This window comes from Streptomyces sp. NPDC091376, from assembly GCF_044757085.1.
Lineage (GTDB): Bacteria > Actinomycetota > Actinomycetes > Streptomycetales > Streptomycetaceae > Streptomyces > Streptomyces pratisoli.
On the sequence record NZ_JBIVUF010000011.1, the window covers coordinates 1 to 109991 of the forward strand.

Below are 109991 nucleotides of genomic sequence, written 5' to 3' on the forward strand. Positions count from 1 at the left end.
GGGGGGACCCTGTGGGAGAGTAGGACACCGCCGAACAAATTGTGGGGAAAGCCCCGGACCAGGTACTGGTCCGGGGCTTTTCTGCGTTCCAGGGCCCTTGTGAAATCCCTTGGCGGTCGGCGGTGGTTGCCGCGATGATCAGGGGATGGAGCACATCATTCGCGCTGTGCGCGCCGACGAGTGGGAGAAGGCCCGGGAGATCCGGCTCGCCGCCCTTCAGGACCCCGCGGCGCCGATCGCCTTCATGGAGACCTACGAACAGGGCCTCGCTCATACGCCGGACTTCTGGCGGGAGCGAACGAGGAACGCCGCGGCGGGTGTGGCCAGTAAGCAGTTCATCGCGGAGGAGCCCGGCGGGCGCTGGGCGGGCACCGTGACCGCACTCGTGGAGCGGCCGGCGGCCGCGGTGAGATTCGGTGAGGCGGCCCGGGTCGACCAGACGCATCTGGTGGGGGTGTTCGTCCGCTCGGAGGCGCGTGGGCTCGGAGTGACGGAGGAGTTGTTCCGGGCAGCCGTCGACTGGTCCTGGTCGCTGCCCGGGTCCCGCATCGAACGGGTACGGCTGTACGTGCACGAGGACAATGCGCGGGCGGCGGCCTTCTACCGGCGCTTCGGTTGCGTGCCGAGCGGTGAGTCCGTGCCGGGACCGCCGCGGCCGTCCGCGCGGCCGTCCGATCCGCCGCCGCGGGAGCTGGAGTACGAACTGTGGCGGGAGGTCAGCCGCTGAGGCTGTGATCGGGCCAGCGGGCGCGGCCCTGCTCCTCGGAGCGGAGCAGGACCAGCGTCGGCAGTCCCTGGTCCTGGCCGGATTCCAGCAGCTCCGGGAGCAGGGGGAGCGGAGCCACGGCGGCTACGTCGTCCAGGACGAGGGCGAGTGGTGGGTCGAGCCGACCGTCGGATGACCGTGCGGCCATGCGGCGGCCGTGCTCGACCACGCTTGTGGTGAGGGCGGTCAGCAGGGGCATTGCGCCGGGGCGGGTACGAGGGTCCTCGATCGGTTCACCCACCACATACAGCGTGCCCCCCTCGTCCGTAAATGATTCCAGGGTGAGCGAATCTGCTCGGTTCGGAGTGCAGGCCTCGCGGATGTGGATCGAGGAGAGCACTCCGAGCGTACGGGCCGTCAGTTCCTGGGCCATCTCTCGGCGTTCGGCGTGGGCCGTCAGCGCCGATTCGAGAAGTCCGGCGTGGCCGGAAGCGGCCTTGGGGTGGGTGCGCAGGATCCGCACGGGCTCATGGGCACTGTTGCCCTGTGCCCAGCGGTGGACCTGCTTGAACGGGCGTCCGTCCACCGCGGCGGCGTGCAGCCAGCAGCGCAGGAGCGTTTCCGCGGTGTCGGCGACGGCGGCGTCGAGCCGGGAGCGCGGGCGTACGGGTGCGAACAGCGCCGTCGCGCGGGAAGCCGCAGTCTCCGGGTCCTCGCAGCCGCTGGTCGGCGACCAGTGCAGTCGTGCGGGTGTGTCACAGAGATGGCTGGGGTCGTAGACCAGGACCGGACCGAGCTTGGCCCTGGCGTCCTTGGTCTCCGCCCACACGGTCGGGTCGGAGGTGACGACGACGGCGGGTCCCTCGGCTTCCCGGATGGCCTGGACGGTGGAGGGGCGACGGGTGGCCGGCTCTCCGTAGACGATGCGCGGGCGGCGCGGGGCCGGGACGACGGGTTCGGTCGGCAGGGCCTGCCGGGTCGCCGGCGCCGGAGCGCTCGGCCCTGGTTCAACGGCCTGACCGGCATGGGCGGGATGACCGCACTGCGCGGCGTACTGAGCGGGATGACCGGCCTCAGCGGACAGCTCCGACTGACCGAACTGCCCTGGCTGACCGGCTGTCTGCCCGGGCTGCGTGGTGAGCTCGGGCTGTTCCGTATGGACGAGGGGCTGAGGTCCGGGGTTGCTGCCGTTGGCGTTCGGCTGCTGATGGGGCACGGCGCCGTCGCCCAGGGCCGGCACGTCGCTCACCGCCGTTCGCGAGGCGCGTACCGCACGCCAGCGGGCCAGTGTGCCGAGGATGAAGATGGTCAGGACGACCAGGGTCATCAACTGGCCGATGAGCAGGCCCCAGAAGAGGCCGTAGCCGGACAGCTGGGCCGGTGGGGTGGCGGGCCAGGCGGCGGGGAGGTCGTGGGGTTCGGAGACGAGGCCGCGCATCGCGAGCGGCGTGTTCGTGAACGTCACGCCGTCCGGCCAGGCACCGTGGGCGAAGAGGCCCGCGAGCCCGGTCGCCGTCCAGACCAGCAGGGTCAGGCCGAGGAGGAAGCCCAGGATGCCGATGAGCAGGCCGTCCGGGATGCCTCGTTCGTCCTCACGCCCGTGCACGCGTCCCTGTCCCGGACCGGGCCCGTACCCTCGCTCTCTGCCCCGTTCTCGCTCTCGCTCGTGTCGCACGTCACGCCACCGTCGACTCTGAGGACGGGTTCACGTGCTGCTGCTGGTGGTGTTCCATCAGGGCCGCGCGTTCCTCCGCCTCCCGATCCGCGGCGCGTACGTCTTCGGGGAGATCGGGCAGCGAGGACTCCGTCATCGCCCGGTCCGTGTAGACCAGTGGCCGCTCCGCCTCGGTCACCAGGTGTTTGACGACCTGGACGTTGCCGTTGACGTCCCACACCGCGATGCCGGGAGTGAGGGTGGGGATGATCTCGACCGCCCATCGGGGCAGTCCCAGCACCCGGCCCGTCGCCCGTGCCTCGTCCGCCTTCTGGGCGTAGATCGTCCTCGTCGACGCCATCTTGAGGATCGCCGCAGCTTCGCGTGCCGCCGCACCGTCGACGACGTCGCTGAGGTGGTGGACCACCGCGACGAACGACAGGCCGAGCCGGCGACCGAACTTCAGCAGCCGCTGGAAGAGCTGTGCCACGAAGGGGCTGTTGATGATGTGCCAGGCTTCCTCGACGAGGAAGATGCGCTTCTTGCGGTCCGGGCGGATCCAGGTGTGCTCCAGCCACACACCCACGATCGCCATGAGGATCGGCATGGCGATCGAGTTACGGTCGATGTGCGACAGGTCGAAGACGATGAGCGGCGCGTCGAGGTCGATGCCGACGGTCGTCGGGCCGTCGAACATGCCCCGCAGGTCACCGTCGACGAGCCGGTCGAGGACCAGCGCGACGTCGAGACCCCAGGCGCGTACATCGTCTATGTCCACGTTCATCGCCTCCGCCGACTCGGGTTCGGGGTGGCGGAGTTGCTCGACGATGTCGGTGAGGACGGGCTGCCGGTCGGTGATGGTGTCGCTGACGTAGGCGTGCGCGACCTTGAGCGCGAAGCCGGAGCGCTCGTCGAGGCCGTGGCCCATCGCGACCTCGATGATCGTACGGAGCAGCGCGAGCTGGCCGGTGGTGGTGATCGACGGGTCGAGGGGGTTGAGGCGGATGCCGCCGTCCAGGGCGGCCATCGGGTCCAGGCGGATGGGGGTTATTCCCAGCTCCTGGGCGATGAGGTTCCATTCGCCGACGCCGTCCTCGCCCTGTGCGTCGAGGACGACGACCTGGCGGTCGCGGAAGCGGAGCTGGCGCAGGACGTACGTCTTCTCCAGGGCCGACTTGCCGTTGCCGGACTCGCCGAGGACCAGCCAGTGGGGTGCGGGGAGCTGCTGTCCGTAGAGCTGGAACGGGTCGTAGATGTAGCCCTTTCCGCTGTACACCTCGCGGCCGATGATCACGCCCGAGTCGCCGAGACCTGGCGCGGCGGTCGGCAGGTAGACGGCCTGCGCCTGGCCCGTGGAGGTACGCACGGGCAGCCGGGTCGTCTCGACCTTCCCGAAGAGGAAGGACGTGAAGGATTCGGTGAGGACGGACAGCGGATCTCGCATCGGATCAGGGCCCCTAACGGCGCGTGTCGGCGCGTATCAGCGCGCTATCGGCGGATGCCGGTGGCGAACGGCAGCGTGTTCACAAAGGCCCGGTGATGCTCGCGGTCGCACCACTCCAGCTTCAGATACGACTTGCCCGCCGAGGCTCTGATCGTGCGCTTGTCCCTGGCCAGGGCCTCGGGCGTACGCGACGACACAGTGATGTACCCGACAAGATTGACGCCTGCCGCGCCGCTGGCGAGATCTTCACCCCGCTGGTCGAGCCGGCCGTGTGCGGCGATGTCGCGCGGGTCGACCGTACGGTTCATCTTGGCGGCGCGGCTCGCCTCCGCCTCGTCGTTCGTCTTCTCCGTCAGCATGCGCTCGATGGCGACTTCGGTGGGTTCCAGGTCCATGCAGACCGCGACGGTGCGGATCACGTCCGGGGTGTGGACGAGCAGCGGTGCGAGGAAGTTGACGCCGACGGGGGTCATCGGCCACTCCTTGACCCAGGCGGTGGCGTGGCACCAGGGGGCGCGGGTGGCGGACTCGCGGGTCTTGGCCTGGAGGTAGGTGGGCTCCACCGCGTCGAGTTCGGCGGGCCAGGCGTTTCGCTTCGTCATCGCCTGGATGTGGTCCATGGGATGGTCCGGGTCGTACATGGAGTGCACGAGGGAGGCGAGCCGGGCCTGGCCGAGGGGCTGGCGGACACGGATGTCGGCCTCGGCGAGGCGGGCGCAGATGTCGGTGAGTTCACGCGCCATGACGACGGCGAGGCCGGCGTCCTTGTCGAGCTTCCTCGTCCCGGACGCCTGGCGGGCGGCGCGGGCCATGGCGTGGGCCTCGGCGGCGAGTTCGCGGGTGAAGTGCATGCAGGCGACGAGGTAGGCGCGGTGCTGCTCGCTGGAGGTGGACACCATCGACTGGAGCTGGTCGTACGACTGCTGCAGCCAGGCCGGGGACTGTGTGTCGCCGCGCTGGGCGACATCCTTCGCGTGGGCGTCGGGGTCGGCCGGCAGCGTACGGGCCAGCATCTGAAGACGCGTCACGAAGCCGTCCCCGTTGGCGACATGCTTGAGCAGCGTGCCGAAACGGTCCACCAGGGCTTCCTGGTCCTCGCTGTCGCGCAGTCCGACGCCCGGGCCCTCGATCTCGATGGCGGCGGTCACGGTACGGCGGTCGGCGTGCAGCAGTACGGCGATCTCGTCCGGGCCGAAGGGCGCGGCGAGCCAGTTGATCCGGCCGATGCCGGGCGGTGGGCCGACCTCGACCTCGCGGCCGTCGACACGGGTGCCGGCCTCCATGGCGGCGGAGCGGTAGCCGGTGCCCTGGCGGAGCGAGCGCTTGTAACTGCGGTTGACCTCGAACCAGCGGTAGAACGTGCGCTGCTTGTACGGGACGTACACGGCGGCCAGGGCGAGCAGGGGGAAGCCCATGAGCAGGACGATCCGCAGGGACAGGACCGGGACCAGCAGTCCGCTCATCATGCCGAGGAACGCGCCGGCGATGATCAGGGCGATCTCGCCGGTCTCGCGGTTCTTGCCGACGATCGCGTTCGGCCTGGCCCGGCCGATCAGATACGTACGGCGGGGCGCGATGGGCTGGGACTGCGTCGTCAACGCCCTCCACCTCCTGTGCTTCCTGTGCCTGTGCCGGCGTTGCTGCCTGAGTTCCTGCGGTGGCTGTGCGGGGTGCTGCCGGGGCCGCCGCTACGGGGCGGTGGCGCGGCGGAGGGGACAGCTCCGCCGCCGGCTCCGCCCCCGGTCCCGGCTCCGGTGCCTGCCGCGGATCCGCGTGAGCTGTGTGCGGCGACTCCGCCGGACACCGGGTTCGCGGATCCGCCGCCTCCTCCCGTTCCGCCCTGCTGGTGGTTGCGGCTGCTGTGGGTCTTGATGCCCTGGGAGACGAGGGCGGCGGGCGAACTGATGACGGCGGCGGCCTTGTTCTCCGCGCTGCTCTGGATGCGGTTGTTGCGGGATGCGGCGATCTCGTCACCGAAGCCGGGAACGAAACGGTAGATCATCGCGGAGGCGAAGATCGCGAGCAGGATGATGGCGAGTCCCGTGACGACGGCGGAGAACGAGTCCGGTCCGTCGTCGGCGGACAGTGCTCCCGCGAGGCCCAGCACGATGACGATGACCGGCTTGACCAGGATCACCGCGATCATGATCCCGGCCCAGCGGCGCACGTGCCCCCACATGTTCTTGTCCACGAGGCCCGCGTACACGACGACGCCGAGCAGCGCGCCGACGTACAGGAGGACGGCCCGCAGGAAGAGCTCCAGGTAGAGGACGCCGGCGGCGAGGATCGTCACCAGCGACACGACGATCAGCATGATCGGCCCGCCGCCGATGTCGTCGCCCTTCTGGAGGGCCTCCTTGAAGCTGCCGAAGAACACGTCGGTCTGGGCGCCGGTGCCTTGCGCGATCACGTCGGTGATCGAGTCGGTGGCGGAGACGAGGGTGTAGAGGATCAGCGGTGTGAAGGCGGAGGCGAGGACGGTGAGCCAGAGGAACCCGATCGCCTCGGAGATGGCGGTGGCGAGGGGGACGCCGCGGATGGCGCGCTTGGCGACGGCGAGGAGCCAGAGGAGGAGGGTGAGGAAGGTGGCGGCGGCGAAGACGACGGCGTACTGGCCGAGGAAGGTGGCGTTGGTGAAGTCCACCTCGGCGGTGGACTTCACGGCCTTGGAGAGGGTGTCGACGACCCAGGCGGCGGCGTCGGCGCAGCCGCGGGCGAGGGAGGAGAGGGGGTCGAGGGGGGAGGTGGGGTCGTTGAGCGAGGGGCTACGACGAGAGGCTCCGCCGGGTTCGCCGTTCTCGCAGTAGTCGCGTGCGGGGCCGGCGATCAGCTCGCACGGGTCGCTGCTCTGGCCCGGGGAGGGGGTGGGTGTGGGTGCCGCGATTGCTCGCCCTGCGAGAAGCACCACGGCTGCTTGAACGGCGGCCACGGTGCCGAAGACCCGTAGGGCTCCCCTACGGAGGCTAGCGGGCATACGTGAACCCTCCGAAATTGTTGACCGCATCGGTGATTTCCTCGGATCCGGAGACCGGGTTGTCACCTGGGACAGGCGTAGGGCCGGTCTTCTGGCTCGTCTCCAGGACCTTCCAGTCCGAGCCGTTCCAGTTCAGCTTGACGGATACCGTGAACCAGCCATTCGTCACGGGCTTTGTGGACTTCTCGCCGGTCAGGCCGAACAGTCCTACGCACCAGACATCCACCTCGGCTGCGTCGCCCGTGAACTTCTTCACCTTGGTGCCGGCGGGCATGGTGCGGCTGACGAATGTCGTCCCTGCAGGCGCGCGCCCGTCCGCATCCAGACCGATCTGGGCCAGGAACTCCGTCGAGTAATCGGCGTCGAAGCCGGCCTGAAGCTTGCCAACGGTGCTGGAGTCGGCCACGGACGCCACGATGTCGTGACGTTGCTGCTCATTGAACATGCCGTCAGATCCGAGCGTCACCGCGTAGTTCGCCGCCGCGCTCTGCGCCCCCTGCTCGTCCCGTGCGTACCCCGCCGGGACCCCCGCGTTCTTCCCCTTCACCGGGCGTACCCCCGTCGCCGCCGTCGGGGCCGTGCCCTTGGCCGTGTCCGTGGTGTTCGGGGAGTTCGTTCCGTCGCCGCGGTTCGCGAAGGCGATGGCGGCGATGAGGAGGACGACCACGCCCACGAGCGTGACGAGGGAGCGTGAGTTGCGGCTGGGGCGGCGGGCGCCGCCGTAGATGTCGCCGGCGGTGCCTTCGGGGAGACGGGTGCGGGTCTGGCCCGTGCCTCCGACGCCGCCGCCGTAGCCGTCGGTCTCGTCGTCGTGGCTCATGCCGCGTGCGCCCCCTCAGCCGTGTGCGAAGCCGTGCCGTAGTACGACGGTAGCCGTGCTGCTCTCCGCGCGGGCGGGGTGTGGTGACTCGACATCAGGGAGACGCAACCTCTGCCGGTGGGCGCGACGGACGGGTGGTGTCGGGTGTGGTGGATGACGGTGGGTACGGGGGAGTCAGACGGCCATCCCGTACACGATGGTGAACAGGGTCCCCAGTGATCCGATGATGAAGACGCCGGTCAGTCCGGCGACGATCAGGCCCTTGCCCTGTTCCGCGCTGAAGGTGTCCCGGAGGGCCGTCGCGCCGATGCGCTGCTTGGCCGCTCCCCAGATCGCGATGCCCAGGCAGAGCAGGATGGCAACGGCCATCACGACCTCGATCATGATGCGGGCCTCGTTCCCGAGGCTCCCGAAAGGCCCCCAGTTCGGGGCGATTCCACCGATGATGGTGGTGATGTCGCCCTTCTCGGCCGCCAGGTACATATAACTCACCGCCCCTGTTGGGTAGTTGTCCGCCCCTGCCCCACGGCACAGGCCACCGCTCTATCTTCGCTGATGAAACCGTCCGCGTGCGCCGACTTGGCGGCTCTCTTTACTCGATCCGCGCACGGATGACCGATCCGGCCGCTCTGGCCTGCGGTGGCGTGGGTCGGCGCCGCTGTGAGGACACGTATAGTCACTCTGTGTATCACGGAGCGTGACTTCGGGCAATGACTGTCGTTGTGGCACTCAGGGCGTGAAACCGGAATCGGCCGCGCGGCTGACGGGGATTCAAAAGCGCGGGGCGGCACCGGAGTCCGGTGCCGCCCCGCGTGAGGGTGGGGTGGGTCAGCGCATGGCGATCATGTAGCCGAGCAGCCCGATGGCCACGGCGATGAGCGCGATGACGGTCACTGCTGCGAAAGTTCCCCCGGCGTCGCCGCTGCGGCGTGCCGTCCTGGTCCCGGTCCCCATGTTCTGCACGTTCTGCAGGTTCTGCACTTGTTACTCCTGTGCTGCTCGCCCGGCCGTTGGTCATCGGCGGGGTTGTTCACAGCCTTCCTGGCTGCGTGACACAGCGTAACGGTATCTGGTCCAGACCACTTCCGGGGGGCGCCGGTGCGGATCAGCGAGGCGCGATGAACAGGCTCTGCGCGCTACGGCCGATCGGCCCCTTCTCGTCGTGGAGCCGGGCGTCCGCCAGGCCGATCCCTGCAGGGTCGACGCTTGTACGGGCCTCGACGCACACCCATTCGCCGACCGGGTGGCGGTGCAGATGGACCGTCAGGTCCGCATTGACGAAGACGTGCCGGCGGAAGTCGAGGACGTTGCTGATGCCGTTCCCGGAGTCGGCGGCCACCAGGACGCGGTCCAGGGGGCGGATCTCCTCGCCCGCGACGAGCGGCATCCTCATCCGCATCCAGCACGTGCCCGGCCCCTGCTCGCGGAACGCCCCTTCGGTGAACCGGGTGTCCATGGAGGTGTGGTAGCCCACGTCCCACGGCACGGCGAAGAAGGGCGTCTCGGCGGTGTCCCCGGGCGAGGGCACCTGCGGCCCCGCCGCGACCGCCGGTCCGGGCTCTTCGAGCGTACGGATACGAAGGGCCCTGGCGAACATCACGGGTGCCCCGCCCTCGGGTGCGAGGGCGGCCTCGACGAGCTCCACGCTCCTGCCGCTGCGCAGCACGGTCGTGGTCACCTCCAGCGGGCGTATGGGCACCGGGCGGACGATCTCGTACGTCACCCGCGCGAGCCGCATGTCCTCCCGTGCTCCCGGCCGCTCCTCCACCGCCCGCCCCAGCAGTGCGGCGGGCGGGCCGGCGTGCTGGGAATCCGCGTCCCACGGGCCGCGGGTGTGTTCGGTGGGCGAGAAGCGGTTCTCGGACATCCGCTCGAAGAACGCCTGGGGTTCCGCCATGACGGACCGCCTCTCCCTGATCGTCCCGGCCGTTCCCGGTGATCCCTGCTGACAGGTGTATGGGACACACGCTACCTACGGGTAATGGAACAGGACCAGCCCTCCTCGCCCCGACCCGTCGTCCGCCCCCTGAACCGTGCCCTCCCCACCTACACTGGCCCATGACGTGGACTGCCTTGCGACGAAGGGTGATTGACGGTGCGTAAGGCGTGGCTGGTCGCGGGCGGGGCCGTCGGGCTCTGTCTGAGCTTCGTCGCGTTGCTCGTCGTCGGCACGTTCTCCGCCGCGGCGGGACTCGCGGGCGGGGCGAAGGGAGCCGTCGCGCTGGCCAAGGGGGCCGTTCCGGCGCTCTACCAGCCGCTGGTGCAGAAGTGGGGCAATCTCTGCCCGGCCATCAATCCGGCGCTGCTCGCCGCACAGCTCTACCAGGAAAGTGGCTGGAATCCGAGGGCGCAGAGCCACGCCGCCGCGCAGGGGATCGCGCAGTTCATCCCGGGGACCTGGGCGGCGCACGGCGTCGACGGGGACGGCGACGGGGACCGTGACGTGTGGGACCCGGCCGACGCGATTCCGTCCGCGGCCTCCTACGACTGCAAGCTGGCCGGATACGTGAAGAAGGCCCCGGGCGATCCGACGGACAACATGCTCGCGGCGTACAACGCGGGCGCGTACGCGGTCATCAAGTACGGCGGGGTCCCGCCGTACAAGGAGACGCGGAACTACGTCAAGGTCATCCGGACGCTGGAGAAGAGCTTCGCCCGGCCTGCCGGGCGGGTGGAGCCGTCGCGGCAGGCGGCCGGGGCGATCTACTTCGCACAGCAGAAGCTCGGCACGAAGTACCTGTGGGGCGGGAACGGAACGCCGGAGCAGGGCGGGCGGTTCGACTGCTCGGGGCTGACGCAGGCCGCGTACCGGACCGTCCGGATCGAACTGCCGCGGGTGGCGAACGACCAGTACAACGCGGGGCCGCATCCGTCGAGGGACGAGCTGCTGCCCGGCGACCTGGTGTTCTTCTCCGACGACCTGACCAACTCACGGGCGATCCGGCACGTCGGGCTGTACGTCGGCGGTGGATACATGATCAACGCTCCGTACACCGGGGCCGTGATCCGTTTCGACAAGATCGACACCCCCGACTACTTCGGTGCGACGAGGGTCACCGAGGACGGCGCCGCAGCACTGCCGACGCCACCGCCCTCGGCCTGACCGGAATCTGACGATGCGTCGGCGATGGCCAGAACTCTGCGTTAAGCCACGGCCCTGAGCTGCGACGATGTGTCACTCTTCGATAACGTCATCGTGATCGTTCCGTGGAGAGAGGAACGTACCGGCGGGGCGAGTCGTTCCCTGGACCGAAGCAGTTGCGTATACACCGCACCGACCACGGGGGGTTGGGAGTGCGGCGCACACGGGCGTGCGCCGCGGCAGGCGACGGAAGGCAAGGGGCCGCAAGCGATGGCTGGACTCGCACGTGACGGGGCGAATCCCGATGTCGGCCTGCTCCACGACATCAACGGGCTGGCGCGGTCGGCTCCGCCGTGGTTCGACCGCGTCATGGCGTTCGTCGGCGAGTACGGAATCATGCTCGCGCTCGTCCTCGTCGTGCTGTGGTGCTGGTGGACCGTGCGCCGGCGCGGCACCTCAGAGGACTCGGTCGGCGCGGTAGCGGCGCTGGTCTGGGCGCCCCTGGCCGCGGGTATCGCGGTGCTGGTCAACGTTCCGATCCGCGGGTTCGTGGAGCGGCCGCGGCCGTTCGTCGACCACCAGGGACTCGAAGTCCTCGTCGCCGGCAAGACCGACTTCTCCTTCGTCAGCGACCACTCGACGATGGCGATGGCCATCGCGGTCGGGGTCTTCGTCGCCCACCGGGGCTTCGGCTTCGCCGCGATCGGGCTGGCCCTCGCGGAGGGCTTCTGCCGGGTCTACATGGGCGTCCACTACCCGACGGACGTCGTCGGCGGCTTCGCCCTCGGCACGGCCGTGGCGCTGCTCCTCGCCCCCCTGGCGCTGGCGCTGCTGACCCCGCTGGTGGCGACGTTCTCGCGCTCGGACCACGCGGCGTGGCTCGTACGCTCGCGCCGTACGGCGTCGCGTGAGCCCCACCACGAGACGCTGGACATCTCGGACCCCCGCCCGGGTGTGCCCGGCCCGAACGACCTGGCGGCGTAACCACGAGCCAACAGGCCGCCTCGTGCCCGAACGGCCATTGCCGACCGGCCATCGGCCCGACCGGTCATCGGACTGATGCCGGCCTGCTCCCGTCTGCGAGCCCGGTCGAGACAGGTCGAGATCGGTCGAGTGCCGCCCCGTGCCGCGGGGCGGCACGGCCATGAGCTGCCGCCGTGCTGCCGGCGGTCAGGCTTCGGGATGTGACGTCGACTCGTGGGATCTGGCGTCGGTTCGAGCGCGGTCCCTGGAGCGGCGGGCCGGGCCCGCCCAGCCGCAGGTACAGCGAGCCAGGGCGAAGGCTCCGCGTTCGACGGTGGTGGTGTGGTGGGCCGAGGTGCGCACCCTTCCACGGTACCGGTCGTTATGCGATGCAGCGGCGAGCGTGTTGGGGGTTGACAGGCGATGGTGGTGCAGCAGCACTGGCTCGGGCGCGGCGCATGTGCCGTTGCCGCCGTGGTGGGTGTGGCCGCGACCGCGGGGTGTTCGAACGGTGGGGACGCCGTCGCCGATGCCCGCCCCTCCGCGGATCCCGTCGTCGTCGTACGGAGTGCCGTCGACACCCTGGTCGATGCGGGTACGGCCAGGGCGCGCACCGCCATGGAGACGGCCGCCGGCGGTACCCGGGTCACCATTCGCGGCGAGGGCGGATACGACTTCCGCCGGGCCATGGGCCGGCTGCGCGTCGTGCTGCCGAAGGATCCCGCCGGCGCCAGCGGGCATCAGCCGATCACCGAGCTGCTCGCGCCTGGCGCGCTCTATATGAAGGACCGCGGCGCGGGTGTACCGCCGGACAAGTGGGTCAGGGTCGATACGACGACGCTGACGGACGGCAATCTGGTCACCGGCGGCGCGACCGACCCGGCCGCGGCCGCCGAGCTGCTGCGCGGGGTGCGCAGCGCGGCGTTCGTCGGCCATGAGGAGCTCGCCGGGGTGCGGGTCGCGCACTACCGCGGCACCACGGACATCGCGCATGCCGCGAAGGCCGCGTCGCCGCAGGCCCGCGGTGCGCTGTCGGCCGCGGCGAAGGGGTTCGCCGAGGACACGGTGCCGTTCGACGCGTATCTCGACAGCGAGGGGCGGCTGCGCAAGGTGCGGCATCAGTTCAGCTTCGCCAACCAGGGGCGTACGGTCGACGTCGCGTCCACGACGCTGCTGTACGGCTTCGGCAGTCCTGTCGACGTACGGCTCCCCGAGCCCGCCGACATCTACGCGGGCAGGGTCCGGATGTAGGCAACGCGCTGTCGGTAAATGGTCCGGACGTGCCATGCGCGGTGCGTATCCCGCTCCCTACGCTAGGAAGTCGACACCGGCCGGAAGAGGTGAATGCACGTGGCTCCCGCCAGTACGCCGACAGTCCAGGACCACCTGGCCCTCGCCGAGATCGAGCTGTGCGGTGAGTTGATGATCGCGGCGTCGGCCGCGGACGGGGAGCGGCTCAGCCCGGACCGTATCGACGAGGTGCTCAACGTGCACGTGGGCACGTCCGACGCCGATTGAGTCCGATTGAGGTCGGCCGCCGACGACTGACGGCGACTGACGACGACTGACGACGGTCATGTACGCAGCAGGCGGGCGATGGCCTTCGTCGCTTCCTCGACCTTCGCGTCGATCTCGTCCCCGCCCTTGAGCGCGGCGTCGGCGACGCAGTGGCGCAGATGCTCCTCCAGGAGCTGCAGCGCGAAGGACTGCAGCGCCTTGGTGGAGGCGGAGACCTGCGTGAGTATGTCGATGCAGTACGTGTCCTCGTCGACCATGCGCTGCAGCCCGCGGATCTGGCCCTCGATCCGGCGCAGCCGCTTGAGGTGCTCGTCCTTCTGCTTGTGGTAGCCGTGCACGCCCTGGTCGTGGCCGGGCTCGTCCTGGGTCGCGACCGGAAGTCCGCCGGCCGTTTCCGTGGTCGTCATCGCGTCCTCCCGCAGACCTGTCCGGTATACCCCTCGTGGGTATATGGTACCGATCCCTGATGGTTCGGGCAGGGCCCCGTGCTGATCACCGTGTTCGATGGGCGACACTGAAGGACGCCGGTTAGCCGTGGCCGGACGATGCGCCTAGCATCGGCCTGACCGAAACCCAGCACCCCGAGGACCCCACGTGCGATTTCGTCTGACCCCCAGGGAGACGAGCTTCTACGACATGTTTGCCGCGTCCGCGGACAACATCGTCACGGGCTCGAAGCTCCTGATGGAACTGCTCGGAGCGGACGGTCCCGCCCGGGTCGAGATCGCGGAACGGATGCGGGCAGCGGAGCACGCCGGGGACGACGCTACCCACGCGATCTTCCATCAGCTGAACTCCTCGTTCATCACACCCTTCGACCGCGAGGACATCTACTCTCTCGCGTCGTCGCTCGACGACATCATGGACTTCATGGAGGAGGCCGTCGACCTGGTCGTCCTCTACAACGTCGAGGAACTGCCGAAGGGCGTCGAGCAGCAGATCGAGGTGCTGGCGCGGGCGGCGGAGCTGACGGCCGAGGCCATGCCGCACCTGCGGACCATGGACAACCTCACCGAGTACTGGATCGAGGTCAACCGGCTGGAGAACCAGGCGGACCAGATCCACCGCAAGCTGCTGGCGCACCTCTTCAACGGTAAGTACGACGCCATCGAGGTGCTGAAGCTCAAGCAGATCGTGGATGTGCTGGAGGAGGCCGCCGACGCCTTCGAGCACGTGGCCAACACGGTGGAGACCATCGCGGTCAAGGAGTCCTGAGCTTCGTGGACACCTTTGCGCTGGTCGTGACCATCGCGGTCGCGCTCTTCTTCACGTACACCAACGGCTTCCACGACTCCGCGAACGCGATCGCGACGTCCGTGTCGACCCGGGCGCTGACGCCGCGCGCCGCGCTGGCGATGGCCGCGGTGATGAACCTCGCCGGTGCGTTCCTCGGCAGCGGGGTCGCCAAGACGGTGAGCGAGGGCCTTATCGAGACGCCGAAGGGCGACCGCGGTATGGGCATCCTCTTCGCGGCGCTGGTCGGCGCGATCATCTGGAACCTGGTCACCTGGTACTTCGGGCTGCCGTCGTCGTCCTCGCACGCGCTGTTCGGCGGCATGGTGGGAGCGGCGCTCGCGGGCGGGACGGAAGTCATCTGGGGCGGGGTGGTCGACAAGGTCATCATCCCGATGTTCGTCTCGCCGATAGTCGGTCTCGGCGTGGGCTATCTCGTCATGTGCGCGATCATGTGGCTCTTCCGGAAGTCCAACCCGTCGAAGGCGAAGCGCGGCTTCCGTATCGCGCAGACGGTGTCGGCGGCGGGGATGGCGCTCGGCCATGGTCTGCAGGACGCGCAGAAGACGATGGGCATCGTGGTGATGGCCCTGGTCATCGCCGATTTCGAGGACTACGGCGATCCGATTCCGGTGTGGGTGAAGATCGTCTGTGCGGTGATGCTGTCGCTCGGGACGTACGCGGGTGGCTGGCGCATCATGCGGACGCTGGGGCGGAAGATTATCGAGCTCGACCCGCCGCAGGGCTTCGCGGCGGAGACGACGGGTGCGTCGATCATGTTCGGCTCGGCGTTCCTGTTCCACGCGCCGATCTCGACGACGCATGTGATCACGTCCGCGATCATGGGTGTCGGGGCGACGAAGCGCGTGAACGCGGTGCGGTGGGGCGTCGCGAAGAACATCGTCCTGGGATGGTTCATCACGATGCCGGCCGCGGCGCTGGTGGCGGCCTTGAGCTTCTGGATCGTGAATCTGGCGTTCGGCTGAGCCGGGCGTGGTGTTGCTGGGGGTTCGGGGGTCGTCCCCCGAGGGGTGCGGTATCTCGATGCCGGCGGCGGTGCTGGTGGCGGCCTTGAGCTTCTGGATCGTGAATCTGGCGTTCGGCTGAGCCGGGCGTGGTCCCCGCGGGACGCGGGGTGCGGTGCCCTGGTGCCGGCGCCTTCGGGTGGGGCCGGCCTTCCGCAGCGGCACGAGTGTTCCTCAGCCACCACATGGGTCGGCCCCCCTCTCGTCAGAGAGGGGGGCCGACCCTTCGCCTTGCGGTGGCACCGCCATGCAGCACCGCAGGGCTGCCATGGGGAGGACTGATCAGCCGAAGCGGCCGGAGATGTAGTCCTCGGTCGCCTGGACGGACGGGTTGGAGAAGATCCGCTCGGTCTCGTCGATCTCTATGAGCTTGCCGGGCTGACCGACCGCCGAGAGGTTGAAGAACGCCGTGCGGTCGGAGACACGCGCCGCCTGCTGCATGTTGTGCGTCACGATGACGATCGTGAAGCGCTCCTTCAGCTCACCGATGAGGTCCTCGATCGCGAGCGTCGAGATCGGGTCCAGCGCGGAGCAGGGCTCGTCCATCAGCAGGACGTCCGGCTCGACCGCGATCGCGCGGGCGATGCACAGACGCTGCTGCTGGCCGCCGGACAGGCCCGAGCCGGGCTTGTTGAGGCGGTCCTTGACCTCGTTCCAGAGGTTCGCGCCCTTGAGGGACTTCTCGACGACGTCCGCCAGCTCGCTCTTGCGGTACGAGCCGTTCAGCCGCAGCCCGGCCGCGACGTTGTCGAAGATCGACATCGTCGGGAACGGGTTCGGCCGCTGGAACACCATGCCGACCGTGCGGCGCACCGCGACCGGGTCGACGTGCGAGCCGTACAGGTTCTCGTCGTCCAGGAGCACCTTGCCCTCGACGCGGCCACCGGGGGTGACCTCGTGCATCCGGTTCAGGGTGCGCAGGAACGTGGACTTGCCGCAGCCGGAGGGGCCGATGAAGGCCGTCACCGAGCGGGGCTCCACGGTCATCGAGATGTCCTCGATCGCCTTGTGGGAGCCGTAGAAGGCCGACAGGCCGCTGACGTCAATTCGCTTGGCCATGGTTCACATCACTTCCAGATGGCCTTAGCGGCCGGTCTTCGGGGCCTTCCAGCGGGCGATGCCGCGGGCCACCAGGTTGAGGATCATGACGAAGGCGATCAGCACGAGTGCCGCGGCCCAGGCGCGGTCGTACGACGCCTCGCTGCCGACCTTGTACTGCTCCCAGATGTAGAAGGGGAGCGACGACTGGGCGCCTTCGAACGGGTTGGTGTTGATCAGCTGGCTGCCGAAGACGAGCAGCAGGATCGGTGCGGTCTCACCGGCGATACGGGCGATGGCCAGCATCACACCGGTGGAGATTCCGCCGACGGCGGTCGGGATGACGACCTTCATGATCGTCCGCCACTTCGGTACGCCGAGGGCGAGGGACGCCTCGCGCAGCTCGTTCGGGACGAGCTTGAGCATTTCCTCGGTGGACCGGACCACGACCGGGATCATCAGGATCGTCAGGGCGAGCGAGCCCATGAATCCGGACGGCTGCCACCCGGCCAGCAGCATGATCGACAGGATGAAGAGGCCCGCGACGATGGACGGGATGCCCGTCATGACGTCGACGAAGAAGGTCACTGCCCTGGCCAGCGCGCCCTTGCCGTACTCGACGAGGTAGACGGCGGTCAGCAGGCCGATCGGGACGGAGATGACGGTCGCGAGACCGACCTGCTCCAGGGTGCCGATCAGTGCGTGGTAGACACCGCCGCCGGCCTCGAAGCCGGGGACACCGGCCATCGAGTGGCTGAGGAAGTAGCCGTCGAAGGCCTTCGCACCACGGCTGACGGTGACCCAGATCAGCGAGAGCAGCGGGACGACGGCGAGGACGAAGCACACCCAGACGACGCTGGTGGCGAGGCGGTCCTTGGCCTGGCGCCGGTTCTCGACGATCGAGGTGGTCACGTACGCGATGAGGACGAACAGCAGGGCCGAGACGAGGCCCCACTGGACGCGGCTCTCCCAGCCGGCGGCGGCGCCGATGCCGCAGCCGAGCGCGACGGACACGACCGCGAAGGCGGGCTGGGCCCAGCGGGGCAGTCCGCGACGGCTCAGGCTGTTCCTGCGGTGTGGAGCCTGCCCGGAGGGGCGGGTGTCCTTGATGGTCGCGTGGCTCATGAGGCGCTCCTCTCGTGGGCTCGGCCCGCGGGGCGGGGAAGTCGTCGGTGGCGGGTGGCCTGCGGGGCGCGGGCCGGGGATCCGGGGATCGTCTCCCGGGTGGGCACGGCGCTCATCAGGCGTTCGCCCCCGAGTACTCCTTGCGGCGCGCGATGATCAGCCGGGCTCCGCCGTTGACCAGCAGGGTGAGGACGAAGAGGACCAGACCGGACGCGATCAGCGCGTCCCGGCCGAACTGGTTGGCCTCGTCGAACTTCGCGGCGATGTTCTGCGCGAACGTACCGCCGCCCGGGTCCAGGATGTGCAGCGAGATCAGGAAGCTCGGGGAGAGCACGGTGGCGACGGCCATCGTCTCGCCGAGCGCGCGGCCGAGGCCGAGCATCGAGGCGGAGATGACGCCGGAGCGGCCGAAGGGGAGCACCGACATGCGGATGACTTCCCAGCGGGTGGCGCCGAGCGCGAGCGCGGCCTCCTCGTTCATCCGCGGGACCTGGAGGAAGACCTCACGGCTCACACTGGTCACGATCGGAAGGATCATGATCGCGAGCAGGATGCCGACGGTGAAGAGCGAGCGGGCGACGCCGACCTCGGTCTTCTCGAAGATGTACGTCCAGCCGAGGTACTCGTCGAGCCAGAGGTTCAGCCCGTTCAGGTACGGGACCAGGAACAGGGCGCCCCAGATGCCGTAGATGATCGAGGGCACGGCGGCCAGCAGGTCGACCACGTAGGCGAGCGGGGCCGCGAGCCTGCGCGGGGCGTAGTGGGAGATGAAGAGGGCGATGCCGACGGCGATCGGCACGGCGATGGCCATCGCGATGATCGAGCTGATGACCGTGCCGAAGAGCAGGACGGCGATGCCGAAGACCGGCGGGCTGCCCGCCGGGTTCCAGTCGAAGGTCGTGAAGAAGTTGCCTTCGTCCTTGGAGATCGCGAGCGCTGAGCGGTAGCTGAGGAACACGGCGATCGACGCCATGATCACGAGCAGCAGGATGCCCGAGCCACGGGAGAGGCCCAGGAAGACCTTGTCGCCCACGCGGCCGGTGGATGTGGCGCCGCGACGAGAGGCGGCCGGACGTGCCGGTGGTGTCTCTATGGGTGTGGTGGAAGCCATGATCTTTCCGGTCTGGGTTGGAGGATCCGCGGGTTGCGGTTCCTCTGGCGGCGGTGCACCGGAGGGTGACGGCGGGGAGGCCGGTCCGGGATGTTGCTCCGGACCGGCCGCCTTTACCGTCGGGGACGCCGGGTTACGAGAGGCCGTTGACCGTCTCGCGGACCTTGGCGTTGATCTCGGTCGGGATCGGGGCGTAGCCGGCCTCGGTGAGGATCTTCTGACCCTCGTCGGAGGCGGTGTAGGTCAGGAAGGACTTGACCGTGCCCAGGCTGTCGGCCTTGTTGCCCGCGTCGCAGACGACCTCGTAGGTCACCAGGACGAGCGGGTAGGCACCGTCGGCCTTGGTGGTGTAGTCGAGGTCGAGCGCCAGGTCCTTGCCGGTGCCCTTGATCTTGGCGGCGGCGATGGCCTTGGACGCGTTCTCGGACGTGGCCTCCGCCGGGGCCGCGGCACCGGTGTTGATGGAGACGGCCGGGATGGACTGCGACTTGGCGTAGGAGAGCTCGAAGTAGCCGATGGCGCCCGGGACCTGCTTGACCTGGGCAGCGACACCGGAGGAGCCCTGAGCGGCCTGGCCACCGGGGGCGGGCCACTTCTTCTCGGCCTCGTACTTCCACTCCTTCGGAGCGGCCTTGCCGAGGTACTTGCCGAGGTTCTGCGTGGTGCCGGAGTCCTCGGAGCGGTGGAAGGCCTGGATCGCCGTGTCCGGGAGCTTGACGCCCGGGTTGAGCTTGGCGATCGCCGCGTCGTTCCACTTCTTGATCTTCGTGTCGAAGATCTTGGCGAGGGTGGGGGCGTCCAGGACGAGCTTGTCCACACCCGGCAGGTTGTAACCGATGGCGATCGGGCCACCGACCATCGGCAGGTTGATGCCCTGGCCGGTCTTGCAGATCTTCTTCGACTCCTCGACCTCTTCGGGCTTCAGCGCCGAGTCCGAGCCGGCGAAGCCGACCGAACCCTGGTTGAAGGCCACGATGCCTTCGCCGGAGGAGGAGGCCTTGTAGTTGATCTCCACGCCCGTGCACGCGGCCATGTAGTTCTTGACCCACAGGTCCATGGCGTTCTTCTGCGCGCTGGAGCCGGACGCCATCAGCTGGCCCTTGGCACCGTCACACTTGATGTTGGACGCGGCGCTGGTCTTCTCGCCGGAGCCGCCGGTGCTTCCGCTGTTGTCGTCCGAGCCGCACGCCGTGAGGACCAGGGCGCCGGAGACGACGAGGGCACCGAGCGCGGTGGCGCGAAGCCCGTTCTTGCGCTGAAGCTTCACTTTCGGGTGTTCCTTCCAGGAGCCGCCGGCCCGGTCGAGAGCTCTGATTGCCCTCACCGTTCCACGGCGGCGTGCGTCGGGGTGGTGGCTCCCGGCTCTGTGCCGGTCACCGTGTAAGCCCGAAATTAGGCAGATCAGGTGAAGCCGCCAACGGAGGGTGGTGAACGGAAGGTGAACCCTGCCGGACAAGGAAGTTCCGCCCTTTATCTGCGCGTGACCTCGGGCCCATGAACGATCCGTGAACCGGTGTGCGAACGGACCCGTGAACGGACCCGTGACCGGTATGGCAACGGGCCCGTGAACGAGTCCAGGGTCAGTGCGTCGTGTCGAGCGCCTTCATCAGCGCGTCGAGAAGGGTCCGGTCGCGCGGCTCGGTGAGCCGACTGCGGGCCGCGGCCGGCGGCAGCCAGACGATCCGGTCGACCTCGCTGCCCGCGGCGAACGCGCCGGGCGAGGCGGCCTCGGCCGCCCAGTAGCTGACCTGCTTGGGCCGGCCGTCGACGAGGTAGTGCACCGTCGGCAGGACCGGCCCCGGGGTGCCGTGATGACCCGTCTCCTCCAGGACCTCGCGCAGGGCCCCGTCCAGCGGGTCCTCGTCGCGCTTGAGCTTGCCCTTCGGGTGCGACCAGTCGTCGTACCGGGGGCGGTGGACCAGACAGATCTCGATGCCGTGGTCCGCCCGGGGGGCGCGGCGCCACAGAACGCAGCCGGCCGCGAGCACGGTGCCGCTTCCGGTGGTTCTCATGGCGCGGCCACCGTCTGTCTTCCTCTGGGGCCCTCGGGCCCGGGGGGTACGTCCTGCCAGGTCCGCTGGAAGGCGAAGCGGGCGGCCTCGACCTCATGGCGCTGGTCGGCGTGGAGGACCCCGAGTGCGTACGCCGTCGCCGGGGCGATACGGGGCGTACGCGCCGCCGCCGCGGCCGCCGCGGCGGCTTCCGCGGCGTCCCGGTGCCGGTCGAGGGTGCGGCCCGCGGCGGTGAGCCGGGGGTCCGGGCCGGTGCCGCCCTCGCCGGTGCACAGCACTTCCCTGGCGTAGCGGTGCAGCCGCAGCAGGTGGCGCACCTGGTGCCAGGGGGCGTCCTGGGCCTCGCCGGCGGAGGCGGTGGCCAGGCCGTGGACCAGGGCTTCGGCGTTGTACGGGTGTGCCGCGCGGGCCAGCGGCAGCGTCGTGACCGCCTCCAGGAGTCTGCGCTCGGCGACGTCGGCGTGCGCGAACAGAGCCGGGAGCGCGGTGCCGGGCGCGGCGGTGGTCGTGGAGAGCGGCACTTCGGAGGCCAGCAGCGCGACGGCGTCGGCGACCGCGTGGAACCGTGAGGACCCGAGCGCCTGCAGCGCGGCGGAGTGGGCCCGGGTGCGTCCGAGCGTCAGCTGCCGCTCCAGCAGGGCTCCGGCCCGGGCCGCCCCGACGGTGAGGGCGCCGCGTCCGGCCGTCTGGGGACCGAGGGCCCCGCCCGCCGGAACGGACGACTCCGCGGAGGCCTCGTCGTCCGCGGCCCGCGCCGCGGGCACCGGCTTCGTACCCGAGAGGCGGGCGAGCGCGTCCAGCAGCCGGGCCAGCCGGGCCGTGCACGCGTGCTCGTCGGCGAGCACGCCGGAGAGCCAGGCGAGTTCGGTGCGGAGCTGGTCCGCCCAGGCCACGTCCAGCAGCGGACGGAACGTGTGGAGGGTGCCGCCGATGCGCCGGGCGGCCCGCCGCAGGGAACGGGCCGCGTCCTCCGCGCCCGCCGTGTCCGCACCGCTCTCGCCGTGCAGCCGCAGACTGCGGAGGAAGTCGCCGGCCCGTGCCTGCAGATATCCGGCCAGGACCTGGTCGGCGCCGGCCCCCCGCGGCACCAGGGGAAGGTCAGGGCTTTGCACGCCGGCGCCTCCGGGCGTCAATGAGCGATTCCTGTACGTGCCGCAGCGGCTGGCCGTCCGGATCCGTCGCGTGCCGGGTCCATTCCCCGTCCGGGCCGAGGTGCCAGGACGACGTGGAGTCGGACATGCCGGTTTCCAGCAGCCGGGTCAGGGCCGTGCGGTGGGCCGGGTCGGTGACCCGGACGAGGGCCTCGATGCGTCGGTCGAGGTTACGGTGCATCATGTCGGCGCTGCCGAGCCAGACTTCGGGCTCGCCTCCGTTGCCGAAGGCGAAGACCCGGGAGTGCTCCAGGAAGCGGCCGAGGATGGAGCGGACGCGGATGTTCTCGGAGAGGCCCGTGACGCCGGGGCGGATCGCGCAGATGCCGCGGACCCAGATGTCCACGGGCACACCGGCCTGCGACGCGCGGTACAGGGAGTCGATGATCGCTTCGTCGACCATCGAGTTGACCTTGATGCGCACGTACGCGGGGCGGCCCGCGTGGTGGTGGGCGACTTCCTTGTTGATCCGGGCTATCAGGCCGTCCCGCAGCGACTTCGGGGCGACGAGCAGGCGGCGGTACGTCTCGCGGCGCGAGTAGCCGGACAGCCTGTTGAACAGGTCGGAGAGGTCGGCGCCGACCTGCGGGTCCGCGGTGAGCAGACCGAGGTCCTCGTACAGCCGGGCGGTCTTCGGGTGGTAGTTGCCGGTGCCGACGTGGGAGTAGCGGCGCAGGGTCTCGCCCTCCTGGCGGACCACGAGCGACAGCTTGCAGTGGGTCTTCAGGCCGACCAGTCCGTAGACGACGTGGCAGCCCGCCTCCTCCAGCTTGCGCGCCCACTTGATGTTGGCCTGCTCGTCGAAACGGGCCTTGATCTCGACGAGGACGAGGACCTGCTTGCCGGACTCGGCGGCGTCGATCAGCGCGTCGACTATGGGGGACTTGCCGGAGGTCCGGTACAGCGTCTGCTTGATCGCGAGGACGTCCGGGTCGGCGGCCGCCTGCTCCAGGAAGGCCTGGACGGAGGTCGAGAACGAGTCGTACGGGTGGTGCAGCAGGACATCCCGCTCGCGCAGCGCCGCGAAGATGTCGGGTGCGGACGCCGACTCGACCTCGGCGAGGTCGCGGTGGGTGCCGGCGACGAACTTCGGGTACTTCAGCTCGGGCCGGTCCTGCGAGACGATCCCGAACAGTCCGGTCAGGTCCAGCGGCCCGGGCAGCGGATAGACCTCGGACTCGGAGATCTTCAGCTCCCGGACGAGCAGGTCCAGGATGTACGGGTCGATGGACTCCTCGACCTCCAGGCGCACCGGCGGGCCGAAGCGGCGGCGCAGCAGCTCCTTCTCCAGGGCCTGGAGCAGGTTCTCGGCGTCGTCCTCCTCGACCTCGAGGTCCTCGTTCCTGGTCACCCGGAACATGTGGTGCGCGAGCACCTCCATGCCGGGGAAGAGCTCCTCCAGATGCGCCGCGATGACGTCCTCCAGCGGGACGTAACGCTGCGGGGAGGCCTCCAGGAAGCGGGAGAGCAGCGGCGGGACCTTGACGCGGGCGAAGTGGCGGTGGCCGCTGACCGGGTTGCGGACGACCACGGCGAGGTTCAGCGAGAGGCCCGAGATGTACGGGAAGGGGTGGGCCGGGTCGACGGCGAGCGGGGTGAGGACCGGGAAGATCTGCTGGCGGAAGAGGGTGAACAGGCGGGCCTGCTCCTTCTCCGTGAGCTCGGGCCAGCGGATGAGGTGGATGCCCTCGTCGGCGAGCGCCGGGGCGACGTCCTGCTGGTAGCAGGCGGCGTGCCGGGCCATGAGCTCCCGCGAGCGGTTCCAGATCAGTTCCAGGACCTCGCGGGGCTGCAGTCCGGAGGCGGACCGGGTGGCGACACCGGTCGCGATACGGCGCTTCAGTCCGGCCACCCGGACCATGAAGAACTCGTCCAGGTTCGAGGCGAAGATCGCGAGGAAGTTCGCCCGTTCGAGCAGGGGTGTCGCGGGGTCCTCGGCGAGCTCCAGCACCCGCTCGTTGAAGGCGAGCCAGCTGCGCTCACGGTCGAGGAACCGGCCCTGGGGCAGCTCGGCCCCTTCCGTCTCGTCCTCGTACGCATCGAGGTCGGCGTCGATGTCGGGCTCCAGGTCGGACACCGCGGCGGACACCGTGTGGGGCCGGTGCGCGGCGATGGAGCCGACGGACGGCTGGACGTGCTGGACCGGTACCTCGGCGGGCTGCTGGCTCATGGACCCATTCTTCCGCGCGAAGGGGTGATCGGGCGCGTCGGAGCGGGCCTCGGTAGGCAGAGGGCGCCCGTTTCGCGGGGCGGGGGGCACAGCGGGCTGCATTCACCGAGGGTCGCAAGAGTCGCTGAATGCCCGGTAACGAGAACATGACGCCTGGGCAAGCGGGACGCCGCGCCGTGGGTACCAGGAGGCCTGCCCGGGGCACCCGGCGGGCCGGGTCGTGGCTGACGTGCGGCTCCGACCGCCCGCGCGGACGTGGCGACCCCCGTCCACCACGTCCGCGCAGGCCGGAGCCCGTCGCCCGCCCGTCAGGCGTGGAGCCGGCGCAGGACCCGGAAGGCCGCGAACGTCGCCGCGGCGGCCAGTGCCAGGACGATGCCCGTCTCGACCAGCTGGATCGGCCAGAAGTGGGAGGAGGGGTGGAAGACGGCGTACCACTCCCGGATCCCGGACCCGGAGTGACAGCCGGGCGGCATCGCCACCTGCGGGTCCCAGCACCGCTCGACCCGCTTTCCGGCGACGACCAGGCCGTTCTCCATCTCCAAGGCGCTGTTCGGGAGCTCGCCCCGTGAGTTCCTCCACACCACGTCCGCCGTCGGCCACAGCCGGTCCTGGCGGCCGTCGGCGAACAGCATCACGATCGCGGTGACGACGAAGGCCAGCACTCCGGCGGGCAGGGCGCGCCGCACCAGCAGTCCGGCAAGCGCACCGACGGCGAGGGCGAACAGACAGTACGCGAGGACCGCCGGGCCCAGTGCCAGGAAGACGTCGGTGAAGTACCACTGGTCGCCCAGTGCCTTCGCGCCGGCGCCGCGGACCCAGCGGTACAGCAGCGAGAGCACCGTGACGCCGGAGAGGAGCAGCACGGCGGGGACGGCCAGCTTGGCGGCGAGCCAGCGGACCGGGGTGACGGACTGTGTCCAGCTGAGGCCCGCGGTGCCGCGCTCCAGCTCCGCGCCGACGAGCACCGCTCCCGCGTAGAAGGCCACCGCCAGAGGCAGCCACGCGATCACGAACGCGATGGAGCCCAGGTTCGCCGAGAAGTCGAACATCGAGTCCATCGGGGGCGGACCGCATGGCGGCAGGTCCGAACCGAGCGATCCGCAGGGGCCCGGCTCCGCTCCCGGCGCGATGAAGCGCAGCCACACCAGCGAGCCGGCGGAGAGCACCAGGTAGGCCCCGAAGAGCAGCAGGGCCCTGCGGTGCAGCAGCCACACCGATCGGACCGGTCCCTTGAGGAAGCCGATGCCGCGGCTTCCGCGGCCGGTCGACGGCCTGTCGTACGTGAGGGTGGTGTTCTCCGCCATCGTTCGCTCCTCGTTCATACCGCAACCCCCTCGGCGGACGGGCCGGTGGACGGGTCTGCGGAAGGGGTCAGCAGAGCCGGCGCGTCCGGGGAGCGCAGGTGTGCCAGGAGCAGCTCCTCCAGGGTCGGCTGCACCGCGTCCCATCCGGACGGGACGTCCGCTCCCGGCTCGGTCCTGTGTATGAGCGCGGTCAGTTGACGGCCCGTCGTGCGGGACTCGATCACCGTGTGCGGGGTGAGATCGGCCGTGGCCGGGCCCGTCAGCAGGGTGTGTGCGGCGAGCAGGTCGTCGGTGTCGCCGGCGAGCCGGATGCGGCCGTGGGCGACGAGCAGGATGTAGTCGCAGGTGTTCTCCAGCTCGGGGAGGATGTGCGAGGACATCACCACGGTGGTGCCGTGATCGGCGGCATCGGCCATCAGCTTGCCCATGAGCTGGTGCCGGCCGAGCGGGTCGAGGTCCGCCATCGGCTCGTCCAGAAGCAGCAGTTCGGGGCGTTTGCCGAGCGCGAGGGCGAGGGCCACGCGAGTGCGCTGGCCGCCGGAGAGCGTGCGGACGCGGGCGGCCGGGTCGAGTTCCCCTGCGTGCACGACCTCTTCGGCCACGGCGTCGTCCCAGCGGCCGGGATTGAGTTCGCGGCCCGTGCGCAGGGTCTCGGCGACCGTGAGCTGAGGGAAGAGCGGCTTGTCCTGGCCGACGTAGGCGATCCGCTCGCGCGCGGACGCGGGGTCGGTGCCGAGGATCCGCAGGCCGCCCTCGGTGGGCCGCAGCAGGCCCGCCGCGAGTGTCAGCAGGGTGGATTTCCCCGCGCCGTTGGGCCCGACGAGGGCGCAGATCCGCCCCGCGGGCAGCCGGAAGGAACAGTCCCTCAGCGCCCAGGTGCGCCGGAATCTCCTGCCGAGGCCCGCCGCCTCGATGGCGGTGTCGCTCATGTGTCGTCCCCCTGCTCGTGCTTCTGCCCGACCTGCTCGTCCGGCTTGCGTACCTGCTCGACGTGCTCGACCTGCTTGTTCGGTCCGACGCGCTCGACCTGCTCGAGCTGCTTGTCCGGTCCGACCTGCTGTTCCCGCTCGTGTTCCGCGAAGTGCGCGTCGAGTACGGCGGTGAAGAGCGCCGCCACGTCGTCCCGGCCCAGGCCCGCCGCCCGGGCGCGCAGCGCCCAGTCGGTGAGTTCGCCGCGCAGGGGGGAGTCGGCTCCGGCGGTGCCGAGCCCTCTCCGTACGAAGGTGCCGAGGCCGCGCCGGGCCTCGACGAGCCCTTCGCGCTCCAGTTCGCGGTAGGCCTTGAGCACCGTGTTCGGGTTGATGGCGGTCGCCTCCACCACCTCGCGGGCGGTGGGCAGGCGGTCGCCGGGCTCCAGCATTCCCAGTCGCAGGGCCTGCTTCGTCTGCTGAACGATCTGCAGATAGGTGGCGATGCCGCTGCGCCGGTCGATCCTGTACTCGATCATGCACCACCCTTTCACTAATCAAGTAGTGAAAGGGTGGTGCAAGAGAGGGGGCGGTGTCAACCGCCCCCTGCCCGAGGGCGGAACCCACCGCCCCCTTGCCCGGCCGATCGCCGCTCAGGTCTCCGTGCGGTACATCAGGTCCACCTCGTGCGTCGTGAATCCCAGCCGCTCGTACACCCGCAGCGCAGCCGTGTTGTCCGCGTCGACGTACAGCATGGCCGTCGGCATGCCCTGTGCCGCGAGGTGACGCAGGCCGATCGCGGTGAGCGCCTTGCCGAGGCCGGTGCCCTGGGCGTCGGGGCGGATGCCGATCACGTACACCTCACCGAGCTGCTCCTCCGCGTGCTCCTTCGTCCAGTGGAAGCCGACGATCTCGCCCTCGCGCTCGGCCAGGAAGAAGCCCTTGGGGTCGAACCACGGCTCCTCCTTGCGGTCGTCGAGGTCGCGCTGGGTGATCGAGCCCTGCTCAGGGTGGTGGGCGAAGGCCGCCGCGTTGACCGAGAGCCAGGCGGCGTCGTCCTGTCCGGGGAGGAACGTACGGACGGTGACCCCGTCCGGCAGCACCGGGTCGGGAAGATCGAGCGGGCTCAACGAGCGCCGCAGCTGGCGCAGTTCGCGGAAGAGCGTCAGCCCGAGGACCTGCGCCAGATGGCGGGCCGCGGACTTGCCGCCGTGGGCCCAGACACGCAGCCGCTTGCCGGACGCGCCGAGCAGCGCGTTGCCGAGGGCCCGGCCGTGGCCGCGGCCACGGTGGCCCGGGTGGACGACCAGCTCGGCCGCCGGGGCCTCCACCGGGTCGGTGTCCTCCAGTTGGGCGTACCCGCGAAGGTCCCCCGCGACGGTGAGCAGGAAGTGGCGCACGCCCTCGCGTTGCCCGTGGCGCAGATAGAGCCTGCCCTGCTCGGAGACGGCCTGCATGCCGTCGGTACGGGCGGCGACGGTCAGCAGGCGGAGGACGTCGTCGGCCAGCTCGGGGGTGAGCTCGTCGAGCGTCTGGATCTGCCGGCCGGGCTCGAGGGCGGGGGCTGCGTCAGTCATACGACGAGGGTACGGCGCCGGGCCGCACCCGATCGGATACCAGCTCGTAACCCGGTATCCCCTGTCGTGCTACGCGCGTTGACTCTAGGCTGCACGGCTGAGAACAGTCGTCACGCTGAACTGACAAGGGGACAGATGTCAGCGACATCGCATCAGAAGCGCCGCCGCGTACTCGCGGTCGCCGCCGGACTGACCACCGTCGGCGCACTGGTCGCCGCGATGCCCGCCGGAGCCCAGGCACACGGCAACGGACACGGCCATGGGAACGGGCACGGACACGGACACGGCTACGGCCGCACCGTCGACGTACAGCTGCTGTCCTTCAACGACCTGCACGGCAATCTGCAGCCGCCGGCCGGTTCGGCGGGCAGGGTCACCCACACCAACGAGGACGGCACCACCCGGACCATCGACGCGGGCGGCGCCGAGTACCTCGCCACGCATCTGCGCGAGGCCCGCAAGGGCAACAGGTACTCCATCACCGCCGCTGCCGGTGACATGGTCGGCGCCTCGCCGATGCTCTCCGGGCTCTTCCACGACGAGCCGACCGTCGAGGCGCTGAACAAGCTGAAGCTCGACGTGACCTCCGTCGGCAACCACGAGTTCGACGAGGGCGCCAAGGAGCTCGCCCGGCTCCAGAACGGCGGCTGCCACCCGGTCGAGGGCTGCTACGAGAAGAAGGCCAACGGCAAGCCCAAGAAGTTCCGCGGCGCGGACTTCCCGTACCTCGCGGCCAACGTGACCGACGAGAAGTCGGGCCGGCCGGTCCTGGACCCGTACTTCGTCTGGGAGCGGAACGGGGTGAAGATCGGCTTCATCGGCGTCACCCTGGAGGGCACGCCGGACATCGTCAGCGCCGAGGGCATCAAGGGCCTGAAGTTCGGCGACGAGATCGAGACGATCAACAAGTACACCAAGGTGCTGGAGCGCAAGGGCGTGAAGTCGATCGTCGCGCTCCTGCACGAGGGCGGTGCGCCGGCCTCGGGCTCGTACAACTACAACTGCGACAGCCCCGGCCCCGGCGACGGCATCTCCGGCCCGATCGTCGACATCGCCAAGAAGGTCAGCCCGCAGGTCGACGCCCTGGTCACCGGCCACACCCACCAGGCGTACGCGTGCACGATCCCGGACCCGTCCGGCAAGCCGCGCACGGTCACCTCGGCCGCCTCGTTCGGCAAGCTGTACACCGACACGACGCTCACGTACGACCGTCGCACCCGCGACATCGTGCGGACGTCCGTCGCCTCCGCCAACCACGTCGTCACCCGTGACGTGCCCAAGGCCGCGGACATGACCCAGCTCATCGACCGCTGGAACACGCTGGCCGCGCCGATCGCCAACCGGCCCGTCGGGTACATCTCCGCCGACATCGAGAACCCCTTCGAGTCCCCCGAGAAGCCGATCGGCAACCTGATCGCGGACGCGCAGCTCGAAGGCATGGCCCCGGCCGACAAGGGCGGCGCGCAGCTCGCCCTGATGAACCCGGGCGGTATCCGCGCGGGCCTGGTCCGCGCCGCCTCGGGCGGTGAGGGCGACGGTGTCGTGACGTACGGCGAGGCCTTCACCGTGCAGCCGTTCACCAACATGATGACGGCGGTCGACCTCACCGGTGCCCAGCTGATCACCGCGCTGCAGCAGCAGGTCAGCGGCTCGAACCAGGCCGCCCCGAAGATCCTGCAGGTGTCGAAGGGCTTCACCTACACCCTGGACATGACGAAGACCGGCGCCGACCGGATCGTCGTCGGCTCGGTGAAGCTGAACGGTGAGGCGATCGACCCGGCCAAGACCTACCGGGTCGTGATGAACGAGTTCCTCTCGGGCGGCGGCGACGGCTTCGCGGTCCTGAAGGAGCACAAGAACAAGCTGGTGGGCGCGTCCGACCTGGACATGCTCAACGCCTACTTCGCCGCGCACTCCAGCGCGGGCGCCCCGCTGGCGCCGCCGGCCACCGGCCGGATCACGGTCGTCAAGTAACGGGTGGTGCGACTGAGGGGTGGTGGGCCGCCGGCCCGCCGCCCCTCAGTTGTTTCCAGTTTCCGCGCAAGACGTTCTGTGTCATGGGCATGTCTGCAATCATCCCGTCTGCCGACCGCGACCCCCCACATCGCGGCGGTCGACGAAGGAGACAGCACATGTCCTTGACCAGACGTGGTTTCCTCACGGGCGCGGCGGTCGCCTCCGCTGCCGTTCTCATCGGCGCACCGGGCACGGCCACGGCCGCGCAGCGGCGGGCGCTGGGCACCCAGGACTGGATGAGCGGCATCGACGGCGGCAGAACGCTGGGTTCGCTCACGATTCCCGGCACGCACGACTCGGGAGCCCGCTTCGGCGGACCCTGGGCCGAGTGCCAGAACACGACGATCGCCGACCAGCTGAACTACGGCATCCGCTTCCTCGACGTACGGTGCCGGGTCACCGGAGGCTCGTTCGCGATCCACCACGGCCCCGCCTACCAGAACATGATGTTCGGCGACGTGCTCATCGCCTGCCGCGCCTTCCTGGCCGCCCACCCCTCCGAGACCGTGCTGATGCGGGTCAAGCAGGAGTACTCCTCGGACAGCGACGCCACCTTCCGGAGCATCTTCGACGACTACCTCGACAACCGGGGCTGGCGCTCGCTGTTCCACATCGGCGACACCCTCCCGGCCCTCGGCCAGGCGCGCGGCAAGGTCGTCCTCATCGCCGACAACGGCGGACTGCCCGGAGTGAAGTGGTGGGACGGCGGGGCCATCGACATCCAGGACGACTGGAACGCCGCGCCGTGGGACAAGTACCCCAGGATCGAGGCCCACTTCCGCAAGGCCGCCGAGCAGCCCGGCAAGCTCTTCATCAACTTCGTCAGCACCTCAGCGTCGCTGCCGCCGCGCTGGAACTCCGACAGCCTCAATCCGCGCGTCCACGGCTTCCTGGACGGCGCGGCGAGCGGCTGGAAGGGCCTCGGCGTCGTGCCGATGGACTTCCCCAACACCCGCTCAGGCCTGGTCGACTCGCTCATCCGGCACAACTGACGGCGGTACGGGCGGTGGCGCCGGCGCCCCCGGCAGAGCGACCACCGCGACGGTGCCGCCGCCCTCGGCCGGACGCAGCTCCACCGTGCCGCCCGCCTGGTGCACGGTCCTGGCCACGATCGACAGACCGAGGCCGGAGCCGGGCAGCGCGCGGGCGGAGCGGGAGCGCCAGAACCGCTCGAAGACGTACGGGAGTTCCTCCGGCGGCACCCCGGGGCCGTGGTCGCGCACCGTCAGCACACCACGGTCCAGCAGCACCTCCACCGCCCCGCGCGGGGGCGAGAACTTCACGGCGTTGTCCAGAACGTTCACCACCGCCCGTTCCAGCGCGGCCGGCTCGGCCCGTACGTACCAGGGCCGCAGTTCGGCGGTGATCGCCAGCTCCGGGCCGCGCAGCCTGGCCCGCTCCAGCGCCGTCCGCACGACGTCGTGCAGCGCGACGACCTGGACCGGGCCGGGCGTCGCGCTGTCCGGCCGTGACAGCTCCTGCAGATCGCCGATCAGCACGGCCAGCTCGGACATCTGCGCCTTGACCGAGGCCAGCAGCGCGGCCCGGTCCTCGGGCGGGAGGGCGCGGCCGGTCTGCTCGCTGCGCACCAGCAGCTCGATGTTCGTCCGCAGCGAGGTCAGCGGTGTGCGCAGCTCATGGCCGGCGTCGGCGATGAGCTGTGCCTGCCGGTCCCGGGACGAGGCGAGCGCGGCGGTCATCTGGTTGAAGGAGCGCGACAGCCGGGCGATCTCGTCCTCGCCCTCCACCGGGATCCGTACGGTCAGGTCCTCGGTGCGGGCGACGTGCTCGACCGCGTCGGTGAGCCGGTCGACGGGCTTCAGACCGGTGCGGGCGACCCACAGTCCGGCGGCCCCGCCGGCGACGACACCGGCGCCGGCGAGGAAGGTGAGCAGGAGCGCGAGGCGATTCAGAGCGGTGTCGATCTCGTGCAGCGGGCGGGCGACCATGACGGTCACCGTCCCGCCCGGCGCGCCGGGCACCGGCGCCGCCATTTGCTCGGTGTGCACCCGGACGTCCGCGCCCGAGTCGGTCGTACTGCTGTGGAGGGCGTACTCCTCGGTGCCCCGGGCGACGGCCACGTCCTCCACCCCGACCCGCACGGGCTGGGTGTCCGGCGCCACACAGCGCGTGCCGTCGGGATAGAGGACCTGGACGTAGGCGAAGCCCCTGTCGGCTCCGGCGGGCTCGCTGCCCGTCGTGCGGCACGCGGACATGGCCTGGCGCACCGTGCCCAGCGGGGCGCTCGTGTTGCGCAGTGAGGTGTCGAGTTCGTTGTGGAGCTGGGCGCGGGCCAGCAGCCAGCAGGTGACGGCGACGGCGGCCACCGCCACGGCCACGGCGGTCGCCGTCAGCAGCGCCAGCCGCGACCGCAGCGGCAGCGCCCGGAATCTGTGGATCACTCCGGCGATCCCTCCCGCAGCGCGTAGCCGACCCCGCGGACGGTGTGCACCAGACGCGGCTCCCCGGCCGCCTCCGTCTTGCGGCGCAGATACATGACGTACACGTCCAGCGAGTTGGAGCTCGGCTCGAAGTCGAAGCCCCAGACGGTCTTGAGGATCTGCTCGCGGGTCAGCACCTGCCGCGGGTGCGCCAGGAACAGCTCCAGCAGCGTGAACTCGGTACGGGTCAGCTCGACCCGGCGCGGCCCGCGCGTGACCTCGCGGGTCGCCAGGTCCATCCGCAGATCGGCGAACGACAGCACGTCGCCGGACTCCTCGCGGTCCGTGCCCGCCGCCGAGGCGTAGGAGCTGCGCCGCAGCAGCGCCCTGATCCGCGCGAACAGCTCGTCCAGCTCGAACGGCTTGACCAGATAGTCGTCCGCCCCGGCGTCGAGGCCGGTGACCCGGTCGCCGACGGTGTCACGGGCGGTGAGCATCAGGACCGGCAGGGTGGAGCCGAGGGAGCGCAGCCGCCGGGCCGCGGTCAGGCCGTCCATGCGCGGCATCTGGATGTCGAGGACGACGAGGTCGGGCGCGTACGACTCCACCTTGGCGAGGGCGTCGAAGCCGTCGGCCGCGACCTCGGTGGCGTACCCCTCGAAGGCGAGGCTGCGCTGCAGCGCCTCGCGTACGGCGGGTTCGTCGTCGACGATGAGGATGCGTTCGCGGTCGCCTTCACCCGGTGCGGTCGTCATGGCCCCAGCCTCGCACGCGGTCGCTCGTACGCCCGGTCCACGGATCGGCGCCCGGTCAGTTCTCGCCGCCGGAGCGGAGGCTGTCGAGATCGGCCTTGACGGTGTCGATCGGGATGGCGAAGCCGAGGCCGACGCTGCCCGCGGTGGAGCCGCCCGAGGAACTCGGCGAGTACATGGCCGAGTTGATGCCGATGATCTCGCCGTTCATGTTGATCAGCGCACCGCCGGAGTTGCCGGGGTTGAGCGAGGCGTCCGTCTGGATGGCCTTGTACGTGGTCTTGGAGTCGCCGGTGTCCCCGTTGAACTCCTGACCGCCGAACTCGAAGGGCCAGCCCTGCCGCGGGTCCTGCTGCCGCTTGCGTCCCTCGTCCTTGGCGACGGTCACGTCCCGGTCGAGCGCCGAGATGATTCCGCTGGTCACGGTGCCGGTGAGGCCCTCGGGCGAGCCGATCGCGACGACCTCGTCACCGACCTTGACGCTGCCGGAGTCACCGAGAGCGGCGGCCTTCAGACCGCTCGCGCCCCTCAGCTCGACCAGAGCGAGGTCCTTGTCCGGGTCGGTGCCGACGACGTCCGCGGTGTACGTCCTGCCGTCGCTGAGCCTGACCTTGACGGTGTCGGCGCCGGCGATGACGTGGTTGTTGGTGACGATCTCACCGTCCCGGGTGATGATCACGCCGGAACCGGTGGACTCGCCCGAGGTGGAGGACGCGTTGATCTCCACGATGCTGGGGGAGACGGCCTGGGCGACACCGGCGACGGTGCCCTTGCTGCTCTGCGACACCGTGGTCCCGTCGACGCCGGCCGCCCCGCCGGCCGTACCGTTCCCGGCGAACCGCTCCACCAGCGTTGCCGCCCCGCCGCCGACGGCCGCGGCGACGATCGCGACGGCCGCGATCAGCGCGACGGGCCGCTTGGCACGCGCGGCGTGCGCGGGAGCGGTGGGCCCGGGAGCGGCGGGTGCCGGTGCGTGCGGGGGCGGCGGCGGGTACGCCCCGTCCCCGAACCCCGTGTACGGGTACTGGTGGGTGTGCTGCGTGCCTTCGTCGCCGCTGCCGCGGTAGTGGTCCGTCATGGTGACGACTCTCGGGGCCGTAGATGAGAGCACGCTGAGGACGGCCTGAGAAGCCCGACAGAAGCATGTATGCCCCATGTAAGGCCGGGGCGCCGCGCCTTCAGGTCAGCCGGTGGGATCAGGCGGTGAGGTCAGGACGATGAGATCAGGACGGTGCGGTCAGCCGTGGCAGCCGCAGGAGCGGCGGACGATCAAGGCCGAGGGGAACTGCTTCACCCGCTCGCGCCGTGAACCGACCACCCGCAGCCCGTCGTCCAGCACCAGATCCACCGCCGCGCGCGCCATCGCCGGCCGGTCGGAGGCGATCGTCGTCAGCGGCGGGTCGGTCAGTCCGGCTTCCTTGACGTCGTCGAAGCCCGCCACCGCCAGCTCACCCGGCACGTCGATCCGCAGCTCGCGCGCGGCCCGCAGCACACCGATCGCCTGGTCGTCCGTGGCGCAGAAGATCGCCGGCGGCCGGTCCGGGCCGGAGAGGATCTTCAGCGCCACGAGATAAGCGTCGTAGCGGTTGTACGGCGCCTCGAACAGCCGGCCCTCCGTCGACCGCCCGGACTCCAGCATCGCCCGTCGCCAGCCCTCGACGTGGTCGGCCACCGGGTCGCCCACCACCGGGGTCTCCTCGACGCCGCCCAGGCATGCGACGTACGGATGTCCGTGCTCCAGGAGATGCCGGGTCGCGAGCTGCGCCCCGCCGATGTCGTCCGTCACGACCGCGACGTCGTCGATCGCCTCGGGCCGCTCGTGGAGCAGCACCACCCGCGCGTCCCACGCCTCGATCTCCGCCGCCGCACGCTCGCTCGGGCCCTGGCTGACGAGGATCAGCCCGGCGACGCGCATGCCGAGGAAGGCCCGCAGATAGTGGACCTCGCGCTCGTCGCGGTAGTCCGAATTGCCGACGAGGACCATCTTTCCGCGGTCCGCCGCCGCCCGTTCCACCGCGTGCGCCATCTCCGCGAAGAACGGCTGGCGGGCGTCCGGCACGATCATGCCTATGAGGTCCGTACGCCGCGAGGCCATCGCCTGCGCGACCCGGTCGGGCCGGTAGCCCAGCTCCTTGATCGCGGCGAGCACCCGCTCGCGCGTGGCCGGGGCGACCGGCCGGGGTCCGTTGTTGATGACGTAACTCACCACAGCGGTCGACGTACCCGCCAGTCGCGCTACATCGTCCCGCGTCACCTTGGCCACGCGCGCAGTCTACGCGTGGTGACCTACCTCTGGGCAGGGCGTACAGCAGCTTCGATGGTCTCGGTCATGTCGTCCGCCGGGTCCTCCGGCCGGATTCCGCGGCCGCCTTCTTCGCTTTCGCCGCCGCCGAGTTCTCCGAGCGGTCGCCCTTCTCCGGCGTGACGAAGCGGTATCCGACGTTCCGCACGGTTCCGATCAAGGACTCGTGCTCGGGGCCGAGCTTGGCGCGCAGCCGCCGCACGTGGACGTCGACCGTGCGGGTGCCGCCGAAGTAGTCGTAGCCCCAGACCTCCTGCAGCAGCTGGGCCCTGGTGAAGACCCGGCCGGGGTGCTGGGCCAGGTACTTCAGCAGCTCGAACTCCTTGAAGGTCAGGTCCAGGACCCGCCCCTTCAGCTTCGCGCTGTACGTGGCCTCGTCGACCGACAGATCACCGTTGCGGATCTCCATCGGCGAGTCGTCCGAGGTGAGCTGCTGCCGGCCCATGGCGAGCCGGAGCCTGGCCTCGACCTCGGCGGGTCCGGCCGTGTCCAGCAGCACGTCGTCGATGCCCCAGTCGGCGGTGACGGCCGCGAGACCGCCCTCGGTGACGACGAGGATCAGCGGACAGCCGGGCCCGGTGGAGCGGAGCAGCTGGCAGAGGCTGCGTACCTGCGGGAGGTCGCGCCTGCCGTCGACCAGGATCACCTCGGCGCCCGGGGTGTCGACCAGGGCCGGGCCCTCGGCGGGCGCCACCCGTACGTTGTGCAGCAGCAGGCCGAGGGCGGGGAGCACCTCCGTGGAGGGCTGGAGGGCATTGGTGAGGAGCAGCAGAGAACTCATCGCGACCCACCTGCCCGGGCCGCCGTCCCTGCCTGGTTCGTGGTCTCTCGGTCGTGCACGGTTCGCTCGCCCATAACGTCGGTTCCTCCTCGGTCCCTGCGAGGACGTCTGCGGCACTGCCTCTTGCCCGGCCACGGCCCCGCGCCCCGGGGTTCCGCGATCGTTTCGTTCACCTGTCTGTAACAACGGACTGGAAACACAAAAGGACCCGGGGGCTGCGTCGCCCGGATCCTCTGCCCAGCACAATAGCCCACATGAGCTCTGTCGCAGAGGGTCGATGTCACCATGTGGATGTTTCCTCGATCACTGACGGACCTCGACGCGCAACCCTCAGGACCTCCGACGGCGTGCGCATCGAGGCGCTGCACCAGCCCTGTACGGCCGGGGTGACCGATCTGGCGATCGTCGTCGCGCACGGATTCACCGGTTCGGTGGACCGTCCCGCGGTGCGCCGCGCGGCGGGCGTGTTCGCCGGCCGTGCGGGGGTCGTCACCTTCTCCTTCCGCGGCCACGGCAGGTCCGGCGGGCGCTCGACGGTCGGCGACCGGGAGGTGCTGGACCTGGCCGCGGCCGTCGCCTGGGCGCGTTCGCTGGGGTACGGACGGGTCGTCACGGTGGGCTTCTCGATGGGCGGATCGGTGGTGCTGCGGCATGCGGCCCTGTACGGCGGGGCCGCGGCGGAGCGGGCGGACGAGCACTCGGGGGAGCACACGCGAGAGCACGAGGGGCGTACGGGTGCACGGGGCGTACGCGGCGCACACGATGTGCCTGACGCGCGTGACCTGCGTGACGTGCATGAGGCACGGGATATACGTGGCGCACGGGACGCACGCACCGACGCGGTCGCCGCCGTCAGCGCGCCCGCCCGCTGGTACTACCAAGGTACGGCGCCGATGCGGCGGCTCCACTGGGTCGTCACCCGGCCCGTCGGGCGGCTGGTCGGGCGCTACGGCCTGCGGACCCGTATCCACCACAAGGACTGGGACCCCGTCCCGCTCTCGCCGGTCGAGGCTGTCCCGCTGATCGCGCCGACCCCGCTGCTGATCGTCCACGGCGACCGCGATGCGTACTTCCCGCTGGACCATCCGCGGATGCTGGCCGCCGCCGGCCCGTGCGAGCTGTGGCTGGAACCGGGCATGGGGCACGCCGAGAACGCCGCGGACGACGGCCTTCTGGGGCGCCTCGCGGACTGGCTCGCCCGCGCATAGCCCATCATGGACAGTCGACGAGCCGGAGAGAGGAGTGCCGCGATGGCAGCGGGAACCATCCGCTACTGGGCCGCGGCCAAGGCCGCCGCGGGGGTGGCCGAGGAGCCGTACGCCGCGGAGAACCTGGCCGAGGCGCTGGACGCCGCCCGTGAAAAGCACCCGGGCGAGCTCGTCCGCGTGCTCCGGAGGTGTTCGTTCCTCGTCGACGGTGACCCCGTCGGGACCCGTGGCCATGAGACCGTACGGCTTGCCGAGGGCGGCACGGTCGAGGTGCTCCCGCCGTTCGCAGGAGGGTGAACCGCACAGCATGAGCAGCGATCAGCAGTATCCGTACGGCCCGCAGGACTCGTACGGCCCGCAGGATCCGTACGGGCAGCGGAACCACCAGGATCCCAACGTCACCCAGACGTGGGAGGGCCAGACCTGGGACACCCAGTACCAGCCGACGATCGAGCCGGTGGCCGAGCCCGTGCAGCACGCGCCGTACCACCCGGGCGCCGCGGACACGACGTATCTGCCGCCGCAGGACCCGTCGGCGACGGGGTACGCGCTGCCGCCGGAGGTGCCCGTCGCTCCCGGCGCACCGGCCGCTGCGTACGCCGCGTCCGCCGCGTACGAGCCGGGGATCGCCGGACAGGGGATCGCCGGGCACGGGGCCGCGGGCGCGCCGCCGGCGGCCGGTGAGCCCCAGGCGGCCGGTGAGCCCGCGTACAGCGCCCCCACCACCCTGGGCAACGCACGGATCACCGACGCGCAGCGTGCCCGCGCGGAAGGGCGCTCGCCGATCATCCCGCCCGGGATGCAGCCCGCGGGGCTGACGGCCGTGATCGGTCTGCTGCTCGCGGCGACCGCGGGCACCTCGCCGTACCTCCTGCTGATCCCGCTCATCGCGCTCCAAGGCCTGACCGCCGCCGGCTGGTTCCGGCTGAACGGCATGTGGCCCGCCCGCCAGGGCATCGCCCTCGCGTTCGCCGGCGGCCTCGCCGCCGACGCCGTCCTGCTCGCCACGGGCTCCGGGCACGCCCCGGCCGTGATCATCGGCACCCTCGGCGTCTGGGTGCTGCTCACCGTCGTGCTGCAGCTGCGCAGCCACGCCTCCGCCGACGAGCGGATGTACGGCCTGATGGCGACGGTCGCCTCGGCCGCGCTGACGATCGTCGCGGCCGGCTATCTCGCCGTCGCCCCGGAGGCGGTGGCCGTGGCGGGCGCGTCGGTCGCGGCGGCGGTGCTCGCGCGGGCGCTGCCGCTGCCGGGTACGGCGTCGGTCGTGGTCGCGCTGCTGGCCGCCGCCGGCGCGGGTATCGCGGCGGGCGGGGCCACCGGGGTGGGCTCGGAGGGCGCGCTGCTGGGGCTCGGGGCCGGGGTGTGCGCGCTCGTGGGCCTGCGGGTGGCCAGCTACGACTACCCGTCCCGGTTCGTCCATATGACGGCCGGCGTCGCGCTTCCGCTCACGGCAGCGGTCCCCGCCGTCTATCTGCTGGGCCGCGCACTGATCTGACCCGCGATCCTGAGCGCACGGCCCCTGTGACCGCCCGACTCCGTGACCGCCTGATTCCGGGCCGCCCGGCAGTCCGACCGCCCGACCGCCCGACCGGAGCCTGTTCCGGGTCGGGTACGGACGGTGATGCCCTGGCCCGGACCGGCGGGAACCAATAGCGTGCCGCCGAACGTCGATCATTCAGGCCGTTCCGATCCGGGAGGGCCGAGACAGGGGTGGGGGAAACACCGAGTCATGCGCGCACTGCGAATTCTGCTGATCACCGTCGTCATCCTCGGCGGGCTCTTCGTCGCCGCCGACCGGCTCCTGCTCAACTACGCCGAGTCTGAGGCCGCGGAGAAGATCAAGGCCCGCCAGGGCCTGTCCGGTGCGACCGAGGTGGCGATCGAGGGCTTCCCCTTCCTGACCCAGGTCGTGGGCAAGGAGCTCGAGCGCGTCGATGTGACCGTCCGGGACATCGAGACGAGCGCCAACGGGCGCAGGGTCGTCATCACCGAGCTGTCCGCCGCCCTCCACGACGTGCGCCTGGGCAGCGACTACTCCAGCGCCACGGCCGCGACCGCGACCGGCACCGCCCGTATCTCGTACGCCGACCTCACCAAGGCGGCCGACGAGGACGTCACCGTCGCGTACGGCGGGAACGGCAAGCTGAAGGTGACCGGCACGGTCGACATCCTCGGCCGTTCGCTCTCGCGGAGTGTCGTCTCCACGGTCAGCCTGGTCGACGGTGGCACGATCCGCGTGCGTGCGGACAAGGTGCCGGGGGAGGGCATACCGCGGCTCGAGGACATGATCCGCCAGAAGACCGACTTCGACCGGAAGCTCAGCGGTCTGCCGGAGGGCATGAAGCTGCAGAAGGTCCAGGCGGACGAGAAGGGTCTCGTCATCACGGTCGCGGGTACGGACGTTCCGCTGGCGGGCTGACGCCCCTGGCCAGGCTGGTGCCCCGCCGGGCCGACTCCTTCTCCCGGGCCGACTCCTTCTCCCGGGCCGGCTCCCTCCCGGGCTCGTACCCCTGCGGTCAGCGCTGTGTGGCCGGATACTGAGACGGTGGTGTCCGGTCCGCAGATGCGAGAGGGGCGGCAGGTCTCCGTCGCTCCGCCCCGCCGGGCCCGTTCCGGCTACACGTCCCACGTTTCGGACGATCGCGTCTCAGAATGCGACACACCGGTGACATGGCCGCCCGGTCGTCCCTACGATCGACCCCATGAAGCAGCGACAGGCGGACCTCACGAAGCGGCGGGCAGTAGACCTGTGCCGCGTCGCCGCCATGCTCTGTCGCGCCATCTGAGCGGAAGCCCGGCCTCCGTCGGTTTCCGTGTCCCCGGGCCATCCGAGCCCCTTCCGGCCATGGCCACCCGCGTGTCTTCGCGCCGTTCCGGCGTACCTGCACCGCAACCTGCTTTCGCGCACCACCCGCCGCACACTGCCCCGGAGGAGAACAGCATGAGCCGCAGCGACGTCCTGGTAGACGCCGACTGGGTCGAGGCCCACCTGGACGACCCGAAGGTCGTCGTCGTCGAGGTCGACGAGGACACCTCGGCCTACGACAAGAACCACATCAAGAGCGCCGTCCGGATCGACTGGAAGAAGGACCTCCAGGACCCGGTCCGCCGTGACTTCGTGGACCAGGCCGGCTTCGAGAAGCTGCTGTCCGCGAAGGGCATCGCCAACGACGACACGGTCGTGCTCTACGGCGGCAACAACAACTGGTTCGCGTCCTACGCCTACTGGTACTTCAAGCTCTACGGCCACCAGGACGTGAAGCTCCTCGACGGCGGCCGCAAGAAGTGGGAGCTCGACTCCCGCGACCTCGTCGACGGCGCCGACGTCCCGCAGCGCCCGGCCACCGACTACAAGGCCAAGGCCCAGGACACGTCCATCCGCGCCTTCCGCGACGACGCCGTCGCCGCGATCGGCAACCAGAACCTGGTCGACGTCCGTTCGCCCGACGAGTTCAGCGGCAAGCTGCTCGCCCCGGCCCACCTGCCGCAGGAGCAGTCGCAGCGTCCCGGCCACATCCCGACCGCGCGCAACATCCCGTGGTCGAAGAACGCCAACGACGACGGCACCTTCAAGTCGGACGACGAGCTCAAGGCGCTCTACGCCGAGGAGCAGGTCGACCTGTCGAAGGACACCGTCGCCTACTGCCGCATCGGTGAGCGCTCCGCGCTGACCTGGTTCGTCCTGCACGAGCTGCTCGGCGTCGAGAACGTCAAGAACTACGACGGCTCGTGGACCGAGTACGGCTCCCTCGTCGGCGTGCCGATCGAGCTCGGCGCGAACAAGTAAGCCCCCGGGACCTCCGGACCCCTCGACCGTAAGGACGGAAAGACATGTGTGGAGCGCAGGCCGGCGGCCCCGACGCCTCGACGATCAAGCCCGGTGAGACCACCATCCAGGGCCAGGTGACCCGCGACGGCGAGCCCGTCACCGGTTACGTGCGTCTGTTGGACTCGACCGGCGAGTTCACCGCCGAGGTCCCGACCTCGGCGACCGGACAGTTCCGCTTCTACGCGGCCGAGGGCACGTGGACCGTGCGCGCCCTCGTCCCCGGTGGGACGGCGGACCGTACGGTCGTCGCCCAGACAGGTGGCCTCTCCGAGGTGGCCATCGCCGTCTGACGGCACTCTTCGACCGGCCGAAGGGCCGCACCCCCGGGGGTTGGACGCCACTGGACCGGGGTGCGGCCCTTCGTGCCGTTACCGGCGCCGCGACATACGCTTGAGTCATGTACGCGCGGCGCCGTCACGCCTACTTCCTGCTCATGGGCGGATGCCTGGTCCTCTTCGTCTCCGCCTGGGCCTTCGTGCGGCTGTGGTCGGTTCCGGTCGCCGTCGGGATGTGCGTCGTCGCCATGGTGATCCCACCGCTCGCGGCCGTGGTGGCGAACCGGCGCGGCCCCGAGGACCGGTGGTGGGACGACCCCTCCGGTGATCCGCAGTCCGACGCGTGGTGGGACGAGCTGGACGGGAAGCGGAAGCCGGGGTCGGGCTCGGGCTCGGGCCCGCGTCAGTGACCGCGCACCGGGGTCGGTGGTGGCGCGTCAGTGACCGCGCACCGGGGTCGGTGGTGGCGCGTCAGTAGACGAGCGCCTGGGTGCCGTCCGCCATCGCCTCGCTGACGAAGACCTGCGCGCCCGCGATCCGAACGCCGTCGATCACGTCCTTCTCCGTGATCTCGCGCCGTGCCGCGCACTGCGTGCAGAGGGTGATCTTTCCCGCGGCCAGGATCGACTCGATCAGGTCCGGCAGCGGAGCCGCGTGCGGAAGCTCGAACTCCGCAGCCCGGCCCGGCAGTGCGAACCAGGACGACTCGCCGGTCAGCCAGAGGGAGACCTCCACACCGCTGGCCACGCCGACGGCCGCGACCGTGAAGGCCTGTGAGCAGCGTTCGGGGGCGTCGGCCCCGGCAGTCACCTTGATCACGAGCTTCTTCGCCATATGCCGAACTGTAATCGGCGCAGCTACAACCCAGGTCGCGGGTCGCGGGTCAGTGCTGTGAGCACGGATAACGGAATCCGTGCCTCCAGGTCTCGTGGGGGGGGACCCTTTTGGAACTGCACAGCACACAGCCGGAGCCGATGGCGGCCGAGAGCGCGGTACCGCCCGAGAGCGCTGTACCGGCTGACAGCGCGGGACCGCCCGAGCACGTGGCACCGCCGGAGGGCGCGGTACCGCCCGAGCCGGAGCCCGAGGAGGCGCCCGTGCCGGCGAGGCCCGCGCGGCGCCGTGGGCGTACCGCGCTGGTTCTCGCCGTCGCCGCGGTGATCGGCGTCAGCGCGGGCACGGCCGTCGGTTTCAAGGTCCAGGCGGACCGTGCCCCGACGCCGCTGCCCGCCCTCAACCAGCCGGGACTCGGCTATCCGGCAGAGGCGCTGCCCGAGGGGCAGGAGCCCGAGCCGCTGAGCGCCGCCGAGGACCGTCAGGTGAAGACCGACGGCGATCTGCGCAAGCTGCTGCTGCCCAGGCCGAAGGGTGCGGCCAAGGGCGCGGGCGCAAAGCCCGGCGGCAGCTGGCTGGACGTCGAGGAGTACGCGCACCGGTTCCAGGACCCCGGCGGCATGTTCGGGAACTTCGTGCAGAGCGACATCCGCCGGGTCGCCTTCGTCGCCTGGAGGCAGGGCGCCCACAAGATGACGGACATCAAGCTCGTCCAGTTCCACTCGGGCCGCGACGCCATGGAGCACGCAACGGGCCAGCAGGACTACATGCCGAAGAGCTTCGAGTACTCCGCCGGAAACGACGGTGATCTGCTCAAGGGCAGCGGTAGCGGCCGCTACTACCTGTACCCCGTCAAGGAGAAGGCCGGCTACCTGCCGCACTACCGGGCCCGGGCCATCTTCCAGCGCGGCGACGTGATGGTCGACATCGACATCTTCGACACCAAGCGGATCAGCAAGAACGAGATCCGCTCGCTGGCCGAGCGACAGCTGGAGCGTCTGTCTTGAGATCCGTACTGACCGGAATCGTGCTGCCCGCCGTGCTCGTCCTGGGCGCGGTCGGTGGTGGCACCGCGTACACCGTCGTCACCGTGGACGGCGCGGACCGCACCGTTCCCACCACCGCATGGGCCGATGCGAAGAGCAAGCCCTCGAAGGATCCTGCCGAGAACGCCCGGCGCGGTCGGGCCTCCACCCCGCTCAGCAAGCTGCTGCTGCCGGTGCCCGACGGATACCGTCTCGGCCCCGACTTCGAGGAGTACGGCAATGACGTCGAGCTGAGCGGGAAGCAGGCGACCGCCCTGATGAAGGAGTGGGGCAGCCGCCTGTCCGGCAACGAACGCCGCACCTACGAGAAGCAGGTGAACAAGCTCGGGCTCCAGGGCATCGCCGTCCGCTCGTACGCCACCGAGTTCGCCGAGCGCGGGGGTGCGTACGAGCAGGACGTCGTCATCACCGTGGAGATCACCCGGATGAAGAACACGCGCCAGGTGCGCGACGCGTACAAGCTCCAGACGGAACTGGTGGGACTGCTCGACCTCCCGAAGGGACCGAAGATCAAGGGCCACAAGAACGTGGCCTGCTTCGTCGGTCCGAAGGCGAAGAAGGACGAGGCCGAGAAGGACAAGGGCTGGAAGGAGCTCGACGGGATGCGCTGCTTCGCGTACGACTCCGAGCTGCTGGTGAGCGTCAACGCGGTGGGCATGGAGCCGTTCGACAAGACGGCGATCGCCGACATGGTGCAGGAGCAGCTCGATCACATCGCTTCGCCGGGAGAGTACGTATGACCGAGCAGACCGAGCAGACCGAGCAGACCGAGCAGACCGAGCAGACCGAGCAGACCGAGCAGACCGAGCAGAGCGCCCCGGTCGGGCAGAGTGACCAGGCCGAGCAGTCCGAGCAGGCCGCTGGGACGACTGAGCCGCCGGTGGAGACCGAGCAGCCCGCGGAAGCCGTGGAGCCGGTGACGGACACCCCGCCGCGCGACCGGCGCCGCGTGCTGCGCGCCGTCGGACTCTGGACCGCCGCCGTGCTCGTCTGCGGCGGGCTCGGCACCGGCACGGCGTACGGGATCGCCGCCATGGAGCGCTCCGACGTTCCGGGCCTCGCCACCCAGGGCGACGGCCGCTGGGACTACCCACGCCTTTCGCTGCCGGCCCTGCCCGAAGGCAGCCCCCGGCCTTTCACCGATGGCAACCAGCACGAGATCCACCACGCCGACCTGCGTGAACTGCTGCTGCCCGCACCGGCGGGGGCCACCGAGGACAAGAAGCTGAACGGCGGCTGGGTCAGCAACGCCCAGTACGTCTCGGAGTACGCGAAGGACCACCGCGCCGACCTCGAGCAGGCGCTGGCCGACTACGCCGTACGGCACATCGCCGCCCGTGCCTGGACCATGCCCGACGGCACCACGTCCCGGGTCTATCTCCTCCGGTTCGACTCGGCCGGCACGGCGGAGGAGTTCAACAGCATCGAGCTCGGGGTCGGGCTGTCCCCCGATGTGGCGCTGGCGGCCGCGCCGGGGGAGGCCGAGCTGGACGAGGGGTGGGACGTGGAGGGGCCCGCCGTCGGGAAGTCGGCGATCTCCGTGTACACGGAGGTGAAGCCGATCGGGCCCGTGCAGACCCGGCAGGCGTACATCCAGGCCGGTGACACCGTCGCGCTGATCTTCCAGTCCCGGAAGGGCGAGGCCCTGAGCGTCCCCTTCCACCAGACGGTCGTCCTGCAGAACCAGCTCCTGGGCTGACCTCGCAGAGAGGGCCGGGCCCCTGCCCACTAAGCTGGGGTCCGGCCCGTACAGCCTGCACGCCCATCCGAGGAGTACCCGTGATCCTGTTCTTCGAGATTCTGCTGGTCCTGGTCTGTGTCGGCGTGCTCGCCTTCACCGGCCTGGCCGTGAAGAAGCTGTACCAGGGCCAGCGCTAGTCCCGTATTCCGCAGATCGACTCCCACAGATCGACAGAGCCACTCATGATCGAGATCCCGTCCGACCTCAATCCCGACCTCGTTCCCCTCGCCTTTCTCCTGGGCACGTGGGAGGGCGCGGGTGTGTCCGACTTCCCCGGCTCGGAGAAGTGCAACTTCGGCCAGTCCGTGACGTTCAGCCACGACGGCCGGGACTTCATCGAGTACGTGTCGCACAGCTGGGTGCTGGACTCCGAGGGCAACAAGGTGAGGCCGCTGGAGTCCGAGTCGGGCTACTGGCGCATCGACAAGGACCGCAAGGTCGAGATCGTCATGGTCCGTGACCAGGGCATCGTGGAGATCTGGTACGGCGACCTCGCCGACAAGAAGCCGCAGATCGACCTGGCCACGGACGCGGTCGCGCGCACCGCCGCCTCCTCGGCGTACTCGGGCGGCAAGCGGCTCTACGGCTACGTCAACGGCGACCTGATGTGGGTCGGCGAGAAGGCCACCCCCGAGGTGCCGCTGCGGCCGTACATGTCGGCGCAGCTGAAGAAGGTCGTCACCCCGGAGCAGGTCGAGTCATGGGCCAAGGACCTCGGTGACCTCCCGGACGACGGCATCGCGTTCTTCAAGTAGGCCGTCGACGCAGGTCGTCGAGCCCGGACCTCCCGGCTGTTCCGCCGGGACCGGGCCAGGACCGTGCGGGCTGCCTACACTGGACGCGTGGTGAGCACCGACTGGAAGAGCGATCTGCGGCAGCGCGGCTACCGTCTGACTCCGCAGCGCCAGCTTGTCCTCGAAGCCGTCGACACCCTTGAGCACGCGACCCCCGACGACATCCTCGTCGAGGTGCGCAAGACCGCTTCCGGGGTGAACATCTCGACGGTCTACCGGACGCTGGAGCTGCTGGAGGAGCTGGGCCTGGTCTCGCACGCCCATCTGGGGCACGGCGCGCCCACCTACCACCTCGCCGACCGGCACCACCACCTCCATCTGGTCTGCCGGGACTGCGGCGACGTGATCGAGGCCGATGTCGACGTGGCCGCCGGCTTCACGGCCGAGCTCCGTGAGCAGTTCGGGTTCACCACCGACATGAAGCACTTCGCGATCTTCGGCCAGTGCGGCCGGTGCGCCGGGAAGGCAGCTGCCGGCCAGTCGTAGGCTTATGTCCATGCAGCGACATTCCACGATCAGCCCTCTGCTGTCCCTGCCCGGAGCTGTCCCGGCCGAGGGGCGCGACGAAGGTGTCGCCGCGCACTACGGCGACCTGTTCCGCGAGCAGCGGGCGCTCGCCGACGGCAGCGGGTTCGTCGACCTCTCGCACCGCGGCGTCATCGCCGTCTCCGGCCCCGACCGGCTCAGCTGGCTGCACCTGCTGCTCACCCAGCACCTGAGCGAGCTGCCCGCCGGCGAGGCCACCGAGGCCCTGATCCTGTCCGCGCACGGCCACATCGAGCACGCGCTGTATCTCGTGGACGACGGCGAGACGGTCTGGGCGCACATCGAACCCGGCACGCAGGAGGCGCTCCTCACGTACCTGGAGTCGATGAAGTTCTTCTACCAGGTGGAAGTCGCCGATCGTACGGACGAGTTCGCGGTCGTGCACCTGCCGGCCGGCTCGATCGCCGAGGCCCCGGAGGGCGTGGTCGTACGGGAGACGGCGCAGGGCCGTGATCTCTTCCTGCCCCGGGCCGCCCTGGAGTCGTACGCCGCCGCCAACGGCCCCGCGGCCGGTGTCCTGGCGTACGAGGCGCTGCGCGTCGAGGCGCACCGTCCACGGCTCGGCTTCGAGACCGACCATCGCACGATCCCGCACGAGGTCGGGCTGATCGGCAGCGCCGTGCACCTCCAGAAGGGCTGCTACCGGGGCCAGGAGACCGTGGCGCGCGTCCACAACCTGGGGAAGCCGCCGCGCCGGCTGGTCTTTCTGCACCTCGACGGCAGCGAGGTGCACCTGCCGGGGCACGGCACGCCGGTACGCCTGGCCGCGGACGGTGAGGAAGGGCGGCAGCTCGGCTTCATCACGACGTCCGCCCGCCACCACGAGCTGGGCCCGATCGCGCTCGCGCTGGTGAAGCGGAACGTGCCGGTGGACGCGGAACTGCTGGCGGGCGACACGGCGGCGGCCCAGGAGGTCGTGGTCGAGCCGTAGAGCCGCCACGCCCGGCCCCCCGGGCGGCCGGCTTCGCCCAGGGCCTCACACCTCGATCAGTACCGTGAACGGGCCGTGGTTCGTGAGCGAGACCCGCATGTCCGCTCCGAACCGGCCCGTCTCCACCTGGGCTCCCAGCTCCCGCAGCCGGGCCACCACCTCGTCGACGAGCGGTTCGGCGATCTCTCCCGGCGCCGCGGCGTTCCACGTGGGACGGCGGCCCTTGCGGGCGTCCCCGTAGAGAGTGAACTGGGAAATCACCAGCAAGGGCGCATTCACGTCGGAGCAGGATTTCTCGCCCTCGAGGATCCGCACCGACCACAGCTTGCGGGCGAGCTGCGCCGCCTTCTCCGCCGTGTCCCCGTGGGTGACTCCCACCAGTACACACAGCCCTTGGCCGACGATCTCACCCACGGTCTCACCGGCCACCACGACGCTCGCGCCGTCGACCCTCTGCACCACTGCACGCATACAGACCAACCTATCGGGGGCTGAACGGGTGCAGACCGCCTGCACCGGTACCGTCCGTAGTGGCACGATGCACGGAGTCGGTGCATCCCCTCGGCCCTCCTTGCCCGGGGAGACCCCATGCACCGGTCGAGGGGACTGATTCACGCATGAGCACTCCTGGCGCCGGGCAGTCGCCCGGTCCCGTACCGACGACCCGCCGTTCCGCCTCCGGGACGGGCGCCGTCCGCCCGCCCGCGCAACGCACCGCCGCCTCGTACATCGAGCCCCGCGCACACGACCTCGCCACCCTGCGGCTGCCGGAGCTGCGCGCGCTGCGCAAGGATTCGCAGCGTGACGAGGCGGACCTCAGCTATGTGCGGCGACTGCTGCAGGGCCGGATCGACATCCTCCGCGCGGAGCTGTCCCGGCGTACGGCACCGCCGGCGCCCGCGCCCGTACTCTCCGCCTCGGCCGGCGGGCCGGGACTGACCGGCCCGGACGCCGCGGTCGTCGACCGGCTCTCGCAGATCCTCACCGACCCGCCGTCGCGGCGCGGCAGTTCGGCCCGGCACGTCACGCTGTCCACGCCGCGCGGCGAGGAGTACCGGCTGCTGGCAGCGGAGATGCTCGCCGAGGTGGAGCTCTCCGACCTGGACGCGCGCACGGACGACGAACTGCACGCGGCGATGGGGCGGCTCGCGGGCTATGAGCAGCAGGTCTCGCGGCAGCGCCAGCAGTTGCAGCGCACCGCGGACGACTGCAGCGCCGAGATCGCGCGCAGGTACCGTGAGGGCGAAGCGCAAGTAGACGACCTGCTCACCTGACGCGCGGGGTGCGGCGTCCGGGGGCGTGGCCGCTTCCGGCCGGGCCGCCTCCGGCGGCGTGGCCTCCGGGGCGGGTCCCTGTTCCGGAAGGCCGCCGCATGCCCGCCAGCTCGTCCGAGCCCGTACCCGTGTCCGAGCCCGTACCCGTGTCCGAGCCCGTACCCGTGTCCGAGGCCGCGACGACGTCCGCGTCGTTGCCCGCGTCTGTGCCTGTGCCTGTGCTGCCGACCGGGACCCACCCGATCCTCGCCGAGGTCGTACGCTCCGGCTTCGTCGAGGGCAGGCACCGGGGCTCCCTGGTCGTCCTGGCGGCGGACGGCAGCGTGGAGCTGGCGCTGGGCGACCCGGCCGCGCCGTTCTTCCCGCGCTCGTCGAACAAGCCGATGCAAGCCGCGGCCGTACTGCGCGCGGGCCTCGACCTCGCGGGGGAGCGGCTGGCGTTGGCCGCGGCGAGTCACTCGGGCGAGCCGTTCCACATCGAGCTGGTCCGCAGGATGCTCGCCGAGAACGGGCTGACCGCGGATCACCTCCGCACCCCGCCCGCCCTGCCGCTGGACCCGGCCGAGGCGGAGAGGTACCTCGCGTCCGGCCGGGGACGAGACCGGATCGCCATGAACTGCTCCGGCAAGCACACGGCGATGCTGGCGGCGTGCCGCCTGAACGGCTGGGAGCTGGACACGTACGTCGACCCGTCCCACCCGCTCCAGCTGCTGACGCGCACGGTCGTGGAGGAATCCGCGGCGGAGCCGGTCGCCGCGATCGGGACGGACGGCTGCGGGGCGCCGCTGATGGCGATCAGCCTGCTGGGCCTGGCGCGGGCGTACCGACTGTTCGTCCTGGCCCCGGAGGGCTCGGCCGAACGACGGGTGGCGGACGCGATGCGCGCCCACCCCGAGTACGTCGCCGGGACGAACCGGCCGGACACCTGGCTGATGCGGGCCGTGCCGGGCGCACTCTCGAAGGTGGGCGCCGAGGCGGTCCAGGCGGTGGCCCTGGCCGACGGGCGGGCCCTCGCCTTCAAGATCGACGACGGTGGGACGCGGGCGCTGGGCCCGGTGCTGGCGCGGCTGCTGGAAGGTCTTGGCGTGGACGACCCGGTCGTGGCGCGCATCGCCGAGGCCCCGGTCCACGGTGGCGGCAGGCCGGTCGGGGAGATCCGGGCGGCCTTCTGAAGCCCTGCTTCCGTGTCGGGATCCCCGTTCGGGAAAATCCCGTGACGGGCGGGACGGTCGCGCATAGCGTGGCGCCATGAGCACCGATGCGCGCCCTGAAGTGCGTCCCGTGAACGAGTCCGAGTTCGCCGACTGGCTGCGCGCGTGCAGGACCGGCTTCCTGCAGTCCCCGGTGATCACCTCGGCGTACGCGGCGAACCGGCTGGCACACTCCGACCTGCCCCGGGTGCTGGGCGCCTTCGATGGCGGCCGCTGCGTGGCGACGTACCGTTCCTTCACGCAGGAACTCACGGTCCCCGGCGGTGCCGTCGTGCAGGCGAACGCCGTCTCCAACGTCACCGTCAGCCCGACGCACCGCCGCCGCGGCCTGCTGACCAGGATGATCACCACGGATCTCGCGGCCGCGAAGGAGCGCGGCGAGGCCGTCTCGACGCTGGTGGCCGCCGAGTACCCGATCTACGGGCGGTACGGCTTCGGCCCCGCGACCTGGTTCACCGAGTGGAGCATCGACGTCCGCCGCACCGGCCTCGACCCACGCCGGCCGGTTCCCGACGACGGCGGCCGGATCGATCTGGTCGACGCCGCGGAGGTTCGCAAGCTCGGCCCCGAGCTGTACGACCGCTTCCGCACCGGCCAGGCCGGGGCGACCGACCGCGACGAGCACTGGTGGGCGACCAACACGGGCCAGGAGCCGGTCGGTGGCGAGCCCTGGAAGGAGCCGTACTACGCGCTGTACCGCTCGGCTGCCGGTGACGTGGAGGGCCTGGTCGTCTACCGGTCCGAGCCGCACTGGACCGATGCCGGGCAGCCCGACAACACCGCGGTCGTCGAGAAACTGATCGCGACCTCGCCCGCCGCCGAGCGCGCCCTGTGGCACTTCCTCTGCTCGATCGACTGGGTCACCACGGTGCGGACCGGCTGCCGCGCCCCCGACGACCTCCTCCCCCACTTCTTCCCCGACCCCCGTGCGGCCCGCACGGTCACCCACTCGGACTCCCTGTGGGTGCGCGTCCTGGACGTCGTACGGGCCCTGGAAGCGCGTACGTACAGCGCCCCCGGCACGCTGGTCCTGGACCTCCACGACCCGGCGGGGACGGCGGCCGGCCGATTCCGGCTGGACGTGCGCCCCGACGGAGCGGCGGAGTGTTCCCCGACCGCCCTCACGGCCGACCTCTCCATGGACGTACGGGAGTTGGGCGCCCTCTACCTCGGCGACGAATCGGTACTGCGCCTGCAGGCCCTGGGCCGAGTCACAGAGGAACGCCCGGGCGCGGCAGCCCTGGCGGACACCCTCTTCCGCACCCCACGCCGGCCGTGGTGCCCGGACATCTTCTGACGCGCGGGTGTGGACCACGGCCGCGTCGCGGCCGCTCTCAGGACATCCAGCGCTCGACCGCCGACTCGACGTCGCCCGGCTCGGGCGCCGGCAGCGACCCGGCAGCCCAGTGGGGCCGGGCCGCGGTGATCTTGTCCGCGAGTTCCCCGGCCAGCGTGGACCGGGCTTCCCGGTCCCGCTCCGCGGCGATGCGCCGTCCCCAGCGGATCGTGTCCACGACGGCCGACTTCACCGCCTCGTAGGCGAGGTAGTAGCCGAGATCGCGGCTCCACCGCGTTCGGCACTCGCTCGGTGCCGCGCGCTCCCAGCCCTCGGCCACCACATGCCGCTCGGCCGGTGAGTAGGACATCTTGTGGAGGTGGTCGCCGAGGTCGTACACGGGATCGCCCCACAGAGCGAGCTCCCAGTCGAGGAAGACGACCTGCCCCTGACGGCCCAGGATCATGTTCTTGCGATGGATGTCCGCGTGCAGCAGCCGAAAGGACCGCTCGGCCAGACCGGCAGCCCGCTCCTGGAGCAGAGCGCACGGGTCCTCCGGGATACCGAGCGCCTCGTACAGGCCGCCGGCAGTGGCGTCGTGCCTGCGCCGGATCACGCGGACCAGGTCCAACAGGCGTCCGGCGAAGCCTTCCGTGTCCCCGTCGTGCGGCCAGTCGCCGGGCACTTCGGGCAGGGCGCGGGCCGGTACCCGCAGCAGTCGGCCGAAGAGAGTCTCGATGCTGTCCAGCACCGGCTCGGGCAGGGGCTTGCCGTCGGGGAAGAGAGCGTCGACGCGCCGGCCTTGCACGAACTCGTGAATCTGGAAGCCGGGGTCGGTGCTGGCGTGCAGGAGGCGGGGAGCCGCGGGCACATGAGGGCGGATGGCGGAGAGCACGTCGGCCTCGGACCACAGGGTGAGATCCATGGCCTCGGGGTCGTCGGCGCGCATCCGGACGACGACGGGACCGCTGTCCGCCTCCATCCGGACGTTGCGGTTGTAGTGCCCCGACTCGCCCTCCCGCGCGCAGGCCTCTTCGTAGAGGGCAACAGGGTCCATGACTACGTCTCCGACCAGGGGGCGAGCGCGGTGGCAACCCGCTCGGGAGTGATGTCGGGAGACGATCCCCACACCAGGCGGGCGGCGTTCACCTTCTTCGCCAGCCGGGTGAGGAGGACCTCGCGCTCCGGGGGGCGCGCGCCTGCGAGCTGCTTGGAGTAGCGGACCGTGTCGACGATCGCCGACTTGATGCGCTCGTGCGCCATGTACAGGTCGAGATCGCTGCGCGGTCCGGCGGTGGACGGTGCCGGCAGTCGTTCCTGCCACTGCCGGATCACCTCGGCCCGCTGCTCGTCCGGATAGTCCATCTTGTGGAAGTGGATCGCGAGTTCGTACGCCGGATCGCCCCACAGCGCCAGCTCCCAGTCGAGGAACCAGGTGACGCCGTTGTGGACGATCATGTTCTTGCGGTGGAGGTCGGCGTGGAGCACGGTGAACGGCCGGGGCGTGAGCCCGTCCCACAAAGGATCGACGACTGCCAGCGGTTCTTCCGGGATGCCGAAGTCGGCGAAGACCTGCCGGTATTCCTCGACATGCGTCCGATGGATGCTTCTGGTGAGGTCGGCCAGCAGCCGGGCGAATCCGCTGCTGTCGCCGCAGGCCGGCCAATGGGCGGGGATCCCGGGCACCTTCTCCTCCGGGATCCGCGTCAGCTGGTCCATCAGCGCCACGACATCGCCCATCACATGGGCGGGAACGGAGCGTCCGCGCGGGCAGAAGCCGTCGAGCACCCGTCCCTCGATGAAGTGGTGGACCTGGAACCGTGGCTCGTCCGACACATGGCGCAGCTCGGGCGCCTGGCCGACGTAGGGCCTGATGCAGGCGAGTACCTCCTCCTCGCGCCACAGCCGTACGTCCATGATGTCCGCCCCCGCCAGGGGGATACGGACGTTGACCTTCCCTTCGGGGGTGTCCACCCCGACATTGCGGTTGTAGTACCCGGCGGCACCGTCCGCCTCCGATGCCTGCTGGTAGAGCCTGAGCCAGGTCACGAGGTCACCTCGAGCAGCGTCGACAGAACATCATCCGTGCGGCTGTGCAGGTCTTGCGGCGCTCCGAGCAGGCGCAGTGAGGGACGAGCGCGTTCGGCGGCCGCTGTGAGCTCGGGATCGATGAGACCGGTGCGTTCGGCCGCGCGTTGAATGGTCAGAATCAGCGAAGGATAGACCTGGCAGGCCTCCAGCTCCCGTGCCGAGTGGAGCAGCAGTTCCTGTGCCGCCCTTCGCTCACCCCGACGCAGTAGCAGGAAGGCCCGGAACATGTCGGCCCGGGCCCGCCCCGAGCGGTAGCCGGCCAGGTCGAGAGCGGTGTTGGCGTTGCGGAAGGCCATGTCCGCCCGGTCCAGTTGCCCCAGCCGTAGCTGGGCGATGGCCATCGCGGTGTACACCTTTCCGATCTCGTGCTGGGCGCCGAGATCCCGCTGGACTTCGAGGGCGGCGCCCGCCTCCACGACGGCGGCCTCGGGATCCGTGAACGCCAGCAGTTCGGCCCTGTTGGTCCTGATGTTGGCAAGGCCCACGACGGCGCCTATCGCGTCGTACTCCTCCTCGGCGTGCGCCATGAGTTCCGCGGCCATGCCGAAGTCCATCAGGAAGCGGTGCCCCAGGTGCATCAAGCGCTTCAGGTCCCCCCGAATGATGTGCTCGTGCGGGGCGCAGATGTCATGGACCTCCTCCGCCAGGGCGAAGGCGCCCGCGAAGTCCCCCTGCCACATCCGGATGTCCGCGACACACAACCCGGCGGAGGTCCGGGCCTCCCCGGCGTGCTCCTCCCAGACCCGGGCGAAGATACTCGCCGCATGGCTGCTCTCCCCGGCGATCCGGCGCGCGTTGGCCCCGGCCAGTGCGAGGCGGGCCGAGACGACCGAGCGGACGGGCATGTCGAGGGCAGGAGTCAGCGCCATGGCCGCGTTCGTGTCCCCGAGCTCCAGCTTCGACTCCGCGTCCAGACAGTCGGCGGCGTCACGGATCCCGGGCAGGGCGGCAACGGCGTAGTCGGTTTCCGCCGGGGCCGCGAGATGGCTCCGGATGTCCTTGACCATTCCGTCCACCGCTTGCCTGCCGCCCATGATGATGGCCCGGTCGGCGTGCTTCTGGATCTGCTCGGGGGAGATGTTCTCCGCATGGAGTCCGTGGTAGACGGCCTCCCGCAGGGGGGAGGAGCGGGTCACTCCTGAACGCGCCGCGCCGGCTTCGACGCGCTCCGCCAGGTCTTCCCAGAACTTCCGGAGCACAGCGTGGACCTCACGTGTGACCGTGGGCGAGAGGTGGTGCTGAAGCGCCACGATCATCAGTTGGTGCAGCCGGTACCAGCCCTCGGGCAGCGGGTAGGCGAACGAATAGGAGGTGAGCGACTCCCAGGTCAGCAGATTGGTGGGAAGGTCGAAGTGCCGGCCGATGGTCCGGAACGCCCCTTGGTCGAAGGTCCGCGCGACACTGAGCAGTTCCAGGATCCGGACCTCGTCCGGAGCCACGTGCTGCAGGAACCGCTGGACGATCTCCTCCGCCGTTCCGGCGTCCTCCGTCCTGGCCGGATTCTGGACATGCGTGTCGACGGCGAGATGGAGGTAGAAGGGCACTCCAGCGCTGGCCTCGGCGATCGTGCGCTGTCGTGCGGCCTCCGTGATACCCGCCTGGGAGAGCAGTTCGAGGCGAGCGGCCATCGGGAGCCCGTCGACCCTCTCCTCCCGGATCACCGCCTCCCAGTCCTTGTCGTAGACCGTCCAGGCAAGGGGTTCCCGGCTCGCCAGCACGGTCAGCCCGCCGTGGAGCTGTCCGAGCAGATCGCGCAGCCAGGCGTCGGATCCGTAACTGCGGCCGCCCGGCAGCGGGGTGGGCACCATCGCCTCGTAGGCGTCCACGTAGAGCACGTACGGACGCTCCTCGGCCGCCTGCCGCAACTCCTCGGCGAACAGGTACGAGACCGCGTGCCCCAGATCGGCGTTCGAGAGGCTGTCGAGTTCCTGGAGCGTCGGGTCGGACTGGATCCGCTGCCTGCGTTGCCGGTTGGCCATCGCCCGGCCCGTGAGCCGCACCAGCCCCGCCGCCGTGCCGAACACCGGCAGGCCCATGGCGTCGTCGAGGATCTTCGACAGCACTTCGCTGTCCTCGGCGAAGGGCGTGTTCTTCCGGTCCATCGGCAGCTGGGGATGCACACGCTGCCACAGGACGGCGTAGGCGATGTCGAATCGGTCGAACTTCACGCCCTGTGCGCCGAGTTCCATGCGCAGAACGGCGAGAGCGTCCTCCTGCTGCCGCAGCGTCGGAAGCTGCAGGTCGAGACGGGCCGTACGGAAGGTGTCCGGAGTACGGGAGCGCAGTTCCTGCAGCAGGCGGGACTTTCCGATTCCCCCGACGCCGACCAGGTTCAGGATCCGCGGATTCTCGAAGGCTCCCCGTAATTCCCCGTCGTACGTCGCGAGCAGTCCTTCACGATTGAAGAACTGCCGCTGCAGAGCTGACACCCGCCGATAGCGCGGCCTGATGGGCACAGCGACTCCCCCCTGATCCCCGACGCTGCCGCAGGCAAGGCTACCCATGGCGATACCGCGGGAACAGTGACCCGCAGGACGGTAACGCCGCTCGCTGCGGGGCCGGATCACCTCGTCCGCAGCCTGAACAGCAGCGAGCCGCCCACCGTGCCCAGGGCCAGCAGGCCCGCGCACCATGCCAGCGCGATCCACGGGGTGTTGCCGACGGGCTGGCCGAGGAGGAGGCCGCGGAGGGACTCGATCACCGGGGTGACCGGCTGGTGTTCCGCGAAGCCGTGGAGCCAGCTCGGCATGGTGTCGATCGGGACGAACGCGCTGCTCGGGTAGGGCAGGAACATCATGAAGAACGTGAACCCGCCCGCCGACTCCGGGGACTTGGCGAGCAGTCCGATCGCCGCCGAGAGCCAGGAGATGGCCACGATGAAGGCGAGCAGGAGACCGGTGGCGGCGAGCCAGCCGGCCGGTGTCGCCTCGGGGCGGAAGCCGATGGCGAAGGCGACGCCGAGGACGAGGGCGGTCGAGACGAGGTTGCGGGCGGTACTGGCGGCGGCGTGGCCGGTGAGGATGGGGATGCCGCCGATGTCGAGCGAGCGGAAGCGGTCGATGATGCCGCCCTTCATGTCGTCGCTGACGGTCACGGCGGTGCCGGCGGCGCCGAATCCCGCGCACAGCAGCAGGACGCCGGGGACGACGTAGGTGACGTACTCCGTGCCGGTGTCGATGGCTCCGCCGAAGAAGTAGACGAAGATCAGCATCAGCATGACGGGCAGCATCATGCTGGTGATGACGGCATCGACGTTGCGCCTGCTGAGGCGGATGCCGCGGCCGGTCAGGGTGAGCGCGTCAGACATGGGTGGGCTCCTCGGCTGTGGCGTCGCGCGGTGCGGTACGGGTGAGGGTCAGGAAGACGTCGTCGAGCGTCGCGGTGTGCAGGGTGAAGCGGGCCACGTCGCCGCGGTCCGGGTCGAGTTCGTCGAGCAGGGCGCGGACATGGGCCGCCGTGCCGTCGGTCGGGAGGCCGAGGGTGAGGGTCTCGGGGGAGCGGTGGACCGCGCGGGCGGTGTGGCGTTCGTAGGCGTCGCGGCTGGTGAGCACGAGGTCGAGGCGATGACCCGCGACCCGGCTCTTGAGCTCGTGGGCGGTGCCCTCGGCCACGATCCGACCGCCGTCGATCACGGCGATGCGGTCCGCGAGCTGATCGGCCTCCTCCAGGTACTGCGTCGTGAGGAAGACCGTGGCCCCGCCCGCCGACAACTCCCGTACGACCTGCCACAGCTGCTGGCGGCTGCGCGGGTCGAGGCCGGTCGTCGGCTCGTCCAGGAAGATCACCTCGGGGCTGCCGACGAGGCCGGCGGCGAGGTCGAGCCTGCGCCGCATCCCGCCGGAGTAGGTGCGCGCGAGACGCCGGGCGGCGGGGGTGAGGTCGAAGCGTTCGAGGAGTTCGGCGGCGCGGCGGCGGGCGGCCGCGCGTGAGGCGCCGCCGAGGCGGGCCATCATCCGCAGGTTCTCCTCGCCGGTCTGCATCTCGTCGACCGCCGCGAACTGACCGGTGAGGCTGATCGCCCCGCGTACGGCGGACCGTTCGGCGACGACGTCATGGCCGGCGACCCGGGCGTGGCCCCCGTCCGCGGTCGTGAGCGTCGCGAGGATGCGGATGGTGGTGGTCTTGCCCGCGCCGTTGGGGCCGAGGAGCGAGAAGACGGTGCCCCGTTCGACGCGCAGATCGACGCCGTCGAGGACGCTGACGTCGCCGTACGACTTCCTGAGGGCGGTGGCCTCGACGGCGGGGCGGGACGGGTGGTGCGGGTGCTGCGTGCCTGGCTCCCGTGCGGTCGGGTCCTGTGAGCGCGGCGTCATGCCGTTCCCCCTCAGCTCGAAGTTTCATGTACTGCGTATGGCATACGCGTTATCGCGTAAGGGTTACGCATTACTAGGATGTGCGTCAAGGTTCTTCGGAGAACAGAGGTGCGGAGCGGTGGCCGAGCGCGGCGAATCAGGCGGCAGCGGCAGCGGTACGGGGCTGCCCGCGAGCATCGAGGCCGCGTGGGGGCTGCGGGAGCGCCCCTCCAAAGGCCCCAGGCCGGGGCTCAGTCTGGGCCGGATCGTCGACGCCGCGGTCGGTCTGGCTGCGGAGGAGGGGCTCGCGGCGGTCTCGATGGGGCGCGTCGCGAAGGTGCTCGGCGTCTCGACGATGTCGCTCTACCGGTACGTCGCCGCCAAGGACGAGCTGTACGTCCTGATGCAGGAGGCGGTCATCGGGACCCCGCCGCCGACACGGAAGGGCGAGGGGTGGCGTGCGGCGCTCGCCGCCTGGGCGTGGGCGCAGCGCGAGGTCTTCCACCGGAACCTGTGGGCACTGCGCGTCCCGGTGTCCGGCCCGCCGGCGACCCCCAACATGGTGGCGTGGTGGGAGCAGGGCATGGTGGCGCTGGAGTCCACCGGGCTCGACGACGGTCAGAAGATCTCGGTGATCCTGCTGGTCGGCGGCTTCGTCCGGAGCGAGGCCATGGTGATGAGCGACATCGGTGCGGCGGTCGAGGCGAGCGGTGGCGAGGAGGAGTTCCTCGCCCGCCATGTGAACACCCTGACCCGGCTCGCCGATCCGCAGCGCTATCCGTCCGTGGCCGGGCTGCTCGGCTCGGGTGTGCTGACCCAGCCGGACGAGCCCGACCATGAGTTCACCTTCGGGCTGGACCGGATCCTGGACGGGGTGGCGGTACTGGTCGCGGCGCAGGAGGGCGGAGGGCAGGGCGGACGGGAGGGATCCGCGGATCCCCGCTGACCTGCTGAGCCGTCCGCCTGCAGACTGCGTCGTCCGCTGACCTGCTGAGCCGCCGCTGACCTGCTGCGGAAGACCCCCGGTGCGTACGCTCGGTGCAGGGCCTTGGAGTACGACCACGTCGTCGTGACCGAACCGGCAGCCATCGCCGCCGCGGAGGAGCGCGGACTGCACCGCCTCTACGTGGCCCTGACCCGGGCCGTCTCCCGCCTCGACGTACTCCACCACCGGCCGCTGCCGCCGGAGCTGACGCACGGTCCGCGGCAGCGGTACGTCATGCCCGGGTGACGCGGTGCTTGATGTGGGTGGCGTCCTTGGACTCCGCCGGCTGACCGAGACGACGGATGCCGGGTACGGGCAGCAGCGCCACCGTGACGACGAGAATGCCGAGGCAGCAGATCCACATGACGGGTCCCGAGCCGATGCGGTCGGCGACGGTACCGGCCAGGACGTACGCGAGCGGTACGAGCGCGGTCTCGCCGAACATCGCCAGGGAGGTGATCCGGCCGATCAGCTCCTCCGGGACCTGCTGCTGCTTGGCCGTCTCGTAGAAGACCACGGCCAGTTCCAGGCTCGCGCCGCTGACCAGCATCGACACGAGCAGCCATGGAAGCTCGGGGCGCGTTGCGAGGACGGCGAGGGGAAGCGGCCAGAGCAACTGGACCAGGACGCAGGCGAGCATCACCCGGTGAGGCCGCCAGCGCAGCGCGATCAGCGAGCCGAGCACCATGCCGGCGGAGAACGCCGAGACCGCCCAGCCCCAGTGGCCCTGGCCGTCGTCCCGGCCGGAGAGGATCAGCGGGCCGAGCAGCTGGTATCCGGCCAGCCACAGCGGCACGGCGACGGCGCCCGAGAGTGCGTACCCCCACATCCACGGGCGGCTGCGGAACGCTGCCCAGCCCTCGCGTGCGCCCGCCAGTACGGCCTTCGTGGCGCGCGGCGGCGTGCTGATCCGCAGCCCGGCGAGGACGGCGCAGCACGAGCCGAACGCCAGCGCCGCGGCGAGCAGCACCTGCCCGTATCCGAAGGCCGCGCCGAGCATCGCCCCCAGGCCGGGTACGGCGATACGCGCCACGTTGAGGACCAGCCGCAGGGCCGCGTTGGCCCGCTGGAGCGCCGTCGGCGGCACCAACTGGACGATGAGTCCCTGGAAGGCGGGCTGGACGGCAGCGGCCGCGGCGCCCGTCGTCGCCGCCGCGGCCACGAACATCCACACCGTGACCCGGTCGGGAGCGAGGAGCAGCAGCAGCCCCATGGCGCCGTGGGCGGCGGCGAGCACCGCGTTGCCGAGGACCACGACGGTTCTGCGGTCCACCCGGTCCGCGATCACGCCGCCCACCGGAATCAGCAGTGTCTGCGTGAGCACCGAACAGGCGAGGACGAGTCCGACGGAGAACCCGTCCCCGCCGGTTCGGAGCACCGCGAAGGCGAGCACTACATTGACGAGACCGGTGCCGGCGGTGGACACGCCCCGACCGATGACGTAGCGGGCGAAGGGCGCGCGCCATGAGAGTGGAGCCGGGGATTCGCTGCGGGACATCACCCGTGGATAGCAGGCTCGCCGCACCCGGGGGTCAAGTTTGAGCCGGGCTCACCGTGCGGGGGCTCACCGTGCGGGCCTCGCCGTGCGGGGCTCATCGTGCCGCGGCGTCGAGAGCTGGGATCAGCTCTTCCTCCTCGTAACGGAGATGGGCCTCCAGCTCTTCGGTGAGTCGGTCCACCTCGGCGAGTACGAACGCGGGGTCGATGGCGCCGCCCGCCGGGCCGACTCCCGACGCGTCCTTCGACGCATCCGCCGCTGCGTACGTCGTGCCGTCCGGCGCGACGACCTCACGGAGATCGGTGAGGAGCGCGGCGATCTTCTCGTGCTCCTGGCGCAATCGGTCCAGTACAGGGGCGAGTTCCTCGTCCTGTCCGGCGAGATATGGGAAGAGTGCGGTGTCCTCGCCCGTGTGGTGGTTGTGCAGCCCCTGGCAAAGCGTCAGGCAGTTGATCCGGAGCTGGGCGCCGAGCCCGGGACCGGAGTCGATGATCTCCTTGCGGATCAGGGCGAGTTCGCGCCGGAAGCCGTCGTGGATCACCTTGATGGCCTCGCCCATCGAGGTCGTGTTCGTGTTCGGCGGCCCGCTCTCCACCGCCTCCAGCGCGACCACCGGAATCACTCGGTCCGTACGGGCCTGGTACTCGCCCCAGCCCGGGTCCGCCTCGACGGCGCGCGCGAAGGCACGGTCGCGCTCCTCTCCCTCGAGGACGACGGCCCGCGCGTCGTACGTGAAGACACCGTCCTCGACGGTGAGGCGGGGATCGGCGAGGAGGTTGCGGAACCAGTCCGGATGCTTCGGTGAGCCGCCGGCGGAGGCGATGACGAGCACCCGCTCACCACCGTCGTGGAGGTAGCCGGCAGGGGTGGTGTGCGGAGCGCCGGTTCGTGCTCCCGTGGTGGTCAGCAGGAGCAGCCGGGCTCCTTCGAAGTATCCGCCGACACGTCCGCGGTTGGCGCGGAACTCCTTGATGACCTGCTGATTGAAATCGTTCGGCATTCTCTGCTTTCTTCTCTGCTTTGGGGCATGACGAATTGCCGCCGTACAGGGCGGGTTGGGGAAGGAAACAAACAGACAGACAGAGAGTGGTGCGGCATCACATCACGCACCGAAAGCAGAAAAAGGCGGGCCTCTCGCCCGCCCCGACCTCACTCCGAGGCCGGGTGCCCTACTCGTTCGTGGCCCATGGCCGACCCGGCAGTCACGTACTCAACGTAACCCGCGCCGGAGGCCGCGGGCAACGCCGATTTCCGGTCGCGGAAATCGAATGCGCGGGAAGAGGCATGCGGCGGACAATGCGGCGTGGGCGCGCGCGGGAAGGAGACCGGTCCATGAACAGGCCGCAGACCGAGGTGTTCCTCAACGAACTCGCCCAGGACCTTCGCCCCACGGAGCAGGGGGTCGCCTGGTTCGAGTCGCTCCCCGACGACGAACAGTCGACGACGCTGCACCTGCTCGCCCAGTTCTGCTTCCAGGCTCACCCTACGGACGAGGAAGCCCGGGAAAGCATTCGCCGTTCAGGGCTGCGGCCGACCCATACGCCCGCGGTCCTGCTCGTGCGCGGGCGGATCGAGCATCAGGTGGGGAAGATCGCCCATCTCGCCCCGCAGCATGAGCGGAGGAAGGCTTTCCGGCTGCTGATCGCGCTCCTCGCCGTCGCGGACGGACGCCGCCGGGAGCGATGCCGTGCCGACGGTTGTGGCCATCACTGGCACCATCTGACCGCCGACCGCGAGACAAGTGCGGGTCGACAACCGGGGGGCGACGGCGCGTGACCGGCCACCTGCCACACAGCCAGTGACGGCCACACAGCCAGTGACGGTCAGACGGCAGTGACGGTCAGACGCCAGTGACGCCCGTCGCCAGGCTCCAGGTCCCCGCGTGTCAGACTCCGGGCATGACCTCAGGGACGATCAACGATGGCGACGCAGCGTCCGCCGGTACCTGGAAACTCGGTGACCTCACCGTCAACCGTCTTGGATTCGGGGCGATGCGCCTGGCGCAGAGCGGCGAGGCGTTCGGCGCCGACGCCCTGCCGAGCGACCGTGACCGGGCCGTCCGCGTACTGCGCCGCGCGGTCGAGCTCGGGGTCAACCACATCGACACCGCAGCGTTCTACTTCTCGCCGCTGCGTTCCGCGAACGAACTGATCAATCGCGCCCTGGCCCCGTACGCGGACGACCTGGTCATCACCACCAAGGTCTGGCCGGGCCGCGACCCGTCCGGCAACTGGGTGTGGGCCTCGCCGGAGCAGCTGCGCGGCCAGGTCGAGGAGAACCTCCGCCAGCTCGGCCGCGACCATCTCGACGTCGTCAACCTGCGTGTCCCGAGGGGCCGGGCGACCGGTTCGATCGCCGAGCACTTCGGCGCGCTCGCGGAGCTTCGCGAGGCCGGGCTCATACGCCACCTCGGCGTCTCCAACGTATCCCCCGACCAGCTCGCCGAGGCCCGGACCATCGCACCGGTCGTGTGCGTACAGAACGCCTACGCCGTCGGAGCACCGCCCGAGAACCACGAGTTCGTACGGGCATGCGGTGAACAGGGCATCGCGTTCGTCCCGTTCTTCGCGGTCGCCGGCCCGGGCCGCGAGTCCGGCGCCACCGGCGCGCAGCCCGAGGAGATCCTCTCCGTCGCCCGCGCCCACGGCGCCACCCCCGCGCAGATCCGCCTGGCCTGGACCCTGCAGCGCGGCCCGCACGTACTGGCCATCCCCGGCACCGGCAATCCCGACCACCTCGTCGAGAACGTCGCGGCGGGCGCGCTGCGGCTCTCGGAGGACGAGATGAGTCTCCTCACGCGGACGGGGTGAGCGCGAGAGCCACCCCGAGGCCGACCAGCACCGAACCGATCACCCTGTTCAGTACCGCCTGCCGGCGCAACATCCTGACCCGCAGGGTCTCGTTGGAGAAGAACAGCGCCGCCAGGCTGAACCAGGCCAGGTGCGCCACCGACATGAACAGCCCGTAGCCGATCTGGCGGGCGACCGGCGTGCCGGCGGTCACGACCTGGGCGTAGGTGCTGACCACGAAGAGCATGGTCTTGGGGTTGAGCGCATTGGTCAGGAAGCCGGTACGGAGCGACTGCCACGGGGAGAGCCCGGTGCGGTCGGACAGGTCGATGTCCAGACGGGTGCGCGCGGTGAACGTCCTGATGCCGACGTAGACCAGGTACATCGCCCCGACCAGTTTCATGGCCGTGAAGAGGGCCGGGCTCCTCGTGACGAGCAGCCCCACACCGAGCATGGTGTAGGCGACGTGCACGAGCACGCCGAGGGATATCCCGACCGCGGCCAGCAGCCCGGCGGTTCTCCCGTACAAGTAGCTGTTGCGTACGGTCATGGCGAAGTCCGCGCCGGGGCTGATGACGGCGAGAACGGTGATGACGGCGACAGCGATGACCTGCGTCATTCCTCTGCTTCCTGCTCCTGTCCTGACCTGACCTGACCTGACCTGGCCCGACCCGAGCCGACCTGGCCCGACCTTGACCTGACTGATGCCTGCGCTGGTGCCTGTGCCGGTGCTGAGCCTCCACGGCCGACCCGACCCGGCCTCGCCGATCAGGGGCGATCCGTCGATCCGGTCACGGCCGAGGACTGTAGCCCCCGCGGTGCGGTCACCTGCAGGCGCCCGCCGGTTGCGGGCGCGACGACCGCGCGACGGCCGTGTGAGGCCCTGCGTACGCGGGCACGAGCCGGGCCGGGTGGCCGGCCCCTCGTTCGGATCAAGCATCGTCGGCGGAATGGTGAGCCTGTGGATCACACCTCGTAGCATCCGCAGGTATGACGACGTCGGGCCACGAGAGCATCCGCCCCTTCCGTATCGACATCCGCCAGGACGAGCTGGATGATCTCCACGAGCGCCTCGACCGGACCCGCTGGCCCGACGAGCTGCCCGGGGTGGGGTGGGCGTACGGCGTCCCGCGCGACTACCTCAAGGAGCTCGCGCACTACTGGCGGCACGAGTACGACTGGCGGGCGGCGGAAGCCGGATTGAACGAATGGCCGCAGTTCATCACCACGATCGACGGGGCGAACATCCACTTCGCCCACATCCGCTCACCCGAACCGGATGCGACGCCGCTGCTCATGACCCATGGCTGGCCGGGCTCGATCGTCGAGTTCGCCGACGTCGTCGGCCCGCTCACCGACCCGCGAACGCACGGAGGCGACCCGGCCGACGCCTTCCACGTGGTGCTGCCGAGCATCCCCGGGTTCGGCCTGTCCGGCCCGACCGCGCAGACGGGCTGGGAGTTCCGGCGCGTGGCCGCCGCGTTCGCCGGGCTGATGGAGCGACTCGGCTACGAGCGGTACGGGGTCCAGGGCGGCGACTGGGGAGCGGCCGTCTCCCGCGAGCTGGGCCGTATCCGGCCGGACGAGGTCATCGGCGTACACCTGAACCTGCTGCCGAACTCGGCACCGACCGAGGAGCCCGGTGCGGAGGAGTTGGAGGCACTGAGCGTGGAGGAGCGCGGGCGCACGCTGGCCTCCTGGGAACGCATCTGCACATGGAGCCGCGACCGCCAGGGTTACGCCGACATCCAGTCCACCTGCCCGCAGACCCTGGCGTACGGCCTGACCGACTCGCCCGTGGGTCAACTTGCGTGGATCGTGGAGAAGTTCAAGGTGTGGACCGACTCCTCGGACCGTCCGGAGGACGCCGTCGACCGTGACCAGATGCTCACGAACGTGATGCTGTACTGGCTGACGGGCACGGCCGGCTCCTCCGCCCGCATCTACTACGAGCGGGCGCACGCCGACTACTGGGGCGCCCCGCCCGAGCCGTCGACGACACCGACTGCCGTGGCCGACTTCCCTCAGGAGAACTTCATCCCTCTGCGGCACATCGCGGACCGGACCAACAACATCGTGCAGTGGACGACGTACGACCGGGGCGGCCACTTCGCGGCGATGGAGCAGCCGGAATCGCTGGTCGGCGACGTAAGGACGTTCTTCCGCAATCTCCGCGAGGGCGCCTTCCAGTGACGGCGAGGAGCCGTCCGGCGGGCCCGTGACCGCGAGCCCTCCCGCTCCCGCGTCGGCTGACCGCACGCACCGGATCCGGGCCGTCCGGCCGCCGGGGAGTTCCGCGGCGGCCGCTTCGGCAAGGGAGGGCTATCGTGCAGTGGTGACTGGTACTGGTCCGGGAAGGCAGCGGCCGCTTCTCTTTCTCGACGTCGACGGCCCCCTGATTCCGTTCGGGGCGACGCCGCGGCAGTATCCCGATGGATACCCGACGTATCACTCGGGCTCCGGGCCGCAGGCTGCCGCCGCGAACCCGCTCCTGGCGAGGATCGATCCAGCACACGGACCGCGACTGGGGGCGCTGTCATGCGAGTTGGTGTGGGCGACCACGTGGATGGACGATGCGAACGAGTGCGTTGCGCCGTGGCTCGGTCTGCCGGATCTGCCCGTGGTGCTCTGGCCGGAGGAGTCCGATGATGAGGAAGAAAGGCGCGGACTTCACTGGAAGACCCGGCCTCTCGTCGACTGGGCAGCAGGCCGTTCCTTCCTGTGGGTGGACGATGAGGTCACGGATGCCGACCGGGCCTGGGTGGCCACGCACCACCGAGGACGGGCGCTGCTCCATCGTGTCGATCCCTGCCACGGCCTCACGGGTGCGGACTTTGCGGCACTGGCCGAGTGGCTGCGGGAGGGTTAGCGGCTCGGGCGGCGCGCAGGTGGTCTCCGGCTCGGGCTGAGCGGAGTCACGCGTCGCGGTCGACCTCCTGAGCCGCACGTTCCAGCCGACTGCGGTACTCCTCCCACCACGCGGCGTCGCCCGGCACCATGTTCTCGTTGCCCTTGTTCATCCCCACGGCACCGTCCATGAGTTCCCGGATGATGTCGGCGTGCCCGGCATGGCGGTGCGTATCAGCGATCACGCGCACCACTGCATGGTGCAACGTCACCTCGTCCGTGCCGCCGGGCCACCAGGGCACCCTGCCGATCGTGTCCAGCGCGAGCGCGTCGATGGTCGCGTCCGCATGCGCCCACGCCCGACGGTAGAGCTCCACGATCTGCTCGCGGGACTCGTCCGCGGTGGCCCACATGTCCGCGTTGGGCTCCGCTCCGTCTTCGAGCCAGGGCATCGGCTCCCCGGACGGCCGTCCGAACGTGTCGCCCAGGTAACCCAGTTCCACACCGGCCACGTGCTTCACCAGACCCAGGAGGTTCGTCCCGGTCGGCGTCAGCGGGCGGCGGCTGTCGTACTCCGAGAGCCCGTCGAGCTTCCACAGCAGGGCGTCACGGGCGGACTGCAGGTAGAAGTGAAGGTCGGCCTTGGCATCCGATGCGGTCATGGGGCCAGTCTGCCCGTCTCGCTGATGCTGAGGCAGGGCGGAGGTCTGACCCGGGGTGCCTCGGATGGAGTGGGACGCCGCCGAGTGTTCGTGCTCTCGTGTTCCCCGCGGCGAGCGCATCGGAGATCATGAAGCATGCGCCCGGATGACTGGCACCTCACCGAAGACGTCGACGACTTCCTTGCCCGAGCAGGGGAGTTCCTGCGCTCGCGCCCCGTTCTGCACACCACGTGGCTGACGCTGACCGAGAAGCTACGCACTCTCGGGGTGGCCGCACACGGTGCCGGAACCCCCGTCTTCGGCAGACTGGAGCGGGCGGGCGAGGTCCACGCCACTTTCATGCGCTTCCCGTCCCGCGGCCTGAGCGTCACCTCTCTCAGTCGCGAGCAGGCCGATGCGCTCGCCGCCCACCTGGTCGCCCTCGGGCACACCCTTCCGTACGTCACGGCGGACCAGGGCACCGCCATCGCTTTCGCCGAGGCATGGCAGCGGCACACAGGTGCTGTGCCGACGCTCCGCGTTCGCCTCCACCTGTACCGTCTCGGCACGCTCACCCCGCCCGAGCCGGTTCCGGCGGGCGGCGGCCGGCTCCTGGGCGAGCAGGATCATGAGCACCTCATGCGCTGGTGCCGTGAGTTCGCCGCGGACGTCGGCGAGGACGTCTCCATCGACGCCGCTTCCTGGTCCGGCACACGCTTCGCCGAGAAGCGCTACACGTTCTGGGAGACCCCGGACGGCACGCCCGTCTCCATGGCGGGCGTGAACCCGATGGTCGGCGGCCAGGTCCGCGTGGACCCCGTCTACACGCCTGCCCATCTGCGCGGTCGCGGTTACGCGGGCGCCGTGACGGTCGAGGTGAGCCGGGCCGCGCTGGCCGCAGGCGCCAAGGAGGTCGTGCTGTACACGAACGCGGCCAACCCCACGAGCAACGCGCTCTACCAGCGCATCGGGTACGCCCGGGTCACCGACGTCGCCGTGTACGACTTCGCCTACGCCGCACCGGCAGCCGGCGAGGACCACGACAGGCGGTGAGGAACGCCTCCTCAGGTTGAGCGAGGAGGCGAGTGAGGCGGGAGAGACGGGCGCGGGTCGGCTGACACCTGCCGTGCTCGGTCACAGGGACCGTCCGGGTGATGGAGCACACTATTGCAAGCAGCTGCTTGCAATAGTTAGCGCGGATGTTGCACCATCAGTGGCATGGCATCACTCAACGTCGGCAATCTCGGTGACTACCTCCGCGAGCAGCGGCGCAGCGCGCAGCTCTCGCTGCGGCAGCTCGCCGATGCCGCCGGGGTGTCCAATCCGTATCTGAGCCAGATCGAGCGCGGGCTGCGCAAGCCGAGCGCGGAGGTGTTGCAGCAGGTCGCCAAGGCGCTGCGGATCTCCGCGGAGACGCTTTACGTGCGGGCCGGGATTCTGGACGAGCGGGAGCGGGACGAGCTGGAGACGCGGGCCGTCATCCTGGCCGACCCCTCGATCAACGAGCGGCAGAAGCAGGTGCTGCTGCAGATCTACGAGTCTTTCCGCAAGGAGAACGGCTTCGACGCCGATACGGATAAGGACACCGCCGAGGACGGCCCCCGCACGGCCGCAGCAAGTGGTGCCGACCAACCCTCATCACCCGAAGTCTGAACGACCGAACCGACGAATCTGCGATCCGGGAGGACCACAGTCATGGCCATCACTGATGACCTGCGTAAGACCCTCACCGACCCGACCCCCCTCTACTTCGCGGCCGGTACGGCCGACCTCGCCGTGCAGCAGGCCCGGAAGGTGCCCGCGCTGATCGAGCAGCTGCGTGCCGAGGCGCCCGCGCGGATCGATGCCGTGCGCGAGACCGACCCGAAGGCCGTGCAGGCGAAGGTGACCGCGCAGGCCAAGGAGGCCCAGGCCACCGTGCAGGCCAAGGTCACCGAGGTGCTCGGGAACCTGGACACCGACCTGAAGAAGCTCGGCGAGAGCGCGCAGGACCTGGCGCTGCGGAGCGTCGGTGTCGCCGCCGAGTACGCGGTCCGGGCCCGCGAGACGTACGAGAAGGTCGCCGAGCACGGCGAGCAGACGGTCAAGGCGTGGCGCGGCGAGGCCGCCGAGGAGATCGCGGAGATCGCGATCGCCGTCGAGCCCAACGCCGACGAGCCGAAGGGCCAGGACGCCACGAAGGCGGAGGCGAAGACCGAGGCGAAGGCCGAGGACAAGAAGCCCGCTCCGCCGGCCGCGCGCAAGCCCGCCGGCCGTAAGCCCGCGGCGAAGAAGACCACCTCCCCGCAGGCCCCGAAGTAGGACCTTCACACTCCACGGGCCGGGCACCTTCAGGGTTCCCGGCCCGTTGTCCGGGTACGTTGGCCATGTCCTGGCCGTAGCGTGGTCGTGACGCGCTTCAACTCACTAGGCGGTGCTCAGCATGTTGCTCGCAGGATTCGGCACGGTTCTCTGGCTGCTCAACCTGGCGATGCTCATTCTCGCCGTGGTCGCGCTGGGTATCGCCGTATTCGCCCGTGAGGACGCGTATCGCGCGGCCGACAAGCAGTCGAAGATGTTCTGGCTGATTCTGCTCGGCATCACGGTCGCCGTGAATCTGCTCGTGCCGATGCTTTTCCTGCAGATCGCCGGACTGATCGCCACGATCGTCTTCATGGTCGACGTCCGGCCCGCGCTCCGGCAGGTCTCCGGCGGCGGCCGACAGGGCGGTTCCAGCAGCGACGGGCCGTACGGGCCCTACAACGGCGGACGATAAACGGCAGGGGCAGACGACAGCCGGGCGCCAGGAGCAGGACGACAACCGTTCGGGAGCAGGACGACACCGGCGCACCGGCACAGCCGCCCAGGTCGGCGCGCCTCCCCGCAAGCACCCGCCCAGACCGGCGCCCCTCTCCGTAAGCACCCGCCCAGACCGGTACCGCGCAGGCACCCGCCCGACCAGTACCCCTGCAAGCACCCGCCAGAGCGATCAGGTCGCCGGACCGCCACCTGACCGAGCCATCAGGTTCCGGCCCGGCAGCGTCCCGCCGGGCCTCAGTCGCGTACCCGGTCGCGGTCCCGGTCCAGAAGCAGCACGGCCACGTCGTCCGTCAGATCGCCGCCGTTCAGCTCGCGCACCTCCGCCACGGCGGCCTCCAGCAGCGCCTCGCCGCGCAGTCCCGCCGTCAGCTGCCGGTTGATCATGTCGACCATGCCGTCCTGACCCAGACGGTCCCCGTCGGTCGAGGTCCGGCCCTCGATGAGGCCGTCCGTGTACATCATCAGGCTCCACGCGGGGCCCAGCTCCACCTGCCGGCGCGGCCAGCGGGCGCGCGGCAGCAGGCCGAGCGCCGGGCCGCCGTTCTCGTACGGGAGCAGCTGCGCCGGCCGGCCCTTGCGGGCGATCAGCGGTGAGGGGTGCCCGGCCAGGCACAGGCCCGCGCGCCGGCCGTCGGGTGCGATGTCGACCGTGCAGAGGGTCGCGAAGATCTCCTCGCTCTCCCGTTCGTGCTCCAGCACCTGCTGAAGCGTGGAGAGCAGCTCGTCGCCGCACAGGCCCGCGAAGGTCAGCGCCCGCCACGCGATCCGCAGCTCCACGCCGAGCGCCGCCTCGTCGGGCCCGTGGCCGCAGACGTCGCCGATCATCGCGTGGACGGTGCCGTCCGGCGTGCGGACCGTGTCGTAGAAGTCGCCGCCGAGCAGCGCGCGCGAGCGCCCCGGGCGGTAGCGGGCCGCGAACCGCAGGTCGGAGCCCTGGAGCAGCGGCGTGGGCAGCAGGCCGCGCTCCAGCCGGGCGTTCTCCTGCGCCCGCAGCCGTGACTCGGCGAGCTTCACCTGGGTGCTGTCGGCGCGCTTGCGCTCGACGGCGTACCGGATGGCGCGGCTCAGCAGCCGCCCGTCCAGCTCGTCGCGGTGCAGGAAGTCCTGTGCCCCGACGCGTACGGCCTCGGCCGCGCGGTCGGCGTCCGCGTCCGCGGTCAGCGCGAGCACGGCGTGGCGCGGCGCGATGCGGAGCACGTGGCGCAGTACGGCGAGCTCGTCGCCGTCCGCGCGGTCACGGGAGGATCCGGGCAGCGCGAGGTCGACGAGGATGCAGTGGACGTCGTCGGTGAGGAGCCGCTCGGCCTCGGTGAGGTTGCGCGCCGTGCGGATGCGGACCCGCGTACCGGCGTCTCCCAGCAGCTCGGGGACGGTGAAGGTGCCCGCCGGGTCGTCCTCGATGACGAGCAGGGTCAGGTCGCCACCGCCGGCGGCCTCCGTGGCGGAGCCGGCGGGGAGGGGTCCTGCGGCTGTGGGTCCTGAGGTGGGTCCTGCTGCGGTGGTGCCTACGGCGACTGGTGAGCCGGTCCGCTGGCGCGGAACGGGTACGGGCATCGGTGTGTTTCCTTCCCTCCCCCCGAGGGCGCGGTGGGACGACGATCGACGTCCCGCCAGACCGGGACCATAGCGGTAGCCGGGGGTGCGGGGGAATGGCGTTCCGGGAAGAGTCGATGGCATATGCCGCGCATCGGGAGGTAGTTGCCCTCCGGGTGATGACGAACGTCACGCGCAGCAGGTGAGCCGGGTCACGCAACTCCCGCGTGACCCGGCTCACTCCGTCCGGTTTGGTGTGGTTGCGCTCACTTGTCCGGTCGGCCGGCCGCCCATTGCCCGTTCGTCGGCCGTTTGCGCGTCCGGGTGTGCGGCTGCCGATTGGCCGGGTGAACGACCCTCTATGCCTCCCGGTGAACGACTCTCTATCTGTCCGGGTGTGCGGCCGTCTGATTGTCCGGGCGTACGACCCCGAGAATCGCCATCGATCCCGCACCCGCCAGTGTCACGTTCCGCCCCGGGCGCGGTGCGTGCACGATGGCGCCGTCCCCGACGTACATCCCCACATGGCTCGCGTCCGCGTGGTAGATGATCAGATCACCGGGGCGCATGTCCTTGATGTCGATGCGCGGCAGCTGTCGCCACTGCTCCTGCGAGGTGCGCGGGATACCGCGCCCCGCCGCCGCCCAGGCCTGCGAGGTCAGGCCGGAGCAGTCGTACGACCCCGGTCCCTCCGCGCCCCATACGTACGGCTTGCCGATCTGCTTCGTCGCGAACGCGACCGCCGCCTTGCCCTGCTCGGTCGCGCGGCCGTTGATCTCCTTGAGGACGCCGGAGCCGAGCCAGGCGGTCTGGGCGCGGTACGCGGCGTCCTGCTCCAGCTTCAGCAGCCGCGCCAGCTCTTCCTTCTGCAGCTGCTTCTCTATGCTCTTCGCCGCGGCGATCTGCTTGTTGATCTCCTTCTTGGCCTTCTCCTGCTTGACCCGGTTGGCCTCCAACCGGGCCCACTGGGTGCTGGCCTCCCGGCTGTACGCCGTCAAGTCGGCCTGGGTGCGGTTCATTTCGCCGAGAAGGTCCTTCGTCGCCTTGCCGCCCGAATTGATGCGGCCGACGGCGTCGAGGAAGAGCTGGGGGTCGCCGGTGAGCGCGAGCTGTGCCTCGGGCGGCAGGCCGCCGCCCCGGTACTGGGCGCGGGCGGTGGCGCCCGCGCGGTCCTTGAGGTCGTCGATCCGCGCCTGGCCCTTCACTATCTCCTTGGCCAGCTGCACGATCTGGTCCGACTGCTGCTTCGCCTGCTCCTTGGCGAGGTTGTACGCGTCGGTGGCGGAAGAAGCCTTGTGGTACAGCTCCTCGAGCTCCTTGCGCACCTCTTCGAGGCTCTTCTTCGGTGGGCCGGGCGGCGCGGGTGCCGCGAATACCTGGCCAGGCGATACCAGCAGCGTCACGGCACAGACGACCGTGATCGCGGCGGCGGCACAACGGCGTCGGTTCACAAGTCCCCCTCCGGACAACGCCAGACAACTCTTAAATGTGATTTACCGTCAGTAACTTACGGCTGTCGACGCGATGGTGCCACGACCCGCGCCAAAGCGACAGAGCAAGTCCGGCGCAGCTCCGGCCTGTCACCCGTCCAGGCACCCCACCTGTCCTGCGGATGGACCATCGCTGCGATCACACTCACCCGTCTCAGACGAACAAAGGCCAGGCAGCGTTCCCCCGTCCTCCACATCGCTGTCCGTTCAGCCCGAATTGGGCGCCAGGGACGACCAGTTAACCGTCACTTCGCCCTGTCGCCACCGTCGTTGCCCGTCCGCAGCGGCGTGCGCCAGCGGCCAGTCGGCGGACAGGTCCCGTACCGCTCTGAGCCAGCGCTGCCGGGCGCCGAGCGAGGCGTACGGCGCGGCGGCCGCCCACGCGCGGTCGAAGTCCCGCAGGAAGGCGTGCACCGGCTCGCCGGGCACATTGCGGTGGATGAGCGCCTTGGGCAGCCGTTCGGCGAGGTCGGAGGGCCGCTCCAGCGAGCCGAGCCGGGTGGCGAACGTCACGGTCCTCGGGCCTTCCGGGCCCAGGGCCACCCAGACGTGCCGACGGCCGATCTCGTCGCACGTGCCCTCGACCAGCAGTCCGCCGGGTGCGAGCCGGGCGCACAGCCGCCGCCAGACCGCGGCGACCTGGTCCTCGTCGTACTGGCGCAGCACGTTCGCCGCTCTGATGACGGTCGGACGTACGGAGGCGTCCGGCAGCGGGACCTCGAAGCCGCCGTGCACGAAGGAAAGCCCGTCCCGTTCGTACGGACGCGCCGCCGCCACCCGGGCCGGTTCGATCTCGACGCCCACGACCGAGGTGCGGGGTTCCGCGGCGCGCAGCCGCTGGAGCAGTTCCACGGCGGTCCAGGGGGCCGCCCCGTACCCGAGGTCGACCGCGACCGGCGCGGCGGCCGAGCGGCGCAGTTCCGGGCCCTGCACGGCGGCGATCCAGCGGTCCATGCGGCGGAGCCGGTTGGGATTGGTCGTGCCGCGGGTCACCGCGCCCACGGGGCGGGACGGGGGCGGGGTGGCGCGCGGGGACATGCAACCGAGGGTAAGGGGCGCTGTCGGGGCCGGTCGCCGCGCCCGTCGCGAGGGGGCGGTGGCGGGTTGCGGTCGACGGACCGGCCGCCGCGCCCGGTGACACGCGTACGACCTTGGCAATGATTGGGCAAAGTGGAAATGAAAGAGACCGTTCCGCTGTTGACGGGCCTCGGAGGGCAGCGGGTGCCCTCTGCTCAGCCATGCCCGTGCAACAGAGCGGAGAGGACCGTCCACGTGAGCCAGTACGTGTCCCGGCTCGCCGGCACCCTGGCGGCGCCGCCCCGGTTGCGGTTGCCCGGCCACCAGCGCAAACCGCGCCGTATCGCCATGCTCAGCGTGCACACCTCGCCCCTGCACCAGCCGGGCACGGGCGACGCGGGCGGCATGAACGTCTACATCGTGGAGCTCGCCCGGCGGCTCGCCGCCATCGGCATAGAGGTCGAGATCTTCACCCGGGCGACCGTGGGAGGGCTGCCCCCGGTCGTCGAGCTCGCACCTGGAGTCCTGGTCCGGCACGTGGACGCGGGCCCGTACGAGGGCCTGGCCAAGGAGGACCTGCCGGCCCAGCTGTGCGCGTTCACGCACGGGGTGATGCAGGCCTGGGCAGGCCACCGGCCGGGCCACTACGACCTGGTCCACTCCCACTACTGGCTCTCCGGCCATGTCGGCTGGCTCGCCGCCGAGCGCTGGGGCGTCCCCCTCGTCCACGCCATGCACACCATGGCCAAGGTCAAGAACGCCTCGCTCGCGGACGGCGACACCCCCGAGCCCGCGGCCCGGGTGATCGGCGAGACCCAGATCGTCGCCGCCGCCGACCGCCTGATCGCCAACACCGCGGAGGAGGCCGGCGAGCTGATCCGTCACTACGACGCCGGCCCCGCCAAGGTCGCCGTCGTCCACCCCGGTGTGAACCTGGACCGCTTCCGTGTCGCCGACGGCCGCTCGGCCGCCCGGGCCCGTCTGGGCCTGCCGAAGGATGCCGTCATCCCGCTCTTCGCCGGCCGCATCCAGCCGCTGAAGGCCCCCGACGTGCTGCTGCGGGCGGTCGCGCTGCTGCTGGACCAGGACCCCTCGCTGCGGTCCCGCCTGGTCGTGCCGATCGTGGGCGGGCCGAGCGGCAGCGGGCTCGCCAGGCCGGAGGGCCTGCAGAAGCTGGCGGCCCGGCTGGGCATCGCCGATGTCGTACGGTTCCGGCCGCCCGTCGCGCAGGACCGGCTCGCGGACTGGTTCCGGGCCGCGTCCGTGCTGGTCATGCCCTCCTACAGCGAATCGTTCGGGCTGGTCGCCATAGAGGCGCAGGCGACCGGCACCCCCGTCGTCGCGGCGGCCGTCGGCGGCCTTCCGGTGGCGGTGCGGGACGGCGGGACCGGCTTCCTGGTGGCGGGCCACAACCCGGCGGACTACGCCCGGGCGCTGCGCCGTTTCGTCGACGATCCGCAGCTGACGTCCCGGATGGGCGCGGCGGCGGCGGCGCACGCCCGTGGCTTCGGCTGGGACGCGGCAGCGGCCGCCACCGCCGAGGTCTACACGGCCGCGATGCACGAACACCGCCGTCGCGTACGCTCCCACCATGGGTGACGTGCGGCAGATCATCGAGGCGTACCTCAAGGACGCCGAACTGGAGTGGGAGAGCCCGGCGCCGGGTTCCTACGTCGTCACGCTCCCCGGCACCCGCAAGCTGTCGACAACCTGTTCGCTGATCGTCGGCCGGCACTCGCTCTCCCTGAACGCCTTCGTCATCCGCCACCCCGACGAGAACGAGGCGGGCGTCCACCGCTGGCTGCTGGAGCGCAATCTCAAGCTGTACGGGGTGAGCTACGCGGTCGACCCGCTGGGTGACGTCTATCTGGTGGGGAAGCTGCCGCTGTCGGTCGTCGGCGCGGACGAGCTCGACCGCCTGCTCGGGACGGTGCTCGAGGCCGCGGACGGCGGGTTCAACTCGCTGCTGGAGCTGGGTTTCGCGAGTGCGATCCGCAAGGAGTACGCATGGCGGGTGGCGCGGGGCGAGTCCACCCGTAATCTCGAGGCGTTCACTCATCTGACCCAGCGCGCGACGGACTAGTTTCCCCAACTCCCCAGAAACTCCCCCGACTTCCTTCCGTTTCCGTCTGTACGACCTCTTCCGTGCCCGGAAGGGGCCGTGGCATGCTCACGGCGGACGCAGACCTGAACCATGTTCACATCCATGGAAGGTGAGGGCGGGCGCATGGACCAGCTGACCAGACGGGGCCTTCTCGGCGGGGCGATAGCCGTGGCGGCCGTGGCCGTGAGCGGCGGTACGGCTGCCTCGGCCGCGCCGCGGCGGACCTCCGCCTCCCGGCCGCGGCAGACCTCCGCGCTCTGGCGGGAGTTCGCGAGGTCCCCGTACACCCATCCGCAGATACCGTTCGTCGGTCGCGCGGGACAGCGCGCCGGCGCGGACCGCTTTCCCCGGCACCGTGTGGTGGCCGATGTCCGCGACCACGGCGCGAAGAACGACGGATCGGACGACGCCGCCCCCGCGATCAACCGTGCCGTCGCCGCTGCCGGCGAACGCGGCGGCGGCACGGTCATCATCCCGCCCGGTACCTACCGCATCGACGACGTCATCCGTATCGGCCACAGCAACGTCGTTCTGCGCGGCGCCGGCAGCGACCGTACGAAACTCGTGGCGACGAAGAACCTCACCGAGCTCATCGGCCCGTACGGCAGCCGCTACGGCGGCGACAAGTCCAGCTGGTCCTGGGCCGGCGGACTCATCTGGCTCTGCCCGCAGGGCCGTTACGCGAGCCTGACCGACGCCATCAGGGCCAGGCAGTGGCCGTTCGAGGGCTGGACCGGCAACAGGCGCGACGAATGGGAGACCCTCACGGCCGTGCGGCCCGCCCGCCGCGGCGACCGGTCCGTCACCGTCGACGACGCCTCCCGGCTGCGCCGCGGACAGCTCGTGCTGCTGCGCCTCGCCGACGACTCCGGGCACACGCTGCTGGAGCACATGGCGGGCGGCGGCCCGGGCCCCGAGGCGTACCACTGGGACGACAAGACCAAGCTCACCTCGTACGTCCCCTACGAATGGCCCGTCCGTATCACCGCGGTCGACGGCACCCGGGTCACGCTGGAGCGGCCGCTGCCGCTCGACGTACGGCCCGAATGGGATCCCCGTCTGACCACGCACGTGGAGGCGTTGACCGGTTCCGGGGTCGAAGGGCTGACGCTGGAAGCCATCGAGACGCCGCAGGCGCCGCATCTGCTCGACAAGGGCTACAACGGCGTCACCTTCCAGTGCGCCTACGACTGCTGGGCCGACGACATCACCGTCCGCCACGTCGACAACGGCTTCGGCCTGGTCGCCGCCTCCGCGTGCACGCTGCGCCGCACCCGCGTCTCGGGCCGCGGCTCCCACCACCCCTACTTCTGCCGCGAAGGCGCCCACGACAACCTCGTCGAGGACTTCGTCATCGAGCGGCGCACCGTGCCCGCCCCGGCTGGCACCCAGCTGCACGGCATCAACACCGAGGGCCTGTCGAGCCACAACGTCTGGTCCCGCGGCGTGATGGAGACGGGGACCTTCGACACCCACCGCGGAATGCCGTTCGCGAACGTACGGACCGAGATCACCGTCGACAACGACGGGCGGCACGGCGGCGACGCGAGCGCCGGACCGCTGTACGGGGCGCGCTTCACGCACTGGAACGTCACCGTGACGAACGAGAGGGCGGGGCTGATACGCATCGACGGGGTCGCCCCGTACAGCGCGACCGTCGGCATCTCCACCGTCAGGGAGTTCGACCAGATCGACGTACCGGACTTCACCGGGCCGCTCACCTCACGGCTGGAGGCGTACGGTTCGCCCGGCTCCGTACGGCCCCGGAACCTGTACGAGGCGCAGCGCGCGCTGGAGTGCCAGGAGCGGCGGGGCTAACCGCCGGCGCCCCGGGCTTCCGCCTTCTCGGGCACCGCGGCAGCGGCGGGCCCGGCCGGGCCCGGGCGGCGGTCCTCGGGCGCCGGCTCCTCCGGCAGGCCGCGCATGAGCAGCCAGTACCCGGCAGCCGCGATCGTCCCGATCACCGCGCACGAGCCCCACAGCCACTCGGGGCCGAAGTGGTCGATGACGTACCCCGACAGCAGCGGCGCGACCAGGGCGGCGACCGACCAGGACATGGTGTAGACGCCCTGGTAACGGCCGCGCCCCTGGACCGGCGAGAGCCGGACGACCAGGCCCATCTGGGTGGGGGAGTTGATGATCTCGGCCAGCGTCCAGACGCACACGGTCAGCGCGTACACGGCGATCGACCCGGCGAACGCCGTCAGCCCGAAGCCGTATCCCGCGAGCAGCGCCGAGAGCACCAGGAGCCGCTGCGGGTCGCGGTGCTCGATGAAGCGGGTGACCGGGATCTGCAGCGCGACGATCAGCACGCCGTTGACCGCGATCACGAGCCCGTAGTCGGACGCGGACCAGTCGTCCAGGCCCATCGCCACCGGCAGGCCGACATACCCCTGCATGAAGATCAGCGAGATGAGGAAGGAGAGGCCGACGACGCCCATGTACCGCCCGTCGCGCAGGACGGTGCCCAGTCCGATCTCGGCCTCGCCCTTCTCGGCAGGAGTCGCGCGTTCGGGCCGGGACTCCGGCAGCTTGGCGAAGACCAGCAGCGCGCAGACGAGGGTGAGCGCGGCCTCGCCCAGGAATCCGGCGAGATAGCTGTACTCGGCGATCAGGCCGGCCGCCGCGGAGGAGATGGCGAAGCCGAGGTTGATCGCCCAGTAGTTGAGGGCGAAGGCCCGCACCCGGTCCTCGGGGCGGACGATGTCCGCCATCATCGCCTGCACCGCGGGGCGGGAGGCGTTGCTCGCCATGCCGACGAGTCCGGCGACGGCCGCGATCGCCACCGGGTCCTCCATGAAGCCGAGCAGCGCGACGGACAGGGCGGTCGAGACCTGCGCGATCAGGAGGGTGGGCCGCCGGCCCAGCCGGTCGGTCATCACCCCGGCGCCCAGCGAGGAGACGACACCGCCGAGGCCGTGGAGGGCGGCGACGAGTCCCGCGTACGAGGCCGAGTAGCCCCGCTCCAGGGTGAGGTAGAGGGCCATGAAGGTGGCGACGAAGCCGCCGAGCCGGTTGACCAGCGTGCTGGCCCACAGCCACCAGAACGCCCGGGGAAGACCGGAGACGCTCTCCTGCGCGGCCCGTCTGAGCGTGGCTACGAACATACGGGCATCCCCCCGGGGTGGTAAGTGCCGTTGTGGCGAGCGGCAACTTACAAGCGGAGGGTCGGGTGGTGCCAGCGAATTGACTGCGGGCGTCAATCGTCGGCCGCAATCGTCGGCGTGTGGGGCGTCTATTAGGCTCGGTGCCATGGCCGACGCGACGTACAAGCTGATCCTCCTCCGCCACGGCGAGAGCGAGTGGAACGCGAAGAACCTGTTCACCGGCTGGGTGGACGTCAACCTCACCGAGAAGGGTGAGAAGGAGGCTGTCCGCGGCGGTGAGCTGCTCAAGGACGCCGGCCTGCTCCCCGACGTACTGCACACCTCGCTCCAGAAGCGCGCGATCCGCACCGCCCAGCTCGCGCTGGAGGCCGCGGACCGCCTGTGGGTCCCGGTGCACCGCTCCTGGCGGCTGAACGAGCGCCACTACGGCGCGCTGCAGGGCAAGGACAAGGCGCAGACCCTCGCCGAGTTCGGCGAGGAGCAGTTCATGCTGTGGCGCCGTTCCTACGACACCCCGCCGCCGGTCCTCGCGGACGACAGCGAGTTCTCCCAGGCGCACGACCCCCGCTACGCGACGATCCCGCCGGAGCTGCGCCCGCGCACCGAGTGCCTCAAGGACGTCGTCGTCCGCATGCTCCCGTACTGGTACGACGGCATCGTCCCGGACCTCCTGGCCGGCCGCACCGTGCTGGTCGCCGCCCACGGCAACAGCCTGCGCGCCCTGGTCAAGCACCTGGACGGCATCTCCGACGCCGACATCGCGGGCCTCAACATCCCGACCGGCATCCCGCTCGTCTACGAACTGGACGCCGACTTCAAGCCGGTCACCCCGGGTGGCACCTACCTCGACCCGGACGCGGCGGCGGCGGCGATCGAGGCGGTCAAGAATCAGGGCAAGAAGAAGTAGGGTTTGCGATCATGCCCCCGACCTGCGCATACGGCGCGGAGCGGGGGCATTTTCACGCCGGAGATGCCGCTTCTACGCAGGGAGCGTCGGCAGCGTGAGGTGGGAGGGATACTCCGCCGTGTGCAGGACGGTCTGGGTGGCCACCTGCGGCACTCCGTCGCCGGGGTAACCGGAGTTGGAGTTCCGCGCCCACTGCGGGAAGTCGGAACTGGTGACGTCGATACGCAGCCGTGCCCCGGCCGGGACGCGAGCCGACACCGGACCCAGTTCGATGACGTACTCGTAGACCTCGCCCGGGGTGATGGGCCGCGGTGTGGTCAGGGAGTCGCGGAAGGCGGCCCGCACGATGCCTTCCTGCAGGTTGCGCGAGCAGCCGTCCTCGTCGACCATGCACAGGCGCGCGGTCCAGTCGGTGTCGGTGGCCGACGAGGCCGCGTAGAGGGTCAGCGTCACATCGCCGACCACGTCCACGTCCCGCTCCTGCGGAGCGGTCGTGTAGACGAGCACGCCCTTGCCGTTCTCACGCTGACACTGGCAGGCCGGGCCCATCGGCGTCAGTTCCTCGACGCAGCAGGAGTGGCCGCCCGCGCTCATGGCCGGCGCGTTCGGGTCGTAGATGTAGAGGTCGGGCAACTCGTCACCCGGCGTCCGGGTGTCCAGGGTGCCGTCGCCGAAGCGGCTGTTGGCGCGTCCCTGAGAGTGCAGGAAGAGCCGCTCCATCCGTGCCTCGTGCGGGGGCCAGGCGGAGAAGTCACGCCAGCCCGCGCCGAGGACGTAGCTACTGACCGCGGATTCGAAGGTGCCGGTGCCCGTCTCCTTCAGCGTCTCCGAGAAGAACCGCACCTGACAGTCGTCGACGACCTTGGAGTCCGCGTCCGCGTTCTCCAGCTGGGTGACCGGGTACCAGGGCATGTGGTGGAAGGGCGCCATCACGAACTTCTGCCGGGCGGCGACCTCGGCGGTGCTCGCGCCGTTGCGGAGCCCGACGAAGTTGCGCCTGGTCCCCGACACGAACACGTCGTAGAGACCGGCCACATGCAGGGCGGGCACCTGGATGCGGCTGTAGTCGCTGTCGATGGACCAGCGCGCCCAGTAGTCGTCGTACGCAGGGTGCTCGAGCCAGTCGAAGTAGTAGGGCGTGATGTCCCGATCGAGGGCGGGAAAGGCCTCCGGAGCCATCCAGAAGTTGTCCGGCCCGTGCAGCAGGGCGCCGCTCAGCGCGTCGATACGCTCCTGGTCGCCGCGCCGGACCGCTTCGGCGATGCCCAGGTAGGCGGCCCAGAAGGCGTTGAACCCGTAGGCGAAGGCACCCGTGTTGTGGGTCCAACCCTCGTAGGCCTGGGAGCCCGTCAGGGCTGGGCTGATCGCCGCCAGGCCGGGCGGCTGCTCGACCGCGGCCAGGAGCTGGGTGAACCCGGCGTAGGAGAACCCGTACATGCCGACCCGGCCGTTCGACCCGGGCAGGCCGGCCGCCCACTCCACGGCGTCGTACCCGTCGAGGCCCTCGTCACGGAACGGGTAGAACTCGCCCTCGGACGCATACCGCCCGCGTACGTCCTGGACGACGACGATGAACCCCTGATGGGCGTACCAGGCCGGGTGCGCGAACGCCGTCTCCGACTGGGCGCCCTGTTTCCCGTACGGGGTGCGCTGCAGCAGAACGGGATAGGGACCCCCGGCCGCGTCCGGGCGGTATACGTCTGCGAGGAGTTCGACGCCGTCACGCAACTGGCACCGGACGTCGGTTTCCAGGGTTATCCCGGGAAAGCCCGTGACAGGCTGCACCATAATTGCCCACTCTCACTACTGGTGTTCATCTCTGTTCCGGGGAACGGTCCCCTTGCGAACGATTGACCAAGATGGGCCTTTGTCTGTGACGATGCGTCGATGCGCGGGCGCCGAGGCGGACACTCGAGGTGACGCAGCGTCGCCATGTGGTATCTCGCGGCTCATCAGGGGGCCCTTTCCGCCTGGCCTCTGCTTTGACAGTGCAGTGAGGTGAGAGGACGCTGTATATACCCTGAAAGTCCGATAAGTGATGAATGGTCGGAGGTGCATGGGAATGCGCCGCAGGATCGTTGCCGCACTCTCGGCGGGAGTCGCAGGGCTCGCACTGGGTGTGCTGCCGGCAACCGGGGCGTACGCCTCGAACGAGATCAGGGCTGATTACGGTTGCTCCGACTGGCGGGGCGGGGACGGTCGCCATTGCGGCCACCACAACGACTACAACGACAGGTACTACGGCGGATACCACGACCGCTACTACGACCCGTACTACGACCGGCACTTCGACCGGCACTTCAACGACTTCGTCGTCATCCTCGTCGCCGCGAGGTAGCCCCGGCCGGCCGCAGGGCATCCGCGAACACCCGCCGGGCGCGAGCGTGTTCGTCCTCGGCCGTGATCGTTCGGGTACGCGGAAGGGCCCCGTCCGAGAGTGGACGGGGCCCTTCCGCCACGGCTGGTTCAGCCGCAGCAGCCACCGCACTGGCACGGTGCGCCCGACTGGCAGCCGCAGCCGCAGCCCGAGCCGCAGCCGCAGGCGCCGAGCAGCGGAAGCCGACGGGGCGGGACCGGCACTTCGACCGATGCTTTCTGCCGCGAGTCGGTCGTGGGGGAGTCGGCCATGGGATCCTCCTCAAAGGCGTACCTGTGTCGCCTCTCCCCATTGCATGCCCACTTCGCCGGGCGCATCAACGGCGCACGGAGGTCAAGCCTTCGCGCCGCCGCCGGGTGGCGCCGGTTACGCGCCCTCGACCGGCGTCTCGGCCTGCAGCTCGTCCGCGTGCTCACCCGTGACCAGGTAGACGACGCGCTTGGCGACCGCGACCGCGTGGTCCGCGTAACGCTCGTAGTAGCGGCCCAGCAGCGTGACGTCGACCGCCGTCTCGATGCCGTGCTTCCAGCGCTCGTCTATCAGGTGCGTGAACAGCGTGCGGTGCAGCAGGTCCATCTCGTCGTCGTCCGTCTCCAGCTGGAGCGCGAGATCGACGTCCTTGGTGATGATGACCTCCGCCGCCTTCGCCATCAGGCGCTGCGCGAGCTGTCCCATCTCCAGGATCGTGGCGTGCAGGTCCTGCGGAACCGCCGGCGCCGGGAAGCGCAGCCGGGCCAGCTTGGCCACGTGCTGGGCCAGGTCGCCCGAGCGCTCCAGGTCGGCGCTCATCCGCAGCGAGGTCACCACGATCCGCAGGTCGGTGGCGACCGGCTGCTGGCGGGCCAGCAGGGCTATCGCCCGGGCCTCCAGGTCGTGCTGAAGATCGTCGACCTTCTGGTCCGCCGCGATCACGCTCTCGGCGAGCTTCAGGTCGGCGTCGAGCATGGCCGTCGTGGCGCGCCCGATGGCCGAGCCGACCAGCCGGGCCATCTCGACAAGGCCCTCGCCGATCGAGTCAAGTTCCTCGTGGTACGCGTCCCGCATGGGGTTCCCTCTCTTGAATACGTTCGGGGGTCCGGGTGGGGCTGAGACCCCCACGCTCCCACGTTCCGTCCGGAACGCGTCCGGATCCTCCCTCCCAAGTGAACCGCTCCCTTCCCCTCGGTGAACTCTGGGCGACGACTGTTCGGGCTGCCACCCGGATGGCTGGGAGAGCGTCCCCGGACACGCATAACCTGGATGCATGGACGTGAACGCGGCGGTCGCCGCATTGGCTGCGATCGCCGGGGTGTGCACCGGCGTGATCGCCATGCTGGCGTTCCGCTGGAGCGAGCGCGACCAGGCGAGGCCCACCCGCACATCCCTGCATACGGACGCCGTGCTTCCGCCCGGTGTCGACACCGTGCTGTCCGTGCTGCGCTCCTCCGCGGTCGTCCTCGACGAGAGCGACTCCGTGGTCAAGGCCAGCTCCGCCGCGTATGCGCTGGGCCTGGTCAGGGGCGGGAAGCTGGCCGTCCAGCCGATGCTGCACATGGCCCGCGACACCCGCCGGGACGGAGAGATACGACAGGTCGAGCTCGACCTGCCGCGCCGCGGCACCGGCCGCGGCGAAGCCCTCGCCGTCTCCGCCCGGGTCGCGCCCCTCGGCTCCCGCCTCGTGCTGCTCCTGGTCGAGGACCTCACCGAAGCCCGCCGCATCGAAGCGGTGCGACGCGACTTCGTCGCCAATGTCAGCCATGAGCTCAAGACGCCCGTCGGCGCGCTCTCGCTGCTCTCCGAGGCGGTCATGGACGCCTCGGACGACCCCGAGGCGGTCACCCGCTTCGCCGGCCGGATGCAGATCGAGGCGACCCGGCTCACCAGCCTCGTACAGGAACTGATCGACCTCTCCCGGGTGCAGAACGACGACCCGCTGGAGGACGCCGAGCCCGTACGCGTGGACGAACTCGTCGCCGAGGCCATCGACCGGTCCCGGCACACCGCGTCCACGAAACAGATCACCATGGCCGCCGGCGGCACCGCCGACCTGCATGTCTGGGGCAACCGCGGCCAGCTGGCCGCCGCCCTCGGCAATCTCGTCGAGAACGCCGTCAACTACTCCCCGGCCCGCACCCGCGTCGGCATAGCCGCACGCCGCATCCCCGCGTCCGGCGGGGACCAGATCGAGATCGCCGTCACCGACCAGGGCATCGGCATCTCCGAGAAGGACCGCGAGCGGATCTTCGAACGCTTCTACCGCGTCGATCCCGCACGCTCCCGTGCCACCGGCGGTACGGGCCTGGGCCTGGCCATCGTCAAGCACGTGGCCGCCTCGCACGGCGGGGAGGTCACGGTGTGGAGCACCGAGGGACAGGGCTCCACCTTCACCCTGCGGTTGCCGGAGGCCGGCTCCGTCCGGGACCGTACGCACATCCAGATCGCCGACGACGCCGACGACGGACCGTACGACTCAGATCCCGAGTCCCATCCCCACCCCCACCCCCATCCCGATTCCGATTCCGGTTCGGATGCAGACCCCGAATCCGGCTCCCACCCCGGTCCTGATCCCCGGACCACACCACGCGAACCACTGCCTGCCCCGGAGGTCCTTCCGTGACCCGAGTGCTTGTCGTCGAGGATGAGGAATCCTTCAGCGACGCTCTTTCCTACATGCTCCGCAAAGAGGGCTTCGAGGTCGCCATCGCGACCACCGGACCCGAGGGACTCGACGAGTTCGAGCGCAACGGAGCCGACCTCGTCCTGCTCGACCTGATGCTGCCCGGGCTGCCCGGCACCGAGGTCTGCCGCCAGCTGCGCGGCCGGTCCAACGTCCCGGTCATCATGGTGACCGCCAAGGACAGCGAGATCGACAAGGTCGTCGGCCTGGAGATAGGAGCCGACGACTACGTGACGAAGCCCTTCTCCTCGCGGGAGCTGGTCGCCCGCATCCGTGCGGTCCTGCGCCGCCGCGGTGAGCCGGAGGAGGTCACCCCGGCGGCCCTGGAGGCCGGGCCGGTGCGCATGGACGTCGACCGCCATGTCGTCACGGTCGCCGGCGGAAAAGTCGACCTCCCGCTCAAGGAGTTCGACCTGCTGGAGATGCTGCTGCGCAACGCGGGTCGTGTGCTGACCCGTATGCAGCTGATCGACCGCGTCTGGGGCGCGGACTACGTGGGTGACACCAAGACCCTCGACGTCCACGTCAAGCGCCTGCGCGCCAAGATCGAGCCCGACCCGGGCGCCCCCCGCTACCTGGTGACGGTGCGCGGGCTGGGCTACAAGTTCGAGCCGTAGGCCGGACCACGCCCGAGCGTGTACGAAGGAGGCCCCGCCGGAAGTCCTGGCGGGGCCGCTTTCGTGCTGCCGGAGCCCGGGCAGAGGCCCGGGATCAGCGCTGGAGGGCGGGCGGGGTCAGTGGCCGGCCTCGTGGGACGCCGAGGCGGGGTCCGACGGGGTCGTGGTGGCCTCGCCGCCGTTCTCGTCACCGTGGGCGCCGCCCTCTTCGGCCTCGTCGCCGTGCGCGCCCTCGGCCGGGGCGGACGGGCTGGCCGCCGGCTTCTCGGCCGGAGGCTTCGGCACGCCGGTCGGGCCGTAGTCGTGGTAGAAGCCGGCTGCCGGGACGACGAACGCCTCGATGGGCACGTCACCGGTCTCGCTGAAGCGGAAGACGATCTTCTGCGCCTCGCCGCTCTTGCCGGCCTCGTTGCTGTTGTCGATGAGCGCGGAGGCGTTGCCCTTGCCGCCCAGGACGACCGAGCCGAGCGCCGGAATCGTGATCGGACCCGCTCCCGTCGCCGGCGCGAGCTTCACCACGGTGTTCGAGCCCGGCAGCGTGATGGAGTCGAGCGTCTGCTCCTGCTGGCCGTTGTTGAACAGCGTGGCGGAGACGACCGCCGGGCCCTGAGCGTTCAGCTCGGGCTGCGTGATCACCGTCGCGTTCTGGATCTGGATGTCACCGACCGTCGTGGCGGCGTTGTCCGGCTTGACGCCGAGCGTCTGTGCGTCGTTGCCCGCAGCGCATGCGGAGAGCGGGGCGATCGAGATCACGAGGGCAGTCGCGGCGAGGACGCCGCGTCGAAGGCTGCTGCTCACGGCGGCGGCATCTCCTAGGACGTACGGACGGGCTAAGGGGTCTGTCAGCGCGCTTAGGTTACCGACCCCTCGTCGGGCTCCCGCACCCGACCCGCCTCCGACACGGCCCCGGCGCCCCCGCGTGCCCTCCGCGCCACCGGATTTCGCCCGCTGTTCACATAACCGGATGATCAATTCCGTGAGCCGCCGCACATTCCCCGCGGAAAGCCCGGACCGGACCGTAGTGATCTCCCGGCGATCTCCAGGTGATCAATTTCGGATTCCTTCTCGCGTGTCCCGCCGGACGGGTGACCGAGCCTCGAACGGAGTAGGCGAAGTAGACTACTGGGAACCCGGCAAATCGGGACGTTCATCCACTTGGACGGGGGTTGTGATGCGCGTGACGTGCACCTTTCCGGGTGCCCGTGCAGCCGCTCCGACCTGCGAATACCCCCTTCCGGAAGTCGCCCGCAGCACGTTCATGTTGCTGTTGTCAAGCCCCGAGATATGCCCTGACCTGCGAAAACGCCATTCAGAAGAAGCCGTTCTCGTGTTACCCTGGATAGCCACGGAAGGGGTACCTGTCACATGACGTTCAAGGTTGGCGACACCGTGGTCTATCCCCATCACGGGGCCGCGCTGATCGAGGCCATCGAAACTCGCCAGATCAAAGGCGTGGACAAGACCTACTTGGTGCTCAAGGTCGCCCAGGGCGACTTGACGGTTCGTGTACCGGCGGACAATGCGGATCTCGTTGGCGTACGCGATGTGGTCGGTCAGGACGGGCTGGACCGGGTCTTCGACGTGCTGCGAGCGCCGTACGCCGAGGAGCCGACGAACTGGTCCCGTCGCTACAAGGCAAATCTCGAGAAGCTCGCCTCCGGCGATGTGATCAAGGTCGCCGAAGTGGTGCGTGACCTGTGGCGTCGCGAGCGCGAGCGCGGTCTCTCCGCAGGAGAGAAGCGCATGCTGGCCAAGGCTCGCCAGATCCTGGTGAGCGAGCTGGCTCTCGCGGAGAACACCAACGAGGACAAGGCCGAGGCCCTGCTCGACGAGGTCCTCGCGTCCTGACGCGGCGGTTCTGGCACGGCGTCCTGATGAGGGACCCTGACGCACAGGACTCCCACGTCAGGCTTGCGCCCACGGTGCAGAACTGAATGCCGCGGTGCCCGCTGACCAGCTGGAAGGTTGAGTCGCCGGGCACTGCGGCATGTTCGCCGCGCCCACGCCGCTCATCGCGTACCTTCCCCAACCCCGCACGCAGATCCCGTACGTCCCCCGTCCCCCGACGACCCATCCGGCGTGCCGGGCCCGGGCAGCTCACGCAGCCGGCGTCTTCGACGCGGCTGGCTCGACCAGTTGTCACGGAAAGGGTCCGGTCAAGGCGTCGCGCCCGGCACGTTCTGGCCATACCCACATGGGCGGACGATACAAACCTGGCCATGTCAATTCGGGGCGGTCCCCGACCTTCCGGAGTGGAACCGATGTCAGAACAGACACGCACCGGCCGCACCGCCGTGGTGATCCCCGCGGCCGGCCGGGGCGTACGGCTCGGCCCTGGCGCCCCCAAGGCGCTCCGCGCCCTCAACGGCACCCCCATGCTGATCCACGCCGTACGCGCCATGGCGGCCTCCCGCGCCGTCTCGCTCGTCGTCGTGGTCGCCCCGCCCGACGGCGCCCCCGAGGTCAAGAACCTGCTCGACGCGCACGCCCTGCCCGAGCGCACCGACTACCTGGTCGTCCCCGGCGGCGACACCCGGCAGGAGTCCGTACGCCTCGGCCTCGAAGCGCTCCCCGAGACGATCGGCACCGTCCTCGTCCATGACGCCGCCCGGCCGCTCGTCCCCGTCGACACCGTCGACGCGGTCATCGAGGCCGTACGGGACGGAGCCCCCGCCGTCGTCCCCGCCCTGCCGCTCGCCGACACCGTCAAGCAGGTCGAACCGCGCGCGAAGGGCGAGCCCGAGCCCGTCGTCGCCACCCCCGAGCGCGCCAGGCTGCGCGCCGTGCAGACCCCGCAGGGCTTCGACCGCGACACCCTCGTACGCGCCCACGAGACGGTCACCGACGACGTCACCGACGACGCGAGCATGGTCGAACAGCTCGGCGAGCCCGTCGTGGTCGTCCCCGGCCACGAAGAGGCCTTCAAGGTGACCCGCCCGCTGGACCTCGTCCTCGCCGAGGCCGTACTCGCCCGCAGGAGGGCCAACGATGGCTTCTAGCAGCCACCCGCTCCCGCTCGTCGGTATCGGCACCGACGTCCACGCCTTCGAGCAGGGCCGCGAACTGTGGTGCGCCGGACTGCTCTGGGACGGCGAGGAATACGGCCTCGCCGGCCACTCCGACGGCGACGTCGCCGCCCACGCGGCCTGCGACGCCCTCTTCTCCGCCGCCGGCATCGGCGATCTCGGCGCCCACTTCGGCACCGGCCGCCCCGAATGGTCCGGCGCCTCGGGCGTCACCCTGCTCGCCGAGGCCGCCCGGATCGTCCGCGCCGAAGGCTTCGAGATCGGCAACATCGCCGTCCAGGTCATCGGCGTACGCCCGAAGATCGGCAAGCGCCGCGACGAGGCCCAGAAAGCCCTCGGCGAGGCGGCAGGCGCACCCGTCTCCGTCTCCGGCACGACGACGGACGGACTCGGGCTGACCGGTAGGGCCGAAGGACTGGCCGCGATCGCCACGGCGCTCCTCTTCCGCGCGTCCTGACCCCCACGGCCCCCGCGGTGGGGTAGACGCGGTGGTGACGTCGACGAATTCCTGCGCACCGAGTTCAGGAGGACCGCACCGTGACCGCCCCCCTCAGCGACAAGCTCAAGGCACTGCTCGACACTCCCGTGTTCGTCAACCTCGCCACCATCCAGCCCGACGGAAGCCCCCAGGTGTCTCCCGTCTGGGCGAAGCGGGACGGCGACGACGTACTGATCTCGACGACCGTCGGGCGGCGCAAGGAGCAGAACCTGCGCCGGGACCCGCGGACGACCGTGCTCGTCCAGCCCTTCGACGAGCCGTACACGTACGCCGAGATCCGCGGCCTGGCCACCCTCAGCACCGAGGGCGGCCAGGAGCTGATCGACGAGCTGTCCCTGAAGTACACCGGCAAGAGGTACGCCGAGTTCAACCCGGAGTCCGGCAAGGACGCCCCCCGCGTGGTCGTCCGGATCACCCCGCGGAAGGTCGTCGGCGCGCTCGCCTGATCCCGCCGCCGCCCCGCCGGTCACAATCCAGTGCCCCGCGCCCCCAAGGGCGTGGGGCACTGCCGTGCGCCCACTACTCTTGAGTGGTGACTATTCGGCTGTACGACACCGGCGCCCGGCAGATCCGTGACTTCGTCCCGCTCACGCCGGGCTGCGTCTCGATCTACCTGTGTGGCGCGACCGTGCAGTCCGCCCCGCACATTGGGCACATCAGGTCGGGACTCAACTTCGACATCATGCGCCGCTGGTTCGAGTACCGCGGCTACGACGTCACGTTCGTGCGGAACGTGACCGACATCGACGACAAGATCATCACCAAGGCGGAGGACCAGAACCGCCCCTGGTGGTCGATCGGATACGAGAACGAGCGCGCGTTCAACGCGGGTTACGACGCGCTCGGTTGCCTGCCGCCCACCTACGAACCGCGCGCCACCGGGCACATCACCGAGATGGTCGAGATGATGCGCGGCCTCATCGAGCGCGGCCACGCCTACGAGGCCGACGGCAACGTCTACTTCGACGTGCGCTCCTTCCCCGGCTACCTGCAGCTCTCCAACCAGGACATCGACGATCTGCGCCAGCCCTCCGCCGAGGGCGAGACCGGCAAGCGCGACCTGCGCGACTTCGCCATGTGGAAGGCGGAGCGGCCGGGCGAGCCGTCGTGGGAGACGCCCTGGGGACGAGGACGGCCGGGCTGGCACCTGGAGTGCTCGGCCATGGCCCACAAGTACCTGGGCACCGCCTTCGACATCCACGGCGGCGGCCTGGACCTGGTCTTCCCCCACCACGAGAACGAGATCGCCCAGGCCAAGGCCTTCGGCGACGACTTCGCGTCGTACTGGGTGCACAACGCCTGGGTGACCATGAGCGGCGAGAAGATGTCCAAGTCGCTCGGCAACTCGGTCCTCGTGAGCGAGATGGTCAAGCACTGGCGGCCGATCGTCCTGCGCTACTACCTGGGCACCCCGCACTACCGCTCGATGATCGAGTACAGCGAGGAGGCCCTGCGCGAGGCCGAGTCCGCGTTCGCGCGCATCGAGGGCTTCGTCCAGCGCGTCGTCGAGAAGGCGGGGGGCCTCGTCGAGCCCGCCGCCGAACTGCCGCCCGCGTTCATCGACGCCATGGACGACGACCTCGGCGTCCCGCAGGCGCTCGCGATCGTCCACACCACGGTCCGCCAGGGCAACTCGGCACTCGCCGCCGACGACAAGGAAGCGGCCGTCGCCCGGCTCGCCGAGGTGCGCGCCATGCTCGGCGTCCTCGGCCTGGACCCGCTCGACCCGCACTGGGCCGGCGAGGCCGACCGCGGCGAGGACCTCCACGGCGTCGTCGACACCCTGGTGCGGCTCGTGCTGCAGCAGCGCGAGGCGGCCAGGACACGCAAGGACTGGACCACCGCCGACGCGATCCGCGATCAGCTCAACCAGTCCGGACTCGTCATCGAGGACGGCCCGGACGGCCCGCGCTGGACGCTCGGACCCCGCTGACCAGCGACAGTGTGCCGCCCGGCCGCCCGGGCGGCACACTTTCTTACGTACGTACGCATCCGGGAACCGCGGAGATCCGCTCGGGACCCACGAAGATTCAGGGAAACAGGTAGTCATGGCCGGGAACAGCCAGCGCAGGAACCGCCGCACGTCCAACAAGAAGGGCGCGACGGTCGGCAGCGGTGGAAACCGGCGCCGCGGCCTCGAGGGCAAGGGCCCGACCCCGCCCGCGTCCGCCCGCAAGGGCCATGTGAAGAACCGCGTCGCCAACGCCAAGGCCAAGCAGGCCCAGCGGCGGCCCGTCGCCCGCCGCGGCGGCAAGGGCTCGTCCGAGATGGTCGTCGGCCGCAACCCCGTCTTCGAGGCCCTGCGCGACGGTGTGCCCGCGACGACCCTGTACGTCCAGCAGTTCATCGACAACGACGAGCGGGTGCGCGAGGCGCTCCAGCTCGTCGGCCAGCGCGGCAACATCCACCTGATGGAGGCGCCGCGCGCCGAGCTGGACCGGATGACGAACGGGCTGAACCACCAGGGCCTCGTCCTCCAGGTCCCGCCGTACGAGTACGCACACCCCGAGGACCTCGCGGCCGCCGCCTTCGACGACGGCGAGGACCCGCTGATCGTCGCCCTCGACGGCGTCACCGACCCGCGCAACCTCGGCGCCGTCGTCCGCTCCGTCGCGGCCTTCGGCGGCCACGGCGTGGTCGTCCCGGAACGCCGTGCGGCAGGCATGACGGCCGGCGCCTGGAAGACCTCCGCCGGCACCGCCGCCCGCACCCCGGTCGCCCGCGCGACCAACCTGACCCGCGCCCTGGAGGCGTACCAGAAGGCGGGCATCACCGTCGTCGGCCTCGCGGCGGACGGCGAGGTCGAGGTCGGCGAGCTCGAAGCCCTCGCCGGCCCGGTCGTCATCGTCGTCGGCAGCGAGGGCAAGGGCCTGTCCCGCCTCGTCGGCGAGACCTGCGACTACCGCGTCCGCATCCCGATGCCGGGCGGCGCCGAGTCCCTCAACGCGGGCGTCGCGGCGGGCGTGGTGCTGTACGAGGCGGCGCGCCGCCGAGGCTGATCAGCGCGCGCCGTACCCGACGCGGTGCACGCCGTAACCCGCGCGGTGCAGGCCGTACCCCACGCGCCCCACGGGGCCTTGCCGGGGCCCTCCGGGGAGCCGCGAAGAGGCGGGAACGATCTTGACGGGTCTCGGACATTTCGGGGTCGTCAAGGCAGTGTCCTAAGTACAGGTCACTCGGTTAGATGAGTGTGGACACCAGAACGCCCCGGCCCGGGTTCGACGATCAGCCATTCCTGAGCACGATCAAGGTGAACTGCGATCCCGCGCAGGTCATCGTGAACCACGCCAGCTTCCGGGTGAAGCTCGCCCCGAGTCAGACCAGGCGCCCTGCCCGGGGCGACCTGGCCGACACCGCCTGGATCCCCGCCCTGGCCGGCGCCGGCGCCGTGGCGCGCCGCCGGGCACCCGTCGTATGGAGCGGGAAGTCCGCTCCGGGCGACCCAGGGGCGACCGGTCTGCTGCAGGCCGTACGTACCTCCGGAGCCGGGTTCGGCGACCGGAGCGGCTACGACGACCGCAACGGGTTCGACGACCGCAATGGGTTCGACGACCGGAACGGGTTCGGTGACCGCAGCGGCTACGACCGCGGCGCCGCCACCCAGGTCATCCCCCGTGTCGATACGGCCTCAGCCACCGACACCATGCCCACACCCGTCATCGGAGCCCCCCGCCGGGAACCCCTGCTGCCCCCGATGCGGCACGCGGAAGGCGCGTACGACGCCTACGAGCCGTACGGCGAAGAAGCCGAGGAAGTCACCCACTTCGGCCACGACGACACCGGCGGAAGGCACGCGGCGCCCGGCGGCGCCGTCCGGCACGCCTACTACCCCGGCCGCCGGATGAACCTCGGCGTCGTCCTCCTCCCGCTGCGCGTCTTCCTCGGCTTCATCTCCATCTACGCCGGCATGGGCAAGCTCTGCGACCCCGTCTACTTCGACGGCGGCGAACGCGGCTCCATGGTCAAGTGGCTGACCTCCCTGGAGCCGTGGACCCTCGCCGAGCCACTGCGCGACTTCGCGCTCGCGCACCCGGTGGGCGCCGGTCTCACCGTCGCCTTCCTGCAGGTCGTCGTCGGCGTACTCACCGTCCTCGGCCTCTGGCAGCGCGTCGCGGCCGTCGTCGGCGCACTGCTCTCCGCCGCGCTGATCATGACCGTCAGCTGGCGGACCGTCCCGGTGTACGACGCACCCGACATCATGAACCTCGCCGCCTGGTCGCCCCTGATCATCGCCGGCGCCCCCGTCTACTCCGTGGACGGCCGCCTCGCGGGCGAGGCCTGGCGCAAGCTCGGCCCGCGTTCCGAACTGTGGGAGCTGCGGCGCCGCGTGCTGCGGCGCGGCGGGGTCCTCGCCGCCGTCGTCGTCGGACTGACGCTGCTGGTCGGCTCGATCCTCGGCGGAGCCGTACGGTCCACGGAGCTCGTGACCGTCCCCGGTCCGAACGTCGACCCGACCAACCACCTCCCCGGCGCCCCGCTGCCGAGCGAATCGGGCCGCCGCAGCCCCTCCGGCGAGGCGGAGCGGCGCGCCGAGCCGTCCAGGACGGAGTCGAGCAGCCCGGCGGCCGAGCGGACCGAGCCGTCCGAAACGGTCAGCGAGAGCGGCAGCGTCGGTGAGGCGGGCAGGCCCAGCGAGTCCCAGGGCACGGACGGACAGCAGTCGCCGTCCCAGTCGGAGCCCGTGAACCCGCCGTCCGGCAGCTCAGGCCCCTCCTCGACCGGAGGCGGCAGCGAGCCGGGCGCCTCGGGCGGCGGCGGAGGAGGCGGTACGGGCGGGTCCGACAACGGCGGCTCCGGCGGCGGCAGCGGCACCAGCGGCGGCAGCTCCGGCGGAGGCAACCGGAACCCGATCGGCGGCCTCCTGGGCTGATCCGGGCGAACGCGGTCGGTCGGGGCGGTCACCGGGCATCGAGGCCCGGTGACCGCCCCGACGTCGTGCCCGTTCGCCGAGCATGCTCGGGGCTCGCGCTCAGACGCCGTGTCTGCTCGGCGAGCACGCTCAGGGCTCGCCCTCAGGAACCGTGCGCGGTGAGTTCCTTCGCCGCCTCGGTGAGGTCCTTGGCCGTGTCGATCGCCCGCCAGTACGCCCCCTGCGGCAGCGGAAAGCCGGCCAGGGAACGCTCCCGTGCCAGCCGGGGGAACGTCGTGCGCTCATGGTCGCCCTGGTCGGGCAGCAGCCGCGTGAAGGCCGCGGAGAAGACGTACACACCCGCGTTGATGAGATACGGCGACGGCGGCGACTCGATGAAGTCCAGAACATGGCCGAACTCGTCCGTCTCCACGGCACCCCACGGAATGCGCGGCCGGGCCAGCGCGAGCGTCGCGGTGGCATCCCGTTCCGCATGGAACTCGGCCATCTCGCGCAGCGAGAAACGCGTCCAGATGTCGCCGTTCGTGGCGTACCAGGGCCGGTCGGGGTGGGGAAGGCTCCTGGCGGCGTACTTCAGGCCGCCGCCCCGGCCCAGCGGCTCCGCCTCGACGACGGTCGTGACACGGAGCGGCAGCACGGCGCTGTCCAGCCACTCCTGCAGCACCTCGGCGAGATGACCGCAGGAGACCACGGCGTCCGTCACGCCCTCGGCGGCCAGCCAGGAAAGCTGATGGCCGATGATCGGGGTCCCCGTGCCGGGGATCTCGACCATCGGCTTGGGCCGGTCGTCGGTGTACGGGCGCAGCCGTGAGCCCTGGCCACCCGCCAGGACCACGGCCTGAGTCGGATACGTATGCATACGGGCACGATATGCGGGCCCGCGTGCGAGCCCCGCGAACCGTCGCGCGGCGTGCGTGGCTTGTGCGGTGCGCTCGCCTCGTGCGGCGCGCGTACGGGCGCCGCACGGTCACGTACGTCCCGGTCAGCTGCCCCAGTTGCCCTGCGCCTGCTGCGAGACACCGGCGGCGAAGGACGTGTCGCAGACGGGCCGGGAGAACGCCTGCGCACGCGTCGGGCCGTAACGGGCCACGGCGGCGCGGCCCAGGTCCCTCGCGATCTCCATGCAGTGGCGGGCGAGCGACGGGCGCCCCTCGACCGCGCGCTGGAGGTTCGTGAGCGCGACGCCCGGGTCCTTCTGCTGCAGGTCCGTCAGCAGCTTCTCGCGCAGAACGTCCTGAGGAGCACGGGACTTGGCGCGGACCGGTACATTCTCGGTGGACGCGGTGGACGCGGTGAGCATCTGGGACTCGGTGTTGCGCCCTGCCCACGGGACGCTGGTGACCGCGAGAGTTCCGGAGAGCACCAGGACGACGGGCAGGACGAGGGCAAGAGTGCGGCCGATACGGCGAGCGGTGTGGGTCACGCAGGCGAGCGTAGCGGGCGGTAGTGATTTGGCGACATTTAGTCACCCTTGCGAGGGATGGTTCGAGGGATTCTTTCGAATCGCAGGTTGACGACGGTATGTGAATTGCCCGGTATGCCGGGGTATTTATCGACATCTGTAAACGCCGAACGGCCCCCTTGCTTCCGCAAGGGAGCCGTTCACGTCAGGCGCCGGAGAACCGGTCAGCCCCGTCAGCCCGGTCCGCCCGGTCGGCCGATCTGCCGTCCTGGCGTCCTGCCGTCAGTCGCTGAGGCGCTCGCCCGTCGACGTCGAGAACACGTGCGTCTCGCCCGGCCGCGGCACGACGTGCAGCTGCGAGCCCTTGTCCGGCACGGAGCGGCCGTTCACCCGGACCACCAGGTCCTTCTTCTCGCCGCCGACCTCGGCAGTGCCGTACACATAGCCGTCCGCGCCGAGCTCCTCGACGACGTTCACGGTCACGGCCAGGCCGGCCGGGGCGTCCTCGGTGTCCTTCGACAGCGTCTTGGCGGCGGCGCCGCCGTGCTCGACCACGTCGAAGTGCTCGGGCCGCACACCGACGGTCACGGTCCGGTCACCCTTGTCGGCGGCAGCGGACAGCGCCTCGCGGCTGACCGGGACGACGCTGTTGCCGAACTTCACACCACCGTCGGTGATCGGCACCTCGACCAGGTTCATGGCCGGCGAACCGATGAAGCCCGCGACGAACAGGTTCGCCGGGCGGTCGTACATGTTCCGCGGCGAGTCGACCTGCTGCAGCAGACCGTCCTTCAGCACGGCGACCCGGTCGCCCATCGTCATGGCCTCGACCTGGTCGTGCGTGACGTACACGGTGGTGATGCCGAGACGGCGCTGCAGCGACGCGATCTGCGTACGCGTCGAGACACGGAGCTTCGCGTCGAGGTTCGACAGCGGCTCGTCCATGAGGAAGACCTGCGGCTCACGCACGATGGCACGGCCCATCGCCACGCGCTGCCGCTGACCACCGGACAGCGCCTTCGGCTTGCGGTCCAGGTACTCGGTCAGGTCGAGGATCTTCGCCGCCTCCTCGACCTTCTGCCGGATGAGGGCCTTGCTGACGCCGGCGATCTTGAGCGCGAAGCCCATGTTGTCCGCGACGGACATGTGCGGGTACAGCGCGTAGTTCTGGAACACCATGGCGATGTCCCGGTCCTTCGGCGGGAGGTGGGTGACGTCGCGGTCACCGATGCGGATCGCTCCGCCGTTGACGTCCTCGAGGCCGGCGAGCATACGCAGCGAGGTGGACTTGCCGCAGCCGGAGGGGCCGACGAGGACGAGGAACTCGCCGTCCTCGATCTCGATCTCGAGCCCGTCGACGGCGGGCTTCGTGGAGCCCGGGTAGATCCGGGTCGCCTTGTCGAAAGTGACAGTGGCCATGGGTGATGATCCCTTCACCGGCAGGAACGTGCCGGACGATCCGAGTAAAGGAAGAATGGGTCTAGTCCACCTGAGTGAACTGCAGGCGACGCTACCTTGCGATTCCGGTTCTGTCAGTAGGCAGAGCAGCGCTCTTTTGACCTGCGCCTTGACGACGCTTCCTGCTTCATCGCCCAATGCCGCTCGAAACGCGGGTAACCCCACGGATACGGCGGGCTTACACAGACTCCACAGGCATTCCGGCCGACGGCCCGTCGGTCCGCACAACGAAGGACTACCCGGTGAGCGCCGACGCCCGAATCACCGCGGGCAGCGCTCTCCCTGCTGGGAGCGCATCCGCGACCAGGCGATAGAGGCGCAGCCCCTCCTCCCGGAGATTGGCTGCCGCGTTCACATCCCTGTCATGCGTTGTGTCGCATCTCACGCATGTCCAGCTTCGAACTGAGAGCCCCTTGGGCCCGCCATCCGCATGGCATACCGAACAGCGGCGCGTCGAAGGGAAGAATCGGTCGACGATCACGAGCGTGCGGCCGCCCCACTCCGCCTTGTACGTCAGCAGCCGCAGCAACTCTCCCCACGACGCGTCGATGATCGCCCCGTTCAGCCGGGCCTTGCGACGTCCACCGGCGCGCATCAGAGAAGCGATGGCCAGGTCCTCCACCACGAGCACTTGGTTCTCGCGCACGAGGCGGGTGGTGACCTGGTCCAGTACGTCGCGTCGGACATCCCTGATCAACGCGTACAGACGCGCGATCTTGGCCCGGACCTTGGCTCGATTCTTCGAACCCGCCCGTCTCCGGTGCAGCTGCCGCTGAAGCCGGGCCAACCGATCCGCGTACTTCCGCAGCAGGCGCGGATGGTCGATCTTCGTGCCGTCGTCCAGAGTCACCAGAGAGGCGATGCCCACATCCACGCCCACCACCTTCGGCTCGCCGCACTCAGGATCGACCACCTCGGCCAGCGGCTCGATGACCTCCTCGACGAGAACCGCTACGAAGTGGCGGCCGGCCCGATCCCGGGTCACCGTCAGCTTCACCGGTGTCACACCTGACGGCAGCGGACGTGACCATCGCACGGCCAACGGTTCCGTCTGCTTGGCCAGGGTCAGCAGCCCCGTGCCCGCCCGATCCGGATCTTCGACCCAGCGGAACCCCATACCGAGCCGTACGTACGTCGCCGAATCCTTGGCCACATGCTTCCGCTTGCGCTTCGGATGCTTCCTCGCACCCCTGAAGAAGCCCTGGAAGGCGGCGTCCAAGTGCCTCAGCGACTGCTGCAGCACCGTCGACGACACCTCCGCCAGCCACGAGGTCTCCTCGGCCCGCCGCCAGCCCGTCAGCGCCCGGCACGTCTCCGCGTACCCCACCGAGACCCGGTACTGCTCCCAGCCGCTCCGACGCAGCTCAAGCCCCTGGTTGTAGACCCAGCGACATGCACCGAACGTCTTCGCCAGCTGCTCCGCCTGCGAGGCCGACGGATAGAAGCGGTAGCGGTACGTCCGCTCCCGCGTCCCGGCCGCCTTGGCCCGACGCTTCACCGGCTTTCCCGGCTTCCGCCGCTGTGAGGGGATGCCGAGCTCGTACTCCTTGAGCTGTACGGCCTGGGCCCCCGTCACCCGTGCAGCCACGTCCCCTCCCTGTGAGCCGATCATCGGAACAGCACGTCAGTGCCTTCAACGAACAGACGGCCGGAAGGTCACTGATCCCGTGCTCGGCGCCATTGGGCGCTGTGTAAAGTGGGGTAGCTCTCGCGTGCGGAGCACGTCGTACCCATGCCGCCTTAGCTCAGTTGGTAGAGCAACGGCTTTGTAACCCGTAGGTCGTCGGTTCGATTCCGACAGGCGGCTCCACCGAAACTGTGTCCCGGATCACTCTGATCCGGGACACTGTCGTTTTGCGGGGGTCTGGCGGGGTGTTCCTGGGGAGGGGTGCGTCGGATGAGTCGTCGTTCCAGTGGACTGATCGGCGTCTGGGCGGAGGCGCAGCGGCAGCAGCAGAGGCAGCGGGAGGCGCAGGCGCGGGCCGCGGTAAGACAGCAACAGACGGCGGTGCGGGAGCAGCGGGCGTTCGAGCGGGACATGGCGCGAATGCATCGGGAGCAGCAGGCGGCGTATCGGCGGCAGCGCGAGGCCGATGTGCTGCGGCGGTCGCAGGAGCTGGATTCGCGGGTTGCGGAGTTGGCGGGGCTGCTGGCGGCGGGATGCCGCGCGCCGGGGTTTCGTATCGCGGCTCTGCGACGTGTGGAGGAGATCGAGCCGTTTGCGCCGGGGGCGCCTGCGCAGCCGGTGGTGATGCCCGATCCCGCCCGGTATCAGGCGAGTGGTGGCTGGACTGCTGCTGGGCGTGCGCAGGCGCAGCGTGAGGCGCAGGCTCGGTTCGAGTGGGATTGGCGTGCGGCGCAGACTGCTGAGGCGCGTCGGCAGGCGGATCTGGCTGCTTATCGGCGGCAGTACGACGATTGGGCGGCGGCGCGGCTGGCGGAGATCCGGGAGCACAATGCGGGGATAGCCGGGATGGCTGAGGCGTTGCGTGCGGGTGAGCCGGGCACGGTGGTGGAGTACTTCTCGGCGGCTTTGTATGCCTCGACGGTATGGCCCGAGGGCTTTCCGCGGCAGGTTTCGGCTTCGTATGACCGGGCGGCGCGGCAGTTGGTGCTGGACTGGGAGTTGCCGGGTTTCGATGTGGTCCCGGAGGCCAAGGGTGTGCGCTATCTGGTGGGGACGGATCAGGAGAAGGACATTGTCCGGCCGGTGACGCAGCGCAGGGCCCTGTATCGGGATGTGCTGGCGCAGTCGGTGTTGCTTGCGCTGCGGGATGTGTTTTCGGCGGATGAGTCCGGTGGGCTGCATTCTGTCGTGCTGAATGGTTTCGTGGATGATCACGATCCGGCGACTGGGCGGCAGGCGCGGGTCTTCCTCGTGACGGTACTGGTTGAGCGTTCGGTCTTTGACGGGCTGAATTTGGAGCTGGTCAGTGCGGTGGAGTGTCTGACGGGTGCGCTGCGTGGGCAGTTGTCCGCGCGTCCGGATCAGCGGGTTGCGGTGCGGCCGGTGCGGTCGCCCGAGCAGGTGGGCTCGGGTGTGGTGTCGCACGGTGGTGGGGAGGAGCCGGATCTGTTGTCGATGGATCCTGTTGAAATCGAGGGTTTGGTAGCGGAGTTGTTCCGTGCGCGAGGCATGCAGGCGGTGACCACGCAGCGCTCGAATGACGGTGGTGTGGATGTCGATGCGGTGGATCCGGATCCGATCAGCGGCGGGAAGATCGTCGTGCAGGTGAAGCGGTATCGGAACGCGGTACCGCCGAGTGCGGTGCGGGATCTGTTCGGAACTGTCCAGGGTGCGGGGGCCAACAAGGGTGTGTTGGTGACCACTTCGCGTTTCGGTCCTGGGTCGCACGCTTTCGCCAACGGTAAGCCTTTGACACTTGTCTCGGGTGCTGAGTTGGTCGATCTGCTCCACAGGCACGGGCTTCGTGGGCGGCTTGGTGATGGGGCCGACGCGGGTTCGCCGCCTGGCGTGGCGGTGGTGGACGAGGGGGACGCGGGTTGTGAGGACTTCAACGTTCTGGGCATGAATTGGGCCGGGAGTGTGGCGCTGGATGTCTGTGCGTTGGTGTGCCGCGGCAGTCGTGTGCTGAGCGACGACTATTTCGTCTTCTTCAACAATGAGCGGACACCGGAGGGTTCGGTGCGGATGATCCGGTCGTTTGCCGGGGATCGTGCCGCGATCCGGGTCGGGTTCGATGATCTGCCTGCGCGGGCCGATCGGTTGGTGTTGGTGGCTGCGGTGGATCCGGAGGTCAATCCGGGTGCGGATCTTGCCGGGTTCGCTGATGCGGGGATTTGTCTGAGGGATGCTGCGGGTGTGGGGCTCGACAGGCTCGATGTCTCGGACGGGAGGCCGGGGGAGACGGCTCTGGTGCTCGGTTCTTTTCGGCGGCGGCCCGGGGGCGATTGGGAGTTCGTTCTGGGCGGCAAGGGGTATCGGGGCGGTCTGGAGGAGTTGGTGGGGGACTTCGGGATCGCGGTCGAGTAATGCGGTGGGGGGGCGTACGCCCCCCCACCGTGTTCAGTGCCGGCCGGAGATTCTGTCCGCGAGGGTGGCGATGCGGCTGGTGCGGGTCGTGTGGGCGGTGAGTTCGTGGCGGTCGGCGGTGCGGTAGGCCGCGTAGAGGGTGTGGACGCCGAGCCAGCGGAAGGGCTCGGGTTCCCATTTGCGGACCTTGTGGTTGACCCAGGGGAGGGCGGTGAGGTCGGTGGGGCCGGACTGGCCGGAGTCCTGCTGGATGAGGTCGCGCAGGGTGCGGGCGGCGAGGTTGGTGGTGGCGACGCCGGAGCCGACGTAGCCGCCGGCCCAGCCGAGGCCGGTGGAGCGGTCGAGGGTGACGGTGGCGCACCAGTCGCGGGGTACGCCGAGGACGCCGGACCAGGCGTGGGTGATGTCGGTTCCGGCGAGTTGGGGGAAGAGGCGGGTGAGGACGGTGCGGAGGGCGTCGATGGTGGCGGCCTGTGTGGTGCCGTCGTTGTCGGTGCGGGAGCCGTAGCGGTAGGGGATGCCGCGGCCGCCGAGGGCGATGCGGTTGTCGGCAGTGCGCTGGGCGTACATGTAGGCGTGGGCCATGTCGCCGAGGGTTTCGCGGCCGGACCAGCCGATCTGTGACCAGACGTCGTCGGGGAGGGGTGCCGTGGCGATCATGGAGGAGTTCATGGGGAGCCAGGTGCGGCGCTGGTGTGCGAGGGACGCGGTGAAGCCTTCGGTGCAGCGCAGGATGTAGGGGGCGCGGACCGTTCCGTACGGGGTGATCGCGTGTTTGGGTTTGATCTCCGTGACGGGGGTCGATTCGTGGATGGTGACGCCGAGTGCCTCGACGGCTGTCGCGAGTCCCTTGAGCAGTTTGACCGGGTGCAGGCGGGCGCCGTGCGGGGTCCAGGTGGAGCCGACGGCTCCGGCGACGCGGACGCGGTCGGCGGTCTCGCGGGCGCCGTACAGTTCGCGGTCCTTCTCGCCGAAGGCGATTTCGGCGGCGTGGAAGTTCTTGAGGCGGGTGAGCTGCGCGGGGTTGTGGGCGACTTCGAGGACGCCGCCTTTGTGGATGTCGGCGTCGATGTTCTCTTCGGCGGCGATGCGGACGACTTCGGCGACGGTGTCGTTCATGGCCTGCTGGAGGCGTACGGCGGCGTCGTGGCCGTGGAGGCGGGCGTAGCGGTCGCGGCCGGCGATGCCGTTGTAGAGCCAGCCGCCGTTGCGTCCGGAGGCGCCGTATCCGCAGAACTTGGCTTCGAGGACGGTGATGTTGAGGAAGGGGACGGCCTTCTTGAGGTAGTACGCCGTCCAGAGTCCGGTGTATCCGCCGCCGACGATGCAGACGTCGGCGGTCGCGTCGCCCGGCAGGGGTTCCCGGGGGGCCGGTATGCCGTCGTCCGCGTACCAGAAGGAGATGCCGCCGTTGATCGTGCTGGTCATGAGGCTGTTCGTACACCGGTGGTGGTTGGGCTGTCCAGGGCGGGGCGGGTGGGTGGCGGTCGTACGATCCGGGGGTGGTCGACATTCCGGACGAGCTGGTCGCGAGGCAGATCGAGTACAACGGGGAGGCGGGGCGCGCTTTCGTGGAGGCTTTGCCGGGGCGGGCGGCGGAGTTCCTGGGGCGGTGGGGGCTGCGGGTCACGGGGCCTTCGATGAGCGGGGTGGCGTCGCTGGTGCTGCCGGTGGTGCGGGTGGGCGACGGGACGCGTGCGGCGCTGAAGTTGCAGCTGCTGGACGAGGAGACGGAGGGTGAGCCGCTGGCGTTGCGGGTGTGGGACGGGGCCGGGGCGGTTCGGTTGCTGGACCATGACGCGGGTACGGGGACGATGCTGCTGGAGCGGTTGGACGAGGGGCGGCACCTGTCGGCGCTGGCGGACGGCCGGGAGGCGGTGGGGATCCTGGGGGAGCTGCTGGCGCGGCTGACGGCGGTGCCGGCCCCGCCGGTGGGGTTGCGGCGGTTGGGGGACATCGCGGCGCGGATGTCGGCGCGGGTGCCGGGGGCGGTGGCGGCGCTGGAGGATGAGGGGGAGCGGCGGCTGTTGCGGGACTGTGCGGCGGCGGTCCGGGAGGTGGCGGGGGAGCCCGGGGACCGGTTGCTGCACTGGGATCTGCACTACGACAACGTCCTGGCGGCCGAGCGGGAGCCGTGGCTGGCGATCGATCCGAAGCCGCTGGCGGGTGATCCGGGGTTCGAGCTGTTTCCGGCGCTGTGGAACCGTTTCGACGCGGACGAGACGCTGTGGCGGTTCGATCTGCTGACGGAGCGGCTGGGCCTGGACCGGGCGCGGGCGGGGGCGTGGACGGTGGGCCGGGTGCTGCAGAACGGTCTGTGGCGGGTGTCGGAGGGTGCGGTGCGGCTGCCGGAGGATCAGGTCGCCATCGCTCGGATGCTTCTGGCGCGCTGAGTTTCGGGTGTTCCTCGCGCGGTGAGTCCTGTGGGGGGTCCTGGCGCGGTGAGTCCTGTGTGGGCGGTCCTGGTGGGGTGAGGAGGGGCCGCGCCGGACGGGAGAGCCCCGTCGGTCGTCCTCCATGTGTTCCTGGCTGCGTGTCCGCAGTACGGGTGGACGGTGTACCGGTCGACCGACGAGGCGCTGGTTGCTCGTGTGGCGTCGTGGAGCCTTGTGGGGCTAGGGGATCAGGACGACCTTGCCGATGGTGCCGCGTGTCTGGAGGGCTCGGTGGGCGGAGGCGGCTTCGGCGAGCGGAAAGCGGTGGACGGCGGGGCGGAGGCGGCCGGTGGTGGCTTCGTCGAGGGAGCGGGTTTCGAGGGCGCGCAGGCCGCCGGCCTTTTCGAGCATGGCGGGGCCGAGGACGGACTCGGAGGTGATGCCGCGTTCGGCGAGTTCGTCGTCGGTGAAGGTGAGCGCGGAGCCTTCGAGGATGCCGTGGCTGGACCAGCCGAAGACGATGTGCCGGCCGCCTTTGCCGAGGAGGTCGACGGCGGCGCGGGCGGTGTCTCCGCCGACGGAGTCGTAGACGACGGTGGCGTGCCGGTCGCCGCGTTCGCGGAGGTACGTGCGGACGTGTTCGGGCCAGTCGGGGAGCGTGTAGTCGACGGCGAGGTCGGCGCCGTTCGCGGTGACGTGGGCGACCTTCGCGGGGCCGCCGGCGAGGCCGATGACGGTGGCGTCGGCGTTCTTGGCGTACTGGACGATGAGGGTGCCGATGCCGCCGGCCGCGGCGGGGACGATCACGACGGACCGCGGGCCGAGGTCGGTGTACTGGAGGATGCCGAGGGTGGTGCGGCCGGTGCCGATCATGGCTACGGCGGCGGCCTCGTCGAGGTGGTCGGCGATCTCGTGGAGCCGGTCGGTGCCGGTGACGGCGAGTTCGGCGTAACCCCCGGGGACCATGCCGAGATGGGCGACGACGCGCTTGCCCAGCCAGCTTTCGTCGGTGCCTTCGCCGATGCGGTCGACGGTGCCGGCGACTTCGCGGCCGGGGACGGTCGGCAGCTCCGCGGGTCCGGGGAAGGGGCCGGGCATGCCTTCGCGGAGGGCGGCGTCGAGGAGGTGGACCCCGGCCGCGGCGACGGCGATCCGGACCTGGCCGGGGCCGGGTTCGGGGTCGTCGACGGTCTCGTAGGTGAGGTTCTCGGCGGGGCCGAAGGCGTGAAGGCGGATGGCGTGCATGGTCCCTCCCGGGGTGCTCGGCGCCGTAGTGCGTTGATGGGCCCACTCTTCAACTTCAAGCAAGGTTGAGGTCAAGCCGTGTTGGGGCGCGCGGAGCAGGAACTTCGCGGTCGTTCCGGGGGTGGTTCCGGCGTGCGGGGCGTTGTCAGTGCGGTGCGCCACCATGAGGGGCATGGTGCGGAAGGCGAGGAACACGCGGGTGGCGGCGGCACGGCGGCCGGAGGTGCGGCTGCCGCAGCTGGGTCCGTTCGGGGGCGGCGGGCTGGAGCCGGACGGGGACTACGACGGTCTGGAGCTGGCTGGGCTGGATCTGGCGGGTGAGGACGGGGCGGGCGCCAGGTTCCTGGACTGTGCGCTGCGGGACTGTGTGCTGGACGAGACCTCGCTGACGGGCGCGCGGTTCATCGACTCGGTGCTGACGGGGGTGCGGGGCGTGGGGACGGATCTCGCGGGCGCGTCCCTGCGGGACGTGGAGGTCGTCGACGCGCGCATGGGAGGGGTCCAGCTGCACGGGGCCGTGCTGGAGCGGGTGGTGGTGTGGGGCGGGAAGATCGACTATCTGAATCTGCGCAACGCGCGGCTGAAGGACGTCGTGTTCGAGGGGTGCGTGCTGTCCGAGCCGGACTTCGGGGCGGCGCAGCTGGAGCGGGTGGAGTTCCGGGACTGTGCGCTGCGGCAGGCCGACTTCAGCGGTGTGCGGATGCGGGACGTCGATCTGCGGCACGTGGCGGAGCTGGAGATCGCCAGGGGGATGGAGGGGCTCTCCGGGGCGGTGATCAGCACTGCCCAGCTGATGGATCTGGCACCGGCGTTCGCGGCGCAGCTGGGGGTGCGGGTGGAGGACTGAGGTCCCGGGGCTCCCGGGGCGCACGGGGTCCCGCAGCCGGGAGCCTTCCGGGGTCCCGGAGCGGGGGTGTCAGGGGGTGCGGGGGAAGCGGGCCTGCAGGTCCCAGACGACGGGGTTGTCGGCGAGGCCTTCGTGCATGTCGGTGAGGTCGGCGATCAGGTCGTGGAGGAAGTCGCGGGCCTCGCGGCGCAGTTCGCCGTGGTTGAAGGTGAGCGGGGGCTCGTCGCCGGGCATCCAGTCGGCCTCGACGTCCACCCAGCCGAAGCGACGCTCGAAGAGCATGCGGTCGGACGACTCGGTGAAGTCCAGCTCGGCGTGCTGCGGCTGCGCGGAGCGGCTGCCGAGCGGGTCCCGGTCGAGCTGCTCCACGATGTCGCACAGCGCCCAGGCGAAGTCGAGCACCGGCACCCATCCCCAGGCTGTGGACACCTCCTGGTCGGCCTTGGTGTCCGCGAGGTAGACGTCACCGCAGAAGAGGTCGTGGCGCAGCGCGCGGACGTCCGCGGTCCGGTAGTCGGTCTGCGGCGGGTCGGGGAAGCGGCGGGAGAGGGAGTAGCCGATGTCGAGCACTCGTCGATGGTGTCATGCGCGGTACGGAGTCTCGTACGCCCAGGTCGTACGGGACCGGGCAGGGGCCGGGTGGCCAGGGATGTGGTGGCCGGGGATGTCATGGTGAGGGGCCGGGTGGTGAGGTGTGCCCGTTGCCCGCGTCGCGGGCTGAGCAGGTCGTCGATCAGTGCGCGCTGACGGGCGCCGCCCCCTCGCCGGTGCTGTCCGCGTCCCGCGCCGGTGTCGCGTCGGCCGCTGCGGCAGATCTCCCAGCCGTTGCGGCAGGTCTCCCGGCCGACGTGGTGGGGAGGGGAGGCCCGGTCGGCGCGAGGCTCACGGCAGCAGTCGCTGCTCCTTCGCCACGGCCACCGCGCCCGCCCGCGTGTCGACGCCCAACTTCGCGTAGATACGGCCCAGATGGGTCTTCACCGTCGCCTCGCTGATGAACAGCGCACGGGCGATCTCACGGTTGCCCAGGCCGTGGGAGAGCTGGCCCAGGATGTCCAGCTCGCGTGTGGTGAGGGCCGGGCGGGCCGAGCCGCGCATGCGGTCCATCACTCGGCCGGCGACCGGCGGCGAGAGGGTCGTGCGGCCCTGTGCGGCGGAGTGGATCGCGGCGAAGAGCTCCTCGGGGCGTTCGGCCTTCAGCAGATAGCCGGTCGCGCCCGCCTCGATGGCGCGGGTGATGTCCGCGTCCGTGTCGTACGTCGTGAGGACGAGCACATGGGTACGCGCGCCGGGGAGTGCGGCTATCCGGCGGGTGGCCTCGGCGCCGTCGATGCCGGGGCCCAGCTGGAGGTCCATCAGCACCACGTCCGGCTTGAGCTTCGCGGCCATGGCCACGGCCTCCTCCCCGCTGCCCGCTTCGCCGACCACCTCGATGCCGGGTTCGCTGCCGAGCAGGGCGAGGAGTCCGGCGCGGACGACGGCGTGGTCGTCGCAGAGCAGGATCCTGACGGTCATGGCGTCTCCCGGGTGTCCTGTGCGTCCAGCACGGCGCGGGTGTCCCGGGTGTCCTGGGTGTCCCGAGTGTCCCGGGTGTCCAGCGGGACCGCCGCCGAGAGCACCGTGCCCTCGCCGGGCGTGGACTCGACGGTCAGGGTGCCGCCGAGCTGCCGGACGCGCGCCCGCATGGCGGGCAGCCCGTGTCCGCGTACACCGCCGCGGGTGCGCGCGGGTTCGAAGCCGCGGCCGTCGTCCGCGATGTCCAGGACGATCTGGTCGTCGAGGTAGGTCAGGGTCAGGGCGGCGGAGGTGGCTCCGGCGTGCTCGCGGACGTTGGCCAGGGCGCCCTGGGCGATGCGCAGGAGTGCCGACTGCACCCGGTCGGGCAGTGGAACCGGCGTCCCGTCGACCCGGAATCCCGCGGACTCCCGTGCGGAGAGGGAGCGCAGGGCCTGCTCCAGGCCGCCGCCCTCGGCGAGATCGGCGGGCGCGAGGTCGTGGACGAAGCGGCGGGCCTCGGCGAGATTGCGTTCGGCGATCGATTCGGCGGTACGGACGTGGCGGCGTGCGGTCGTGGGATCCGCGTCCCAGGTGCGTTCGGCGGCCTGGAGCAGCATCTGCTGGCTCGAAAGGCCCTGGGCGAGGGTGTCGTGGATCTCCATCGAGAGCCGCTGGCGTTCGGCGAGGGTGCCTTCGCGGCGTTCGGTGGCGGCGAGTTCGCGTCGTGTGCTGAGCAGGTCGTCGATCAGTGCGCGCTGACGGGCGGCGAGGCGTTCGGCGTGGACGAAGACGGCGGTGGCGATGGCGGCGACGGCGGGCGGGGCGATCACCAGGTTGGGGTCGAAGCCGCCGTGCGCGAGCTGGAGCTGCGCGGCCACGACGAACGCGGTGAGCAGCGCGACCAGGACCAGCGCGGCCCGCGGCGGGAGGGTGCGCAGGCCGGTGTAGAAGAGCGGCACCGCGCACCAGGCGAAACTGGGCGCGAGGACGACGAGGACCATCCAGACGGCGACGACGGTGCCGAGCCAGACGAGCCGGCGGGGCGTGGCGCGGGAGCCGAGGGCCGGGCCGAGGACGTACAGCGCGGCGAGCGCGGCCGACAGGCCGATGATCCACGGGGAGCGGCCCTCCCAGGGGTGCCGCAGCAGGTAGCGGACGAGCGAGGCGCCGAGGAGGAGGAAGAACGCGGCGTGCATGACCCACGCGAGCCGTCGGGTGTCGGGGTCTCGACTGCCGGGTTGGCGGCTGCCCGGGGCGTGGTCGTCGAGGTCGCGACCGCCTGGCTCGGGACCGCTTGGCTCGCGACTGCCCGGCTCGCTCGTGCCCCGGTCGCTCGTGCCCGTGTGGTTGTCGGGGTCCGGCCCAGGGGCTGCCCCGGGGGTCTGTTCCACCGTCCACCACTCCTCGCTGACCTGCATGGATGCACCCATGGTGACCCGGCGGAACCATGCGCGCATCAGCCGATCGGCTGACCTGCCCGTCGGCCGTCAGGCATGCCGGAAGCATCCGCTCCGTCGACCGTGGGGCGCCGTCCTCGGACCGAGGATCGATCCCATGAAGGAAGCGAACGACACGAGCAACAGGAAGAGCACGAAGAACATGAAGAAGATCTCGCTGCGCGCCCGCGTCCTGACCGGCGCCGTCGCCGCCGCCGCGCTCGGCGCCGGAACCTTCGGCACGGTCTCCGCGAACGCCGCCGCCCCGGCCGCCCCCGCATCCTCCCCGGCCGCGGCCGCGGCCGACACCGCGCACCGCAACCTCCACCAGACCACGCACCTGACCGCCGACGCGGCGGCCAGGGCCGCCCGGGCCGTGCTGGAGGCCGCGCAGGACGAGAACCAGCGGGTGACCGTCGCCGTCGTCGACCGCAACGGCAACGCCATCGTCACCCTGCGCGGCGACGGCGCGGGCCCGCAGTCGTACGAGTCCGCGCAGCGCAAGGCGTTCACCGCGGTCGCCTGGAACGCGCCCACCTCCGAGCTGGCCGGGCGGCTCCAGCAGGCGCCGAACCTGAAGGACATCCCGGGCACGCTGTTCCTCGCCGGCGGTGCTCCCGTCCAGGTGAAGGGCGCGCCGATCGCGGGCATCGGTGTCGCGGGCGCCCCGAGCGGTGACCTCGACGAGAAGTTCGCCCGTGCCGGCGTCGCCGCCCTTGCCAGGTAGCGGCGCAGGGTCACCGTCGGCGTTCGGGCAGGTCACAGGCGTCCGCACGTCGTCGCCCGGAGTCCGTGTCTCCCCACCGACGTGTGGTGGATCACCACGGCACACGGCGGAATCGGACATTCCGCACATAGGATCGCCGTGTGGACCAGCGACTGCTTCTCCGTACCCTGGCGTCCGTCGCCGCCCTCACCGTGCTCACGGCCTCGGCCTCGGCCTGCACGGCGAACAGCGACGGCGCCGGGGGAAGCGGCTTCGGCCGCGGTGTCGCCGGAACGCCCGGATCGGCCGGTCTGCGCGACCCGTACTTCCCCAAGCTCGGCAATGGCGGCTACGACGTCCAGCACTACGCCCTCGCCCTCGACTACGAGCCGAAGCCGAACGAGCTCGCCGGCACCGCGACCATCACCGCCCGTGCCACCCAGAACCTCAGCGCCTTCAACCTCGACCTCCACGGACTGGACGTCGAGGGCGTGACCGTCGACGGCGCCCCGGCCATCGTCCAGCGCAACGGTGACGAGGTGACGGTCCGCCCGCGCGACGGCCTCGGCAAGGGCAGCGCCTTCAAGGCCGTCGTCCGCTACACCGGCAGCCCGGTCACCCTCACCGACCCCGACGGTTCCAAGGAGGGCTGGCTGAGGACCGAGGACGGCGCCTTCGCGCTCGGTGAGCCGCAGGGGTCGATGGCGTGGTTCCCCGGCAACCACCACCCCAGCGACAAGGCGACGTACGACATCACCGTCACCGTTCCCAAGGGTCTGACCGCGGTCTCCAACGGAGAGCTGAGGTCCCAGCGGCCCGCGGCCGGCGGCAGCCGCACGTCCTTCGCCTGGCGCTCGGCCGAACCGATGGCGAGTTACCTCGCGACCGTCGGCATCGGCGAGTACGACATCAAGAGCTCCCGCCCCGCGCAGGGCGTCCCCGTGTACACGGCCGTGGACAAGACCGTCGCCGAGGAGAGCGACGAGACGCGCGCCCGTATCCCCGAAGTCCTGGACTGGGCGCAGGAGAACTTCGGCCCGTACCCGTTCTCCTCCACCGGGGCGATCGTCGAACGCGAGGGGGACGCGGACTACGCGCTGGAGACGCAGACCCGGCCCGTGTACCCGGCCGGAGCCTTCAACGTGGACTTCCTCGTCCATGAAACGGCCCACCAGTGGTACGGCAACTCGGTCTCGCCGAAGGCGTGGAAGGACGTGTGGCTCAACGAGGGCTTCGCGACCTACGCGGAGTGGCTGTACGGCGAGGACTTCGAGGGCGTCACCGCCCAGAAGCATTTCGAGGACGCCTTCGCCGACAAGGGGAACTGGGTCTTCCCGCCCGCCGATCCGCCGGTGAACAACCTCCTGGGCGATCCGGTGTACGAGCGCGGCGCTATGGTCCTGCACAAGATCCGCCAGGCCGTCGGTGACGACGCCTTCTTCGCCCTCCTGAAGGACTGGCCGCGGACCCATCGTCATGGCAACGCCTCCACCGAGGACTTCGTCGCCTTCGTCGAGAAGACGTCGGGCAAGGACCTCACCGCCCTGTGGGACGTCTGGCTGTACGGCAAGGACAAGCCGGCGAAGCCGTAGACATGCCATAGCCCGGCCGTGGTCACGGGCCGGGCCGTACTCCGGTCACGGCCCCGGCAATGCTCACGCGCCCCGACCATGCTCACGCGCCCGGCCCTGCTCAGGGCGCCCGGGCCGTGGTCATGCGCTCGGCCCTGGTCAGGGTGCCCCGGCCATGCCGAAGGCCCCGGCCGGGACGGCGGCCGGGGCCTTCGGGGTGTACGTACGCCGGATGACCCGGACGTCGACTCAGACGTTGACGCCGAAGTCCTGGGCGATGCCGACCAGGCCCGAGGCGTA

Annotated in this window: 106 protein-coding genes, 1 tRNA gene and 2 pseudogenes (1 of these 109 running past the window's edge); 56 read left to right on the plus strand and 53 right to left on the minus strand. The window is 70.5% G+C overall.

Annotation, left to right across the window (positions count from 1 at the left end; translation table 11 throughout):
- Positions 1-145: 145 nt before the first annotated feature.
- Positions 146-727 (plus strand): GNAT family N-acetyltransferase, encoded by a 582-nt coding sequence (locus ACIQMR_RS23160; protein ID WP_401390336.1) that lies wholly within the window; start codon positions 146-148, stop codon positions 725-727.
- Here ACIQMR_RS23160 and ACIQMR_RS23165 read toward each other — a convergent pair.
- The 8 genes from ACIQMR_RS23165 to ACIQMR_RS23200 all read right to left on the minus strand — a co-directional run bounded on the left by ACIQMR_RS23165 (position 717) and on the right by ACIQMR_RS23200 (position 9495).
- Positions 717-2312 carry a type VI secretion protein gene (locus tag ACIQMR_RS23165; RefSeq protein WP_401390338.1) on the minus strand — a complete coding sequence of 532 codons (1596 nt, stop codon included), beginning with the start codon at positions 2310-2312 and terminating at the stop codon, positions 717-719. The genes ACIQMR_RS23160 and ACIQMR_RS23165 overlap by 11 nt on opposite strands.
- Before the next feature lie 70 nt (positions 2313-2382).
- Positions 2383-3804, minus strand: a complete 1422-nt coding sequence (locus ACIQMR_RS23170; protein WP_401390341.1) for an ATP-binding protein — start codon at positions 3802-3804, stop codon at positions 2383-2385.
- A 44-nt stretch (positions 3805-3848) separates the two neighbouring features.
- A complete protein-coding gene (locus ACIQMR_RS23175; protein ID WP_401390344.1) occupies positions 3849-5402 on the minus strand; it encodes an SCO6880 family protein in 1554 nt (517 codons plus the stop codon).
- On the minus strand, positions 5399-6778 hold the full coding sequence (locus tag ACIQMR_RS23180) for a hypothetical protein (RefSeq protein ID WP_401390347.1): 1380 nt from the start codon (positions 6776-6778) through the stop codon (positions 5399-5401). The genes ACIQMR_RS23175 and ACIQMR_RS23180 overlap by 4 nt, the downstream gene beginning before the upstream one ends.
- On the minus strand, positions 6768-7598 hold the full coding sequence (locus ACIQMR_RS23185) for a hypothetical protein (protein ID WP_401390350.1): 831 nt from the start codon (positions 7596-7598) through the stop codon (positions 6768-6770). Before ACIQMR_RS23185 ends, ACIQMR_RS23180 begins: the two co-directional genes overlap by 11 nt.
- 174 nt (positions 7599-7772) lie before the next feature.
- Complete coding sequence (locus tag ACIQMR_RS23190) at positions 7773-8081, minus strand: hypothetical protein (protein WP_401391022.1); 309 nt, start codon at positions 8079-8081, stop codon at positions 7773-7775.
- A gap of 345 nt (positions 8082-8426) precedes the next feature.
- On the minus strand, positions 8427-8579 hold the full coding sequence (locus ACIQMR_RS23195; RefSeq protein WP_358664280.1) for a hypothetical protein: 153 nt from the start codon (positions 8577-8579) through the stop codon (positions 8427-8429).
- Between the two features lie 124 nt (positions 8580-8703).
- On the minus strand, positions 8704-9495 hold the full coding sequence (locus tag ACIQMR_RS23200; protein ID WP_401390353.1) for a thioesterase family protein: 792 nt from the start codon (positions 9493-9495) through the stop codon (positions 8704-8706).
- Between the two features lie 198 nt (positions 9496-9693).
- Here ACIQMR_RS23200 and ACIQMR_RS23205 point away from each other — a divergent pair, with 198 nt between their 5' ends.
- From ACIQMR_RS23205 to ACIQMR_RS23220, 4 genes are all read left to right on the plus strand, one after another.
- Positions 9694-10701 (plus strand): NlpC/P60 family protein, encoded by a 1008-nt coding sequence (locus ACIQMR_RS23205; protein ID WP_401390356.1) that lies wholly within the window; start codon positions 9694-9696, stop codon positions 10699-10701.
- A gap of 249 nt (positions 10702-10950) precedes the next feature.
- Positions 10951-11664, plus strand: coding sequence for a phosphatase PAP2 family protein (locus tag ACIQMR_RS23210; RefSeq protein WP_401390358.1), 714 nt, complete (start codon positions 10951-10953; stop codon positions 11662-11664).
- Positions 11665-12066: 402 nt separating this feature from the next.
- Positions 12067-12894, plus strand: a complete 828-nt coding sequence (locus tag ACIQMR_RS23215; RefSeq protein WP_401390360.1) for a hypothetical protein — start codon at positions 12067-12069, stop codon at positions 12892-12894.
- Between the two features lie 99 nt (positions 12895-12993).
- Positions 12994-13161, plus strand: coding sequence for a hypothetical protein (locus tag ACIQMR_RS23220; RefSeq protein ID WP_266379761.1), 168 nt, complete (start codon positions 12994-12996; stop codon positions 13159-13161).
- 56 nt (positions 13162-13217) lie between these two features.
- Here ACIQMR_RS23220 and ACIQMR_RS23225 read toward each other — a convergent pair whose 3' ends face one another.
- The gene (locus ACIQMR_RS23225; protein ID WP_401390363.1) at positions 13218-13568 is read right to left on the minus strand and encodes a metal-sensitive transcriptional regulator; all 351 of its coding nucleotides are present in this window, start codon (positions 13566-13568) and stop codon (positions 13218-13220) included.
- Positions 13569-13755: 187 nt separating this feature from the next.
- Here ACIQMR_RS23225 and ACIQMR_RS23230 point away from each other — a divergent pair, with 187 nt between their 5' ends.
- Together ACIQMR_RS23230 and ACIQMR_RS23235 are read left to right on the plus strand one after the other, a co-directional pair.
- A complete protein-coding gene (locus tag ACIQMR_RS23230; RefSeq protein ID WP_266379756.1) occupies positions 13756-14376 on the plus strand; it encodes a DUF47 domain-containing protein in 621 nt (206 codons plus the stop codon).
- Positions 14377-14381: 5 nt separating this feature from the next.
- On the plus strand, positions 14382-15380 hold the full coding sequence (locus ACIQMR_RS23235; RefSeq protein ID WP_401390366.1) for an anion permease: 999 nt from the start codon (positions 14382-14384) through the stop codon (positions 15378-15380).
- Positions 15381-15701: 321 nt separating this feature from the next.
- Here ACIQMR_RS23235 and pstB read toward each other — a convergent pair whose 3' ends face one another.
- The 11 genes and pseudogenes from pstB to mshD form a co-directional block, all read right to left on the minus strand.
- Positions 15702-16478 (minus strand): phosphate ABC transporter ATP-binding protein PstB, encoded by a 777-nt coding sequence (pstB, locus tag ACIQMR_RS23240; protein ID WP_401390369.1) that lies wholly within the window; start codon positions 16476-16478, stop codon positions 15702-15704.
- Positions 16479-16502: 24 nt separating this feature from the next.
- Complete coding sequence (gene pstA, locus ACIQMR_RS23245; protein WP_401390372.1) at positions 16503-17582, minus strand: phosphate ABC transporter permease PstA; 1080 nt, start codon at positions 17580-17582, stop codon at positions 16503-16505.
- 115 nt (positions 17583-17697) lie between these two features.
- Complete coding sequence (gene pstC / locus ACIQMR_RS23250; protein WP_266379745.1) at positions 17698-18693, minus strand: phosphate ABC transporter permease subunit PstC; 996 nt, start codon at positions 18691-18693, stop codon at positions 17698-17700.
- A 133-nt stretch (positions 18694-18826) separates the two neighbouring features.
- Complete coding sequence (pstS, locus tag ACIQMR_RS23255; RefSeq protein WP_401390375.1) at positions 18827-19960, minus strand: phosphate ABC transporter substrate-binding protein PstS; 1134 nt, start codon at positions 19958-19960, stop codon at positions 18827-18829.
- Positions 19961-20273: 313 nt separating this feature from the next.
- A complete protein-coding gene (locus ACIQMR_RS23260; protein ID WP_401390378.1) occupies positions 20274-20705 on the minus strand; it encodes an NUDIX hydrolase in 432 nt (143 codons plus the stop codon).
- Complete coding sequence (locus ACIQMR_RS23265) at positions 20702-21817, minus strand: CHAD domain-containing protein (protein ID WP_401390381.1); 1116 nt, start codon at positions 21815-21817, stop codon at positions 20702-20704. The genes ACIQMR_RS23260 and ACIQMR_RS23265 overlap by 4 nt, the downstream gene beginning before the upstream one ends.
- Entirely contained in the window at positions 21804-24026 is a 2223-nt protein-coding gene (locus tag ACIQMR_RS23270; protein ID WP_401390384.1) for an RNA degradosome polyphosphate kinase, read from the minus strand. The genes ACIQMR_RS23265 and ACIQMR_RS23270 overlap by 14 nt, the downstream gene beginning before the upstream one ends.
- Before the next feature lie 308 nt (positions 24027-24334).
- Positions 24335-25333 (minus strand): ABC transporter permease, encoded by a 999-nt coding sequence (locus tag ACIQMR_RS23275; RefSeq protein WP_401390387.1) that lies wholly within the window; start codon positions 25331-25333, stop codon positions 24335-24337.
- Between the two features lie 14 nt (positions 25334-25347).
- Entirely contained in the window at positions 25348-26262 is a 915-nt protein-coding gene (locus ACIQMR_RS23280) for an ABC transporter ATP-binding protein (protein ID WP_401390390.1), read from the minus strand.
- A 131-nt stretch (positions 26263-26393) separates the two neighbouring features.
- A pseudogene (locus tag ACIQMR_RS23285) lies at positions 26394-26780 on the minus strand (GntR family transcriptional regulator); the annotation flags it as partial.
- Positions 26781-26894: 114 nt separating this feature from the next.
- A complete protein-coding gene (mshD, locus tag ACIQMR_RS23290; RefSeq protein ID WP_401390393.1) occupies positions 26895-27818 on the minus strand; it encodes a mycothiol synthase in 924 nt (307 codons plus the stop codon).
- Positions 27819-27953: 135 nt separating this feature from the next.
- Between mshD and ACIQMR_RS23295 the strand changes: the two genes are divergently transcribed.
- Both ACIQMR_RS23295 and ACIQMR_RS23300 read left to right on the plus strand, forming a co-directional pair.
- Positions 27954-29792, plus strand: a complete 1839-nt coding sequence (locus tag ACIQMR_RS23295; protein ID WP_401390396.1) for a bifunctional metallophosphatase/5'-nucleotidase — start codon at positions 27954-27956, stop codon at positions 29790-29792.
- Between the two features lie 158 nt (positions 29793-29950).
- On the plus strand, positions 29951-30826 hold the full coding sequence (locus ACIQMR_RS23300) for a phosphatidylinositol-specific phospholipase C (RefSeq protein WP_401390399.1): 876 nt from the start codon (positions 29951-29953) through the stop codon (positions 30824-30826).
- Here the strand turns inward: ACIQMR_RS23300 and ACIQMR_RS23305 are convergent.
- The 5 genes from ACIQMR_RS23305 to ACIQMR_RS23325 all read right to left on the minus strand — a co-directional run bounded on the left by ACIQMR_RS23305 (position 30791) and on the right by ACIQMR_RS23325 (position 36050).
- Complete coding sequence (locus tag ACIQMR_RS23305; RefSeq protein WP_401390402.1) at positions 30791-32236, minus strand: sensor histidine kinase; 1446 nt, start codon at positions 32234-32236, stop codon at positions 30791-30793. The two genes, ACIQMR_RS23300 and ACIQMR_RS23305, sit on opposite strands and share 36 nt — an antisense overlap.
- Positions 32233-32970, minus strand: a complete 738-nt coding sequence (locus tag ACIQMR_RS23310) for a response regulator transcription factor (protein WP_358664296.1) — start codon at positions 32968-32970, stop codon at positions 32233-32235. Before ACIQMR_RS23310 ends, ACIQMR_RS23305 begins: the two co-directional genes overlap by 4 nt.
- 55 nt (positions 32971-33025) lie before the next feature.
- Complete coding sequence (locus tag ACIQMR_RS23315; protein ID WP_401390406.1) at positions 33026-34045, minus strand: S1C family serine protease; 1020 nt, start codon at positions 34043-34045, stop codon at positions 33026-33028.
- Positions 34046-34204: 159 nt separating this feature from the next.
- The gene (locus ACIQMR_RS23320; RefSeq protein WP_266379712.1) at positions 34205-35230 is read right to left on the minus strand and encodes a LacI family DNA-binding transcriptional regulator; all 1026 of its coding nucleotides are present in this window, start codon (positions 35228-35230) and stop codon (positions 34205-34207) included.
- 64 nt (positions 35231-35294) lie between these two features.
- Positions 35295-36050 (minus strand): response regulator transcription factor, encoded by a 756-nt coding sequence (locus ACIQMR_RS23325; RefSeq protein ID WP_401390409.1) that lies wholly within the window; start codon positions 36048-36050, stop codon positions 35295-35297.
- Positions 36051-36304: 254 nt separating this feature from the next.
- Here ACIQMR_RS23325 and ACIQMR_RS23330 point away from each other — a divergent pair, with 254 nt between their 5' ends.
- From ACIQMR_RS23330 to ACIQMR_RS23365, 8 genes are all read left to right on the plus strand, one after another.
- A complete protein-coding gene (locus ACIQMR_RS23330) occupies positions 36305-37258 on the plus strand; it encodes an alpha/beta hydrolase (protein ID WP_401390412.1) in 954 nt (317 codons plus the stop codon).
- Positions 37259-37300: 42 nt separating this feature from the next.
- Positions 37301-37555, plus strand: a complete 255-nt coding sequence (locus ACIQMR_RS23335) for a MoaD/ThiS family protein (protein WP_401390415.1) — start codon at positions 37301-37303, stop codon at positions 37553-37555.
- A 10-nt stretch (positions 37556-37565) separates the two neighbouring features.
- Complete coding sequence (locus ACIQMR_RS23340) at positions 37566-38756, plus strand: hypothetical protein (RefSeq protein ID WP_401390418.1); 1191 nt, start codon at positions 37566-37568, stop codon at positions 38754-38756.
- 234 nt (positions 38757-38990) lie between these two features.
- Positions 38991-39680, plus strand: a complete 690-nt coding sequence (locus ACIQMR_RS23345) for a DUF2993 domain-containing protein (protein WP_401390420.1) — start codon at positions 38991-38993, stop codon at positions 39678-39680.
- Positions 39681-39963: 283 nt separating this feature from the next.
- Positions 39964-40047, plus strand: coding sequence for a putative leader peptide (locus tag ACIQMR_RS23350; RefSeq protein WP_353961732.1), 84 nt, complete (start codon positions 39964-39966; stop codon positions 40045-40047).
- A 155-nt stretch (positions 40048-40202) separates the two neighbouring features.
- Positions 40203-41048 (plus strand): sulfurtransferase, encoded by an 846-nt coding sequence (locus tag ACIQMR_RS23355; protein WP_266379700.1) that lies wholly within the window; start codon positions 40203-40205, stop codon positions 41046-41048.
- Between the two features lie 44 nt (positions 41049-41092).
- A complete protein-coding gene (locus tag ACIQMR_RS23360; RefSeq protein ID WP_005315529.1) occupies positions 41093-41380 on the plus strand; it encodes a DUF1416 domain-containing protein in 288 nt (95 codons plus the stop codon).
- Positions 41381-41487: 107 nt separating this feature from the next.
- Positions 41488-41775: a DUF3099 domain-containing protein gene (locus ACIQMR_RS23365; protein ID WP_266379698.1), complete on the plus strand. Its 288-nt coding sequence runs from the start codon at positions 41488-41490 to the stop codon at positions 41773-41775.
- A 61-nt stretch (positions 41776-41836) separates the two neighbouring features.
- Here the strand turns inward: ACIQMR_RS23365 and ACIQMR_RS23370 are convergent, their stop codons facing one another.
- Positions 41837-42199 carry a DsrE family protein gene (locus ACIQMR_RS23370; protein ID WP_266379697.1) on the minus strand — a complete coding sequence of 121 codons (363 nt, stop codon included), beginning with the start codon at positions 42197-42199 and terminating at the stop codon, positions 41837-41839.
- 110 nt (positions 42200-42309) lie between these two features.
- Between ACIQMR_RS23370 and ACIQMR_RS23375 the strand changes: the two genes are divergently transcribed.
- The 6 genes from ACIQMR_RS23375 to ACIQMR_RS23400 all read left to right on the plus strand — a co-directional run bounded on the left by ACIQMR_RS23375 (position 42310) and on the right by ACIQMR_RS23400 (position 47257).
- Positions 42310-43206 (plus strand): hypothetical protein, encoded by an 897-nt coding sequence (locus tag ACIQMR_RS23375; protein WP_401390426.1) that lies wholly within the window; start codon positions 42310-42312, stop codon positions 43204-43206.
- Positions 43203-43985 carry a hypothetical protein gene (locus ACIQMR_RS23380; RefSeq protein ID WP_401390429.1) on the plus strand — a complete coding sequence of 261 codons (783 nt, stop codon included), beginning with the start codon at positions 43203-43205 and terminating at the stop codon, positions 43983-43985. The genes ACIQMR_RS23375 and ACIQMR_RS23380 overlap by 4 nt, the downstream gene beginning before the upstream one ends.
- Positions 43982-44944 (plus strand): hypothetical protein, encoded by a 963-nt coding sequence (locus ACIQMR_RS23385; RefSeq protein ID WP_401390432.1) that lies wholly within the window; start codon positions 43982-43984, stop codon positions 44942-44944. The genes ACIQMR_RS23380 and ACIQMR_RS23385 overlap by 4 nt, the downstream gene beginning before the upstream one ends.
- Positions 44945-45168: 224 nt before the next feature.
- Positions 45169-45741, plus strand: a complete 573-nt coding sequence (locus ACIQMR_RS23390) for an FABP family protein (protein ID WP_401390434.1) — start codon at positions 45169-45171, stop codon at positions 45739-45741.
- 87 nt (positions 45742-45828) lie between these two features.
- Positions 45829-46266, plus strand: a complete 438-nt coding sequence (locus ACIQMR_RS23395) for a Fur family transcriptional regulator (protein WP_401390437.1) — start codon at positions 45829-45831, stop codon at positions 46264-46266.
- 10 nt (positions 46267-46276) lie between these two features.
- Positions 46277-47257, plus strand: coding sequence for a YgfZ/GcvT domain-containing protein (locus tag ACIQMR_RS23400; RefSeq protein WP_401390440.1), 981 nt, complete (start codon positions 46277-46279; stop codon positions 47255-47257).
- Positions 47258-47302: 45 nt separating this feature from the next.
- Here the strand turns inward: ACIQMR_RS23400 and dtd are convergent, their stop codons facing one another.
- A complete protein-coding gene (gene dtd / locus ACIQMR_RS23405) occupies positions 47303-47728 on the minus strand; it encodes a D-aminoacyl-tRNA deacylase (protein WP_401390443.1) in 426 nt (141 codons plus the stop codon).
- Between the two features lie 146 nt (positions 47729-47874).
- On the opposite strand from dtd, the gene ACIQMR_RS23410 reads away from it, so the two are divergent.
- From ACIQMR_RS23410 to ACIQMR_RS23420, 3 genes are all read left to right on the plus strand, one after another.
- Positions 47875-48531, plus strand: coding sequence for an AmfC protein (locus ACIQMR_RS23410; protein WP_401390446.1), 657 nt, complete (start codon positions 47875-47877; stop codon positions 48529-48531).
- A gap of 98 nt (positions 48532-48629) precedes the next feature.
- Positions 48630-49703 carry an asparaginase gene (locus tag ACIQMR_RS23415; RefSeq protein ID WP_401390449.1) on the plus strand — a complete coding sequence of 358 codons (1074 nt, stop codon included), beginning with the start codon at positions 48630-48632 and terminating at the stop codon, positions 49701-49703.
- A gap of 76 nt (positions 49704-49779) precedes the next feature.
- On the plus strand, positions 49780-51039 hold the full coding sequence (locus tag ACIQMR_RS23420) for a GNAT family N-acetyltransferase (RefSeq protein ID WP_401390452.1): 1260 nt from the start codon (positions 49780-49782) through the stop codon (positions 51037-51039).
- A gap of 37 nt (positions 51040-51076) precedes the next feature.
- Here ACIQMR_RS23420 and ACIQMR_RS23425 read toward each other — a convergent pair whose 3' ends face one another.
- The 5 genes from ACIQMR_RS23425 to ACIQMR_RS23445 all read right to left on the minus strand — a co-directional run bounded on the left by ACIQMR_RS23425 (position 51077) and on the right by ACIQMR_RS23445 (position 57422).
- Positions 51077-52075: an aminoglycoside phosphotransferase family protein gene (locus ACIQMR_RS23425; protein ID WP_401390455.1), complete on the minus strand. Its 999-nt coding sequence runs from the start codon at positions 52073-52075 to the stop codon at positions 51077-51079.
- 2 nt (positions 52076-52077) lie between these two features.
- Positions 52078-53067 carry a phosphotransferase gene (locus ACIQMR_RS23430; protein WP_401390458.1) on the minus strand — a complete coding sequence of 330 codons (990 nt, stop codon included), beginning with the start codon at positions 53065-53067 and terminating at the stop codon, positions 52078-52080.
- Positions 53064-55565, minus strand: a complete 2502-nt coding sequence (locus ACIQMR_RS23435; RefSeq protein ID WP_401390460.1) for a hypothetical protein — start codon at positions 55563-55565, stop codon at positions 53064-53066. Before ACIQMR_RS23435 ends, ACIQMR_RS23430 begins: the two co-directional genes overlap by 4 nt.
- 107 nt (positions 55566-55672) lie before the next feature.
- A complete protein-coding gene (locus ACIQMR_RS23440) occupies positions 55673-56416 on the minus strand; it encodes an ABC transporter permease (protein ID WP_401390463.1) in 744 nt (247 codons plus the stop codon).
- Positions 56409-57422 (minus strand): ATP-binding cassette domain-containing protein, encoded by a 1014-nt coding sequence (locus ACIQMR_RS23445; protein WP_401390466.1) that lies wholly within the window; start codon positions 57420-57422, stop codon positions 56409-56411. Before ACIQMR_RS23445 ends, ACIQMR_RS23440 begins: the two co-directional genes overlap by 8 nt.
- A gap of 118 nt (positions 57423-57540) precedes the next feature.
- Here ACIQMR_RS23445 and ACIQMR_RS23450 point away from each other — a divergent pair, with 118 nt between their 5' ends.
- Positions 57541-58347 (plus strand): TetR/AcrR family transcriptional regulator, encoded by an 807-nt coding sequence (locus ACIQMR_RS23450; RefSeq protein WP_401390469.1) that lies wholly within the window; start codon positions 57541-57543, stop codon positions 58345-58347.
- A gap of 96 nt (positions 58348-58443) precedes the next feature.
- A pseudogene (locus tag ACIQMR_RS23455) lies at positions 58444-58632 on the plus strand (hypothetical protein); the annotation flags it as partial.
- Here the strand turns inward: ACIQMR_RS23455 and ACIQMR_RS23460 are convergent.
- Together ACIQMR_RS23460 and ACIQMR_RS23465 are read right to left on the minus strand one after the other, a co-directional pair.
- Positions 58619-59884, minus strand: a complete 1266-nt coding sequence (locus ACIQMR_RS23460) for an MFS transporter (RefSeq protein ID WP_401390472.1) — start codon at positions 59882-59884, stop codon at positions 58619-58621. The pseudogene ACIQMR_RS23455 and the gene ACIQMR_RS23460 overlap by 14 nt on opposite strands.
- 94 nt (positions 59885-59978) lie before the next feature.
- Entirely contained in the window at positions 59979-60884 is a 906-nt protein-coding gene (locus ACIQMR_RS23465; RefSeq protein ID WP_401390474.1) for a nitroreductase/quinone reductase family protein, read from the minus strand.
- Positions 60885-61216: 332 nt separating this feature from the next.
- Between ACIQMR_RS23465 and ACIQMR_RS23470 the strand changes: the two genes are divergently transcribed.
- Entirely contained in the window at positions 61217-61660 is a 444-nt protein-coding gene (locus ACIQMR_RS23470; protein WP_401390477.1) for a DUF5958 family protein, read from the plus strand.
- A gap of 122 nt (positions 61661-61782) precedes the next feature.
- Positions 61783-62694 (plus strand): oxidoreductase, encoded by a 912-nt coding sequence (locus ACIQMR_RS23475; protein ID WP_401390479.1) that lies wholly within the window; start codon positions 61783-61785, stop codon positions 62692-62694.
- Here ACIQMR_RS23475 and ACIQMR_RS23480 read toward each other — a convergent pair.
- Positions 62678-63292 (minus strand): LysE family translocator, encoded by a 615-nt coding sequence (locus ACIQMR_RS23480; RefSeq protein WP_401390482.1) that lies wholly within the window; start codon positions 63290-63292, stop codon positions 62678-62680. The two genes, ACIQMR_RS23475 and ACIQMR_RS23480, sit on opposite strands and share 17 nt — an antisense overlap.
- A 371-nt stretch (positions 63293-63663) precedes the next feature.
- Between ACIQMR_RS23480 and ACIQMR_RS23485 the strand changes: the two genes are divergently transcribed.
- Complete coding sequence (locus ACIQMR_RS23485; RefSeq protein ID WP_401390485.1) at positions 63664-64866, plus strand: epoxide hydrolase family protein; 1203 nt, start codon at positions 63664-63666, stop codon at positions 64864-64866.
- A 142-nt stretch (positions 64867-65008) separates the two neighbouring features.
- Positions 65009-65542, plus strand: a complete 534-nt coding sequence (locus tag ACIQMR_RS23490) for an HAD domain-containing protein (protein ID WP_401390487.1) — start codon at positions 65009-65011, stop codon at positions 65540-65542.
- Between the two features lie 46 nt (positions 65543-65588).
- Here ACIQMR_RS23490 and ACIQMR_RS23495 read toward each other — a convergent pair whose 3' ends face one another.
- Positions 65589-66182 carry a DinB family protein gene (locus ACIQMR_RS23495; RefSeq protein ID WP_401390489.1) on the minus strand — a complete coding sequence of 198 codons (594 nt, stop codon included), beginning with the start codon at positions 66180-66182 and terminating at the stop codon, positions 65589-65591.
- A gap of 135 nt (positions 66183-66317) precedes the next feature.
- On the opposite strand from ACIQMR_RS23495, the gene ACIQMR_RS23500 reads away from it, so the two are divergent.
- The 4 genes from ACIQMR_RS23500 to ACIQMR_RS23515 all read left to right on the plus strand — a co-directional run bounded on the left by ACIQMR_RS23500 (position 66318) and on the right by ACIQMR_RS23515 (position 68916).
- The gene (locus ACIQMR_RS23500; RefSeq protein ID WP_401390492.1) at positions 66318-67214 is read left to right on the plus strand and encodes a GNAT family N-acetyltransferase; all 897 of its coding nucleotides are present in this window, start codon (positions 66318-66320) and stop codon (positions 67212-67214) included.
- Positions 67215-67379: 165 nt separating this feature from the next.
- Positions 67380-67814, plus strand: a complete 435-nt coding sequence (locus ACIQMR_RS23505; RefSeq protein WP_266379616.1) for a helix-turn-helix domain-containing protein — start codon at positions 67380-67382, stop codon at positions 67812-67814.
- Between the two features lie 42 nt (positions 67815-67856).
- Entirely contained in the window at positions 67857-68462 is a 606-nt protein-coding gene (locus tag ACIQMR_RS23510; protein WP_401390494.1) for a hypothetical protein, read from the plus strand.
- A 121-nt stretch (positions 68463-68583) separates the two neighbouring features.
- Positions 68584-68916, plus strand: a complete 333-nt coding sequence (locus ACIQMR_RS23515) for a DUF2516 family protein (RefSeq protein WP_401390497.1) — start codon at positions 68584-68586, stop codon at positions 68914-68916.
- Positions 68917-69194: 278 nt separating this feature from the next.
- Here ACIQMR_RS23515 and ACIQMR_RS23520 read toward each other — a convergent pair whose 3' ends face one another.
- The 3 genes from ACIQMR_RS23520 to ACIQMR_RS23530 all read right to left on the minus strand — a co-directional run bounded on the left by ACIQMR_RS23520 (position 69195) and on the right by ACIQMR_RS23530 (position 73021).
- Positions 69195-70514 (minus strand): PP2C family protein-serine/threonine phosphatase, encoded by a 1320-nt coding sequence (locus tag ACIQMR_RS23520; RefSeq protein WP_401390500.1) that lies wholly within the window; start codon positions 70512-70514, stop codon positions 69195-69197.
- Between the two features lie 362 nt (positions 70515-70876).
- The gene (locus tag ACIQMR_RS23525; protein WP_401390503.1) at positions 70877-71944 is read right to left on the minus strand and encodes an NlpC/P60 family protein; all 1068 of its coding nucleotides are present in this window, start codon (positions 71942-71944) and stop codon (positions 70877-70879) included.
- A gap of 246 nt (positions 71945-72190) precedes the next feature.
- On the minus strand, positions 72191-73021 hold the full coding sequence (locus ACIQMR_RS23530; protein WP_401390506.1) for a class I SAM-dependent methyltransferase: 831 nt from the start codon (positions 73019-73021) through the stop codon (positions 72191-72193).
- Positions 73022-73255: 234 nt separating this feature from the next.
- Between ACIQMR_RS23530 and mshA the strand changes: the two genes are divergently transcribed.
- The 3 genes from mshA (at position 73256) to ACIQMR_RS23545 (ending at position 76922) form a co-directional block, all read left to right on the plus strand.
- A complete protein-coding gene (gene mshA / locus ACIQMR_RS23535; protein ID WP_401390509.1) occupies positions 73256-74599 on the plus strand; it encodes a D-inositol-3-phosphate glycosyltransferase in 1344 nt (447 codons plus the stop codon).
- Positions 74592-75083 carry a YbjN domain-containing protein gene (locus ACIQMR_RS23540; RefSeq protein WP_358664362.1) on the plus strand — a complete coding sequence of 164 codons (492 nt, stop codon included), beginning with the start codon at positions 74592-74594 and terminating at the stop codon, positions 75081-75083. Before mshA ends, ACIQMR_RS23540 begins: the two co-directional genes overlap by 8 nt.
- A 144-nt stretch (positions 75084-75227) precedes the next feature.
- Positions 75228-76922: a glycosyl hydrolase family 28-related protein gene (locus ACIQMR_RS23545; protein ID WP_401390513.1), complete on the plus strand. Its 1695-nt coding sequence runs from the start codon at positions 75228-75230 to the stop codon at positions 76920-76922.
- Here ACIQMR_RS23545 and ACIQMR_RS23550 read toward each other — a convergent pair.
- Positions 76919-78211 (minus strand): MDR family MFS transporter, encoded by a 1293-nt coding sequence (locus ACIQMR_RS23550; RefSeq protein ID WP_401390516.1) that lies wholly within the window; start codon positions 78209-78211, stop codon positions 76919-76921. The two genes, ACIQMR_RS23545 and ACIQMR_RS23550, sit on opposite strands and share 4 nt — an antisense overlap.
- Before the next feature lie 145 nt (positions 78212-78356).
- Between ACIQMR_RS23550 and ACIQMR_RS23555 the strand changes: the two genes are divergently transcribed.
- A complete protein-coding gene (locus ACIQMR_RS23555) occupies positions 78357-79118 on the plus strand; it encodes a phosphoglyceromutase (RefSeq protein ID WP_266379590.1) in 762 nt (253 codons plus the stop codon).
- Positions 79119-79190: 72 nt separating this feature from the next.
- On the opposite strand, the gene ACIQMR_RS23560 is transcribed toward ACIQMR_RS23555, so the two are convergent.
- Positions 79191-80906, minus strand: coding sequence for a CocE/NonD family hydrolase (locus ACIQMR_RS23560; protein ID WP_401390519.1), 1716 nt, complete (start codon positions 80904-80906; stop codon positions 79191-79193).
- A gap of 274 nt (positions 80907-81180) precedes the next feature.
- Here ACIQMR_RS23560 and ACIQMR_RS23565 point away from each other — a divergent pair, with 274 nt between their 5' ends.
- Positions 81181-81456 (plus strand): hypothetical protein, encoded by a 276-nt coding sequence (locus ACIQMR_RS23565; protein WP_401390521.1) that lies wholly within the window; start codon positions 81181-81183, stop codon positions 81454-81456.
- Between the two features lie 405 nt (positions 81457-81861).
- Here the strand turns inward: ACIQMR_RS23565 and phoU are convergent, their stop codons facing one another.
- Positions 81862-82539, minus strand: coding sequence for a phosphate signaling complex protein PhoU (gene phoU / locus ACIQMR_RS23570; RefSeq protein WP_401390524.1), 678 nt, complete (start codon positions 82537-82539; stop codon positions 81862-81864).
- Positions 82540-82738: 199 nt separating this feature from the next.
- Here phoU and ACIQMR_RS23575 point away from each other — a divergent pair, with 199 nt between their 5' ends.
- The gene (locus ACIQMR_RS23575) at positions 82739-84091 is read left to right on the plus strand and encodes a sensor histidine kinase (RefSeq protein WP_401390527.1); all 1353 of its coding nucleotides are present in this window, start codon (positions 82739-82741) and stop codon (positions 84089-84091) included.
- Positions 84088-84768, plus strand: a complete 681-nt coding sequence (locus ACIQMR_RS23580; RefSeq protein WP_266379574.1) for a response regulator transcription factor — start codon at positions 84088-84090, stop codon at positions 84766-84768. The genes ACIQMR_RS23575 and ACIQMR_RS23580 overlap by 4 nt, the downstream gene beginning before the upstream one ends.
- A 117-nt stretch (positions 84769-84885) precedes the next feature.
- Here the strand turns inward: ACIQMR_RS23580 and ACIQMR_RS23585 are convergent, their stop codons facing one another.
- Positions 84886-85566, minus strand: a complete 681-nt coding sequence (locus tag ACIQMR_RS23585) for a DUF461 domain-containing protein (protein WP_401390530.1) — start codon at positions 85564-85566, stop codon at positions 84886-84888.
- A 567-nt stretch (positions 85567-86133) separates the two neighbouring features.
- On the opposite strand from ACIQMR_RS23585, the gene ACIQMR_RS23590 reads away from it, so the two are divergent.
- From ACIQMR_RS23590 to ACIQMR_RS23620, 7 genes are all read left to right on the plus strand, one after another.
- A complete protein-coding gene (locus ACIQMR_RS23590) occupies positions 86134-86616 on the plus strand; it encodes a CarD family transcriptional regulator (RefSeq protein ID WP_017945956.1) in 483 nt (160 codons plus the stop codon).
- A 413-nt stretch (positions 86617-87029) separates the two neighbouring features.
- The gene (gene ispD, locus ACIQMR_RS23595) at positions 87030-87767 is read left to right on the plus strand and encodes a 2-C-methyl-D-erythritol 4-phosphate cytidylyltransferase (protein ID WP_401390534.1); all 738 of its coding nucleotides are present in this window, start codon (positions 87030-87032) and stop codon (positions 87765-87767) included.
- The gene (ispF, locus tag ACIQMR_RS23600; RefSeq protein WP_401390537.1) at positions 87757-88251 is read left to right on the plus strand and encodes a 2-C-methyl-D-erythritol 2,4-cyclodiphosphate synthase; all 495 of its coding nucleotides are present in this window, start codon (positions 87757-87759) and stop codon (positions 88249-88251) included. The genes ispD and ispF overlap by 11 nt, the downstream gene beginning before the upstream one ends.
- An 80-nt stretch (positions 88252-88331) precedes the next feature.
- Complete coding sequence (locus tag ACIQMR_RS23605) at positions 88332-88739, plus strand: PPOX class F420-dependent oxidoreductase (protein WP_401390540.1); 408 nt, start codon at positions 88332-88334, stop codon at positions 88737-88739.
- Between the two features lie 86 nt (positions 88740-88825).
- On the plus strand, positions 88826-90226 hold the full coding sequence (cysS, locus tag ACIQMR_RS23610; protein WP_401390543.1) for a cysteine--tRNA ligase: 1401 nt from the start codon (positions 88826-88828) through the stop codon (positions 90224-90226).
- Positions 90227-90341: 115 nt separating this feature from the next.
- Positions 90342-91292 (plus strand): 23S rRNA (guanosine(2251)-2'-O)-methyltransferase RlmB, encoded by a 951-nt coding sequence (gene rlmB, locus ACIQMR_RS23615; protein ID WP_401390545.1) that lies wholly within the window; start codon positions 90342-90344, stop codon positions 91290-91292.
- Between the two features lie 185 nt (positions 91293-91477).
- Entirely contained in the window at positions 91478-93163 is a 1686-nt protein-coding gene (locus tag ACIQMR_RS23620; RefSeq protein ID WP_401390548.1) for a DoxX family membrane protein, read from the plus strand.
- Positions 93164-93305: 142 nt separating this feature from the next.
- On the opposite strand, the gene ACIQMR_RS23625 is transcribed toward ACIQMR_RS23620, so the two are convergent.
- From ACIQMR_RS23625 to ACIQMR_RS23640, 4 genes are all read right to left on the minus strand, one after another.
- Positions 93306-94022: an NDP-sugar synthase gene (locus tag ACIQMR_RS23625; RefSeq protein WP_401390551.1), complete on the minus strand. Its 717-nt coding sequence runs from the start codon at positions 94020-94022 to the stop codon at positions 93306-93308.
- Between the two features lie 123 nt (positions 94023-94145).
- On the minus strand, positions 94146-94586 hold the full coding sequence (locus ACIQMR_RS23630; protein WP_401390554.1) for a hypothetical protein: 441 nt from the start codon (positions 94584-94586) through the stop codon (positions 94146-94148).
- Positions 94587-94847: 261 nt separating this feature from the next.
- A complete protein-coding gene (locus ACIQMR_RS23635) occupies positions 94848-95984 on the minus strand; it encodes an ABC transporter ATP-binding protein (RefSeq protein WP_266379544.1) in 1137 nt (378 codons plus the stop codon).
- A 274-nt stretch (positions 95985-96258) separates the two neighbouring features.
- The gene (locus ACIQMR_RS23640) at positions 96259-97521 is read right to left on the minus strand and encodes an RNA-guided endonuclease InsQ/TnpB family protein (protein ID WP_401390557.1); all 1263 of its coding nucleotides are present in this window, start codon (positions 97519-97521) and stop codon (positions 96259-96261) included.
- Positions 97522-97757: 236 nt separating this feature from the next.
- On the opposite strand from ACIQMR_RS23640, the gene ACIQMR_RS23645 reads away from it, so the two are divergent.
- Together ACIQMR_RS23645 and ACIQMR_RS23650 are read left to right on the plus strand one after the other, a co-directional pair.
- Positions 97758-97833: transfer RNA gene (locus ACIQMR_RS23645), tRNA-Thr, on the plus strand.
- A gap of 87 nt (positions 97834-97920) precedes the next feature.
- Positions 97921-100017: a restriction endonuclease gene (locus ACIQMR_RS23650; RefSeq protein ID WP_401390559.1), complete on the plus strand. Its 2097-nt coding sequence runs from the start codon at positions 97921-97923 to the stop codon at positions 100015-100017.
- 33 nt (positions 100018-100050) lie between these two features.
- On the opposite strand, the gene ACIQMR_RS23655 is transcribed toward ACIQMR_RS23650, so the two are convergent.
- Positions 100051-101445, minus strand: coding sequence for an NAD(P)/FAD-dependent oxidoreductase (locus ACIQMR_RS23655; protein ID WP_401390562.1), 1395 nt, complete (start codon positions 101443-101445; stop codon positions 100051-100053).
- Positions 101446-101519: 74 nt separating this feature from the next.
- On the opposite strand from ACIQMR_RS23655, the gene ACIQMR_RS23660 reads away from it, so the two are divergent.
- A complete protein-coding gene (locus ACIQMR_RS23660; RefSeq protein WP_401390565.1) occupies positions 101520-102410 on the plus strand; it encodes an aminoglycoside phosphotransferase family protein in 891 nt (296 codons plus the stop codon).
- Between the two features lie 222 nt (positions 102411-102632).
- Here the strand turns inward: ACIQMR_RS23660 and ACIQMR_RS23665 are convergent, their stop codons facing one another.
- The gene (locus ACIQMR_RS23665) at positions 102633-103637 is read right to left on the minus strand and encodes a zinc-binding dehydrogenase (protein ID WP_401390568.1); all 1005 of its coding nucleotides are present in this window, start codon (positions 103635-103637) and stop codon (positions 102633-102635) included.
- 163 nt (positions 103638-103800) lie between these two features.
- Between ACIQMR_RS23665 and ACIQMR_RS23670 the strand changes: the two genes are divergently transcribed.
- Positions 103801-104484: a pentapeptide repeat-containing protein gene (locus ACIQMR_RS23670; protein ID WP_401390571.1), complete on the plus strand. Its 684-nt coding sequence runs from the start codon at positions 103801-103803 to the stop codon at positions 104482-104484.
- 69 nt (positions 104485-104553) lie between these two features.
- Here ACIQMR_RS23670 and ACIQMR_RS23675 read toward each other — a convergent pair whose 3' ends face one another.
- From ACIQMR_RS23675 to ACIQMR_RS23685, 3 genes are all read right to left on the minus strand, one after another.
- Entirely contained in the window at positions 104554-105054 is a 501-nt protein-coding gene (locus ACIQMR_RS23675; RefSeq protein ID WP_401390574.1) for a hypothetical protein, read from the minus strand.
- A 312-nt stretch (positions 105055-105366) separates the two neighbouring features.
- Positions 105367-105996 (minus strand): response regulator, encoded by a 630-nt coding sequence (locus tag ACIQMR_RS23680; RefSeq protein WP_401390577.1) that lies wholly within the window; start codon positions 105994-105996, stop codon positions 105367-105369.
- Complete coding sequence (locus ACIQMR_RS23685) at positions 105993-107174, minus strand: sensor histidine kinase (RefSeq protein ID WP_401391026.1); 1182 nt, start codon at positions 107172-107174, stop codon at positions 105993-105995. Before ACIQMR_RS23685 ends, ACIQMR_RS23680 begins: the two co-directional genes overlap by 4 nt.
- 403 nt (positions 107175-107577) lie before the next feature.
- Between ACIQMR_RS23685 and ACIQMR_RS23690 the strand changes: the two genes are divergently transcribed.
- Both ACIQMR_RS23690 and ACIQMR_RS23695 read left to right on the plus strand, forming a co-directional pair.
- The gene (locus ACIQMR_RS23690) at positions 107578-108141 is read left to right on the plus strand and encodes a heme-binding protein (RefSeq protein WP_401391029.1); all 564 of its coding nucleotides are present in this window, start codon (positions 107578-107580) and stop codon (positions 108139-108141) included.
- 140 nt (positions 108142-108281) lie between these two features.
- Positions 108282-109712 carry a M1 family metallopeptidase gene (locus ACIQMR_RS23695; protein WP_401390580.1) on the plus strand — a complete coding sequence of 477 codons (1431 nt, stop codon included), beginning with the start codon at positions 108282-108284 and terminating at the stop codon, positions 109710-109712.
- A gap of 228 nt (positions 109713-109940) precedes the next feature.
- On the opposite strand, the gene ACIQMR_RS23700 is transcribed toward ACIQMR_RS23695, so the two are convergent.
- Positions 109941-109991, minus strand: the end of a protein-coding gene (locus ACIQMR_RS23700) for a TerD family protein (protein WP_401390583.1). Its footprint extends 525 nt past the window's final position; 51 of the gene's 576 nt are visible here — the last part of the coding sequence; its start codon lies off the right edge, out of view; it ends in the stop codon at positions 109941-109943.

What these genes read in the sequence shown, in the direction of transcription:
- ACIQMR_RS23270 (WP_401390384.1), bottom strand. Translation starts at nt 24,026, where the DNA reads ATGAGCCAGCAGCCCGCCGAGGTACCGGTCCAGCACGTCCAGCCGTCC.
- ACIQMR_RS23160 (WP_401390336.1), top strand. Translation starts at nt 146, where the DNA reads ATGGAGCACATCATTCGCGCTGTGCGCGCCGACGAGTGGGAGAAGGCC.
- ACIQMR_RS23295 (WP_401390396.1), top strand. Translation starts at nt 27,954, where the DNA reads ATGTCAGCGACATCGCATCAGAAGCGCCGCCGCGTACTCGCGGTCGCC.
- ACIQMR_RS23575 (WP_401390527.1), top strand. Translation starts at nt 82,739, where the DNA reads ATGGACGTGAACGCGGCGGTCGCCGCATTGGCTGCGATCGCCGGGGTG.
- ACIQMR_RS23540 (WP_358664362.1), top strand. Translation starts at nt 74,592, where the DNA reads ATGGGTGACGTGCGGCAGATCATCGAGGCGTACCTCAAGGACGCCGAA.
- pstC (WP_266379745.1), bottom strand. Translation starts at nt 18,693, where the DNA reads ATGGCTTCCACCACACCCATAGAGACACCACCGGCACGTCCGGCCGCC.
- ACIQMR_RS23635 (WP_266379544.1), bottom strand. Translation starts at nt 95,984, where the DNA reads ATGGCCACTGTCACTTTCGACAAGGCGACCCGGATCTACCCGGGCTCC.
- ACIQMR_RS23690 (WP_401391029.1), top strand. Translation starts at nt 107,578, where the DNA reads ATGAAGAAGATCTCGCTGCGCGCCCGCGTCCTGACCGGCGCCGTCGCC.
- ACIQMR_RS23385 (WP_401390432.1), top strand. Translation starts at nt 43,982, where the DNA reads ATGACCGAGCAGACCGAGCAGACCGAGCAGACCGAGCAGACCGAGCAG.
- ACIQMR_RS23650 (WP_401390559.1), top strand. Translation starts at nt 97,921, where the DNA reads ATGAGTCGTCGTTCCAGTGGACTGATCGGCGTCTGGGCGGAGGCGCAG.
- ACIQMR_RS23325 (WP_401390409.1), bottom strand. Translation starts at nt 36,050, where the DNA reads ATGAGTTCTCTGCTGCTCCTCACCAATGCCCTCCAGCCCTCCACGGAG.
- ACIQMR_RS23415 (WP_401390449.1), top strand. Translation starts at nt 48,630, where the DNA reads ATGCCCGCCAGCTCGTCCGAGCCCGTACCCGTGTCCGAGCCCGTACCC.
- ACIQMR_RS23185 (WP_401390350.1), bottom strand. Translation starts at nt 7,598, where the DNA reads ATGAGCCACGACGACGAGACCGACGGCTACGGCGGCGGCGTCGGAGGC.
- ACIQMR_RS23655 (WP_401390562.1), bottom strand. Translation starts at nt 101,445, where the DNA reads ATGACCAGCACGATCAACGGCGGCATCTCCTTCTGGTACGCGGACGAC.
- ACIQMR_RS23180 (WP_401390347.1), bottom strand. Translation starts at nt 6,778, where the DNA reads ATGCCCGCTAGCCTCCGTAGGGGAGCCCTACGGGTCTTCGGCACCGTG.
- ACIQMR_RS23480 (WP_401390482.1), bottom strand. Translation starts at nt 63,292, where the DNA reads ATGACGCAGGTCATCGCTGTCGCCGTCATCACCGTTCTCGCCGTCATC.
- ACIQMR_RS23685 (WP_401391026.1), bottom strand. Translation starts at nt 107,174, where the DNA reads ATGCACGCCGCGTTCTTCCTCCTCCTCGGCGCCTCGCTCGTCCGCTAC.
- dtd (WP_401390443.1), bottom strand. Translation starts at nt 47,728, where the DNA reads ATGCGTGCAGTGGTGCAGAGGGTCGACGGCGCGAGCGTCGTGGTGGCC.
- ACIQMR_RS23190 (WP_401391022.1), bottom strand. Translation starts at nt 8,081, where the DNA reads ATGTACCTGGCGGCCGAGAAGGGCGACATCACCACCATCATCGGTGGA.
- ACIQMR_RS23200 (WP_401390353.1), bottom strand. Translation starts at nt 9,495, where the DNA reads ATGGCGGAACCCCAGGCGTTCTTCGAGCGGATGTCCGAGAACCGCTTC.
- ispF (WP_401390537.1), top strand. Translation starts at nt 87,757, where the DNA reads ATGGCTTCTAGCAGCCACCCGCTCCCGCTCGTCGGTATCGGCACCGAC.
- ACIQMR_RS23310 (WP_358664296.1), bottom strand. Translation starts at nt 32,970, where the DNA reads ATGACGACCGCACCGGGTGAAGGCGACCGCGAACGCATCCTCATCGTC.
- ACIQMR_RS23440 (WP_401390463.1), bottom strand. Translation starts at nt 56,416, where the DNA reads ATGTCTGACGCGCTCACCCTGACCGGCCGCGGCATCCGCCTCAGCAGG.
- ispD (WP_401390534.1), top strand. Translation starts at nt 87,030, where the DNA reads ATGTCAGAACAGACACGCACCGGCCGCACCGCCGTGGTGATCCCCGCG.
- ACIQMR_RS23170 (WP_401390341.1), bottom strand. Translation starts at nt 3,804, where the DNA reads ATGCGAGATCCGCTGTCCGTCCTCACCGAATCCTTCACGTCCTTCCTC.
- phoU (WP_401390524.1), bottom strand. Translation starts at nt 82,539, where the DNA reads ATGCGGGACGCGTACCACGAGGAACTTGACTCGATCGGCGAGGGCCTT.
- ACIQMR_RS23340 (WP_401390418.1), top strand. Translation starts at nt 37,566, where the DNA reads ATGAGCAGCGATCAGCAGTATCCGTACGGCCCGCAGGACTCGTACGGC.
- ACIQMR_RS23210 (WP_401390358.1), top strand. Translation starts at nt 10,951, where the DNA reads ATGGCTGGACTCGCACGTGACGGGGCGAATCCCGATGTCGGCCTGCTC.
- ACIQMR_RS23555 (WP_266379590.1), top strand. Translation starts at nt 78,357, where the DNA reads ATGGCCGACGCGACGTACAAGCTGATCCTCCTCCGCCACGGCGAGAGC.
- ACIQMR_RS23275 (WP_401390387.1), bottom strand. Translation starts at nt 25,333, where the DNA reads ATGGCGGAGAACACCACCCTCACGTACGACAGGCCGTCGACCGGCCGC.
- ACIQMR_RS23225 (WP_401390363.1), bottom strand. Translation starts at nt 13,568, where the DNA reads ATGACGACCACGGAAACGGCCGGCGGACTTCCGGTCGCGACCCAGGAC.
- ACIQMR_RS23530 (WP_401390506.1), bottom strand. Translation starts at nt 73,021, where the DNA reads ATGTCCCCGCGCGCCACCCCGCCCCCGTCCCGCCCCGTGGGCGCGGTG.
- ACIQMR_RS23470 (WP_401390477.1), top strand. Translation starts at nt 61,217, where the DNA reads ATGAACAGGCCGCAGACCGAGGTGTTCCTCAACGAACTCGCCCAGGAC.
- pstB (WP_401390369.1), bottom strand. Translation starts at nt 16,478, where the DNA reads ATGGCCAAGCGAATTGACGTCAGCGGCCTGTCGGCCTTCTACGGCTCC.
- ACIQMR_RS23590 (WP_017945956.1), top strand. Translation starts at nt 86,134, where the DNA reads ATGACGTTCAAGGTTGGCGACACCGTGGTCTATCCCCATCACGGGGCC.
- mshD (WP_401390393.1), bottom strand. Translation starts at nt 27,818, where the DNA reads ATGACTGACGCAGCCCCCGCCCTCGAGCCCGGCCGGCAGATCCAGACG.
- ACIQMR_RS23260 (WP_401390378.1), bottom strand. Translation starts at nt 20,705, where the DNA reads ATGAGAACCACCGGAAGCGGCACCGTGCTCGCGGCCGGCTGCGTTCTG.
- ACIQMR_RS23550 (WP_401390516.1), bottom strand. Translation starts at nt 78,211, where the DNA reads ATGTTCGTAGCCACGCTCAGACGGGCCGCGCAGGAGAGCGTCTCCGGT.
- ACIQMR_RS23315 (WP_401390406.1), bottom strand. Translation starts at nt 34,045, where the DNA reads ATGACGGACCACTACCGCGGCAGCGGCGACGAAGGCACGCAGCACACC.
- ACIQMR_RS23365 (WP_266379698.1), top strand. Translation starts at nt 41,488, where the DNA reads ATGTACGCGCGGCGCCGTCACGCCTACTTCCTGCTCATGGGCGGATGC.
- ACIQMR_RS23485 (WP_401390485.1), top strand. Translation starts at nt 63,664, where the DNA reads ATGACGACGTCGGGCCACGAGAGCATCCGCCCCTTCCGTATCGACATC.
- ACIQMR_RS23360 (WP_005315529.1), top strand. Translation starts at nt 41,093, where the DNA reads ATGTGTGGAGCGCAGGCCGGCGGCCCCGACGCCTCGACGATCAAGCCC.
- ACIQMR_RS23410 (WP_401390446.1), top strand. Translation starts at nt 47,875, where the DNA reads ATGAGCACTCCTGGCGCCGGGCAGTCGCCCGGTCCCGTACCGACGACC.
- ACIQMR_RS23335 (WP_401390415.1), top strand. Translation starts at nt 37,301, where the DNA reads ATGGCAGCGGGAACCATCCGCTACTGGGCCGCGGCCAAGGCCGCCGCG.
- ACIQMR_RS23475 (WP_401390479.1), top strand. Translation starts at nt 61,783, where the DNA reads ATGACCTCAGGGACGATCAACGATGGCGACGCAGCGTCCGCCGGTACC.
- ACIQMR_RS23505 (WP_266379616.1), top strand. Translation starts at nt 67,380, where the DNA reads ATGGCATCACTCAACGTCGGCAATCTCGGTGACTACCTCCGCGAGCAG.
- ACIQMR_RS23350 (WP_353961732.1), top strand. Translation starts at nt 39,964, where the DNA reads ATGAAGCAGCGACAGGCGGACCTCACGAAGCGGCGGGCAGTAGACCTG.
- ACIQMR_RS23625 (WP_401390551.1), bottom strand. Translation starts at nt 94,022, where the DNA reads ATGCATACGTATCCGACTCAGGCCGTGGTCCTGGCGGGTGGCCAGGGC.
- ACIQMR_RS23215 (WP_401390360.1), top strand. Translation starts at nt 12,067, where the DNA reads ATGGTGGTGCAGCAGCACTGGCTCGGGCGCGGCGCATGTGCCGTTGCC.
- ACIQMR_RS23370 (WP_266379697.1), bottom strand. Translation starts at nt 42,199, where the DNA reads ATGGCGAAGAAGCTCGTGATCAAGGTGACTGCCGGGGCCGACGCCCCC.
- ACIQMR_RS23460 (WP_401390472.1), bottom strand. Translation starts at nt 59,884, where the DNA reads ATGTCCCGCAGCGAATCCCCGGCTCCACTCTCATGGCGCGCGCCCTTC.
- ACIQMR_RS23495 (WP_401390489.1), bottom strand. Translation starts at nt 66,182, where the DNA reads ATGACCGCATCGGATGCCAAGGCCGACCTTCACTTCTACCTGCAGTCC.
- ACIQMR_RS23560 (WP_401390519.1), bottom strand. Translation starts at nt 80,906, where the DNA reads ATGGTGCAGCCTGTCACGGGCTTTCCCGGGATAACCCTGGAAACCGAC.
- ACIQMR_RS23545 (WP_401390513.1), top strand. Translation starts at nt 75,228, where the DNA reads ATGGACCAGCTGACCAGACGGGGCCTTCTCGGCGGGGCGATAGCCGTG.
- ACIQMR_RS23330 (WP_401390412.1), top strand. Translation starts at nt 36,305, where the DNA reads ATGAGCTCTGTCGCAGAGGGTCGATGTCACCATGTGGATGTTTCCTCG.
- ACIQMR_RS23400 (WP_401390440.1), top strand. Translation starts at nt 46,277, where the DNA reads ATGCAGCGACATTCCACGATCAGCCCTCTGCTGTCCCTGCCCGGAGCT.
- pstA (WP_401390372.1), bottom strand. Translation starts at nt 17,582, where the DNA reads ATGAGCCACGCGACCATCAAGGACACCCGCCCCTCCGGGCAGGCTCCA.
- ACIQMR_RS23300 (WP_401390399.1), top strand. Translation starts at nt 29,951, where the DNA reads ATGTCCTTGACCAGACGTGGTTTCCTCACGGGCGCGGCGGTCGCCTCC.
- ACIQMR_RS23425 (WP_401390455.1), bottom strand. Translation starts at nt 52,075, where the DNA reads ATGGACCCTGTTGCCCTCTACGAAGAGGCCTGCGCGCGGGAGGGCGAG.
- ACIQMR_RS23445 (WP_401390466.1), bottom strand. Translation starts at nt 57,422, where the DNA reads ATGACGCCGCGCTCACAGGACCCGACCGCACGGGAGCCAGGCACGCAG.
- ACIQMR_RS23510 (WP_401390494.1), top strand. Translation starts at nt 67,857, where the DNA reads ATGGCCATCACTGATGACCTGCGTAAGACCCTCACCGACCCGACCCCC.
- ACIQMR_RS23420 (WP_401390452.1), top strand. Translation starts at nt 49,780, where the DNA reads ATGAGCACCGATGCGCGCCCTGAAGTGCGTCCCGTGAACGAGTCCGAG.
- ACIQMR_RS23665 (WP_401390568.1), bottom strand. Translation starts at nt 103,637, where the DNA reads ATGCACGCCATCCGCCTTCACGCCTTCGGCCCCGCCGAGAACCTCACC.
- ACIQMR_RS23515 (WP_401390497.1), top strand. Translation starts at nt 68,584, where the DNA reads ATGTTGCTCGCAGGATTCGGCACGGTTCTCTGGCTGCTCAACCTGGCG.
- ACIQMR_RS23500 (WP_401390492.1), top strand. Translation starts at nt 66,318, where the DNA reads ATGCGCCCGGATGACTGGCACCTCACCGAAGACGTCGACGACTTCCTT.
- ACIQMR_RS23670 (WP_401390571.1), top strand. Translation starts at nt 103,801, where the DNA reads ATGAGGGGCATGGTGCGGAAGGCGAGGAACACGCGGGTGGCGGCGGCA.
- ACIQMR_RS23620 (WP_401390548.1), top strand. Translation starts at nt 91,478, where the DNA reads ATGAGTGTGGACACCAGAACGCCCCGGCCCGGGTTCGACGATCAGCCA.
- ACIQMR_RS23280 (WP_401390390.1), bottom strand. Translation starts at nt 26,262, where the DNA reads ATGAGCGACACCGCCATCGAGGCGGCGGGCCTCGGCAGGAGATTCCGG.
- ACIQMR_RS23680 (WP_401390577.1), bottom strand. Translation starts at nt 105,996, where the DNA reads ATGACCGTCAGGATCCTGCTCTGCGACGACCACGCCGTCGTCCGCGCC.
- ACIQMR_RS23355 (WP_266379700.1), top strand. Translation starts at nt 40,203, where the DNA reads ATGAGCCGCAGCGACGTCCTGGTAGACGCCGACTGGGTCGAGGCCCAC.
- ACIQMR_RS23565 (WP_401390521.1), top strand. Translation starts at nt 81,181, where the DNA reads ATGCGCCGCAGGATCGTTGCCGCACTCTCGGCGGGAGTCGCAGGGCTC.
- ACIQMR_RS23345 (WP_401390420.1), top strand. Translation starts at nt 38,991, where the DNA reads ATGCGCGCACTGCGAATTCTGCTGATCACCGTCGTCATCCTCGGCGGG.
- rlmB (WP_401390545.1), top strand. Translation starts at nt 90,342, where the DNA reads ATGGCCGGGAACAGCCAGCGCAGGAACCGCCGCACGTCCAACAAGAAG.
- ACIQMR_RS23520 (WP_401390500.1), bottom strand. Translation starts at nt 70,514, where the DNA reads ATGCCCGTACCCGTTCCGCGCCAGCGGACCGGCTCACCAGTCGCCGTA.
- ACIQMR_RS23465 (WP_401390474.1), bottom strand. Translation starts at nt 60,884, where the DNA reads ATGCCGAACGATTTCAATCAGCAGGTCATCAAGGAGTTCCGCGCCAAC.
- ACIQMR_RS23390 (WP_401390434.1), top strand. Translation starts at nt 45,169, where the DNA reads ATGATCGAGATCCCGTCCGACCTCAATCCCGACCTCGTTCCCCTCGCC.